Source organism: Verrucomicrobiota bacterium (assembly GCA_016871495.1).
GTDB lineage: Bacteria > Verrucomicrobiota > Verrucomicrobiia > Limisphaerales > VHDF01 > VHDF01.
Window position 1 is genome coordinate 1 of record VHDF01000002.1, and the last position, 111,054, is coordinate 111,054.

General features: G+C 60.5%; 89 protein-coding genes, 2 tRNA genes and 1 pseudogene. 59 read left to right on the forward strand and 33 right to left on the reverse strand.

What is annotated here, in order from left to right; translation table 11 throughout:
• Positions 1 to 530 precede the first annotated feature (530 nt).
• The 11 genes from FJ404_00815 (at position 531) to FJ404_00865 (ending at position 18,210) form a co-directional block, all read left to right on the forward strand.
• Entirely contained in the window at positions 531 to 977 is a 447-nt protein-coding gene (locus FJ404_00815) for a hypothetical protein (GenBank protein MBM3821424.1), read from the forward strand.
• Between the two features lie 385 nt (positions 978 to 1,362).
• Entirely contained in the window at positions 1,363 to 2,424 is a 1,062-nt protein-coding gene (locus FJ404_00820; protein MBM3821425.1) for a MoxR family ATPase, read from the forward strand.
• A complete protein-coding gene (locus tag FJ404_00825) occupies positions 2,417 to 3,328 on the forward strand; it encodes a DUF58 domain-containing protein (protein ID MBM3821426.1) in 912 nt (303 codons plus the stop codon). The genes FJ404_00820 and FJ404_00825 overlap by 8 nt, the downstream gene beginning before the upstream one ends.
• Positions 3,329 to 3,356: 28 nt before the next feature.
• Entirely contained in the window at positions 3,357 to 5,354 is a 1,998-nt protein-coding gene (locus FJ404_00830) for a hypothetical protein (protein MBM3821427.1), read from the forward strand.
• Complete coding sequence (locus tag FJ404_00835; protein MBM3821428.1) at positions 5,273 to 7,621, forward strand: VWA domain-containing protein; 2,349 nt, start codon at positions 5,273 to 5,275, stop codon at positions 7,619 to 7,621. The genes FJ404_00830 and FJ404_00835 overlap by 82 nt, the downstream gene beginning before the upstream one ends.
• Positions 7,622 to 7,646: 25 nt before the next feature.
• The gene (locus FJ404_00840) at positions 7,647 to 10,754 is read left to right on the forward strand and encodes a hypothetical protein (protein ID MBM3821429.1); all 3,108 of its coding nucleotides are present in this window, start codon (positions 7,647 to 7,649) and stop codon (positions 10,752 to 10,754) included.
• Complete coding sequence (locus FJ404_00845) at positions 10,751 to 11,755, forward strand: terpene cyclase/mutase family protein (GenBank protein MBM3821430.1); 1,005 nt, start codon at positions 10,751 to 10,753, stop codon at positions 11,753 to 11,755. The genes FJ404_00840 and FJ404_00845 overlap by 4 nt, the downstream gene beginning before the upstream one ends.
• Positions 11,745 to 13,181, forward strand: a complete 1,437-nt coding sequence (locus FJ404_00850; GenBank protein ID MBM3821431.1) for a hypothetical protein — start codon at positions 11,745 to 11,747, stop codon at positions 13,179 to 13,181. Before FJ404_00845 ends, FJ404_00850 begins: the two co-directional genes overlap by 11 nt.
• Complete coding sequence (locus tag FJ404_00855; GenBank protein ID MBM3821432.1) at positions 13,178 to 14,596, forward strand: hypothetical protein; 1,419 nt, start codon at positions 13,178 to 13,180, stop codon at positions 14,594 to 14,596. Before FJ404_00850 ends, FJ404_00855 begins: the two co-directional genes overlap by 4 nt.
• 407 nt (positions 14,597 to 15,003) lie before the next feature.
• Positions 15,004 to 15,384, forward strand: a complete 381-nt coding sequence (locus FJ404_00860) for a hypothetical protein (GenBank protein ID MBM3821433.1) — start codon at positions 15,004 to 15,006, stop codon at positions 15,382 to 15,384.
• A gap of 384 nt (positions 15,385 to 15,768) precedes the next feature.
• Positions 15,769 to 18,210: a sodium-translocating pyrophosphatase gene (locus FJ404_00865; protein ID MBM3821434.1), complete on the forward strand. Its 2,442-nt coding sequence runs from the start codon at positions 15,769 to 15,771 to the stop codon at positions 18,208 to 18,210.
• A gap of 277 nt (positions 18,211 to 18,487) precedes the next feature.
• Here FJ404_00865 and FJ404_00870 read toward each other — a convergent pair whose 3' ends face one another.
• Positions 18,488 to 18,883 (reverse strand): RNA-binding S4 domain-containing protein, encoded by a 396-nt coding sequence (locus FJ404_00870; protein ID MBM3821435.1) that lies wholly within the window; start codon positions 18,881 to 18,883, stop codon positions 18,488 to 18,490.
• A 35-nt stretch (positions 18,884 to 18,918) separates the two neighbouring features.
• Here FJ404_00870 and FJ404_00875 point away from each other — a divergent pair, with 35 nt between their 5' ends.
• From FJ404_00875 to FJ404_00885, 3 genes are read left to right on the forward strand one after another with little or no spacing between them, the layout of a single operon-like run.
• Complete coding sequence (locus FJ404_00875; GenBank protein MBM3821436.1) at positions 18,919 to 19,968, forward strand: hypothetical protein; 1,050 nt, start codon at positions 18,919 to 18,921, stop codon at positions 19,966 to 19,968.
• Positions 19,969 to 19,992: 24 nt separating this feature from the next.
• A complete protein-coding gene (locus tag FJ404_00880; protein ID MBM3821437.1) occupies positions 19,993 to 21,474 on the forward strand; it encodes a twin-arginine translocation signal domain-containing protein in 1,482 nt (493 codons plus the stop codon).
• Positions 21,475 to 21,478: 4 nt separating this feature from the next.
• Positions 21,479 to 22,195, forward strand: a complete 717-nt coding sequence (locus tag FJ404_00885; GenBank protein MBM3821438.1) for a hypothetical protein — start codon at positions 21,479 to 21,481, stop codon at positions 22,193 to 22,195.
• A 452-nt stretch (positions 22,196 to 22,647) separates the two neighbouring features.
• On the opposite strand, the gene FJ404_00890 is transcribed toward FJ404_00885, so the two are convergent.
• From FJ404_00890 to FJ404_00910, 5 genes are all read right to left on the reverse strand, one after another.
• A complete protein-coding gene (locus tag FJ404_00890) occupies positions 22,648 to 24,123 on the reverse strand; it encodes a sigma-54-dependent Fis family transcriptional regulator (protein MBM3821439.1) in 1,476 nt (491 codons plus the stop codon).
• Positions 24,116 to 25,204 carry a flippase-like domain-containing protein gene (locus FJ404_00895; protein MBM3821440.1) on the reverse strand — a complete coding sequence of 363 codons (1,089 nt, stop codon included), beginning with the start codon at positions 25,202 to 25,204 and terminating at the stop codon, positions 24,116 to 24,118. The genes FJ404_00890 and FJ404_00895 overlap by 8 nt, the downstream gene beginning before the upstream one ends.
• Positions 25,205 to 25,219: 15 nt before the next feature.
• The gene (locus FJ404_00900) at positions 25,220 to 26,137 is read right to left on the reverse strand and encodes a sugar phosphate isomerase/epimerase (GenBank protein ID MBM3821441.1); all 918 of its coding nucleotides are present in this window, start codon (positions 26,135 to 26,137) and stop codon (positions 25,220 to 25,222) included.
• Between the two features lie 70 nt (positions 26,138 to 26,207).
• Positions 26,208 to 26,405, reverse strand: coding sequence for a 30S ribosomal protein S21 (rpsU, locus tag FJ404_00905; protein MBM3821442.1), 198 nt, complete (start codon positions 26,403 to 26,405; stop codon positions 26,208 to 26,210).
• Between the two features lie 152 nt (positions 26,406 to 26,557).
• Entirely contained in the window at positions 26,558 to 29,032 is a 2,475-nt protein-coding gene (locus FJ404_00910) for an FAD-dependent oxidoreductase (protein ID MBM3821443.1), read from the reverse strand.
• A gap of 310 nt (positions 29,033 to 29,342) precedes the next feature.
• Between FJ404_00910 and FJ404_00915 the strand changes: the two genes are divergently transcribed.
• From FJ404_00915 to FJ404_00925, 3 genes are all read left to right on the forward strand, one after another.
• Positions 29,343 to 29,418 (forward strand) — tRNA-Lys (locus FJ404_00915).
• 65 nt (positions 29,419 to 29,483) lie between these two features.
• Positions 29,484 to 29,559 (forward strand) — tRNA-Glu (locus FJ404_00920).
• 58 nt (positions 29,560 to 29,617) lie between these two features.
• Positions 29,618 to 30,280: a YdcF family protein gene (locus FJ404_00925; GenBank protein MBM3821444.1), complete on the forward strand. Its 663-nt coding sequence runs from the start codon at positions 29,618 to 29,620 to the stop codon at positions 30,278 to 30,280.
• 39 nt (positions 30,281 to 30,319) lie between these two features.
• Here the strand turns inward: FJ404_00925 and FJ404_00930 are convergent, their stop codons facing one another.
• Both FJ404_00930 and FJ404_00935 read right to left on the reverse strand, forming a co-directional pair.
• Positions 30,320 to 31,663 (reverse strand): hypothetical protein, encoded by a 1,344-nt coding sequence (locus tag FJ404_00930; GenBank protein MBM3821445.1) that lies wholly within the window; start codon positions 31,661 to 31,663, stop codon positions 30,320 to 30,322.
• A 60-nt stretch (positions 31,664 to 31,723) separates the two neighbouring features.
• On the reverse strand, positions 31,724 to 32,791 hold the full coding sequence (locus FJ404_00935; protein ID MBM3821446.1) for an SMP-30/gluconolactonase/LRE family protein: 1,068 nt from the start codon (positions 32,789 to 32,791) through the stop codon (positions 31,724 to 31,726).
• 353 nt (positions 32,792 to 33,144) lie between these two features.
• Between FJ404_00935 and FJ404_00940 the strand changes: the two genes are divergently transcribed.
• From FJ404_00940 to FJ404_00980, 9 genes are all read left to right on the forward strand, one after another.
• Entirely contained in the window at positions 33,145 to 33,474 is a 330-nt protein-coding gene (locus FJ404_00940) for a hypothetical protein (GenBank protein ID MBM3821447.1), read from the forward strand.
• A gap of 24 nt (positions 33,475 to 33,498) precedes the next feature.
• A complete protein-coding gene (locus FJ404_00945; protein ID MBM3821448.1) occupies positions 33,499 to 36,225 on the forward strand; it encodes a hypothetical protein in 2,727 nt (908 codons plus the stop codon).
• Between the two features lie 68 nt (positions 36,226 to 36,293).
• Positions 36,294 to 36,842 carry a CHRD domain-containing protein gene (locus tag FJ404_00950; protein MBM3821449.1) on the forward strand — a complete coding sequence of 183 codons (549 nt, stop codon included), beginning with the start codon at positions 36,294 to 36,296 and terminating at the stop codon, positions 36,840 to 36,842.
• Between the two features lie 368 nt (positions 36,843 to 37,210).
• On the forward strand, positions 37,211 to 38,749 hold the full coding sequence (locus tag FJ404_00955; GenBank protein ID MBM3821450.1) for a sulfatase: 1,539 nt from the start codon (positions 37,211 to 37,213) through the stop codon (positions 38,747 to 38,749).
• Positions 38,746 to 40,311 (forward strand): hypothetical protein, encoded by a 1,566-nt coding sequence (locus FJ404_00960; GenBank protein ID MBM3821451.1) that lies wholly within the window; start codon positions 38,746 to 38,748, stop codon positions 40,309 to 40,311. Before FJ404_00955 ends, FJ404_00960 begins: the two co-directional genes overlap by 4 nt.
• A 63-nt stretch (positions 40,312 to 40,374) precedes the next feature.
• Positions 40,375 to 40,659 carry an exodeoxyribonuclease VII small subunit gene (xseB, locus tag FJ404_00965; GenBank protein MBM3821452.1) on the forward strand — a complete coding sequence of 95 codons (285 nt, stop codon included), beginning with the start codon at positions 40,375 to 40,377 and terminating at the stop codon, positions 40,657 to 40,659.
• A 189-nt stretch (positions 40,660 to 40,848) separates the two neighbouring features.
• Positions 40,849 to 41,835 carry a substrate-binding domain-containing protein gene (locus FJ404_00970; GenBank protein MBM3821453.1) on the forward strand — a complete coding sequence of 329 codons (987 nt, stop codon included), beginning with the start codon at positions 40,849 to 40,851 and terminating at the stop codon, positions 41,833 to 41,835.
• Between the two features lie 29 nt (positions 41,836 to 41,864).
• A complete protein-coding gene (locus FJ404_00975) occupies positions 41,865 to 43,427 on the forward strand; it encodes a sugar ABC transporter ATP-binding protein (GenBank protein MBM3821454.1) in 1,563 nt (520 codons plus the stop codon).
• 122 nt (positions 43,428 to 43,549) lie between these two features.
• Entirely contained in the window at positions 43,550 to 44,500 is a 951-nt protein-coding gene (locus tag FJ404_00980) for an ABC transporter permease (protein MBM3821455.1), read from the forward strand.
• Here FJ404_00980 and FJ404_00985 read toward each other — a convergent pair.
• The 6 genes from FJ404_00985 to FJ404_01010 form a co-directional block, all read right to left on the reverse strand.
• The gene (locus FJ404_00985) at positions 44,442 to 45,242 is read right to left on the reverse strand and encodes a nucleotide excision repair endonuclease (protein MBM3821456.1); all 801 of its coding nucleotides are present in this window, start codon (positions 45,240 to 45,242) and stop codon (positions 44,442 to 44,444) included. The two genes, FJ404_00980 and FJ404_00985, sit on opposite strands and share 59 nt — an antisense overlap.
• Positions 45,243 to 45,256: 14 nt before the next feature.
• On the reverse strand, positions 45,257 to 45,913 hold the full coding sequence (gene tsaB, locus FJ404_00990) for a tRNA (adenosine(37)-N6)-threonylcarbamoyltransferase complex dimerization subunit type 1 TsaB (GenBank protein ID MBM3821457.1): 657 nt from the start codon (positions 45,911 to 45,913) through the stop codon (positions 45,257 to 45,259).
• Positions 45,894 to 46,343, reverse strand: coding sequence for a tRNA (adenosine(37)-N6)-threonylcarbamoyltransferase complex ATPase subunit type 1 TsaE (tsaE, locus tag FJ404_00995; GenBank protein ID MBM3821458.1), 450 nt, complete (start codon positions 46,341 to 46,343; stop codon positions 45,894 to 45,896). Before tsaE ends, tsaB begins: the two co-directional genes overlap by 20 nt.
• Positions 46,309 to 47,244, reverse strand: coding sequence for a thiamine-monophosphate kinase (locus tag FJ404_01000; GenBank protein ID MBM3821459.1), 936 nt, complete (start codon positions 47,242 to 47,244; stop codon positions 46,309 to 46,311). The genes tsaE and FJ404_01000 overlap by 35 nt, the downstream gene beginning before the upstream one ends.
• On the reverse strand, positions 47,241 to 47,966 hold the full coding sequence (locus tag FJ404_01005; GenBank protein MBM3821460.1) for a CPBP family intramembrane metalloprotease: 726 nt from the start codon (positions 47,964 to 47,966) through the stop codon (positions 47,241 to 47,243). The genes FJ404_01000 and FJ404_01005 overlap by 4 nt, the downstream gene beginning before the upstream one ends.
• 91 nt (positions 47,967 to 48,057) lie before the next feature.
• Positions 48,058 to 48,900, reverse strand: a complete 843-nt coding sequence (locus FJ404_01010) for a cobalamin biosynthesis protein CbiX (GenBank protein ID MBM3821461.1) — start codon at positions 48,898 to 48,900, stop codon at positions 48,058 to 48,060.
• Between the two features lie 106 nt (positions 48,901 to 49,006).
• Here FJ404_01010 and FJ404_01015 point away from each other — a divergent pair, with 106 nt between their 5' ends.
• Positions 49,007 to 50,998: a hypothetical protein gene (locus tag FJ404_01015; GenBank protein ID MBM3821462.1), complete on the forward strand. Its 1,992-nt coding sequence runs from the start codon at positions 49,007 to 49,009 to the stop codon at positions 50,996 to 50,998.
• A 139-nt stretch (positions 50,999 to 51,137) separates the two neighbouring features.
• On the opposite strand, the gene FJ404_01020 is transcribed toward FJ404_01015, so the two are convergent.
• A complete protein-coding gene (locus FJ404_01020; GenBank protein ID MBM3821463.1) occupies positions 51,138 to 51,464 on the reverse strand; it encodes an RNA-binding protein in 327 nt (108 codons plus the stop codon).
• A gap of 223 nt (positions 51,465 to 51,687) precedes the next feature.
• Between FJ404_01020 and FJ404_01025 the strand changes: the two genes are divergently transcribed.
• Entirely contained in the window at positions 51,688 to 52,815 is a 1,128-nt protein-coding gene (locus tag FJ404_01025) for a quinone-dependent dihydroorotate dehydrogenase (GenBank protein ID MBM3821464.1), read from the forward strand.
• A 9-nt stretch (positions 52,816 to 52,824) separates the two neighbouring features.
• Here the strand turns inward: FJ404_01025 and FJ404_01030 are convergent, their stop codons facing one another.
• Positions 52,825 to 53,826, reverse strand: coding sequence for a serine/threonine protein kinase (locus tag FJ404_01030; protein ID MBM3821465.1), 1,002 nt, complete (start codon positions 53,824 to 53,826; stop codon positions 52,825 to 52,827).
• A 247-nt stretch (positions 53,827 to 54,073) separates the two neighbouring features.
• Here FJ404_01030 and FJ404_01035 point away from each other — a divergent pair, with 247 nt between their 5' ends.
• Positions 54,074 to 54,352, forward strand: coding sequence for a hypothetical protein (locus tag FJ404_01035; protein ID MBM3821466.1), 279 nt, complete (start codon positions 54,074 to 54,076; stop codon positions 54,350 to 54,352).
• A gap of 344 nt (positions 54,353 to 54,696) precedes the next feature.
• On the opposite strand, the gene hisA is transcribed toward FJ404_01035, so the two are convergent.
• Together hisA and FJ404_01045 are read right to left on the reverse strand one after the other, a co-directional pair.
• Positions 54,697 to 55,491, reverse strand: coding sequence for a phosphoribosylformimino-5-aminoimidazole carboxamide ribotide isomerase (gene hisA, locus FJ404_01040; GenBank protein ID MBM3821467.1), 795 nt, complete (start codon positions 55,489 to 55,491; stop codon positions 54,697 to 54,699).
• A gap of 205 nt (positions 55,492 to 55,696) precedes the next feature.
• A complete protein-coding gene (locus FJ404_01045; protein MBM3821468.1) occupies positions 55,697 to 56,743 on the reverse strand; it encodes a diguanylate cyclase in 1,047 nt (348 codons plus the stop codon).
• A 236-nt stretch (positions 56,744 to 56,979) separates the two neighbouring features.
• On the opposite strand from FJ404_01045, the gene FJ404_01050 reads away from it, so the two are divergent.
• From FJ404_01050 to FJ404_01070, 5 genes and pseudogenes are all read left to right on the forward strand, one after another.
• Positions 56,980 to 58,155 carry a methyl-accepting chemotaxis protein gene (locus tag FJ404_01050; GenBank protein MBM3821469.1) on the forward strand — a complete coding sequence of 392 codons (1,176 nt, stop codon included), beginning with the start codon at positions 56,980 to 56,982 and terminating at the stop codon, positions 58,153 to 58,155.
• Positions 58,156 to 58,173: 18 nt separating this feature from the next.
• Positions 58,174 to 59,421 (forward strand): annotated as a pseudogene (locus tag FJ404_01055) (methyl-accepting chemotaxis protein).
• Positions 59,422 to 59,653: 232 nt separating this feature from the next.
• A complete protein-coding gene (locus FJ404_01060) occupies positions 59,654 to 60,052 on the forward strand; it encodes a response regulator (GenBank protein ID MBM3821470.1) in 399 nt (132 codons plus the stop codon).
• A 76-nt stretch (positions 60,053 to 60,128) separates the two neighbouring features.
• Positions 60,129 to 61,016: a rhomboid family intramembrane serine protease gene (locus FJ404_01065; protein MBM3821471.1), complete on the forward strand. Its 888-nt coding sequence runs from the start codon at positions 60,129 to 60,131 to the stop codon at positions 61,014 to 61,016.
• A gap of 58 nt (positions 61,017 to 61,074) precedes the next feature.
• The gene (locus FJ404_01070; GenBank protein ID MBM3821472.1) at positions 61,075 to 62,391 is read left to right on the forward strand and encodes an adenylosuccinate lyase; all 1,317 of its coding nucleotides are present in this window, start codon (positions 61,075 to 61,077) and stop codon (positions 62,389 to 62,391) included.
• A gap of 68 nt (positions 62,392 to 62,459) precedes the next feature.
• On the opposite strand, the gene FJ404_01075 is transcribed toward FJ404_01070, so the two are convergent.
• From FJ404_01075 to hisH, 3 genes are all read right to left on the reverse strand, one after another.
• Entirely contained in the window at positions 62,460 to 62,873 is a 414-nt protein-coding gene (locus FJ404_01075; protein MBM3821473.1) for a biopolymer transporter ExbD, read from the reverse strand.
• Complete coding sequence (locus FJ404_01080; GenBank protein MBM3821474.1) at positions 62,870 to 63,475, reverse strand: MotA/TolQ/ExbB proton channel family protein; 606 nt, start codon at positions 63,473 to 63,475, stop codon at positions 62,870 to 62,872. The genes FJ404_01075 and FJ404_01080 overlap by 4 nt, the downstream gene beginning before the upstream one ends.
• 141 nt (positions 63,476 to 63,616) lie before the next feature.
• A complete protein-coding gene (hisH, locus tag FJ404_01085) occupies positions 63,617 to 64,240 on the reverse strand; it encodes an imidazole glycerol phosphate synthase subunit HisH (protein ID MBM3821475.1) in 624 nt (207 codons plus the stop codon).
• A gap of 200 nt (positions 64,241 to 64,440) precedes the next feature.
• On the opposite strand from hisH, the gene FJ404_01090 reads away from it, so the two are divergent.
• From FJ404_01090 to FJ404_01120, 7 genes are all read left to right on the forward strand, one after another.
• Positions 64,441 to 64,716 carry a hypothetical protein gene (locus tag FJ404_01090; protein ID MBM3821476.1) on the forward strand — a complete coding sequence of 92 codons (276 nt, stop codon included), beginning with the start codon at positions 64,441 to 64,443 and terminating at the stop codon, positions 64,714 to 64,716.
• Complete coding sequence (locus FJ404_01095; protein MBM3821477.1) at positions 64,703 to 65,647, forward strand: ribose-phosphate pyrophosphokinase; 945 nt, start codon at positions 64,703 to 64,705, stop codon at positions 65,645 to 65,647. Before FJ404_01090 ends, FJ404_01095 begins: the two co-directional genes overlap by 14 nt.
• 39 nt (positions 65,648 to 65,686) lie before the next feature.
• Positions 65,687 to 66,400 (forward strand): 50S ribosomal protein L25, encoded by a 714-nt coding sequence (locus FJ404_01100; protein MBM3821478.1) that lies wholly within the window; start codon positions 65,687 to 65,689, stop codon positions 66,398 to 66,400.
• 60 nt (positions 66,401 to 66,460) lie between these two features.
• Positions 66,461 to 67,069: an aminoacyl-tRNA hydrolase gene (locus FJ404_01105; GenBank protein ID MBM3821479.1), complete on the forward strand. Its 609-nt coding sequence runs from the start codon at positions 66,461 to 66,463 to the stop codon at positions 67,067 to 67,069.
• Complete coding sequence (locus tag FJ404_01110; protein MBM3821480.1) at positions 67,066 to 67,365, forward strand: 30S ribosomal protein S6; 300 nt, start codon at positions 67,066 to 67,068, stop codon at positions 67,363 to 67,365. The genes FJ404_01105 and FJ404_01110 overlap by 4 nt, the downstream gene beginning before the upstream one ends.
• Before the next feature lie 29 nt (positions 67,366 to 67,394).
• Positions 67,395 to 67,859 (forward strand): single-stranded DNA-binding protein, encoded by a 465-nt coding sequence (locus FJ404_01115; GenBank protein MBM3821481.1) that lies wholly within the window; start codon positions 67,395 to 67,397, stop codon positions 67,857 to 67,859.
• 62 nt (positions 67,860 to 67,921) lie between these two features.
• Positions 67,922 to 68,461: a 50S ribosomal protein L9 gene (locus FJ404_01120; GenBank protein ID MBM3821482.1), complete on the forward strand. Its 540-nt coding sequence runs from the start codon at positions 67,922 to 67,924 to the stop codon at positions 68,459 to 68,461.
• A 1,019-nt stretch (positions 68,462 to 69,480) separates the two neighbouring features.
• Here the strand turns inward: FJ404_01120 and FJ404_01125 are convergent.
• Positions 69,481 to 70,926 (reverse strand): DUF1501 domain-containing protein, encoded by a 1,446-nt coding sequence (locus FJ404_01125; protein MBM3821483.1) that lies wholly within the window; start codon positions 70,924 to 70,926, stop codon positions 69,481 to 69,483.
• A 6-nt stretch (positions 70,927 to 70,932) separates the two neighbouring features.
• Positions 70,933 to 73,659 carry a DUF1553 domain-containing protein gene (locus FJ404_01130; protein ID MBM3821484.1) on the reverse strand — a complete coding sequence of 909 codons (2,727 nt, stop codon included), beginning with the start codon at positions 73,657 to 73,659 and terminating at the stop codon, positions 70,933 to 70,935.
• 298 nt (positions 73,660 to 73,957) lie between these two features.
• Here FJ404_01130 and FJ404_01135 point away from each other — a divergent pair, with 298 nt between their 5' ends.
• Both FJ404_01135 and FJ404_01140 read left to right on the forward strand, forming a co-directional pair.
• Positions 73,958 to 76,666 carry a DUF1553 domain-containing protein gene (locus tag FJ404_01135; protein MBM3821485.1) on the forward strand — a complete coding sequence of 903 codons (2,709 nt, stop codon included), beginning with the start codon at positions 73,958 to 73,960 and terminating at the stop codon, positions 76,664 to 76,666.
• Between the two features lie 20 nt (positions 76,667 to 76,686).
• Positions 76,687 to 78,183 (forward strand): DUF1501 domain-containing protein, encoded by a 1,497-nt coding sequence (locus FJ404_01140; GenBank protein ID MBM3821486.1) that lies wholly within the window; start codon positions 76,687 to 76,689, stop codon positions 78,181 to 78,183.
• 101 nt (positions 78,184 to 78,284) lie between these two features.
• Here the strand turns inward: FJ404_01140 and FJ404_01145 are convergent, their stop codons facing one another.
• The 7 genes from FJ404_01145 to FJ404_01175 all read right to left on the reverse strand — a co-directional run bounded on the left by FJ404_01145 (position 78,285) and on the right by FJ404_01175 (position 87,444).
• A complete protein-coding gene (locus FJ404_01145; protein ID MBM3821487.1) occupies positions 78,285 to 78,785 on the reverse strand; it encodes a hypothetical protein in 501 nt (166 codons plus the stop codon).
• A 34-nt stretch (positions 78,786 to 78,819) separates the two neighbouring features.
• Positions 78,820 to 79,320 carry a DUF456 domain-containing protein gene (locus tag FJ404_01150; protein MBM3821488.1) on the reverse strand — a complete coding sequence of 167 codons (501 nt, stop codon included), beginning with the start codon at positions 79,318 to 79,320 and terminating at the stop codon, positions 78,820 to 78,822.
• A 4-nt stretch (positions 79,321 to 79,324) separates the two neighbouring features.
• Complete coding sequence (locus FJ404_01155) at positions 79,325 to 80,293, reverse strand: RluA family pseudouridine synthase (protein MBM3821489.1); 969 nt, start codon at positions 80,291 to 80,293, stop codon at positions 79,325 to 79,327.
• Entirely contained in the window at positions 80,286 to 81,077 is a 792-nt protein-coding gene (gene lgt / locus FJ404_01160) for a prolipoprotein diacylglyceryl transferase (GenBank protein ID MBM3821490.1), read from the reverse strand. Before lgt ends, FJ404_01155 begins: the two co-directional genes overlap by 8 nt.
• Positions 81,078 to 81,655: 578 nt before the next feature.
• Positions 81,656 to 83,290: an L-lactate permease gene (locus tag FJ404_01165; protein MBM3821491.1), complete on the reverse strand. Its 1,635-nt coding sequence runs from the start codon at positions 83,288 to 83,290 to the stop codon at positions 81,656 to 81,658.
• Entirely contained in the window at positions 83,290 to 84,738 is a 1,449-nt protein-coding gene (locus tag FJ404_01170; protein ID MBM3821492.1) for a DUF1501 domain-containing protein, read from the reverse strand. The genes FJ404_01165 and FJ404_01170 overlap by 1 nt, the downstream gene beginning before the upstream one ends.
• Positions 84,739 to 87,444, reverse strand: a complete 2,706-nt coding sequence (locus FJ404_01175) for a DUF1553 domain-containing protein (GenBank protein MBM3821493.1) — start codon at positions 87,442 to 87,444, stop codon at positions 84,739 to 84,741. It lies immediately after the preceding gene.
• On the opposite strand from FJ404_01175, the gene FJ404_01180 reads away from it, so the two are divergent.
• From FJ404_01180 to FJ404_01240, 13 genes are all read left to right on the forward strand, one after another.
• Complete coding sequence (locus FJ404_01180) at positions 87,386 to 88,105, forward strand: matrixin family metalloprotease (GenBank protein ID MBM3821494.1); 720 nt, start codon at positions 87,386 to 87,388, stop codon at positions 88,103 to 88,105. The two genes, FJ404_01175 and FJ404_01180, sit on opposite strands and share 59 nt — an antisense overlap.
• Positions 88,102 to 88,350: a hypothetical protein gene (locus FJ404_01185; protein ID MBM3821495.1), complete on the forward strand. Its 249-nt coding sequence runs from the start codon at positions 88,102 to 88,104 to the stop codon at positions 88,348 to 88,350. Before FJ404_01180 ends, FJ404_01185 begins: the two co-directional genes overlap by 4 nt.
• Positions 88,296 to 89,162 (forward strand): tRNA threonylcarbamoyladenosine dehydratase, encoded by an 867-nt coding sequence (locus FJ404_01190; protein ID MBM3821496.1) that lies wholly within the window; start codon positions 88,296 to 88,298, stop codon positions 89,160 to 89,162. Before FJ404_01185 ends, FJ404_01190 begins: the two co-directional genes overlap by 55 nt.
• A gap of 8 nt (positions 89,163 to 89,170) precedes the next feature.
• Positions 89,171 to 90,247 carry a hypothetical protein gene (locus tag FJ404_01195; GenBank protein ID MBM3821497.1) on the forward strand — a complete coding sequence of 359 codons (1,077 nt, stop codon included), beginning with the start codon at positions 89,171 to 89,173 and terminating at the stop codon, positions 90,245 to 90,247.
• Positions 90,248 to 90,305: 58 nt separating this feature from the next.
• Positions 90,306 to 91,988, forward strand: a complete 1,683-nt coding sequence (locus tag FJ404_01200; protein MBM3821498.1) for an NADPH-dependent assimilatory sulfite reductase hemoprotein subunit — start codon at positions 90,306 to 90,308, stop codon at positions 91,986 to 91,988.
• Between the two features lie 61 nt (positions 91,989 to 92,049).
• The gene (locus FJ404_01205) at positions 92,050 to 92,721 is read left to right on the forward strand and encodes a phosphoadenylylsulfate reductase (protein MBM3821499.1); all 672 of its coding nucleotides are present in this window, start codon (positions 92,050 to 92,052) and stop codon (positions 92,719 to 92,721) included.
• Positions 92,722 to 92,754: 33 nt separating this feature from the next.
• Positions 92,755 to 93,657 carry a sulfate adenylyltransferase subunit CysD gene (gene cysD, locus FJ404_01210; GenBank protein MBM3821500.1) on the forward strand — a complete coding sequence of 301 codons (903 nt, stop codon included), beginning with the start codon at positions 92,755 to 92,757 and terminating at the stop codon, positions 93,655 to 93,657.
• Between the two features lie 10 nt (positions 93,658 to 93,667).
• Positions 93,668 to 94,987 (forward strand): sulfate adenylyltransferase, encoded by a 1,320-nt coding sequence (locus tag FJ404_01215; protein ID MBM3821501.1) that lies wholly within the window; start codon positions 93,668 to 93,670, stop codon positions 94,985 to 94,987.
• Between the two features lie 11 nt (positions 94,988 to 94,998).
• On the forward strand, positions 94,999 to 95,496 hold the full coding sequence (locus FJ404_01220; protein ID MBM3821502.1) for a tetratricopeptide repeat protein: 498 nt from the start codon (positions 94,999 to 95,001) through the stop codon (positions 95,494 to 95,496).
• A gap of 87 nt (positions 95,497 to 95,583) precedes the next feature.
• Positions 95,584 to 96,756: an AAA family ATPase gene (locus FJ404_01225; protein MBM3821503.1), complete on the forward strand. Its 1,173-nt coding sequence runs from the start codon at positions 95,584 to 95,586 to the stop codon at positions 96,754 to 96,756.
• Positions 96,753 to 97,988 (forward strand): hypothetical protein, encoded by a 1,236-nt coding sequence (locus FJ404_01230; protein MBM3821504.1) that lies wholly within the window; start codon positions 96,753 to 96,755, stop codon positions 97,986 to 97,988. The genes FJ404_01225 and FJ404_01230 overlap by 4 nt, the downstream gene beginning before the upstream one ends.
• Before the next feature lie 93 nt (positions 97,989 to 98,081).
• Complete coding sequence (locus FJ404_01235) at positions 98,082 to 98,795, forward strand: DUF4129 domain-containing protein (protein MBM3821505.1); 714 nt, start codon at positions 98,082 to 98,084, stop codon at positions 98,793 to 98,795.
• A gap of 121 nt (positions 98,796 to 98,916) precedes the next feature.
• Complete coding sequence (locus FJ404_01240; protein ID MBM3821506.1) at positions 98,917 to 99,759, forward strand: DNA alkylation repair protein; 843 nt, start codon at positions 98,917 to 98,919, stop codon at positions 99,757 to 99,759.
• Here FJ404_01240 and rsmB read toward each other — a convergent pair whose 3' ends face one another.
• Positions 99,760 to 101,190 (reverse strand): 16S rRNA (cytosine(967)-C(5))-methyltransferase RsmB, encoded by a 1,431-nt coding sequence (rsmB, locus tag FJ404_01245; GenBank protein ID MBM3821507.1) that lies wholly within the window; start codon positions 101,188 to 101,190, stop codon positions 99,760 to 99,762.
• On the opposite strand from rsmB, the gene FJ404_01250 reads away from it, so the two are divergent.
• Positions 101,120 to 103,012, forward strand: a complete 1,893-nt coding sequence (locus tag FJ404_01250; protein ID MBM3821508.1) for a hypothetical protein — start codon at positions 101,120 to 101,122, stop codon at positions 103,010 to 103,012. The two genes, rsmB and FJ404_01250, sit on opposite strands and share 71 nt — an antisense overlap.
• A gap of 241 nt (positions 103,013 to 103,253) precedes the next feature.
• Here the strand turns inward: FJ404_01250 and FJ404_01255 are convergent, their stop codons facing one another.
• Positions 103,254 to 104,090, reverse strand: coding sequence for a hypothetical protein (locus FJ404_01255; GenBank protein MBM3821509.1), 837 nt, complete (start codon positions 104,088 to 104,090; stop codon positions 103,254 to 103,256).
• Positions 104,087 to 107,908 (reverse strand): methionine synthase, encoded by a 3,822-nt coding sequence (gene metH / locus FJ404_01260; GenBank protein MBM3821510.1) that lies wholly within the window; start codon positions 107,906 to 107,908, stop codon positions 104,087 to 104,089. Before metH ends, FJ404_01255 begins: the two co-directional genes overlap by 4 nt.
• A gap of 127 nt (positions 107,909 to 108,035) precedes the next feature.
• Between metH and FJ404_01265 the strand changes: the two genes are divergently transcribed.
• On the forward strand, positions 108,036 to 109,409 hold the full coding sequence (locus FJ404_01265; protein MBM3821511.1) for an MBL fold metallo-hydrolase: 1,374 nt from the start codon (positions 108,036 to 108,038) through the stop codon (positions 109,407 to 109,409).
• Between the two features lie 260 nt (positions 109,410 to 109,669).
• Complete coding sequence (dprA, locus tag FJ404_01270) at positions 109,670 to 110,785, forward strand: DNA-protecting protein DprA (protein MBM3821512.1); 1,116 nt, start codon at positions 109,670 to 109,672, stop codon at positions 110,783 to 110,785.
• Positions 110,786 to 111,054: the final 269 nt, after the last annotated feature.

The following is a 111,054-nucleotide window of genomic DNA, read 5'->3' on the forward strand; positions in this document are numbered from 1 at the left end:
TGCGGACGGATCCGTGCACTTGATTCTGGCCACGCCCAACTAAATCGACCGAACGAACGGAATCGCGGGACAATCAGGCTGCGCGGGGCCAACGGCTCCGCGCAGCCTTTTCGCCGTTTCGGCACCCATCCTCGTCGGCCGTGGACTCAAGGGCTAGCGCTCCCGATTTGGGCTCTCGCGAATGGCGTGGGCCGGTCGGCACCACGGAGGGAAAGCTCTGGGCGGTCGTCGTGAGCTGCTTCTCGAGTTCGCCGTGGACGTAACGCAGAGCGTAAGTATTTTGAACTCCAAGGTTAAGAAACACCTACCCTCTGTTCTCTCAGGAACCCCTGGACCACTTTGGCGACAGCTTTCGCTCTGCAAGGTGGCATTGACTGATCGGAATCTGCCTTTTCACGACCCGAACGGAACCTGACCGCTCCGAGGCGTCGCCGCAAGAAAGAGCCCTTGAGAGGCTGAAAAGCGAACTGGTGCATCCGCAAGTTGTCGGGGCGCGCCGTTCACGGCGCTTCCGCTCGCTGACCATTCCGTTGAAAGGCGCGCCCGCACAACCGCAGCCGAAGCTTCCCGCGGTATTCCCCGCCCTGGTGCAGGATCGGACCGATTCGGAAGGATTGTTTGGGGCCGAGCTGCATCCGGATGGCAGGGTGCGTTTTATCGCCTTGACCGCTGCCGTGGAGGAGAAACCCATGTTGCATTTGGGAGCGTCGCGATCGGTCAAACAGGGACTGCCCCCGCTGCCTGCGCCTGGAGTGACTGCCACCAGCCCTCGCATCGTACGCTTTCTTCTGACGAGAAGTGAGTTGGAGATGGTGTGGAGCAGTGAGGCGGCGAGGACCTATGTGGTGCAAACCTCGAATGATCTCGTCGTCTGGCGGGATGTGGGCAGCGTCTCCGGTGCGGGAACGGAGACCCGCTACACCACCCGGATTTCCACGGAACCCGGGGCGACCTATTTTCGCATTCAGCAACCCTAGCCCGGAAATCTCAGGTTTGTTCCGCGCTGGGGATTTCCGGGCTAGCGCCGGGTGGCTGGGATGCGACACGCGGGTGTTGAATGTCCGCCGGCTACGATTCAATCGAACCCGCAGTGTTGAAACTCGATGGGGAACGTTTCCCTACCCCGTCGAGTGTGAAATAGGCGGGTGAGGCGATTTCGTTTCAATCCGCGGCTTCCGGCGGTCCGTCCCGGACCGCGCCCGCCGTCTCTGTCCTCCCTGCGATTCCTCCGCATTCTGTTGTTGCCAGGCGGGCGGGGGGTGACGTTGACTACGGCGTCCCTGGCGGGCGCAAGCTCCTCATCCTGACGGAATTTGGTTTTCCGCGCCGGCGCGGGGCGGATTTGACCAGCGCGATGTCATTATGAGTTCAACCCCAGCGACGGCGTCCCCCGCCAAAATCTCCGCGACCGAGGCGGGTGTTTCCCAGAGCGATGTGGCCGCCATCAAGGAGCTTCGCGATTCGTATCAGTCGATGCGTTCCGAGCTCGCCAAAGTCATCATCGGCCAGGAACAAGTCATCGAACGGCTCCTCATCTGCATTCTCGCGCGAGGACACGGATTGCTCATGGGCGTGCCCGGCCTGGCCAAGACCACCATGGTCAACGCCTTGTCCCAAGTGATGTCCCTGGAGTTCAGCCGCATTCAATTTACGCCGGACCTGATGCCTTCGGACATCACCGGAACGGACATTTTGCAGGAAACCGATCAGCCGGGGCGCCGCGCCTTCGTGTTTGTCAAGGGTCCGGTCTTCGCCAACATCGTGCTCGCGGACGAGATCAACCGCACGCCGCCCAAGACGCAATCCGCGCTGCTCGAGGCGATGCAGGAGCATCGGGTGACGGTGGCGGGGCGCGTGTTTACGCTCCCTTCTCCCTTCTTCGTCCTGGCGACGCAGAACCCGATCGAACAGGAAGGCACCTACGCGCTTCCGGAAGCGCAGCTCGACCGGTTCATGTTCTTCATCCACGTGGAGTATCCGACCCGGGCGGAGGAATCCCGTATCGCGCGCGAAACGACGGGTGGGAAGCCCCCCGAGTTGAAGCATCTGCTGCACGCCGAACAAATCTTGCGGTACCAGGATGTCGTGCAGCGCGTTCCCGTGCCGGACCACGTGGTGGAGGCGGCCGTCGCACTGGTTCGCAAGACGCGCCCCCGGGAAGCGGATGCTCCGGACTGGCTTAAGAAGTGGGTGACGTGGGGGGCGGGTCCTCGGGCCATTCAGTATTTGATTCGCGGGGCGAGGGCGCACGCGACGCTGGAGGGGAGTTACCTGGTGCGCCAGGAGGATTTGGAAGCGGTGGCGCATCCGGTTTTGACCCATCGCATTCTCACCAATTTTCAAGCGCAGGCAGAGGGCGTTTCGAGCACTCAAGTGATCGACCGTTTGTTGCAGGAGGCCCGGTCCGGAGGCGGACATGCCTGATCGGTGGGCGCGCTGGTTGGATCCACTGGCCTTGGGGCGGCTTTCCGCGCAGCCCTTGGTCTCCTTGTCGGCGATGGAGGGGACGGTGTCGGGGCATCACAAGAGCCCGCACCGGGGGTCGAGCGTCGAATTTGCGGAGTATCGCAATTACGCTCCGGGGGACGACATTCGGCGGCTCGACTGGCGGGTCTTCGCCCGCACGGACCGTTTTTACCTGAAGGAGTTCGAGGCCGAGACGAATCTGAGGTGTTATCTGGTATTGGATGCCAGCGGTTCCATGGGGTTTACGGGGAAGGGAGGGGTGAACAAATTTGACTACGCGCGGCGGCTGGCCGCGGCGCTGGGGTATCTCGTGGTCCAGCAGGGAGACGCCGCGGGATTCAGTTGCATGGGCGACCGCGCGAAGGTCGAAGTTCCTCCCAAACGTCATCCCTCCCACTTGCAGTTGGTCCTGGAGAAACTGGACGAGGCGGAGGCTTCGGGTGAAACACGCGTGGTGGAGGCTTTGCACAGCCTGGCCGACCGGATTCGCCGAAGAGCGCTGGTGCTGGTGTTCACCGACGCCTTCTTCGATCCCGAGGCGTTGTTGAGCGCGCTGCAGCATCTGCGCTATCAGAAACACGACGTGGTCTTGTTTCAGTTGCTGGACCGGATGGAGTTGGACTTTCAATTCGATCGCCCGGTGCGTTTCGTGGATTTGGAGGGTCCGATGAGTGTGGTGACGGAGCCAGGGTTGGTGCGTGACGAATACTTGCGGCAGTTGCACGGCCATTTGGACCGGCTGTCCACGGGGTGCCGGGAATTCAAGGTGGATTACCGGCGTGTCGTCACGGATGAGGATTATGAGCGAGTGCTGGCCGGTTATTTGGTGGACCGGTTGCGGCTGGCGGGCGGGCTGATGTGATGCCTGGAAACGCGATGAGGATGCCGGCATGACGTTCCTGCAGCCATGGATGTTCTGGGCGCTTCCGCTGGTCTTGCTGCCGGTGCTGATTCATCTGCTCAACCGGCTGAGACATCGTCCGCAGCCTTGGGCGGCGATGCGGTTTCTGCTGTTTGCGACGCGAACTTCCACGAGTCAGGCCAAGCTGCGCCAATTCCTGATTCTGTTGATGCGGGTTCTTGCCCTTTTGGCGTTGTTGTTTTTCCTGGCGAGGCCGCTCGCGGGGGGGTGGCTGGGGTGGGCGCTGGCACCGGCGCCGGACGTCATCGTTCTGATGCTCGATCGCTCGGCCAGCATGCAGACGAAGTTGTCGGAGGGTGGCGAGACGAGGCTTGAACAGGGTTTGCGAGTGATGGTGGAGGCCGCCCGGCCCTTTGAAGGATCAAGCCAGCTGGTGTGGATGGACAACACGGGGCGAGCCCCGTTGGCGTTGACGAAGTTGAGCGAGGTGGAGGCGTTGAAACTGGGAGGGCCGACGGAAACCGCGGCCGACGTGCCTTCGATGCTGCAAGCGGCGTTGCGGTGGCTGCTGGACAACAAGTCGGGCACCGCCGAAGTGTGGCTGGCATCGGACATGCAGAAAAGCAACTGGCGCCCCGACGATTCGCGTTGGGGTGATTTGACCGCGCAGTTGGCGGGATTACCGCAGAAAGTTCGGGTTCGAATCCTTCCCGTCCTTGGGCGAAGCGGTCCCAACCGTTCGGTGCGGCTGGAGGAATCCTATCGGCGCAAGCGCGGAGGCAAAGGCGAGCTCGCGATGACGTTGGATTTCTTGAAGACCGAGCCGGTGGCGGAAAGCATTCCCGTGGGAGTGACCCTCAACAGCAGCCGGACCGATGTGGAAGTGGCGTTGGATAGCCAGGAATCGCGTTGGCGCCACGCAGTGGGGTTGGATATCCGCCAGGGCCGCGGGTGGGGTAAAGTGGAAGTGCCGGCCGACACGAATCCTTCCGACAATGCGGCCTATTTTGTCTATTCGGAGGACGTGCCGTTGCGGGCGGCGGTTTCGGCGAGAGAAGCGATCTCGGAGAGAGTGTTGGGATTGGCGGCGACAGCTTTTGGACAGGCGACGAACGGAGCGCCCCGCCTCGTCAAGCCAGACGTGGCGGGAGGCTGGGAGCGGGAGACCCTGGTGATCTGGCAGGGAGCTTTGCCGCAAGGGTCGCCCTCGGAGGAGTTGCGGCGCTGGGTGCAAGAAGGCGGGGTGGTGGTTTTCTTTCCGCCGGGCTTGGCGGATACCAATCGATTCGAGGGCATCGGCTGGGGTGAAGTGCAGAACGCTCTCGAAGCGAAACCGTTTCGCGTGGTGAAGTGGGACGAGAACCAGGGTCCCCTGGCACGAACGGATGAAGGATCGAGCCTTCCCATGGGTAACCTCATGATTCTAAAGCGCCAGGCCGTGGTCGGTGGTGGGACGGTTCTAGCGCCTTTCGAGGATGGAGCTCCTTTTTTGGCGAGGCAGGTTTTGGGCCGCGGCGAGATTTACTTTTGCGCTTCGTTGCCAGAGCCAACGTGGTCTGGATTGGCCGAAGGTCCCGTGCTGGTGCCGATGTTGCAACGGTTGCTGGCCTTGGGGGCGCGACGCTTGCAGCACGATCCCTCGGTCATCTGCGGCGAGATGGGGGTGGCCGACGCGGGTTTGACCTGGACCGCGGTTGAAGGCGCGGGCCTGGATGCTCGCTTCAGGGCCGGGGTGTACCAGTCGAGAGACCGCTTGCTGGCAGTGAACCGGTCCCCGTTGGAAGACGACTGGGAAGCCGTGGAGGGAAGCGCGGCGGCGAACTTGCTGGGACCGGACAACGCACGACTCTGGGAAGGCAAGACCAGCGGTGGGGCGGGAGCCACCCAAGGTGAGATTTGGCGGTTCTTTCTCGCGGGTATGCTGTTGTTTCTCCTCGTGGAGGGATGGTTGATCTTGCCGGGGGCGGGGCCATCCTCCGCGGCGGGCTCGGCACGTTCCATCCGGGTGGAAGGAGGCGGGATATGAGCGGATGGACACTGGGCGCCTCGGCGGAAGTGATCGTGCTGGCGCTCATCGCATGGGTGGCTGCGGCAGGGTTGGGGTGGACGCATTATCGCCGCAGCGGCGGCAAAGGCTTGGTTGGCTGGCTGGAGGGATTTCGATTCCTCATTGTGAGTTTGTTGGTGGCCACCTTTTTGAAGCCGGAGAAGGTCACGCAAATCCGCCGCGAAGAAGCGCCGGAGGTGGCGGTGCTGCTGGATCAGACGGGCAGCATGCAAACGCGCGACGTGACCGAAGGCGGCAAGCTCATGCGCCGATCCGAGTGGCTGGGCCAGATTCAAACCTCGAATTACTGGGAAACGATCCGACCGGGAGCGAGGGTGGTCTTGGAACCTTTTGGAACCGGCGGGACGGCGAGTTCAAACGCGACCTTGTCCGCGTCTGCCACGTCTGCCACGAATGCCACGAATGCCACGAATGCCACGAATGCCACGAATGCCACGAATGCCACGGCGGAGGGAACGGATTTGGACGCGGTTTTGCGATCCACTCTGAACCGCCACGGGAATCTGAAGGCGGTGTTGTTGTTGACGGATGGCACGTGGAACACCGGGCCTTCCCCGGTGGGGGTGGCCATGCGATACCGTGACGAGGGAGTGCCGATTTTCGCCCTGGGGGTGGGGCGGGAGTCGCCGGTGCCGGATTTGGTCTTGGCGGACGCGCAGGCGCCTTCCTACGGGCTGTTCGGTGAGCAGATCGCGATTCCATTCAAGGTCGTCAATCATTTGGCGCGCGAAGTCCGTTCCGCCGTCATCCTCGAGGATGGGAAGAAGGAGCTGGCCAGGCGGGAGGTGACCGTGCCGGCGCATGGCGAATTGCAAGAGGCCATCGTCTGGTTTCCCAGAGCGGCGGGGGAGACCCCGTTGCGGCTGCGCATTCCGGTCGAGCCGGATGAGGGTCTGCCGGAAAACAACGCGCGCGATTTTTCGATTCAGATACGCGTCGAGACTTTGAAGGTTCTCGTCGTGGATTCCCTGCCCCGCTGGGAGTACCGATTTTTGCGCAACGCGCTGGAACGCGATCCGGGCGTGGAGATGAATTCGATTCTGTTTCACCCTCATATCGGGATGGGTGGCGGGCGCAAATACCTGGCCAAGTTTCCATCCACCAAGGAGCAGATTTCACGCTACGATGTGATTTTTCTCGGTGACGTGGGATTGGGAGAAGGGGAATTGACGGAAGGGGACGCCGAGCTGATGAAAGGTTTGGTCGAGCAGCAATCCAGCGGGCTGGTGTTCATTCCCGGCCGGCGCGGACGGCAACTGACCTTGTCGGGGACTGCGCTCAAGGATTTGTATCCGGTCGTGATGGAGCCGGGCAAACCGGACGGGGTGATCCTGCAAAACGAGGCGGCCCTGCAGTTATCCACGGCGGGGCGGCGGCATTGGCTGACGCGATTCGATTCCGACGAGAAGAAGAACGAGGAAATTTGGAAGCAGTTGGCGGGATTTTTTTGGTCTGCCGCAGTGGAGAAGAGCCGTCCCGGCTCCGACGTCCTGGCGGTGCATTCGGCGTTGCGCAACAATTGGGGGCGGGTGCCGATGCTGGTCACTCGAAACGCGGGCTCGGGGAAAGTGTTGTTCCTGGGAATGGACAGCGCGTGGCGATGGCGGTTGGGCGTGGAAGACCGCTATCACTACCGGTTTTGGAGCCAGGTCGTGCGGTGGATGGCTCATCCGCGGCATCTGGCGTCGAAACAGGGGATTCGCCTCACCTACAGTCCGGAGGTGCCTCGCGCCGGGGACACGGTTCACGTGCAGGTGATGGTGATGGACGCGGCGGGATTTCCGGCCGGCGAGGGGCCTGTGCAAGGCCGGATCGTGTCGCCCTCGGGACGGACCGAGCGGCTCGATTTCGCGGGAGTGTCGGGCGGATGGGGAGTTTTTGAAGGCATGTTCGTGGCGCGGCAGGGGGGACGGCACAAGATGGAAGTGAAAGCGGAGAAGCAGGGGCGGCAGTTGGAAACCGAAATCCAGGTGGAGGCGCCGTTGATCGAAAAAGCGGGGGAACCGGTCAATGGAGCGGCGCTTCGTGAATTGGCCTCGCTGAGCAAAGGTTTGTTCGCGAGTTACGACCGGCTGGCGGACGTGGTCAAGCAATTGTCCGTCCTGCCCGATCCAAAGCCGATGGAGAGGAGATTGAGATTGTGGAGTGATCCGCGTTGGGGCGGATTCCTGTTGATTCTGCTCGGGTTGTATTGGACGGGGCGAAAGGTCGCGGGCATGATTTGAAGTTCAGAGCCGATTGGCGCGCAGCATGAAGGCCTCCGGAATGCAATTGAATCTTCCCGACAAGTTGAGGGCGAAATTCGACGCCCTGGAGCGAAAGCTCTGGCGCATCGACATGTTGCTGCTCGCCGGTCGAGCCGTGACGGCGGTGGCGGCGAGTTACGCCGGTCTGTGGCTCTGCGATCGGGTGGGCGAGACGCCGTCCTGGTTGAGGTCGGCTTGGGCCTTTGCGGGCTTGGCCGGCATGGCCGCCGCCGGTTGGGTGTGGCGCTCACGATGGGGCGGAGCCGGAATGGACCTGGAGCGGCTCTCGTTGAGGGTTCAATCCCGGTATCGAGCGCTGGGAGACACATTGCTCGGGATTGTAGAACTGTCGGACGAAGCCAAGCGACCGGTGGGTTATTCGGAGGAGCTTTACGCGGCGGCGATTCAACAGGTGTCGGAGCGAGCGGCGGATTACGATTTTACGGCGGCGGCGGATCCGCGTCCGGCGCAAAAACAGTGGTGGGTTGCCGGTGGATTGAGCGCGGCGGCGGCGGCGACGGTGTTGGTTTCGCCTGAGGTGGCGGGCAATGCCGCGGCCCGCTGGCTGCGTCCGTGGTCAACGATCGAGCGCTACACTTTGGTCGGTTGGGCCGAGCCGGAACGTTCCATCACTGTGCCGCTCGGGGAACCGTTCAGCGTGGAAGGGCGTCCCGTTTACCGTTCCTTTTGGAAGCCCAAATCGGGGTGGGCGCGGATTGACCGAGGTGCGAAGCGGCCTTTCTCGATGACCGGAGAGCATCTGCGAGCCGAGTTGCCAGGGTTGACCCAGGATAGCGAGATCGAAATCCGGCTGGGAGACGCCCGGAGGCGGGTTCAGGCGCGTCCTGTTCCTCGTCCCACCTTGCGGACCATGGGCGCTCAAGTCGAGTTTCCCGAATACTTGCAGTATGGCACCACCAACCTTTCGGTGCTGGGAGGGGTGGTCAGCGTGGTGGAGGGGAGCACGGTCCGCTGGGTGGGCGAGGCGAATCGAGCCCTGGCTGAGATCCACGGACGATCCGCGGAAAGCGAGAATGTGGCCTGGACGGTGCGGGACGCACGCTTCGAGAGCGGGCCGTTCAAGCCGTCCGCCACGGAAACCTGGACCTTGCATGGAAAAGACTCATGGGGGCTCACCAATTCGCCCGCCTGGATGCTGGCGGTGCAGGCCGAAAAGGATGTCGCGCCATCCGTCGAAATGACGGAGCTCGCGCGGGAAGTGGCCGTGCTGTCCACCGAGGTGATGGATATCAAGGTGGCGGCCCGGGACGATTTCGGAGTGAAAGATCTGGGGTTGCGGTGGGAGGATCTCGCGGCCTCGTCCGTTGAATCGGGCCAAACCCAGCGCGCGGAACCTTCAGCGGGTTATCGTCAGCGGGCGCGTTCACCGAGGGAAACGCGTTTTCAGGAGACGTTCAGTTTCAGTCCGAGTCTGCAGGGATTCAAAGCCGATTCGAGTTTCGATCTTTTGGCTTATGCCCATGATTTTCGACCAGGGCGCGAAGCTTCCCTCAGTTCGAGATACCGGGTGCACGTGCTGGGCGCGGAGCGGCACGCTGAAATGGTGCGGCAACGGTTGGAAGCGTTGCTGTCCAGGCTCGAGGAAGTGACGCGATCCGAGGAGCGCCTGGCGGATGGGACGAAGGCCTTGCAGGAGGCACTCGACAAACTGTCCGAGGAGGCCGCCGCCTCCAAGGCTTCAGAACTCGCGGAAGAGCAAAAGCTCGCAGCCGAGCTTCTTGAACAACTCGCGCAAGAAGGCTTGCGAACTTTGCGGGAGGCCGCGCGGAACCCCGCCCTCGACAACCAAACTCTGCGGCAGTGGGCCAGCCATTTGCAGGCGATGAAGGATGTGTCCGCCAAGTCCATGGCCAAAGCCGCCCAAGCTTTGCAGGCCGCGAAGAAAAATCCCAAACAACGCAGCGAAAAATTGGCCGAGGCGAAGAATCAAGAGGAAGAGGCCATCGAATCCCTTGAGCAGTTGCAAAAGGACGTCAACACCGGGCTTGACGATTTGCAGGCCCTCACCCTGGCCCAGCGCTTGAGAAAATTGGGGGAAGGCGAGCAATCGATTCAGACGCGGATGAACAAGGTCATTGGCGACACCATCGGCTTGTTGCCGTCCGAACTGGACGAGCGCCACCGCCGGCTGCACAACACCCTGGCTAAAGAGCAACAGGGACTGGAGGAAGAATCGAAAAAGGTCGAGGGCGAAATCAGCCGTTTCTTCGAGCGATCGAAGCGTCCCGAATACGGCCAGGTGACCCAGGCCATGAAAGGCGCCAAGCCCGCGGAAGAACTGGAAAAGGTGAGGGCCTTGATCGGGGAAAACATCGGAATGGAAGCCATGCAGCGGCTGGCTCTGTGGAGCTCACGCTTCGAGGAATGGGCGAAGGCCCTGGAACCCAAGTCCAAGTCCTCTTCGGGCGACAGCCAAGGCCAGCAATTTGGAGGCGAGGAGGCCGCGAAGCTGATGGAGATGTTGCTCGGGTTGTTGCGAGGACGCGAAGCCCAGGCGGGGATCAGGGAGCGCACCCGGATGCTCGACCAGGGTGAGCAGAAGGGCGAGCCCTATGAAGACGCTTCCCGCATGCTGGCCAGCGAGCAACAGAAACTGATTTTGCAGGTGCATTCCCTGCGGGAGGTGAATCCTGCCCGCGGACTGGATCCCTTGATGGCCGAGATCTTCAATAATATGCGTAAATCGGAAGGCCTGTTGAACAAGCCTCAGACCGATCAAGTCACCTTAGGCACCCACGCCAAGTCGTTGGAATTGCTGACGGACGCCATCAACTTGATCAACGAGCAGACCGAGCGCGGACGGCCGCAAGGGGGTGAAGCACAGCAGGCCCCGTCCGCGGAGGAGATGGCGTTCTTGATGCAGATGATGCAGCAACAGGGCCAGGGCATGGCGCCCATGGCGGGTGAAGGAGGCAATCCCGGGCAAGGCGGAACTGGATCCGGAACGGCCCAGGCGGCCGGCGCAGCCGAGGGACGCGGTTCAGCGGGGCGCGCTGTCTCCAAGGGCAGCGGCCAGGTGGGGACTTTGCCTGCGGAGTTTCGTGAAGCGCTCGAAGGTTACTTTCAAGGTTTGGAGAAATCGGAGCCATGACCGCGCGTTTGTTTCTTTCCCGATGCCGGGTCCTGCTTGTCCTTTTCGCATGTTGGGCGGGGACGGCCTTGCGTGCTCAGGAGCTTTTTGAAGGTGGATTGGATCCGCTTTCCACCCAAGTCGATCGTATCTACGTCAAGGGCTTGCAGTATCTGTTGAAGAATCAAGTTCCGGACGGTTACTGGCAGGAAACGGTGTACGGGAAAGAGCCGGCTGTGGTGGGGTTGTCCATGGTTGCGATGCTGGCGCATGGGGACGATCCGGAGGCGGGTCCCTACGCGGGGGCCATCAAGCGAGCTTTGAATTACGTGCTCAAGCAGCAGTCGGACACCGGCTACATCGGGCGGTCGATGTATAATCACGGATTTTCGACGCTGGCGCTCGCGGAGGCCTACGGGGTGGTCCAGGACGACCGGTTGGGTCCGGCGCTGACCAAGGCGGTGCGGTTGATTCTCAATTCGCAAAGCAAGAATCCACACGGAGGCTGGCGTTACACTCCCGAGAGCGGCGACGCCGACACGACCGTGAGCGGGGCGCAGATGGTGGCGTTGTTCGCGGCGCGCAACTCGGGTATCGCCGTGCCGGAAGAGGCGATTCAGAAAGGGTTGAAATACTTCGTGTCGATGCAAACTCCGGACGGGGGTTTTGGCTACACCACCGCGGTCTCGCCCAATGGACCACGCACCGCGATTGGCTGTTTGGTTTTCGCGCTGGCGAAGGAAAAGCAGTCGAAAACGTTTCAATCCGCGTTCGATTTTCTGAAGAAGGTTCAGGCCGAGAGTTCCTTTCAGCACTACTTCATCTACTACGCCGCCCAGGCCTACTTCCACGCGTCTCCGGAGGCCTGGCAAACATGGAATCGGGCGAATATTCGAAGTCTCGCCAGTTCGCAGAATCCGGATGGGAGTTGGGAAGGGCAGTTCGGTCCGACCTTCACGACGGCGTCCTCGCTGCTTTCCCTCGCGCTGAATTATCGTTACTTGCCGATTTATGAGCGTTGAGAGCCGGATGTTCCGCGCGGAACGAGTTTTGACACGCTGGCTGGGCCCGGCCTGCGGGCTGGCAGCCTGGCTCGCCACCGGCCTCCTCCAGGGCGAAGGCGGCAGCACCAACCAGACGACACAGGATTTCCGGGGCATGATGCAGTTTCTGGATGGTTCGTCATTGCATGGACGCCTGGATCAAATGGATCCGGCTCGGGGAGTGTTCTGGCGGCATCCGGATGCGCTCGCCCCGATCCGGATGCGTCCCTCGAACCTCGCCTGGATCGGGTTTGAGAAACCCGTGGCGTTGAAATCCTCGATGAATCCCACCGGTCGATTTCGCTTGCGGAACGGGGACGAATTGTTTGGCACGCTGGTGGGCATGGGAGACAAACACGTCGAAATCGAGAGCTGGCTTGGCGGGGTGTTGCGACCTTTGCGCGAGGAATTGCAATCGGTCACCTTTTTGTCCAAGGGCTATTCGGTGCTCTATGAAGGTCCGACCGGCCTCGAGGGCTGGGTGCTGGGTCGGTCGATGCCGGGCCAGTCGGGCTGGCAATATCGGGATGGCGCGTTGATGGCCAGCACGGTGGGACTCGCCGGGCGTGATCTGGGACTGCAAGGTTCCGCGAGTTTCGAGTTCGACCTGGCCTGGACCTCCAATTTCAACCTGGTGCTGATTCTCTACACCGACGTTTTGGACCGATTTGATTACGGGAGCAGTTGTTACATGTTTTATCTGGGTCCCGGATACATCAACGCCCAGCGCGTGCAGGCCAACACAGGCTTGAGCCAACTCGGTCCCCAGGCGCAGCTTCCGGATGGAATGAGGCGAAACCGGATGCGGCTCGAGCTTCGGTGCAACCAGGAGGACGGGACCTTCACCGTCATGGCCGATGGCCGCCAAGTCCATCGCTGGAAGGATGCCGCAGGTTTCATTGGCAAAGGAAAGGGCATGACCTTTTTTTCCCAGATGGACGGCGGGGCCATTCGCATCAGCAACATCAAAGTTGCGGAATGGGATGGCCGGTATGAAACACCCGAAGGGGAGGATGCGGATCTGCGGCAGGATTTGGTTCGGCTCGCCAATAAGGACCGCGTGCAGGGAACCATCCGAAGCATTCAGGACGGCAGGCTCAAGGTTTCCACGGCCCAAGGTGATTTGGAGGTGCCGACTCCGAGAGTGACGCAGATCGTGCTGGGCCACACCAATGCTTTGGCCGCGGTCAAGCATCCGTGGGACGTGCGAGCCTTTTTTGCCGGGGGAGGCAGTGTTTCATTTCAGTTGTCGGGCTGGTCCCGGAACCTCGTGGAGGGAATGAGCCGCAGTCTGGGCCAGGTTAAACTCAAGCCCGAGAATATCCGGCAGATCCAATTCAATCTGGCCCGGCATCATGAGTTGGCGCCTTCGGGAGGTGGCCCTGACCAGGAGGAAGGCGAGTGATGAAACGAGGGCGGGCGGACTCTACTTGGGCCGGGTGGGTTGCGGGCTGCGCGATCGGGCTGGCCTGCTGGGCTTCGAACGGACCGGCGGCGCGGGCGCAGTCGGGATCGGAGAGTGGCGTGGCCCGGCGTGACGAATTGCGATTTCGGAATGGAGACGTGCTCTTCGGCAAGCTGGGCTCGATTTCACCGCGCGCGGGAGTCGCCTGGTCTCATCCGGACGCGGAAGATGCTCTGCTTTTCGGGGGCGGAGCGATCACCGAAATCCATTTTGGCCCGCTGGCAGAGGAGCCGTCGCAGACAAACTCCTGCCGCCTGATTTTCATGAATCGGGACCAGATTGAGGGAGACCTCATTCGTTGCGATGCCGAGCAGGTCATTTTTGACACGGCCTTCGCGGGAAGATTGATGATACCACGTTCGAGGGTGGACACGATCATCCCGCTCGATGCCAAGCGCCGGACGGTGTTTTCCGGGCCCGAAGGTTTGGAAGGCTGGACGATGGGCAAGGTTTCCGGGGTGATCACGGATTCCGGCCAATGGGGTTATCACAATGGCGCCTTTTTGGCGGCGAAGGCGGCATCGATCGCGCGCGACGTTCAACTGCCGGATCTCTCGGTGATTGAGTTCGATCTGAATTGGAAAGGGATGTTTTACATCGCGGTGGCCCTTTACACGGATTACCTGCATCCCGTGAATCTGGCCAACAAGGATCAAGAGCCCAATTTTGGCGGATTCTACAGCCTGCAACTCAATACCTACGCGGCCAATCTGCTGGCGGTGAAGAAGTCCGATCCGATCAAGTATCTCGGACAAGTGGCCGTGGGCTCATTCAATCAAAAGAGCTCCGCGCACATCGAAATTCGGTCCAACCGGCACAAGAAGACGGTGGCCTTGCTGGTGGACGGGTTGTTGATCAAGCAATGGACCGACAACGAGGATTTTGCTGGCAAAGGCACGGGGCTTCGGTTCGTTCACCAAGGCCAGGGTTCGATCAAGCTTTCGAGGTTGCGGGTGACGGAATGGGACGGGCAGTTCGAGGAGCCGCGCAGCCATCCGTGGGATTCGAAGGACGACTTGGCCAAGCTGCGCAACGGAGACCGGGTGATGGGCAAAGTCGAGAAGCTTGAGAATGGCCAACTGTTCGTGAGCGCGACGGCGACCAAGCTGACCGTGCCGCTCAACAGGGTGAAACAAATCGAGTTGGCGGGCACGGGGGTGGAGGCTGGCAACGCCGCGCCTCATGAGATGCGGGCATCCTTGCGCCGCGGAGGCACCCTGACCTTCCGGCTTGAGAACTGGACCACCAACGGCGTGGAAATCACCAGCACGAATTTCGGACGAGTGCTTTGCTCGCCCTGGGTTTTCGAACGAGTGGTGTTCGGCCCGAAAGCTTTCGTTCCTCGAACGGATTGAATCCTCCGAGGAAGGGATGGCAGCGCTTTTACCGCCGGACAAAGTGCCCTCGGCGCTGCTGCTGCAACGGGTCACGGAGGCACGAAGGCACGGAGATGGGGAGCATCCCGGACCCGATAACTCTCTGACCCGCCTATTCCCCACTCGACTGGGTTTGGAAACGTTTCTCATTGAGTTTCAGCATTGCGGGTTGGATCGAACCACGCCCCCTGTTCGACAACCGGCTGCATTTCCCAGGCTACACCCCGTTGGAGGGAGTTCTTCCTCGAACCACCCCTCGTGCGTGCGTTTTCGTGCAACAACGCGAGTTCGCTGGGGACGGAGCTCTCTGGTTTTTCATGGCTGAATAGTAGTGAAACCCATGCGGTGTTGTCGTATGAGCGTGGGGAGCATCGAGGATATCCTGCATGAAAGCCAAATCACCCAGCAGCATTGATGAATACATCGCCGGGTTTCCGCCCGCAGTTCAGAAGTCCCTCCGGAAGCTACGAACTCTCGTTCGCGAAGTTGCGCCTGAGGCGGAGGAAGTACTGAAGTATCGCATCCCCACCTTCGTTCTGGGGCGTAATCTGGTGCATTTCACGGCTTTCGAAAGGCACATTGGATTTTATCCGACTCCCTCGGCCATTGAGGCCTTCAAAACAGAATTGAAGGATTTTGTGCACGCGAAAGGATCGGTTCAATTTCCGCTCAGCAAGCCGATTCCGTTGGATCTGGTGAAAGCCATGATTCAGTTCTGCGTGAAGGAAGTCCGGGAGCATGCGGCCAAGCGAACAAAGAAGAAATAATCATCGACGTGTCTGTCCATTCGTTTTGAGGGCTCTCCGAGAGTCCGACGGGTTGCTTTTTCCTGCATCGCTTACGCACCGGACCAGGCCGAAGTGCAAGGCTGCTCATGGCTGGAACCTCGACCCACGGATCTGTTTTGGCGGATACCCGGGTGCCGCGGGCTTGGCCGGCGACGAATCACAGTGGAAGCGGCACGTGAGCGATGCGCTCGGCGAGACGGTGCTGTCGCGCGAAGTGTTCCCACTACCGAAGGTCAACCAGCCGGCCATTCTCGAAATTTTCTTGAGTTTGGGGGCGCTTTACCTTGATGTTCTCGCGTCACCCCTAACGCGTTAGACCAGAGGTAATTGCCTTTAAGCTTTGTTTCGATAGGCTCGCTTATGATGAATGTTCAAAGAACCTTCCCTCGCTTCGTTTACTGGATCTTGCTCTTCCTGGCGGTATCGAGCCGTTTGCTTGCCGGAGAGGCGGACATCCGGATCCCTGACTTGAGCCAGACGCGGTTTTCACTTCCCGGGGGGACCGCCACCGGTCATGGGTTGATGTATTTTGGCATCGTGGTCTGCGCCTTGGGGGCCGCCTACGGGTGGTGGCAGTATATCGCCACGCGAAGGCTTCCGGTCCATGAGACGATGCGGGCGGTCTCCAACATCATCTGGGAAACCTGCAAAACCTATCTGCTGCAACAGGGCAAATTTCTCTCGGTGTTGTGGACGTTGATCGCGATCTGCATCGTCTACTACTTTCAATTCCTTCAGCACAAGAGCTGGCTGGACGTCGGCATCATTCTGTTGTGCTCGATTTTGGGCATCCTGGGTTCCTACGGGGTTGCTTGGTTCGGCATCCGCATCAACACGGTCGCGAACGCCAGAACCGCTTTCGCGGCGCTGCAGGGCAATCCGCTGCACACGTTGATGATCCCGTTGCAATCCGGCATGAGCGTCGGATTGCTGCTGGTTTGCGTCGAGCTGTTCTTCATGATCGTCATTCTCACCTTCCTGCCGCAGGCCTTGGTGGGACCGTGCTTCATCGGCTTCGCCATCGGCGAGTCCTTGGGCGCGAGTGCGCTTCGGATTTGCGGGGGTATCTTCACCAAGATCGCGGATATCGGAGCGGATCTGATGAAGATCATTTTCAAACTGCCAGAGGATGATCCCAAGAATCCCGGCGTCATTGCGGACTGCACGGGGGACAACGCCGGAGACAGTGTGGGACCGACGGCGGACGGCTTTGAAACTTACGGCGTCACCGGAGTGGCGTTGATCGCGTTTCTGGCTCTGGCGTTGAAGGACGCGGCGGCGATTTGCGGCCAGTTGATCATCTGGATTTTTGTCATGCGCATCCTGATGGTGATCACGTCGCTGATTTCCTACGAGATCAACCGGGTGGCCAGCCGATCCATTTACGGCGGACGGAAGGAGTTTGAGTTGGAGGCGCCCTTGACCCACTTGGTCTGGATCACGTCCCTCGTCTCGATTGCCATTACTTTTGTGGCCAGCAAGATGATGCTCGGTGGATTCGTGGGATTGGATGGCAAGCCGGCGCCGGACCTGTGGTGGATCCTTTCCTCCATCATCAGTTGCGGAACGTTGGCGGGTGCCTTGATTCCTGAATTTACGAAGGTGTTCACCAGCACCTCGTCGCGACATGTGGCGGAAATCACGAACGCGTCAAGACACGGCGGCGCTTCTTTGAACATTCTCTCGGGCTTTGTCGCCGGTAATTTTTCCGCGTTTTGGAAGGGTCTGGTCATCCTTTCCTTGATGCTCGTGAGTTACGTGCTCTCCAAGGATGCGTCCGTGGCGTCGATGATGCCGAAAGAGTACGCTTTCGCCGGTCCGATTTTCGCCTTCGGTCTGGTGGCCTTCGGTTTTCTGGGCATGGGCCCCGTGACCATCGCGGTGGATAGTTTTGGTCCGGTCACGGACAACGCCCAGTCGGTTTATGAGTTGAGCCGGATCGAGTCGATTCCCAACGTGTCCAGGGAAATTGAGCGTGATTTCGGGTTCAAGCCCAATTTCGAGCACGCCAAGGATCAGTTGGAGAAAGGAGATGGTGCCGGCAACACGTTCAAAGCCACCGCCAAACCGGTGTTGATCGGCACCGCGGTCGTGGGTGCGACGACGATGGTCTTCGGCATCATCATGCTCCTGGAGCAAACCTACGGCAATGTGATCGCCAAGCTGAGTTTGGTGCAGCCTGAAGTGATGCTCGGGTTGTTGATGGGCGGGTCCGTGATCTATTGGTTTACGGGAGCCTCCACTCAAGCCGTGGTCACCGGAGCCTATCGCGCGGTGGTCTTTATCAAAGAGAACATGAAACTCGACAGCGCTACGGCGTCCGTCCAGGACAGCAAGAAGGTGGTGGAGATTTGCACGGTCTATGCGCAGAAGGGGATGGTGAACATCTTCATGGTCATCTTCGCGCTCTCCCTGGGATTGCCGTTCTTCGATCCTTATTTCTTCATCGGCTACCTGGTGGCGATGGCGTTCTTTGGATTGTTCCAAGCCATCTTCATGGCCAACGCGGGAGGGGCGTGGGACAACGCCAAAAAAATCGTGGAAGTCGATTTGCGGCAAAAGGGAACTCCGTTGCACGCGGCGACCGTGGTGGGTGACACGGTGGGAGATCCTTTCAAGGACACCTCCTCGGTGTCCCTCAACCCTGTGATCAAGTTCACGACGTTGTTTGGTTTGCTGGCGGTGGAGATCGCCGTGCACATGAAAAACACCACGATGAAAACCGGCATTGGGATCGCGTGCCTGGTGGTGGCCCTGTTCTTCGTCTATCGCTCCTTCTACGGAATGCGCATTCCTGAAGAATGAGAGCCCAGTTTTCGATCAGGCTCTGGCTCTTGACGGCAGCAGTACCGCCTCGAAACTCCCGGCGTGTTTCGCGACGGGGAAGTTTAGGCCCTGGGGGACCGCGCCTTGTGTAACGCTCAACACGTCTGTCTTGTTTTTGCCAAAGGCGAACCCGTTGAACTCCTTGACGAAACGGGGACGCCCAGGTTGGCAAACCGCAGAGCGGTTTGAACTCGTGTGCTGAGCAACAACTCAAGCACGATCCTTTTCCCGTCCCATCGCAGGTGAAAAATGCGGGCTAGAAGTCAGGTTCTGCGAATGAATCGAGCAGGCGACGCTCTCTCTTCGTGGGGCGTCCGGCCCCTTTGGTGCGGCGGGGTGGCATCGCCAAGACAGAAGCGGCGTCGGATTGCGCCGGTGCAGGTGGCGTGAGATCCTCTGCGAATTCCTTGGCGACTGTTGCACTCACCCGTTGTTGCAGAGGGCCAAGAACTTTGAACGTCAGTGCCTGGGATCCGCGCTGGATTTCATAAACCTCACCGGCGCGGATTTCATGGGCCGGTTTGAGGTTGCGTCCATCGCATTTGACATGGCCGGCTTTGCAGGCCTCGATGGCCAGGGCGCGAGTCTTGAAAAGACGAACGGCCCACAGCCACTTATCGATCCGGCAGCGCGTTGCTTCGGCATTGGACATGCAGTTTCCGTAGCACTTTCCGGTCTGGAAAAGCGATGGAAAAGCGGGCTTTGACATTGACCCGGGACGCGGTCCGACGGATACATTTCGGGATGCCACTCCGCCAATTTGGGATTGCCCTTTTGCTCTTGGCCTTGTTCGCGGCGGGATGCCAATCGCCGTGCTGCGACCGGTGCGGCATGGGTGGAACGGGTGGCGGTCAGGTGGCGCTGGAGCACGCCGAAGGACGAGTGCGGGTGAGTTTGGATGGGCAACTGTTTACGGAGTATCACTACCAGAATGTGTCGCGTCCCTTTCTTTTTCCCATTCTGGGGCCGGGTTCGGTGAAAATGACAAGAAGTTGGCCGATGTCCGAAGCCCCGAACGAGGAACGCGATCATCCCCACCATCGTTCGCTGTGGTACGCGCATGGCAGCATCAACGGCCAGGATTTTTGGTCCGAATCGGCCAAAGCCGGGCGGACCGTGCACGAACGCTTTCTCAAAGTCGCTTCGGGCCGCAAGTCAGGCATGCTTCACACCGCGAACAAGTTGGTGGCTCGGGATGGCGCCATCGTGGCCACCGATGAGCGCTTGTATCGGTTCTCCACCGAGGGCGAAGTCAAGATCATCGATGTCGAAATCACGGTTATTGCCAGTCATGGTCCACTCACGTTCGGTGACACCAAGGAGGGGTCGATGGCGATTCGACTGGCGGAAACCATGCGTTTGAAGGGCAAGGTGGGCCAGGGCCACATCGTCAACAGTGAAGGCATTCGCGATGGGGAGACGTGGGGGAAACGCGCGCGCTGGGTGGATTATTATGGCCCGGTTGAAGGAAAGACCGTGGGCGTGGCCATGTTCGATCATCCGTCGAATCCGAGGCATCCGACGTGGTGGCATGTTCGCGACTACGGCTTGTTCGCGGCGAATCCGTTTGGCATTCACGATTTCGAAAAGAAACCCGCCGGCACGGGCGACCTGAAAATTCGCGCCGGTGAAAAAGTGACGTGGAAATATCGGATCTTATTTCACCCCGGGAACGAGCAGGAAGCCCGCATCGCCGAGCGTTATCAGGCTTACGCGGGTTCCGGTCATTCCCATTGATGCCGTGTTTTCAACCCTTTCATTATGAACGCCACGAAATCAGATTCACCCTTGGTCTCGAACCCAACCACTCGCCGGAGCTTTCTCAAAGCGTCCCTGGCCGCCGGAGCTGCCGTGAGCTTCTCGGCCCAATCGTGGGCGCAAGTTGCCGGGGCCAACGAACGAATTCGAGCCGGTGTGATCGGTTTCAAAGGAAGGGGCGGCGATCACATTTCAGGGCTGCGCGGACTGACCGGGTCCGGTGTCCAGATCGCGGCGCTGTGCGACGTGGACAAGGATGTGCTGGCCGGAGGAGTCGAGACCTTCAGCAAGCGCGGAGAAGCTGTCAAAGGTTACGCGGACCTTCGGCGCATGCTCGATGATCGCGATATCGATGTCGTGACGATTGCGACGCCGAATCACTGGCATTCCTTGGCAGCCATCTGGGCCGTCCAGGCTGGCAAAGACGTCTATGTCGAAAAACCTGTCTCCCACAACGTTTGGGAAGGGCGCAAGCTGGTCGAAGCCGCGCGAAAGTACCGGCGCATCGTGCAGACCGGTACTCAGAGCCGCTCCAGCCAGGCGATCAAAGAGGCCGTGGAATGGGTCAGAAGCCGCAAATTGGGCAAGATCGTGATTGCCCGCGGCTTGTGCTACAAGCCCCGGGGGTCGATCGGAAAGGTGCCTGGTTTTCAGACTGTTCCCGACCACATCGACTACCACCTCTGGTGCGGTCCCGCCCCGATGGATCCTGTCCGCCGCGCCAAACTGCACTACGACTGGCATTGGATCTGGAACTACGGCAACGGCGACCTCGGGAATCAAGGGATTCATCAAATGGATATTGCCCGCTGGTTCCTGGGCGAGCAGCAGCTTTCCTCCAAGGTTTTCAGCATTGGCGCCCGGCTTGGCTACGATGACGATGGAGAAACCGCCAATACCCAGTTGGTCTGGCATCACTATCCTTCCGCCCCTTTGATCTTCGAAGTCCGGGGCCTTCCCGCCAAAACAGGCGCCAAGGAAATGGACAAGTACAAGGGCGGCAGCGTGGCGGTGATTATTGAATGCGAACGCGGCTATGTGCTGATTCCGAATTATTCCAGCGCGACCGCCTACACGCACGATGGGATGGAGATCAAGAAGTGGTCGGGCAGCACGAACCACTACGAGAATTTCATCAACGCCGTGCGCAGCCGGAAGACGTCCGATCTGACTGCCGATATTTTGGAAGGGCATCTTTCCAGCGCCTTGTGCCACACCGGCAACATTTCCTATCGCTTGGGCCGGAAGTCTTCCGTGAACGAGATGCGCGAACGCATTCAAGGCTTGCGTGGCGCTGAGGAAACCCTGGGACGCATGGTCGAACATTTACAAGCCAACGGGGTATCGCTGACGGAGCACCAGCTTGTGCTGGGCGATTACCTGGAGATGAATCCGAAGACCGAACGGTTCCTCAATCATCGCGAGGCCGATGCTTTACTCACCCGCCATTACCGCCGGCCGTTCGTCGTGCCTGAACGCGTTTGATCTTATGCTGCGGCCATCGCTCCGCCGCCCGGCCGTGCTGGGAATTCTATGCTCGCTGGTCCTGGGAATGGCGGGCGCACCCGCGCCGGAATGGAAGCGGGTGGTGTACGAGCAGGATTTTTCACGGCCCGAATCCCTCAAGGAACTCCGAGTGACGGATCCCCGCGCTTGGAGGTGGTCGGAGACCGGTGGGGGCGCGCTCGAGCTTTTCCAGCAGAGCAAGTATCAGGCTCCGGTCCGGTCCCCCTTCAACCTCGCCTTGTTGAGCAAGCACCGGTTCCGGGATTTCGTCTTGGAACTGGAGTGCCAGCAAACGAGCCAGGAATACGGACACAGGGACTTGTGTTTTTTCTTCGGGCTGCAGTCGCCCACGCGATTCTATTACGCTCATCTGGCGACGTCGGCCGACAACCACGCCCACAATATTTTTCGAGTCAACGAAACGCCGCGGGTGAAGGTCGGGACCGAGACCACTCGGGGTGTCGCCTGGGGAGCCACGAATCAATGGCACAAGATTCGCATCGAGCGAAACGCGGACGATGGAACGATCCGGGTATTTTTCAACGACATGACTCGCCCCGTCATGGCGGCTCAGGACAAGACTTTCCTGGAAGGTTATGTGGGTTTGGGATCGTTTGACGACGTGGGGCGTTTTCGAAGGCTTCGTCTCGAAGGGACGGCGGTGGATGGGGCCGGGGGCGCATTTTACACCGCCTTTTGAGGGAGCGCCTTCCTGGCCTCCTGGCTCCATCTCCTTCTTCGCTGTTTCCCTGAACTTCTGTGCGTCCGCTCATGGCTTGAACCCGGCGTGAAGCCGTGACCTTCGGCGCACGCCGTTGACGGCGCCTCATTATGGACAGCGCGACGACGTGGTTTGGACCACGGAGACTGGAGCAGGGGGGGGCGCTTGGGAGGGACAGAGATCTCGGGTTCTTGCTCTAGGGTCTTAGAAGTCTGAAGAACCGGTGGCGGCCCCCAGTGGTGGTGGTGACCCGAAGTGTGCTGTTGCCCAGGCTCTCGACCGGTTCGCACCCGTATGGGATCCATGAATCAGGGTTCTCCGGTGTTTCGGTGGTTTGCAACATCCATCCGTATTGTCCAAAATCGCCACGACCTATGATATATCCGGGCTAAGGTTTCCCATCCCGGGGCTTGGCGAGGGTGGGTTGGGTTCTAGCTGGAAGCCGAGTGATCCGAAGGGGTGGGGTCCTCGAGATGGAATTTAGCGACGCGTTTGCGAAGCGTGGCCCGGGTGATGCCTAGAATTTTCGCCGCTTGAACTTGGTTCCCGCGAGTTTCTTTGAGCGCGTGGCGGACGAGTTCTTTTTCCACCGCCGGCAATACCTTCAGTGTCGGGTGTTTACGAGCCCATCGGAAGAGCGACCTGGCAATTCCCTCCATTTCCGCCATGTTGTCCGGAACCGCCGGTGAGGACGTTGGCGAGGGCGCAGGGGACGAGGGTTGAGCGGTCGCGGGGAGGGCAGGAAGAGGGCCCGTGAAGAGATCTCTGGCGAGGATAACTTCCCCGGTGGCAATGACCAAGGCCCTTTGGATGGCGTTTTCCAGCTCTCTGACATTGCCCGGCCAGGCATGCTCGGTCATGGCCTGGAGAGCTTCGGCTGAAAGCGATTTGCGGGCGGAGGTTTTCGATTTCTGGAGTTTGCGTAAAAAGTATTGCGCCAGCATGGGGATGTCTTCAGGCCGCTCGCGCAGGGGCGGCATGCGGAAGCGCACCACGTTCAATCGGTAGTAGAGATCCTCGCGAAAGGAACGAGCAGCGACCGTTTCTTCGAGCTGGCGGTTCGTGGCGGCGATCATTCGGACGTCCGCCTGAAACGTCTGATTTCCACCGACGCGCTCAAAGGCGCCGCTTTGGAGAACGCGGAGGATTTTGGCTTGAGTGGCTGGCGGCATGTCGCCGATTTCGTCGAGGAAAAGCGTGCCCCGGTGGCATTGTTCAAATTTTCCGACACGGAGTTGGGTTGCGCCGGTGAAGGCGCCTTTCTCGTGGCCGAAGAGTTCGGATTCCAGCAGATTCTCGGGGATGGCGGCGCAATTGATCGCGAGAAAGGGTTGCTGGTTGCGCTGGCTGTGATGATAGATCGCTCGAGCCACGAGTTCCTTGCCTGTTCCGCTTTCCCCGGTGATGAGAACCGTTGCATCCGAAGACGCCAACTGTCCAATCAGCTTGAAGACCGCCTGCATCGGCTCGCTTTGTCCGACGATGCCGAGTTCGGAGTCCCCGGTGTCCGGAGTGGAGGCGAAGTTCACGACCTCCTTCATGTCGCGGGAGGCTTTGAGGGCGTTCTCGACCACTTGCTTGAGCTTCGGGATATCGAAGGGTTTGAGAAGGTAATCGAAGGCTCCGAGCTTCATGGCTTCGATGGCCGTGTGCGTGGTGCCGTAGGCGGTCATCATAATGATGGGAATCTTGGCGTCGGATTCCCGAATTCTTCGGAGTGCTTCCAGTCCCGACATTCCGGCCATGCGAACGTCCATAATGACGAGGTCGGGATTGAATTTGGGCAGGAGCCGGAGACCTTCATCGCCGCCCGGGGCGGTGGCGATGGTCAAATCCGGCTGATTGAAGATCCGCCGAAAGGAATACTGCACATCGGCTTCGTCGTCGATGAGGAGGATTTTATTCATGGCCGGGTGTGGAGGAGGGTGACGCAAGGGAACGGCGGTCACGGGAGCACAGATACACGAGTCCGCCGATCATACTCCAGAACAGACTTCCGGCGTAGGCCAGCAGCGCGAGGGAAAGGGCGGCGGTGGCGGAAACGCCCCATGCGGGAGAGGCCAAGGTGGCGACGTAGAGATTCTCCCGCACTCCCAGGCCGCTCGGAGTGATGGGAAGCGCGGAAACGCAAATGATGGAGGGCACGATGAGGAGCAGGAAGGAAACGGGGATGTGGAGTTGAAGCCCTTTGGCCAGGGCGGCGACTTGAAGCACGCAGCAGGCATTGAGCAGCGCGGAGAGCAGCAGTGAACGAATCAAGTAGCTGGGGTTGCGACCGAAGGGGCGGCAGGCTTCGACGCTTTTCTCGAGCGTTTCACCTTGAGGCAGCCGGCGCAGCCAGGGTCGGACCTGGGGGAAACGTTTGGAGAGTCCGCTCCAGAGCAGGGCGCCGCCGAGCAGGGTGAGAGTGGCGAACATGGCGAACACGAAGTAGGAAAGGGATTGGACCGGGGCCGACGCGTGGATCCGCGGCCAATTGAAGGGGATCATGGCCACGGCGAAGGCGAGCATGGAAAAGAGCCCGAAAATCCGGTCCACGACGACGGTGACCACGGCTTCGGTTTTGAGGTGTTGCGTTTCGCCAGCCGCGTAGTACGCCTTCATCAAGTCACCGCCGGTGGAACCGAGGAGGAATGAGTTGAAGAAGTGGGCGATGAGACTGAAGGTGGTGGCCCGTTTCGAGTCGAGGGGAATCTTTTGAAGTTCGAGGGCCATTTTCCATCGCGCGACGCCGAGGGCGAGAGTGGCGCCCATAAACACGAGGGAAACAGCCAGCCAAGCCGGGGGCATGGAGGCGAGGGTTTTGCCAAGGCTGCGCGGCCCAAGGGTCCAGGCGCGTTTCCATTGTTCGGGAAGCGGCAGTTGGTCCCAGGCCGACGCCGGCTCGGAAGGGGGGGCGAGGTGCCTGGCTTCGTTGACGAAAATGGAATGGAAAATCCAAAGCATCAGGACGAAGCAGATCGCGGGGCGCGCGGCGGACTTCAACATGAAGGAAAGTCCTGCTTAGTCCTCGCCCCAGAGCGATTTGAGGTGGGCCACGCCTTCTCGCAGAGCTTCCGGAGGAACACCGGGATTGAGTTCAAAAACCTTGATGTGGTCGGGGCGGACGTGGGGTTTGAGAGCGGCGAAATCGATCATGCCTGTGCCGGGCGGGCAGTGGTCGCGTCCCGGGAATTGAACATCGTGGATGTGGAAACCCGCGAGGTAGTCCGACATGGATTCGAGGTGGAAAGTGTGCTGGATGAAGCCGAGGTTTTCCTTGATCTGGGCGTGGCCGGTATCGTGCCAATACCGGATGTTGGGCCTGGCGGTCCATTCGCGGAAGAACATGAGGGAATCGTTTTCGAGAGGAATTTCCTCGAGCGCTTCGCGATTCTCGATGCCCAGGAGGAGGCCCCGGGCGGCGGCTTGTTCGGCGAGGCGTCCGAGCATCTGGTTCGCGAGTTGGACCGGTTTTTCCTTCTTCTCCTCTCGTTTACGTTCGGCCTCCTCGCAGAGTTTGGCGAACTTGGGAGAGTCTTTGCCCCCTTCGCCCAGCATATCGATGAGGCGGTCGGTGTAGTCCTTCATATCGATGCAGCCCATATGAAGAACGACCAGTTTGGCTTTGACGCGTTCGGCGGTTTCGAGCGTCTTGAGTGAATGACGGTAGGCATTTTCGCGCTCCCGCTCGTCGGAGGAGGTGAATTTGAACAGGTTGGGCGCGGCATGGTTGACCCCGATGGGGAGGGGACAGAAATTATGGAGGGTCGAGATCTTGATCTCGCCTGCGTCCACGGCGGCGAGGACCCCGGGGAGGAGGCTGATGCGGATTCCGTGACTGAGTTCCGCGTATTCGAAGCCGAGGTCGCGAATTTCGCGAAGCATGGCTCGGCCGTCGGTATGGCGGCTCGAGTTCCAGCAGGTGGAGAGGGAGTACATGCGTTGATGGTTGGAAACAAAAAACCGGGTCCGAAGAGCATTCGGAACCCGGCCATGAAATCGATGGGGATCAGGCGTCGGCGTAGCGAGCGCTGAGCATGGCGGAGAACCGCGCCATCTTCATCTTGCGGCGCCGGCGTTCGCTGGGTTTTTCGAAATGCCGATGATTGCGCACTTCTTTGAGTGTGCCTTCCCGGTCCACTTTCTTCTTCAACCGGCGAAGCGCTTTTTCAACGGATTCGCCCTTCCTGAGCTTGGTTTCGGTCAACTTAGTTTCACTTCCTCTCTGGATGTCGCTGGAGATCGAGGTGGTTGCCACGACCCAGACAGTTCGTCGAGTTAGGGGGGTGAAGCTATCGAGGCAAAGCGGGTGTGTCAATCTTCCCGGTCAACAAATTAAGCCTGAGGTCAGCCCGTGGACTATTGCGCTGTAACTCTTTCCCGCTTAGGATCGTAGAGGGGTTTGAGATGGGCTTCGGCCTCTTTCATCTCGCCGTTGAGGTTGATGGCATAGGGGCCGGGCAGCGGATCCTGGGGGTGGGCGGAAGGATGAAGGGGGACGTAGGCGGTGGCAACGGATCGTCCCACCGTATGTCCATAAGCTCCGGAGAGCGTATATCCGACGGGTTTGCCTTGGCAAAGCACCGGCTCGGAACCCCAAAGCATCGCTTCCGGATCTTTGAGGGTGAGCAAGACCAAAGCTTTAGTTCTTGGGAGAGATCGTTTTTGGAGCAAAGCGACGCGTCCCAGGAATGGTTTGTTCCAATCGATGGCGAATTGGAGTCCCGCCTCGATCGGGGTATCCCAAGGGGATAATTCGGCGCCCCAGGCTCGAAAGCCCTTTTCCAATCGGAGCGAATTGATGGCATAGTGGCCGGCGTTTCGCAGGCCCCAGGGAGCGCCTGCCACCATGAGAGCCTCGTACGCGGACGCCATTTGCTCCACAGGAACATGAAGTTCCCAGCCGAGTTCTCCGACGTAAGTGATGCGCAGTGCGAGCGCAGAGACGTGTCCAAGGTCGATGAGTTTGCCTGTTCCGAAGGGGAAAGACTCATGATCCAGTTCGGCGTTGGTCACGGCACTGAGGATTTTCCGGGAATGGGGCCCCATCAGGCCCAGAACTCCGAAGGCGTTGGTGACATTCGAAAGCTTGAAGTTGGGGTAGGCCAGTGCGTTTTTTCGGATCCAATGGGCATCCCGCACGGCTTGGGAGGTGCCGGAGATGAGATAGAAGGAGGACTCGCTTTCGCGGAAGAGAGTCAGGTCGCTTTCGAATCCCCCGTGCTGGTTGAACATGCCCGTGTAAACAATTCGACCAGGTGGAACGTCGATCTTATTGCCGCAGAGATGCTCCAGCAGCGGCAAGGCGTCCTGGCCCGAGCAATGGAATTTGCTAAATCCGGACTGGTCGAAAAGGGCTGCCGATTGGCGGGCGGCGAGGTGCTCGGCGGCGTGCCAAGGGAACCAGTGAGGGCGGCCAAACGTGTAATCAAGCTCCGCCTTTTCTCCTGGCGGAGCGAAGACATTCGGACGTTCCCAGCCTGCTTTGACTCCGAAAACGGCCCCTTGGCCGGCCAGGATGGAATGCAAGGCACTGCGGCGAACGCCTCGACCGGTTTCGAACTCCCGATTGGGCCATGCCATCTGGTAATGCAGCCCGAGGGTTTCGGTGACACGGGTGCGAAGGAAGCTCCGGTTATTTGCCCAGGGGCCGAAACGGCGGATGTCCACGGACCAAAGATCGATGGAGGGTTCCCCGTCCAGGATCCACTCCGCGAGGTAATTGCCCGCGCCTCCCGCGGTGGCAATGCCCGCGGAGTTGAATCCGGCGCAGACGAAAAGGTTCTTCAGTTCCGGGGTTTCGCCGATGAGGAACTGATTGTCCGGGGTGAAGCTTTCGGGTCCATTGACGAATCGCGCGTAGCGGGACTTTTCCAGGGCGGGGATGCGCCAGGCGCCGTGCTTGAGCGGCTCGTCGAATTTTTCCCAGTCGGGTTCGAGCAGTTTGAAGGAAAAGTCGTCGGGAATGCGGTCCACCATCCAAGGTTTCGTGAACTTCTGAAACGCGCCGAGCATCACGGATTGGCCTTCGCCTCGAAAGTAGATGCACAGGTCTGGATCGCGTCCGAGCGGGAGTTCATCGAAGGCCCCTTCGATCGGTTCGGAGACAACGTAGTGATGTTCGACGGGATAGAGGGGGAGATTGACCCCGGAGCGAAGGGCCAGATCGCGGGACCACATGCCGCCCGCGATGACGACGCGTTCGGCATGGATCAGGCCTTGATTTGTTTCCACGCCGATGACGGTGTCTTTTCGGGTGACGAGGGCGATGGCGCGCGCTCCTTCGATGATTTTGGCTCCCATCCGGGCGGCGGCTTTCGCGAGGGCGACAGGGACTTCTTTGGGTATGACTTTGCCATCGTGCGGGAGCCAGGCTGCGCCGAGAAGGTCGTCGATGCGGATCAAAGGCCAGCGTTCCCGCGCTTCCTGTGCGGAAATCATGGTGGCTTCGACCCCCATTAATTCGGCCATGGCGCAGGTGCGCTGGAGTTGGATCATGCGGTCCTTGGATTTGGCGACAATGACGCTCCCGACTTGTTTCCAGCCCACGTCATGACCGCTTTCCCGATGGATGCGGGCGTAGAGATCCGCGCTGGCTTGATTGATGCGCGTCATGCTGGTGGTCGTTCGGAGTCTTCCGACCATGCCGGCGGCGTGCCACGAGGTTCCGCCTCCGACGCGGGATTGCTCGAGGAGGACGACGTCGGTGCATCCTCGCAGGGCGAGGTGGTAAGCGGCGCTGGCTCCGGCGACGCCGCCACCGAGGATGACGATCTTGGCTGCGGGCGGGAGTGGAGTTTTGGGGAATGGGGATGGATCGACTGGGGCGTTCATGAATGAAGCGGGAGAAAGCTAGCGAATTCGAGGGGTGGGAACAATGTCCTTTCCTGTGTATCCCGATGTTGTTGGTAGGGCGGGCCTGTCCCAGCCCGCCGCCCACGGGATGCAAAACATCATGCTCCGGCGGCGCGCCGGGACGGACGCGCCCTACCTGCATCACCGGCAACATCGGGATGCACCGTGTCCTTTCGAGGGGGTGAAAAGGAGCTTGCGGGCTGGAGGGCTGTTGAATAGGGTTCGCGCCGCTTTTGGGTTGGAATGGCGTGTCTGCTTGTGGCGCGCTCACGGATTCAGGAGCGGAAGAGGGTTGGTAGCTCAGTTGGTAGAGCAGTGCCCTTTTAAGGCATTGGTCCGGGGTTCGAGTCCCCGCCAACCCACCATTTTTCATATGCTTTGGACGTGACAGGGTGAAGCGGATGTCCATAGCATTCCGAGCTTTGGTCGTGACCCTATCGTCCAGTGGCCTAGGACACCGCCCTTTCACGGCGGTAACACGGGTTCGAATCCCGTTAGGGTCGCCAACTTTTCCTGGCGATTTCGCCGAATCTCCGATCCCGGCTTAAAGCCTTTCCCCCGTCCATGGAGATGAAGTGTTTCGGACTGATGGCCCGCAGGACGCTATGGTGGCCCACAGCGCGAGGTTGGTTGGCGATGGGGTTGGCGCTGGCCGTAACGGGTTCGGCCGTGTTCTTCCGATGGCTCCCCTTTCTCGCCGTGCATCGTCCGATTGCGGCGAGTGTGTTGGTCATCGAAGGGTGGGTGGCGGATCATGCAATGCGGGAAGGGGTGAGGGAGTTCAGGAGGGGGCGGTATGAACGGGTTTATGTGACGGGGGGACCCTTGGACGCGGGGGCTCCACTGAGCGAGCATAAGACCTACGCCGAGCTGGGAAGGAAGGTTTTACTCGAGCTGGGGGTGGACGCGAGCGCGGTGGTTTCGGTGCCGGCGCCGTGGGTGAAGGCTGATCGAACCTACGCTTCGGCGGTGGCGTTGCGAGATTGGTTTCGGAAGAGCGGCAACGTGCCGGAAACGATGAATCTGTTAAGCGTCGGCCCCCATGCGAGGCGTTCGGGATTCTTGTTCGAGGCGGCGTTTGGGGACGCGACGCGAGTGGGGGTCTTCAAGGTCGCGGAGGTCGATTATGACGAGTCTCGATGGTGGACCACGAGTGCCGGGGTTCGGTCGGTGCTCGACGAGACGATCGCTTATTGGTACGCGCGATTGTTCTTTCGTCCGGACTGAATCGTGCTCGGCAGAAACCGTGGTGGGGTGGAGCAGGGGCTACGGTTTGCTCGACCAGTCGAGGCAATAGAGGCGGTCCTCGCTTCTCAAGTAGAGTTTTTTGCGCGACAACACGGGCGCAACCCAGCAGGGGTAATGCAGTTCCGGGACTTGCCAGCGGCTGATTTCATGGGGGGCTTCCGGTGTGGGAGCGAAGATTCCAAGCAATCCGCCTTCTCCAAGGACGATGAGTTTTTTCTCGGCGAGGATGGCGGCGGCGCGTCCGAACACAGGAGGTGTGGGGCTGCTGCGAGGGACCCAGCTTTCCTCGCGATCCCAGAGAGTCTTTCCCGTTTTGAATTCGATGCAGCGGAAGGAAGCATCCGGTTCGTTGCGTCCGGTGAACCCGTAGAGGTGTCCCTCGACGAGGAAAGGCTGGCTCCAGTGGAGTTCCATGCCGAGCCCGGCCCAAACCTGGTCGAAATCTTTGAGGGAGGGTTTGACTTGGAGGAGGAATGAACCGACTCGGTAGTAGGTGGCGGAGACGAAAATCTGATCCCCTGTGATGAGAGGGGTGGTGGCGTTGACCGAATCATTCAGACGCGAGCGGAACCACCGGCTGAACCACACCTCACCGTTCTCCGGGTTGAGGGCGACGAGGCCTTGGCGCATCAAGCAAAAAGCAACGCGCCGTCCATGGATGGTGGCCACGATGGGAGAGGCGTAACTGGCTTGTTTTTCGCTCGGATTCCAGACGACGGTCCGGTCGCCGGGCCAGCCGATCATGGGTTGTCCTTCCCAGTTCTTGCGGCCGACTGATTCCCAGAGGGTTTTTCCGGTGTTCGCGTCGAAGGCGACCATGCCGGATTGAGGCTGGCCACCGACCATGACAAGGAGTTTATCTCCTTCGAGCCATGGGGTGGAGCCGACGCCGAAGAAGGCCGAGGGGATGCTCCAGTCGGCAGTGGTGTCGCGAGTCCAGACAGGTTTTCCCGTTTGGAGGTCGAGGCAGAGGAGTTTTCCTTCGGCTCCGAAGGTATAGCAGCGGTTGGAAGTAAGGAGCGGAGTGCAACGGGGCCCGTTATTGTATCCGTATGGATCCTCGTACGTGGTGGCGTAAGAATGCTTCCAAAGTGTGGATCCCGTGCTGGACTGCATGCACTCCACGACTTCCTCGTTCTTGAGACGGTGGAAGAGGACGAGTTTCTGGTCCAAGACCGAAGGCGCGGAGTAGCCAGTCCCCACCGTTCGTTTCCAGTGGACTGCGGGGCCTGCGGGAGGAATTTTGGAGAGGAGCCCTGTTTCGGCGGAGGTTCCGTCCGCATTTGGGCCCAGGAATTTGGGCCAATCACCGATGGAGTTGGCCTGCGCGGAGAGGAAGATTGCGAACAGCCCAAAGCCGATAGATTTCCAGACCCGCCCCCATGCGGGTGAACGGCTTAGATCGTGTTTCCCCGTCACGGGTCAGCGGGATGAGAAGCCTTTGCCCTTGGTTAAGGTTTTGATGCGGCAAAGCGTGTGATTCGCGGTGATGTAGAGGGTCGAGCCGTCGTCACCCCAGCCGCAATTCGCGGTGGGTTCACCGGTGTCGATGGTGCCGAGGTGCTTTCCCTGGGCATTCAGCACCAGGACTCCGCCCGGGCCGGTGGCGAAGAGAAATCCTTTGCGGTCGACTTTGAGGCCATCGGGAAGTCCCTTTTTGCTTGCGACCATCGGAGTGGCGTCGAAGAGAATTCGTCCGTTGGCGATGGTGCCATCCTCCTGGACATCGTAGGCCCAGTAATGGGCTTTGGCGGGGTCGGAGACGGCGACGTAGAGTGTTTTCTCGTCCGGGGAGAGTGCGATCCCGTTCGGGAAGGTCAATTTGTCGGTCAGCAAAACGACGGTTCCGTCGAGGCGCCTCAGATAGACGCCGTTGAACATGAGTTCTTTCCTGGGGTCGTTGTTGTTGCCTTCAAGACCGTAGGGAGGGTCGGTGAAATACAATTCGCCTTTCCGGTTGAAGACGAGATCGTTGGGGCTGTTGAAACGGCGAAACTTGTGATACTCCGCGAGGGTGGTGAAAGATCCGTTGGGTTCGAGCCGGGCGACGCGGCGGTCCCCATGCTGGCAGAGGACGATGTTCCCTTTGGAATCGACCGTGAGGCCATTGGATCCGGGTTCTCCGCCGCGGGTGACGGATCCCGTGTAGCCGCTGGGGAACAGAAACTCGCGAGTGCCGACGCCTTCCTTCCATTTGAAAACCACATTGCGAGGCACATCGGAGAACACGAGGTATTCCCCGTTTTTGATCCAAACGGGCCCTTCGGACCACACAAAGCCGTCGGCGAGTTTTTCGAGTTTTGCGTCCTGGGCGAGGAGCATGTCGAGCGCGGGATCGAGTCTTTCGATGGAGCCGAAGGTTGGATAAACCTTCTTGACGGGTTTGGAGCTCTTTTTCTTGGGTGCAGCGAGTGTGTTTTCAGCGACAAGGGCACTGAGGCAGGCGCACAACGCGGTCAAAACGAGGGGTCTGAGAATTCGAGAAGTCATACTCCGGATCGGTGGCTTTCGGTGTCTTGGAGAATCGGAGGATTCATCGAGGAGGGTCAAGGGCAAAACAGTTGTTCTCACTTTGCCCCGGAGCGCGGCGGTGTCGTCCTTCGACCCGTCGCAGCATGATCAACAATCTGGCGTCTTCCGACCTGCCCGCGCGCCGTGGCTGGTTTCCACCGCAGCCGCGCTTCCCAAAATGAGAATGGCTGAGGGCAAAAGGTTGGGATTGTGGTTTACCGGTGTTTCTGCTTACGGTGATCGGTCCTCCGAAAAATTGCACGAACGACTCAAGGCCGGCCAGTTTCCGACTTGCATCTTTTCAGGAGGAAAATCGCAGTAACGAGATGCTTATGAAAACTTCGACCCTAATACTCTCCTCGGCGGCGGCGGCCATCCTTTCCGTCCTGCCCGTTCAAGCCATTGTCATTGGAGGTGGCGTGACCTCGGGGACCGGGATCTTCAAGAAGCTGACGGTTCCATTCACCGAATCCGATCCCGACAACACGGTCGGAGACGACACCTTTCAGGATCCCAATCTTTATGCGTTTGACGAGGATCAGAACGTGGCCGTGGGGCCCGGGGCGTTGTCGGCCGATCTCGTTCCTGGAGGCGGGCACCGGTTCGATCGACGCATAAACGATTTTCCTTCACTCCGGAACTCTCTTGAGTTACTGCACTAATGTTCCAAGTAACCCTAAAGAGCTATGCATTCATTTCATCACAATCGAGGGAGGCTTATGGCCTGTCGAAACGAGCTCAACCCGAAGCCTGTGGGCTTGATCATGGCGGGTCTATTGGCCGCCAGTACGGTGGCGATCTGGGCGGGGCCCAAAGGGGAAATCACGGTGCGTCATCGGGGAGAGGCGAGGATTACCATCGATGGCGATCTGAGTGATTGGCCGCTGGACAAGTTCAAAGCGCCGTCTCAGCAGCCTGTTTTTCCGGAAGGTCAGAATGCGGAAATGACCTCCGCCAAAGGGGATCATTTGATCTTCGACAAGCGCCGGGTGGGCCTCTTCAATGGGACTGAGGCCAGCGCGTTTGGCCCGGGTGATTCGGACTTTGGCGCCGCGACTTATTTCACTTACGACGCGAAGTATCTCTACATTTTGTCCGTTCACATTGACGACTTCGTGCGCGACGATCGGGATACCACTGAATTCGGAACCAGTGGATTTTTGAATGACGGATTCGAATTCTTTCTCGATACCAAAGGTGACAGCACCGACTGCATTTCGGACGACGGATTTCCGAACGTGGATCAGGGCGAGCCCAACGCGGACGATTTTCAAGTCACCGTGGGTGTGAACAGCACGTTCAAACCGGCAGGGTCCGGTCCCAATGTCCTGGGGGCGAGGCAAACGATCGAACGCGGTGGCAATCCCGCTTTGATCGGCGACACCAAGGGGGGGCCGGGCGGTCTCTATCGCGATCAACTCGATGCGATTGGCGGCCCGGATATCCGGGCGCGGAAGTATGACGATCTGCGCGCGGCGGGCGCCAGGAATCCTGAAATCGCGGCCAAGCCTGGAGTGAAGTTTTCGGGTTATGCGATCGAAATGCGCATTCCGCTGCGCGGGCGGATTCCGAACATGACGACCGATCATGCCATGGGTTTCGAATTATTTTGGCGCGACGTGGACAAGATCGCCAGCGATCCCGAAGGCAAAGATCCAGGCGCGGGCGGCGGCGATATCAGTTGGGCGTCTTGGGGGCAGAGCACCGATGTCCCGTGCACGGATCCGAAAAAGAGCCTTTTCACGGCATCCAACTGGGGGCGGCTGGTTTTCGACAAGGCCGATCCTCTGGTGCCGATTCCGGCTGGAAAGCCCAGTGTTCTGTTTGTGACCTCGAACGCCGACAACATGGCCAATGCGGACGCCGACCTGGTGGAACTGCTGGAGAACCATGGATTGGGCGTGGTGGCTTTTACCGCGGGAGGCAGCACGCCGGAAGGGCTGCAGCAAGCGGCCCGAGGGAAGAGCGTCGTCTACATTTCAGAAACCATTGGATCGACCTCGGTGGTGGATCCGCCGGGCACGCCCACCGGCATCTTCAGTTTGAAAGACACGGATGTGCCTGTCGTTTCGGCGGAGGCTTACATGTATGACAACGCCGACTGGGTGACGCGTGATCCCAATGGGTCGAATGATTTCACGCAGTGGGGCAATTCCAGCCGGTCTGAGCTGGTGGACACGCCCATTGCCGACGGACGCGACTCGTTGTTCATACGCAAGGCCGACCATCCCATTGCCAAGGGATTCAGTGCCAAGGTGAAGGTGCATCATGACCTTTACAGTTTGAATTACGGACTGCCTTCGCCCGACGCGGATGTCGTGGCTTCGATCCAGCAGGACGGCACTTATCCGACGATTTTCGTTTACGAGAAGGGCGACAAGCTTCAGGACGGCAGTGTGGCGCCTAACAAGCGCATTGGCGTGTTTCTCGGGCAAAACGCGGCGCCGGACTTCAACACCGCGTTGTCCTTCACCAATATCACCGCGGACGGTCGGGCCTTGCTTGTCAATACCATTGCCTACGCGGCGGGAGTGACCTCGAGCGATGGATTGATCAAGTCGGTGACCGCGACCGGAGGTGACTTGGCGCCTGACGTGGTCGTCTCAGGGCAAACTTACACGGATCCGGCGGGTGCGACGGTGGTGGTTCCTCATTTTGGTGAAGACGCGTTCGGCTTCATTGATCGCACTCATCAATGGAATGGTGCGGCCACGAATCTGTCTTTGCCGGCGTACTTGCAAGGTCGTCCCTACGTCATGACTCGCAACAACAATCGGGACAACGCCGATTTGAAGATCAAGATTGAGCTCTCCGGTCCAGGGACCGTGTATTTGCTGGTGGACAACCGCGTTGGTGATCCGGAGGGCGGTGATAGTTCCAATCCTCCCAACATTGGTCCTGGCGCGCCGAACATGACCTGGGTCTCGGCTGAGAATGGCTGGTTCCCGGTGCGCACCGGACACAATCGGACGGGTGACACGACTCGTCCGGATGAAGTTGGATACGACGAGGGTGCCACGCCGGCGGATGTCGGACCTGGTGTGAGCCTCAATCAGTGGGGCTCCGTGTATGCCAAGCGATTGGGGGCGGCGGGCACGGTGGAGCTCGCGGCCCAGTTGCAGGGCCGGAACATGTATGGCGCGGTCGTGTCGAAGGATCTGCCGCCGGGCGGTGTGCCGGTGGCCCCACCGCCTCCCGCGGAGAAGATCAATATCACCACGATTAAGGCTGAAGGCGCCGCGCTCTCGATCACCTGGACAGGTGGGGCGGGTCCCTTCCTGGTGCAAAAGAAGGCGAGTTTGTCGGATGCTGCCTGGATGAATGTGAAGACCACGGCCGATCGCACGACACTCGTGGTGAACGATGGTGCGTCGGGCTTTTATCGCATTCAGGACGGAGCCCAGGGTTATTGACAGTGCTCTTGAGCGGCGGAGCGGAGAAGCCAAACGCCGTGGAGACACCATGATCCGGGGCTGGCACGTTGAGCCTGTCCGGCAACACCTTGACCTACTCGATCAGTTATCGAGGTCTGAAGGCGGGCGCAACGGCGGCGCACATCCATGGGCCAGGGACGACGGATCAGGCGGTAGGTGTGCTGGTCGCATTGACCGGTGCGGCCGGAACCGAAGGGGTGTTATCCGGCACCTTGAACCTGACCGACGAACAGAAGGGCCATATTCTGGCTGGACGGACCTATGTGAACCTTTATACGAGCGCGCACCCGGGGGGCGAAATTCGCGGGCAGATCGCGCCGGCGGAATTGAAGGTGACCTTGAGCGGTGCGGCGGAACGTCCGAATCCTGTGACCACCGCGGCGACGGCGGCTCACATTCACGGCCCGGCCACGACCGAGCAGGCAGCGGGTGTTTTGAAAGGGCTCGCCACCCCGAGCGGAACTTCGGGAAGACTCACCGGATCGATCACACTGGACTTGGCGCAATTGAGCGCGTTGTTGGATGGCAAGACCTACGTGAACATCCACACGACGGGCCAGGGCGGCGGTGAACTGCGTGGGCAGATTTTGCCCTGACCGTTGTAGGTTTATGACAAGCCCGGCGCGAAAGCGCCGGGCTTTTTTTTGATTCAGGGGACATCGAAGCCCTCGCGCCGGCTTGTCACGGTGCATCAGAGGTTGTCGGTGACCGGGTTGTCGTGGTCACGAAGACAGCCCTGTCTGCTGTGGCGCAGGCTGCCCAGCCTGCGGGGCGACGAAGGGAACCCGGCTCGTGGAGAGCATGGAAGGGCCTCGTTCTTAACCCGTCGGGCCGAAGGGCCGTCGGCGAGACGGCAGGCTGGGCAACCTGCGCCAGACTCCACACCACGTCGGGATGCACGGGGCTTGTCCTATTCATTAAAATGGCGCTTTTCACACTGCTGGACCGGGCCTATTTTGAGTGCATGCTCTTTCCCCGCAGGTTGGCATTGGGTTTGGCCGTTCTTGCTCTCGTGGCGAGTTCATGCTCCCAGGGATTCGCTCAGGATGTGGTTCGGCCGCGGCTTCCGAACGGCAAGCGGCCTAACATCGTTTGGATTACGGTGGATGACATGTCGCCGCATTTTTCCTGTTATGGCGAGACGACGATTCGCACTCCTCATGTGGACGCGCTGGCGGCCCGAGGGACCTTGTTTCGCCGGGCGTTTGTGACGGCGCCGATCTGTTCGATCAGCCGCTCGGCATTGATCACCGGCTGCTATCAGACGACCCTGGGATGCCAGAATCATCGCAGTGGATCCGTGCGTTTTCCGATTCGGCTGCCGGAGGGGATGAAGACCGTCCCCGAGCTTTTGCGAAGCGCGGGCTATCACACGAGCAATGTGTCGAGGGATGATTTCCAGGGGGGCAAGGAAAAGGTGGCGATTGCCAAGACGGACTACAACTTCGTTTGGGATCGAGGAGCGTTCTATGACGAATCGTCCTGGACGGAGCGCAAGGAGGGTGCGCCCTTCTTCGTTCAGATTCAACTGCATGGGGGGAAGCATCGAGGCCAGGCGCCGGGCACGAATTGGCCGGCTCGAGTTCGCGCGACGCTCGGGAGGGAGACCCCTCCGTCCACCGTGACGCTGCCTCCGATGTTGCCGGATGACCCTGTGATTCGCGCGGACTGGGCACAGTATTTGGACACCGTTCGCTACACGGACTGGGAGGTGGGGCGGATCGTGGAGAAGTTGCGGGAACGGGGTGAACTCGACAACACCGTCATTTTTTTCTGGACCGATCACGGCATCAGCCATGTGAGGCACAAGCAATTCCTCTACGAGGGTGGAATCCATGTGCCGCTGGTGGTCGCGGGACCGGGGGTGCCCCGCGGCGAGACCCGGTCGGATTTGGTTGAACATATTGATATCGCGGCGGCCACGCTGGGGCTAGCAGGGGTGGAACGTCCTGAACGTATGCAGGGGCGGAATTTTTTCGCCAGCGATTGGAGACCCAAGGCGTTTGTGTTTGCCGCCAGAGATCGGGCGGATGAGACCGTGGACCGCATCCGGTCGGCGAGGAGCGAGCGCTGGAAATACATTCGCAACTCTTTTACCAACCGCCCTTATCTCCAGCCGAATCGTTACAAAGACGACAAGGCGATTGTGCAGGTCATGCGACGGTTGCATGCGGGGGGCAAACTGAATGAAGCGCAACGACTGGTCATGGCGGAGAGTCGTCCGGCGGAGGAGTTATATGATTTGGAGGTGGATCCGCATGAATTGACGAATCTGGCATCCGAGCCATCCCGGAAGGCGACCTTGGAAACGATGAGGAAGGTCCTTGATGATTGGGAGGAACGGACGGGAGACCGGGGCCGGGACTTGGAACCCGAGGAAGTGTATTTGAACTATGTGAAGGATGAGCGTCCCGAGGGCGGGCGAGGGAATCGGAACCCTATTTTTGACGCGAATGTGGAATTGATGCGGCGCTGGGCGAAGGAAAGACCCATGATGCGATGATCGGTAAAATCGCTATCTGGTTATGGTTCGCAGGGGTGATGGTCACCGCCGCACAAGCCACGAGAGGAGAGGACGTTTCAGAATCCGAGTTCAGGGGAGAGCGCCGTCCGAACATCTTGTTCATTCTGACGGACGATCAGGGGCCTTGGGCCTTTGGAGCCTCGGGGAATCCCGACGCGCGGACGCCTCATTTGGATCAGTTGGCGCTGCAGGGAGGCCGCTTCGTCAACGCGTTTTGCCCGACCCCGGTGTGCAGTCCGGCGAGGGCGAGCCTGCTTTCGGGGCGATATGGAAGTGAGTTGGGCATTCTGGATTGGATCCATCCCCAGAAGGATCCGGAGTTGGGATTGAATCCGGCCTTGGAGGTGTGGCCGCGTCTTTTGCAGTCGCGGGGATACGCCACCGCGTTGTTTGGGAAGTGGCATCTTGGAAATCTGGACCGCCATCATCCCAGCCGATTTGGGTACGACACCTTTTTTGGGTTTCGTGGCGGTGGCGTGGATCCTCGAGACGCGGTGTTGGAAAAGGAGGGGAAGACGGGGAGGCGGGAAGGATTCGTGGTCGAGCTTTTGACGGAGGAGGCGATCCAATGGATTCGGTCGCGAGACCGTTCGCGTCTGTTCCTGGCCAGTGTGCATTTTCGCGAACCGCATGCAGCGTATTTGCCGGTGCCGGAAGAGGACTGGCGGCGGGTGAAGGATCTCGAGCCGGGTCTGCCATTTCCCCGTGTGGCTGGATTGGATGAGGCGAGGGCGCGTCGAAGTTTGCGCGAGTATTATGCCTCGGTGGCGGCTCTCGATCGCAACGTGGGGAGGTTATTGGCGGTGCTGGATGCAGAGGGCTTGGCGGATTCGACGTTGGTGGTGTTTACTTCCGATCACGGTTACAACCTTGGCCATCATGGTTTGATCTTCAAAGGTAATGCGCAATGGATGCTGGAGGCGGGGAAGATTCCGCCGGGCACGGCGCGCGTCCCTTCCGGGCAGCGTCCCAATCTGTTCGATACCTCGATCAAGGTGCCATTATTGGTTCGGTGGCCGGGCGTGATTCCGCCGGGATCCATTTACTACGAGATGGTTTCGCACCTGGATTGGCTGGCGACGATGGCCGAGGTGGCAGGACCGGGCTCGGGCCGGGAAGTGAAACACCTCGGTCATGGCCGAAGCATGGTTGGGCTTTGGCGAGGCGAAGGTTTCCCGGACCGGGGTTTCAGTCGAAATGAGGGGGCGGGATTTTTTCCAGAATGCGGCGGTGTCCGATCTGGAGAGCGGAAGGCCGGAAGGAGCGATCAGGCGTGGCGGCGGGAGTTGTTTGCCGAATACTCCATGAGGCATGGTGCCACCCTGGATCTCCGCATGGTAAGGACGGAAAAGTGGAAACTTGTGCGGGCCTTGGGCGCGCCCGAGCGGGACGAACTTTACCATCTTGAAGAGGACCCCATGGAGGAGCGGAACTTGATCGCGTCCATCGATGCCAAGACCCGAGTGATTTTGAAGCAATTGGATCGCAAGCTGCGAGGGCATTGGGCCGGATTACGGAAGGGGGCATCGCACCAGGAATGAGCTTCCGGCTGGAGCGAGTTTGCCGGGCTGGACGCGTGAGAAGAGGGAGGTTAGTTTCGGGTCATGTCGAAATCAGCCCGAGGTGCGTCGAACAGTGCCGAATCCGAATCGGCCGAGCTTCCGTTTGAAGATGCCTTGAAGCGTTTGGAGGAGGTTGTGGAGTCGATGGAGACGGGAGATTTGCCTTTGGACAAGCTCATGAAACAGTACGAGGAGGGAAGCCGTCTGGTGGCGTTGTGTCAGAAGCGGCTTGCCGAGGCCGAGCAGAAAATGGCGCAGATCGAGCGCAAGGCCGATGGGGAAATTGTGGTGAAGCCGTTGCGGTTGGAAGAAGGCTCCTCGTCGTAAGAGCGTCGCCACTCGTCCTTGGCATGGATCAGCGGGAGAGAGCTGGTTTGGTGCGGCTTTGCCTTCGAGGGCGTCTGAGTCCCATGCAAGAGCATCTCCTTCCACCATCGGTCACACGCGTCCTTCGTCCGTAAGTCTCAAGATGGTCCGGGGTTGAAATGTCTTTGGGGCTTCCCTAGGCTTTGGGTCATGAAATCACCCCTCTCCTGGTGTTGGGCACTCTTGACTTCTTTGGTGATGACGGGTTTTGCGGCGGACAAGCCGCTGACGGTGGCTGTGATCCCGAAAGGCACGACGCACGAGTTTTGGAAGTCCATCAACGCGGGCGCTTTCAAAGCCAGGGACGAGCTTCGTGCGCAGGGGGTCAAGATCGAAGTCGTCTGGAAGGGTCCCCTGAAAGAGGATGACCGCGATCAGCAGATTTCGCTGGTCGAAAATTTTACGACCCGCCGCGTGGATGGAATTGTGCTGGCGCCGCTGGATTCGCAGGCGATGGTGCGTCCGGTGGAGACGGCGATGCGGGCGAAGGTGCCGGTGGTGGTCATCGATTCGGGATTGAAGACCGACAAACACGTCAGTTTTATTGCGACTGACAACTACAAGGGCGGCGTGCTGGCTGCGCAGCACATGGGGAAGGTCTTGGGTGGGAAGGGCAATGTGATCCTGCTCCGTTACCAGGTGGGCTCGGCCAGCACGGAGGAGCGGGAAGCCGGGTTCCTCGACACGCTGAAGAAGGATTTCCCGGGAATCAAAATCATCTCCTCGGATCAGTACGCGGGGCCCACGCGCGAGACGGGCTACCAGGCTTCGCAGAATTTGCTCAATCGATTTGGCAGGGACGTGAACGGGATCTTTTGTCCTTGCGAGCCGCCCACGGTGGCGATGGCGAAGGCGTTGCGGGACGCGGGCCGAGCGGGAGGCAAAGTGAAGATGATCGGGTTCGATTCCGGGAGCCAGTCGGTCGCCGATCTCAAGCGTGGAGACGTCCAGGGTTTGGTGGTGCAGAATCCGGTCTACATGGGGTACGAGGGAGTCATGACGATGGTAAGACATCTTCGCGGCAAGGCGGTGGAGAGGCGGATTGACACGGGAGTCGTGCTCGCGACGACGGAGAACATGGAGCAGTCGGAAATCAAGGAGCTGCTTTATCCGCCGATCGACAAGTATTTGAAGTAGTTCGACGGCCCACCTTTTTTCTCGCACGGATGGATCCGTCGTCGCATGAGGTGAATTCCGTGTCGGTTCCCGCGGGTGGGGTTCTCAGACTGAGGATGGCGGGGGTGCACAAGAGTTTCGGCGCGACGCGGGCGTTGCGCGGGGTTCATTTGGAAGTGGGGACGGGAGAGATCCACGCTTTGATTGGGGAAAACGGGGCGGGGAAGAGCACGTTGATGAAGATCCTCAGCGGCGCCTGTTTGGCAGACGAGGGGATTGTGGAGTTGGATGGGAAACCGTTTGTGCCTTCGTCCCCTTTGCACGCGCGGGCCGAAGGCATCGCGATGATTTACCAGGAGTTGACGCTGGCGCCGCATCTCAGTGTCGAGGAGAACATCCTGTTGGGGGCCGAGCCCTCGCGCTGGGGATGGTTGAGGCAGGGACGGCGGCGAGAGATGGCGCACGCAGCGCTCCAGGAACTTCACCACGAAAACATTTCCTGCGAAGCGCTGGCGGGTGAATTGACGATTGCCGAGCAGCAGGTGGTGGAAATCGCGCGGGCGTTGATCGGATCACCGCGCGTGCTGATCATGGATGAGCCCACCAGCAGTCTGACCCAAGTGGACACGGAGAATCTCTTCCGTGTGATCCGCAAGTTGAAGCAGCGCAGGGTGAGCGTCGTCTACATCAGTCATTTCCTGGAGGAATGCCTGGCCTTGTGCGATCGCTTCTCCGTCTTGAGGGATGGAGAAAGTATTTCCTCGGGTGCCATGGGTGAAACCGACTTGAGCCGGATCATCCGCGACATGGCGGGAAGGGAAATCTCGGAAATTTATCCGCGCACGCCTCGAACGGCGGGCGACGTGGTTTATGAGTGGCGGGGTTTGGCGGGAGTCCGCAAGCCAAGCGGGGTGGATTTGAGTTTGAGGGCGGGCGAGGTCCTGGGCGTGGCGGGATTGGTTGGGGCGGGCCGGACCGAGTCGTTGCGCGCGGCGTTTGGTCTGGACCGGGCCAGAGCCGGCGAGATCCGAGTGTTTGGGACCCGGGTTGAGTCCCCCACGCCGAAGCGGAATCTGGATGCGGGCGTCGGCTTGGTCAGCGAGAATCGCAAGGAGGAGGGTTTGATGCTGGCACGGGATTTGGCGGACAATCTGGCCATGACGCGATTTGGTCCGTTTTCGAAGTGGGGGTTTATATCACGCCGGCGGCAAAGGGAGTGTGCGTGGAGTTGGATGGAGAAGCTCTCGGTGAAAGCGGCGGGTCCGGATCAGACCATCGGGGAGTTATCGGGGGGCAATCAGCAGAAAGTCGCGTTGGCCCGCTTGTTGCATCATGAAGCGAGGGTTTTGCTTTTGGACGAGCCGACCCGTGGCATTGATGTGGGAAGCAAAGCGCAGATTTACAGTGTGATCTCGGAATTGGCGGCCGCGGGCAAGGCGGTGATTGTGGTCAGCTCTTATCTGCCGGAGTTGCTGGGGGTCTGCGACCGGGTGGCGGTGATGTGCCGGGGCGCGTTGAAGGAAATTCGCCCGGTCGAGGAATGGGACGAACATTCGATTATGACGGCGATGGTGGGGGCGGAAGGGGTGGCGGGAGAGGGGGGGCGCGTGTGAACACGGGGCAAGCTCGGTCATCATGGATTCGGTGGTTCAGGCGCCTGGGGCCGGTCGTGGGATTTGCCGTGGTGGGGCTTTTGTTTGTGGTGTTGCTAGGGTGGAAGGACGTGGTGGATCAGATGGAGAAGGAGGATCTGAAGGGGTGGGACGGGTGGCGACGCGCCTGGGGATCTTCGGGCTTCGAAGGGTTGAAGGCGTTCCTCAGTGTGACGAACATCAAGACCGTGCTTTCCCAGACCGTGATTGTTGCCATCGGATCTTTGGGCATGACGCTGATTATTGTCAGCGGGGGAATTGATTTGAGCGTGGGCTCGGTTGTCGCGTTGACCAGCGTGCTGGGTGCGACTCTGGCTGCGCAGGAATGGGGCTCTTTTGGGGTGATTGCGGCGACCGTCCTTGCCGGTGGGATGATCGGCGCGATCAATGGAGGATTGATCGCGGGCCTGCGCATGATGCCCTTCATCGTCACGCTCGGCATGATGGGGGTGGCGCGTGGATTGGCCAAGTGGCTCGCCAAGAATCAAACCGTGAATTACCCGGAATCAGCGGGTGTGAACCATTTGATGAAACTGGAAGACCTCGATCATTTTCTCCCGCTGCCATCGGGGGTGTGGCTGGCGGGAGGGTTGGCGGTGTTGCTGGCGATCCTCATGAATCGAACCGTGTTCGGGCGGCATGTTTTTGCGATTGGATCCAATGAGGCCACCGCACGGCTTTGCGGCATTCGGGTGCCATGGACCAAGGCGTTCATCTATGCACTGGGGGGTGTGTTTTTTGGATTCGCAGGACTGATGCAAATGACCCGGCTGACGCAGGGGGATCCGTCGGGCGCGGTCGGACTCGAGCTCGACATGATTGCTGCCGTGGTGATTGGCGGAGCGAGTTTGAGCGGTGGAACGGGCAGTGTGGCGGGCTCGATGATGGGCGCGCTGATTATTCAGTTGCTGAGGAACGGATCGAGCCTGATGGCTTGGCCGAATTACACGCAAGAGATCATTATCGGTGTGGTCATCATCCTGGCGGTGGGGCTGGATCGCTGGCGACAGAGCCAGGAGCCGCGATCGGGGTGAAACCAAAATGTTCGCGCAGGGTGTCCACGCTCTCGCGGAAAAGGTTTTTTTCGAAAAGAGAAGCCGAAGATCTTTGGCGGGACTCCACCCAAGTCAAAAGCTCATCGTCGGACCCGGAGAAGAGTGCCTCGAGAAGAGTCGAGAACTGATCCTGGTCAAGACCGGGCGGGGGCCACGGATGAATTCGGGCTTCCACTGGCACCTGCGAGGTGAACCAACCCGCGGGAAGTTCGGCCCAGTCAGAATCGGGTCGGGACCCCATCCAGAGGATTCTTAACAGCCGGCTGCGAATCCAGCGGGCCGCTGCGCCGAACGGAGGCGAAGCGTGCCACCCCGGCGCAACATCGTCCGCGATTTCCATGCGAAGTCCGTCGGGGTCGAGGGTCCAGACGATGCGGCGGGGTGGTCCGCGCCACACCCCGGCGCGATTGAACCTGGGTTTGAGTTCCAAGAGCATCGCGGCCTCCACTTGCAAAGCCTCTGTTTCGGACTCGCACGATTTCCAGTCGATGGCGACGGTATGATGAAGCAGGCGCCGAGTTCGCCGGAGCATGCGATCGGGATTGCTGACGCGATAACTCGCGAGGCGTTGGCGCAGGCTCTTGGCTTTGCCCACGTAGAGGATGGTGCCGCCGGCGTCCTTCATCCAATACACTCCCGGGTGGGTAGGCAGCGTGCGGAAGAAATCCGGCCCCAGCCGTTCGACCAGGGGTTTGGGGTCGGGAAAGAGCCTGAGCTGCATGGGGCGGATCCCGGTTAGCTGGTTTCGATTTTGAAGCGGGGCGGGGGCGCTTTGACAAATGCCACCGGCCGAAGATGGATCGGTTCGAGGGAGCCTGGGGTGGTGAAAATGCGCTCCCGTCCGGCGAGCAAGGCGATGGCGTGGGCGTCGGGATAACGAGGGGTGACGTGGGAGGCGAGCTTGGGCATGTCGGGTCCATGCATCGGTATGCCGGCCGCAGCCATGGCTTCGAGTTCCGCCCGCGAGGCCAGCCGCAGGTTTTCCGCGCATGCGGCGCCTTCCGGAGTGAGGGAATAGAGACCCAGGGCGAACTCGCCCCGTTGCGCATCGGCCACGAGGGCGTGGCGTCCGCGGTGACCTTCCATGCTCAATCGGTGCGCCAGGGCGTCGAAACTGCGCACTCCGAGGGCCGGGGTGCCATGTACGGCTTCAAAACCGATGGCGGTGGCAATGGCGAGACGGACCCCTGTGAACGATCCGGGGCCCAATCCAATGGCCACCCTTTCGATCTCGCCTGATTTCCAGCCGGCGGCGGCCAGGCCTTGCTGGATCAGAGGCAGAGTGCGGTCCGCGGTGGCAAGGCTTTCGGAAGATTCCCAGACGAGCTCGTTGTTGTTTATGAAGGCGACGCCACGGCGCGAGGTGGAGCTTTCAATCGCCAGGATCTTCATAATGAATTTCGCGTTCCGTTTCTGATCTTGGCACGATGAAGACTTGGCGGGCGAGCGGGATCCCCAGATTCTTCCACCAGTCCAGCCCCCATCGATCGAACCACTCCACGACGCTCAGGCCGGGAGGCGCTTCCAGCCAGTGGAGAAGGTCGGCGCGGTGGAGGGATTCCGGTTGATCCAACCGGTAGAAGTCGAAGTGATGCATGGGGAGCCGGCCGCCTTCATAGAGATTGACGAGGGCAAAAGTGGGCGAATGGACACGGCCGGCGAAGCCGAGGCCGCGAGCGATGCCGCGGGTCAGCAGTGTTTTTCCAGCGCCGAGCTCGCCCGCGAGCCCGATGACCCAGCCTGCGCGGGCTTCTCTTCCCCAGCCGTCGCCGAGTGCAAGCGTTTCCTCAGGGGACTTTGAAATGTGTGTAACCCTCTTCATGCAGTTGCCGCATTCGTCCGTGTTCGCGCATGCGCAACACGACAGGCTCGATGCACTTGCCGATGCAGGAGATTCGAGTCTTCGGAAAGGCCTCTTTCCAGGCGTCCTTGAGTGTGACGGCCTCTGCGGCGGGGACGGCGAAGAGGAGTTCGAAATCCTCGCCTTCGGTGAGGGCCGCGAGCAGCGGAGTCTTCCCGCCGGGGGTGGCGGCGGCCAATCGAGCGGCCCGGCTGACGGGGATCGCCTCGGCGAGCAATTCCACTCCGACGCCGCTTGCGCGCATGAGGTGACGCACGTCCCCGGCCAAGCCGTCGCTCAAATCGATCATGGCATGAATGTGGAAGCGATCCCGAAGCCAGCGGGCCTCGGCGAGGCGGGGTTCGAAGTCGAGGTGTTTACCCTGGAGCGAGCCGCCGAGGTCGCCTGTCACGAACAACGCGTCGCCCACCCTCGCGCCGGATCTCCGCAGCTCCTTCCCCGCGGGGACGAGGCCGATCAACGCGACGGAGAGCAGGAGCCGGTCGGGGTTGGTGGTGGTTTCGCCTCCGACGATGGCGACTTGGTGCTGGGCGGCGAGCGCTCCCAATCCATCGTAAATACGGCAGACGGTTTCGGGCGAATACGATCCGGGGAGTGCCAGAGTGACGACGGCGGCGAGCGGGGTGCCGCCCATGGCCGCGATGTCACTGAGACAGCGGGCCAGAGCCTTTCGTCCGACGCGGTGCGGGTCGGTTTCTTTTGTGAAATGGATGCCTTCGACCACGGCATCGGTTTTGAACAGGAGCCGCTGGCCTGGGATGCCGGCATCCACCACGGCGCAGTCGTCGCCCGCTCCGACCACCACACTCGGTCCGGTGGGCAGCCCAGGGAGCAGTTGTTGGATGAGTTCGAATTCGTTCATGACGCCGCGGAGAGAATCCAGCAGAAGTTTACCGCATTGAAAAGGCTATGGGCAAGAATGGGCGCGAGCAGGTTTTGAGTACGCTCGTAGAGCGAGGACAAAATCAGCGCGAAAGCGGTGAGGGACAGGAAGGTCGGCAAATTCGCGTGGATGGCGGCGAAGACCACCGCGGTGCCCCAGAACGCCAGGCGTGGAAAGCCCAGGGCTTTCAGGACCGGATAGAGGATGCCTCGGAAAAGCAACTCCTCGGCGGCGGGGGCGAGCACGATGGCGGAGAAGCCAAACACCACGCGTTCGAATAGGCCTCGTGTCTGTTGGAGTGTCCTGACGGCTTGCTGAGTTTCCAGATTCAGATCGGATCTTGTCATCACCAGGCTGGACAGCTCGCCGAGCGCGAGGGAGACGGGCAGCGCAAGGGCGGTTGCGGCGGCGGCGAACAAGGCCACCTTCCGCGCCGACCCGTGCTCGAAGCCGAAGGCTTGGTTCCAGGTCATGCCCTGGGCGCGGACGAATCTCCAGGCCAGCCAAAGGACCCATCCGTGAAAAGTGGCGGCACCGATCAAATGATTGAGAAACTGCAGATCCGGGGAGGGCGTGGTCATGCCCGGGCCGATGAGTTTGGGCAGGCCCGCGATGAGGACGGCTCCGAGGAACATGCCGGCAAAGAGCCAGAGCAGGAGATTCATGACCGGCTCGAGTTTCCAGTGCTTCGCGTGGTGCATGGGTGGGCCGCTTGATCCTACTGAGCTGCGACGGGTGATGCCAAGTCGTTGAGCCAAGCCCCAGGCTGAGAGCGCCCGAGGCTCCGGTGGTTCAGGAGGTCGCCGCGGCTTCAGCGACGCGTTCCAGGATGACGTCTGGCAAGTGAGGTTCGCATCCGATGCTGAGAGAGTACCACACCCGCTTGCCGTTCCGTTCGGTGGGATTCCGCCAGGTAGGCAAGCCTTGAGAGCAGCGCTCGCGCACGACCCGTTCCGATTCCCCGAGCATCATGGGGATGTCCTCGTGGGAGTGGAGTCCGTCGCTGATGAAGAACGGCACGACGACGATGTTGCGGGAGGCGGCCAGCGTGTAACACGCTTCGATGCGCGGATCCTCCTCCATGAAAATCGCGTGAACTTCGGCAAAAAGGCCCCGGCTTTGGATCAATTCTACCTGACGTTCGATGGCTTTGCGGCTGTTCTCGTTGTTGCCGGTGCCATGGCCCGCGATGAACAGCGCGGTCTCGGAGAGCCTCGGAGCGGTTGGAAACGGATGGGCGGCAAGGATCGCACGGGCGCGTTCGATGAGGACCTCCGTCATGCTGGGATGGGTGCCGACGGGCCCGCAGTAGTAGAGCGTTTGGCCGGGTTGGCGCAGGATTCGGCTTCGGCCGGGACCGACGCCAAACCCGAGTTCGCGCGGAATGATCTCTTCAGTGAAATAACCTTCGCTAATGAACAAGGGGACGATGAAGACCCGGGGGCTGTCGACCCCGCGCAAGACCGCGCAGATTTGGGGTTCAAGCTTCCAAAAACCTTCGATCACCTGGCGAAAGAGCCCTCGCCTGCGCAGCGCGTCCGCGTGCAGGTGGGTGGGTGCGCTGGACTCGGCGTTGAGGGTTGAGCCGTGGCCGATCAACACCAGCGCGGCATCGGAGTAGTTGCCATCAGGCATGCGTCATGGATAACCGTGACGGGCCGAAGCCGCAAGCCGGGTTCGGAAAATCGGCCGGAAAAATGCGTGACCCCGGGGCTTCGGAGGCCTAAGTTGCGCCGCGCAAATGGACGCCAGGCGGATCGATGATCTTCTCGAAAAGGCCATTCTGGGCCTGCTTTTGCTGGCCCTTTTTTGGGGGGTCTTGGGGTTTGGCGCGGTGCGGGCGAGCGAATTTGCCGGTCTTGAATGGCTCGCGTCGCTTTTGGGGGTGCTTTGGCTTGTGCGGCTGTGGTTACGTCCCGAGGAGCGTCTGTTCTGGCCTCCCCTGCTTTGGATGATTTTGTTATTTACGGCCTACGCTGGGGTGAGGTGGGCGGGTTCGCCCATCGAGTACGTCGCTCGTGACGAATGCCGCCGCGTGTTGCTGTATGCGATGTTTTTCATCGTCGCGGTCAACAATGCCAATTCCCAGGAATCCGCCTCGTGGGTCGTGGGAAGTTTGCTCGTTTTGGGGGCCATGGTATCCACCTATGCGCTGTACCAATTCCTCACGGAGTCCAATCGGGTCTGGCATTTGGAACGGCCCGACGTCTATGCGCGGCGGGGATCGGGCACCTACATTTGCCCGAATCACCTGGCGGGTTTTCTCGAAATGCTTTTCCCGGTGGGGCTGGCCTACACCTTGATCGGGCGGCTGGGGCACAAGACACGCATTCTGGCGGGCTATGCCACGTTGATGATTCTGCTTGGGCTTGCGGTTTCGATTTCGCGCGGCGGGTGGATTGCCTCGGGTCTTTCGGTTTTCCTCTTTCTGGCGCTGCTGTCCCGGCAGCCCTCGCATCGCCTTCCGGCCATCTTGGCGGTGGTGTTGTTGCTCGCGGGAACGGGTTACGCGGCCACCCGTTCCGAAGCCATCACCAAGCGGTTCGAGAAGATGCTCAAACCCGGGCAACTCGAATATGCTTTGCAACGGGTGCATTTGTGGAAGCCCGCGTGGAAGATCTGGCGTGATCACCCCTGGCTCGGCGCGGGTCCCGGGCATTTCGATCCGGTTTTCCGGCAGTATCGTCCGCCGGATTACCAAGTGCGTCCGGTTCGTGCTCACAATGATTATCTGAACACGTTGGCGGACTGGGGGGTGGCTGGGGCTGCGATCGTGGGGGCCGCTTGGGTTCTGTTGTTTGCCGGCGTCGCGAAGACCTGGAAGTTTGTTCAACGCTCGACCGACTTGGGCAGCAAGACAAGCAATCGCTTCGCTTTGGTGTTAGGGGCCACCTGCGGCCTGATGGCGCTGTTGTTTCACTCGTTTGTCGATTTCAATTTTCATATTCCCGCCAACGCGTTGACCGCGGTGGTGCTGATGGCTTTGTTGAGCGCTCACTTGCGATACGCGACGGACTCCTATTGGGTGCCAGGGCGGTGGTGGATTCGTATCGCCGTTTCCGTCATGCTGGTCGCGGGCAGCCTCACTCTGGCGGCGGCGGCTTGGCGGGCCGGACGTGAGGCCCGCGTGCTGGCGGAAGTGGAGCGGCAAGGACTCCTGATGGAATCGATCCGGCGGGATTCGGAAGCCGCCGGCCGGTACGATCCCCAGGATGTGGAGTTGATGCGGAACCTGGGTCGTGATTGGGTCAAGGCGCAGGCGGCGCATCTGGCTCGTTTGGAGGAAGCCGTCCGGGCCGAGCCCATGAATGGCGATACTTGGTATCAGCTGGGCGAGGCGGTGAGACTTTCCGTTTGGCAACGCAATACACCGGATGTGCCGGAGGGGCTGAAGAAAGCCATGGGCGCCTTTTCTCAAGCCGCGTTGATGAACCCGCTCGATCCTTATCCTCCCCTGCGCCAGGGCATGTGCCTCGATCATTTGCGGCGGCACGCGGAAGCGCGGCCTTACTATGAACGGGCGCTGCGCCTCGATCCCCATGGTTATTACACGGTGGCGCATCTGGGGTGGCATTTCGTGCAGTTGCGCGAGTGGGCGATGGCGCGCGAGTGGTTTGAAAAATCACTCCAACTCAAGCCGGCGACGATGCCGGACGCGAATCCGATCGCTTACGCGTATCTCAGGATCGTGAATCGCATGCTTGCGGAATCCACCAACGCGGCTCCTCGCTGAAACCGTCTCTGAGGCTCTCAAGGCGCCAGGACCCGGAGCGTTGGAATCCCAATCCCCCTCCAAGACCGGTGAGGGGCTCAAAAAAAAACCGCCGGTCGTTGGACCGGCGGCTTGAGAAAACGGACTGTGTGCGGGGTGCTTAGTGGCGAGCGCCACGGTATCCGCCGCCGCCACCGCCACCACCGCCACCACCGGACCGGGGAGGACGTTCCTCGCGCGGACGGGCGATGTTGACCGTCAGGGGACGGCCTTGGAGGTCCTTGCCGTGGAACATTTCAACCGCCTTCTCTGCTTCATCCTTCGATCCGAATTCGACGAAAGCGAATCCACGGGATTTGCCGGTGAACTTGTCCAGCATCAAGTTGACCGAAGTCACGACGCCCGCTTGGGAGAAGTGGTCTTGCAAGTCGTTTTCCATCGTCTGGTAAGAGAGATTACCAACGAACAGACGTGTATCATTCTGCATAGGGATTACCGCAAAGGAAACTCCGTGGGGAAACGCTGCACAGGCAGGATCCATGAACACCACTCCAGGCAGCCTGGAGGCGACACTGTCTTCTGACACCAACACCGCAATTTCATCTGCTGAGCTCCACGCTAGCAAAGCCTGGTTCCGCGTCAATCGGGATATTTGGGGGATTTTTCCACGCTCGACACCGGCGCCGGCGCGGAACGAATCTCGCCGCGAAATGAGCTGGCTCTACCGGCAGGCGATTCGCCCTTTCCTTTTCCGCTGCGATTCGGAGCGGATCCATCGCCGGGTCTTGGACTTCCTCGGGCGGATTTCCCGATCCCGCGCCGGGTTGAACTTGACGCGGCACCTCTACGGCGCGGAACGGATTTCCCCGGTGCGGTGCTTTGGATTGGAGTTCCCGAATCCCGTCGGATTGGCGGCGGGCATGGACAAGTTCGCCGAGGCGGTCCCGGTGTGGGAGGCGTTAGGTTTTGGGTTCGCCGAGTTAGGCGGCGTCACCTGGTTGGAGCAGCCGGGGAATCCGGCGCCCCGCATGTTTCGCGTGCCCTGCGACCGCGCTTTGATCAATCGCATGGGCTTCAACAATCCCGGTGCAGAGGCTCTGGCACGCTCGCTGCGGGGATGGCGAGAGCGGGGATTCTGGCCGGCGCATCCGGTGGGCATCAACCTGGGCAAATCCAAGGCGACCCCGCTGGAGCAAGCGGCGGAGGATTACGAGAAATCGTTTCGATGTTTGCGGGCATGGGCCGATTTCTTTGTCGTCAATGTCAGCTCTCCCAACACCCCGAATCTCCGGCAACTGCAGGACAAGCAGGCCTTGGACGAAATCCTCGACCGGCTGCAGCGGGTCAATCGCGAGCCTTTGAGCGGGAGTCCGCCTGCGCCGCGCCCCATTTTGGTGAAAGTCGCGCCCGATCTGAGTTTCGAGGCGTTGGACGAGATTCTGGCTTTGGCGGAGCCGCGCGGATTGGCGGGAATTGTGGCGACGAACACGACGATTGCCAGGCCGGAGGGGGTGAAGGATGAGGATCCGAGCCGGAGGAGCTACCGCGAACAGGGCGGGATGAGTGGAGCTCCATTGCGGCGGCGCAGCACGGAGGTCATTCGCCATCTTTTCAAGCAATCCCGGGGAAAGGTGCCCCTCATCGGCGTGGGGGGGATCTTCGACGAGGACGACGCTTGGGAGAAAGTGACGGCGGGGGCGACTCTCGTGCAGTGTTATACCGGCTTGGTTTACGAAGGTCCGGGATTGGCGGCCCGTCTGGTGCGAGGATTGAGGCGGTGCATGGAGCGGGAAGGGGTGCGCGACTGGAGTGAAGCCGTGGGTTCCGCCTGCCGTTGAAAAGGGTTCCTATCTTTTCCACCATCCCCGCGCTCCGCCCGGCTGGCTCTGGCGGAGTTGGCTGACGAGCAACTGGCTGCGGGACGCGGTCAGGGCCATCATGAAGTCGTCGTAGGTTTGGTAGCGGTCGGACGGACTCTTCGCCATGGCGACGGTGATGGCTTCGCTCGTGGGCGCGGTGATACCGGGCACGACGAGGTGAGGGGGGGTCAGCGGTGTGTGAACCTGGGCGGAGACAACCTCCTCGATGGATTGGGCTTCGAACGGGACGTGGCCGGTGAGCGCGTGGTATAGGGTGCCTGCCAGGCTGTAGAGGTCGGAGAGAAAGGTCTCGCCCTGGCGCATGACTTTTTCCGGGGCGATGTAATAAGGAGTCCCCCACACTGCATTGTCCTCCTCGCTTTCCTCGCCCGCGTTGCGGGCGAGTCCGAAATCCACCAACTTGGGTTCGCCGTCGGCATTGAACAGAATGTTTCCTGGTTTGATGTCGCGGTGGAGCAGTCCGTGTTTGAGCGCGGTGGCCAGGGCGGAGGCGACCTTGATGCCGACATCAAGGACATCCAGTTCGGGCAGGTTCTTTTCCTTTTCAATGCGGCCATCGAGGCTGCCGCGATCGGCGAGCTCCATGACGAGGAAGCGCTGACCCTCGTGCTCTTCGAAGGTGTAGATGTGGATGATGTTCGTGTGGTTGAGGGCGGCGCAGGCACGGGCCTCGCGATAGAAGCTTTCCAAGGCGGCGGGATCCTCGGCGATATCGCGGCGCATGAGTTTGACGGCAACTTCCCGGTGGAGGGCCCGGTCGTAGGCTCGATACACGGTGCCCATGCCTCCCGAAGCGATCGGCTGGCGCAGTTCGAACTGGCGCATGGTCACCGGCATCATGACCGGGTGGCTGCATTTCGGGCAGGCGGTCGTGGCGAAAGCGGGAAGGTCTGTGGCGATAAACACTTTCCCGCCGCAACCACCGCAGCTCACCATTTTGAGCGGTTTTCGATCTTCTGTGGCAGACATGGGGCGGCATTCATAAAGGGGTTTTCCGCCTGCGACAAGGGGCTTTCCTCAACGCCTGAAGCGAAGCTGGAGTTTTGCCCTGTGAATCGAGCTTGTCCCCGGGTCCCGAGCAGCGCCGGGGAGGCAGGATTCGGTCGATGAACTCCTTCATTTTGTTACTCAACTGACACGCCGGGCCGGTCTTGTTTCACCTTTGTTACGTTCGCGTCATGAATCCGTCAACAGGGACTCCTAACGTCGCTCCCTCGTGAAAATCGCGGCTGTTGGTTTATTCATCATGATGGTGGCGGGGAGCGCCCAGGGTGCGGCCCCCGATTCGCCCCTGGCGCTTTCGCGCGAGGCGATCGCCCAATGGACACAAACCCGGCAGTTGATTTCGCAGACCCGGGCGGCCTGGGAGAGCGACCGGGAAACCCTGAAACAAACACAGTCCCTTTACGAAAGGGAACTCCAGGCCGTTCGTGATCAACTGGGAAAGGTTTCAACCAACAATTCCGTGGCCGATAAAGAGCGCGCCCGAGATTGATTTGTCGATTGCGGGCGGCACGGTGCAAATCCGGTTCGCATCGAAGTCGGGGGTTCGTTACACATTGCAAACAGCGGTCAGCCTGGGTGCGCCCACCGCCTGGACGGATGCCGGTGCCCCCGTATCGGGCACCGGCGCTGAACTGATGCTTTCCGAACCTATTGGTGGTTCGAGCAAGTTCTACCGTGTGTCAGCGCAATGACCTGCGGTAAGGGGTAAATGAATTGGGTGGCCGGATCCACCCAATCCTGGACAACTGAAAAACAAGCGGGCTCGGGACTATGCCGTGTGGGTCCTGAGCCCGTATTTTTTGCGCACGACCCTTTCGAGCAAGATCCTGCTGATCAAGTCTTGGAGGGAGTGGAATGGCGGCGTGCTGCCATCAGCTTTCGATTGAATTCGACCAACTCGGTGTAGCGCACCCCGGTACCGCCGAACAGATCGAGGGCCGATCCGATCGTGAGATCAACCCGGCCCTGACCTGCCGACTCGACCGCCTGGAAATCCTCCAAGCTGGAAGCGCCGCCTGCGTAGGTCGAAGGGATGGGGGAGTGTTCGCCCAGGAGACGGACCAGGTTCAGGTCCACCCCGCGACACAGACCTTCCACATCCACGGCGTGGATCAGGAATTCGCCGCAGTGGTGAGAAAGTTCGCGGAGCACTACTGCTGAAACCGAAAGCGATGTAAATTTCTGCCAGCGATCGGTGACGACCCAATAATGGTTGTTCCGAATCCGGCAGCTGAGGTCAAGAACCAGCCGGTTCTTTCCGACCGTTTGGACCATTTCAGAAAGGCGGTTCTGGTCGAGGGCACCCTCACGAAAAACGTACGAAGTGACAATGATGTGGGATGCTCCAGCGTCGAGAAAGGGTTTGGCATTGCCCGGGTGAATGCCGCCTCCAAGTTGAAGTCCGCCCGGGAAGGCGCGGAGGGCGGCGAGGGCGGCTGGTTCGTTTCCCGGTCCGAGCATGATGACATGGCCGCCCTGGAGTTGGTCTTGCCGGTAAAGCTCGGCGAAGTATTCGGGCGGGTGGGTCGAGACGAAGTTCGTTTTGAGCCCGGCTTCATGATCCGACAGCGTGCCGCCGACGATTTGTTTCACTTTGCCTTGGTGCAGGTCGATGCAGGGTCGGAACATGGATGGAGCCCGCCGTCGCGGTCCCGGGCATTAGGGGGCGGGAGGGGGGAGGGTTAAAGCAAAAAAACAAGAGGAGCCCGGTGTCGCCGGGCTCCCCCTTCGGTAAGCGGGCCTGATCCTGGGACCGCTGTTTCAGACCGAACAGACGAGATTAGAGCATGGACCTTGCCAGCATCGAATTTGCGAAACGGCAGAGTTTGGGGAGCTAAATGTCCTTGAAAGCGTTGGGATCCTCCGCCCGTTGAGAAATGACCACACGATTGCGTCCGTTCCGTTTGGCTTGATAGAGCGCCTCATCAGCATCGCGGATAAGGTCGCTGGCCTCGGTGCAGTCCGCCGGGATGCAGGAGGAGGCTCCGACGCTGATGGTGACGTGGTCGCTGAAGGGGGATTTCAGGTGATCGAGCTTGAGCTGATCGATTGCGGCTCTCATGCGTTCCGCAATGGTCGCGACACCCGAGGCACCGGCGTCGGGCAGGATGACGGCGAACTCTTCGCCCCCGAAGCGAGCGACGAGGTCCGAGGCTCGAAAGATCGAACGATTGAGCTCGGAGGCGATGCGCCGAAGGCATTCATCTCCGGCGGTATGTCCGTAGTGGTCGTTGAACATCTTGAACGCGTCGATGTCGATGAGCGCCAATCCCAGGGGGGGTCCGGCGCGGGAGGCTCGTCTCCACTCGGCGGTGTAGCGTTCCTCGAACGCGCGGCGGTTGGCGATACCGGTCAGCGCGTCGATGCTGGAGAGCCGCTGCAGAGCCGCGTTGGCATCCTTGAGCTCGCGTTGGGATTGATGCAACGCTCGAAGCGTCGCGAAATTGGAGGCATGGAGCCGAATGCGGGCTGTGAGTTCGATGGCATCGGGCAGTTTGACGAGGTAATCGCTGGCCCCTCTCAGGAAAGCGTCGCGCTTGATCGCCGAATCCTCTTTCGACGAAAGCACAATAATGGGGATCTCCCTCGTTTCGGCATGCGAATGATATTCGCGAACCAGGGTCATTCCGTCCAAGTCAGGCATCACCAAGTCCTGGAGAATGACGGAAGGCTTGAACTGTTTGGCTTCCTCGATGGCCTGTCGGGGATCGAGGCAGTAGTGGAGCTGGATGTCTTTCTCCTGGGAGAGCATCCTTTGGATGACCTCGACCACCATGCGCTGGTCATCGACGAGCAGGACCCGTGTTGCTCGCGCTATTTCCGGAACGGGTTCAGCGTTTGTTTCCGGCGGAGGGGAAGAGGGCAAAGGGCCTGCGGGCATGCCCTTTCATCGGCAGGGCCAGGAAGGACTTGAGAAAGTTCACAAGGGCGTGATTCCCGGTTCAAACCGTTCGTTATTCCCGCGTCGCATCGCCCGCCGGGAAAGGTTAAGCCGGGCGGTAGAACCGCCGATAGCAGGATCAAGGCTTTGATTGAGGATCGGGTTTGCGATCCCAGGCCCTGACGAGCGGCACGAGTCGGGGCGGCTGGGAAAGCGAGACCGATGGCTCGACTCCTATGAACCATCCAAGTTTTAGCAAGCGCCTGATGGTGTTTCAGGCTGGATCCTGTCTGGCGAGTGCTCTTGTTGGCGCTTGGGCTGGCTCCCCCGAGCAGCGGGGCGAGTGGTCTTGGTGGTTGTCCATCTTTTCGACCCTCGCGGGTTTGTCGGTCCTGGGAGGGTGGCTGCTGTGGCGGGGTTTTGAGCAGGAATTAGCCTCGATGGAGCGTTCCCTCCGCAAAGTCGTTTCCGGGGAGTTTGGCGTGCGGGGTCCCCGGAGGGGCTGGAGGGAGTTGATGAGGTTGCGCTCCGCCCTGGACTCTTTGTTTGGCAACGTGGAGGTTTTGGCCGAGCGAGCCCGAAGTTCTGGGGCGCATTTGAAGCGCATGCTGGATGCCTTGGGCTCCGCGTCGCGACAGCAGGAATCCGCTTCCGGTGAGTTGCTGGCCGCGACGCAACGCATCGGGTCCAGCGCCCGACAAATCAGCGAAACGGCGGATGGTTTGATCCGCACCGTGGCCGACGTGGACAAGTTGGCGAACTTGGCCGCCGAGTCCGCCGACCGCGGCAAGTCGGGGGTGCAGCGCATGGAGCAAAGCATTCATCAGATTGCCGGGGCTTCCTCGTCGATCGCCTCGAAGCTTGCGGTTTTGAACGAGCGCGCGGCGAACATCAGCTCGGTGGTCACGACCATCAACAAGGTGGCGGATCAGACCAACTTGCTTTCCTTCAACGCGGCCATCGAAGCGGAAAAGGCCGGCGAGTTCGGCCTGGGCTTTGCGGTGGTGGCGACCGAAATCCGCCGGCTCGCCGATCAGACCGCGATCGCGACGCGCGACATCGAGAAGATGATTCGCGAGATCCAGACCGCCGTGTCGGCGGGGGTCATGGGCATGGACAAATTCGGCGAGGAGGTGCGGCGGGGAGTGGAGGAGATCAGCCAGGTGAATCTGCAACTCACGCAAATCATTCATCAGGTGAAGGGATTGGTGCCCCGGTTCTCCGAAGTGACGGGAGGCGTGCAGGCGCAAATGTCGGGGGCGCATGAGATCAGCGAAACGCTCATCCTTTTCAACACTCACGCGCGGCAAACCAGCCGCGCCATGGAGCACGCGGGTGACGCGGTTCAGCTCTTGAGCCGGGCCGCCTCAGATCTAAAAACCGGGGTTGAGCGGTTCCGTCCGGCCGCTTGAACCGTACAGTTTGCGAGCATGAAACGATTGAACATCACTCTCCGGATTTACCTCGGATTCCTCCTTTTCATCGTGCTGATCGCGGCAGCCGGCTGGATGGGGACCCATTTCCTGGATCGTATTGTCCACGAGGCACGCCGTTTCTCTGAAGCGCAAGCCCCGCTCAACGAGTTGTTTGCCGAAATGGATCGCATCGGAGGCGAGCTCGATGCGCGGTCCGCAGCCGCCTCCGACAGGGCGCCCTCGACTCAGGCGTGGCGGGTTCGCCTCGCTCAAGCCCGGGCGGTCGCCGTCACGCGGGAAGCCGAGATTTCCCGAGCGATCGCCGATTCGACCTCCAACCTGAGAGCGGTGCTCCGCGCGGCTTTTGTGGCGGGGGTGGTGATTTCCGTCCTTGCGGCTGGAATGATTTCCCGTTCGATCCGGCTCCCCCTGAGACAACTGGTGGACGGCATGGAACGTCTTCGTCAGGGCGACTTTACTCAGCGGCTCAAATTGGCGGCCGAAGGGGAATTTGAAGAGGTGGGGGAAGGAGTGAATGAGACCGTGGTTGAACTGTCCAGGTTGGTCGGCGCCGTGCAGGTGTCCGGCGGGCAGGTGGCAAACTCCTCGAACGAGATTGCCTCGGCCTCCCGGCAGCAGCAGACGACCGCGAGCCAGATCGCGAGGACTACCATGGAGATCGGGGCGACTTCGAACGAAATCACCGCCACGGCCTAGGAACTCGTGATGACGATTCGGAGTTTGAGCGACGTCGCGGTCCAAACCGCGGAGTTGGCCAATTCCGGGCAAGCCGGATTGATGAGGATGCAAAGCACCATTCAGCAACTCATGGAGTCGTCCTGGGGGATCGCCTCAAAGTTGCGGGTCCTCAATGAAAAAGCGGCCAACATCAATTCGGTCGTCACCACGATTGGCAAGGTGGCGGACCAGACCAATTTACTTTCGTTGAACGCGGCCATCGAAGCCGAGAAGGCGGGTGAAGCCGGACTCGGCTTTGCGGTGGTGGCGGGTGAGATTCGGCGTCTGGCCGACCAGACCGCGGTGGCGACTCAGGACATCGAGGAAATGGTCAAGGAGATCCAGGCTGCCGTGAACAACGGAGTGGAGGGCATGGAAAAATTCGGCGAATCGGTCAGGCAGGGCGTGAGCGACGTGAGCCAGGTGGGCGCGCAACTTGGTCAGATCATTGACCAAGTGCAGGCCCTTTCACCGCGGTTTGACGCCGTCAATCAGGGAGTCGAAGCCCAGGCCACCGGGGCGTAGCAAATCAGCGAGGCGCTGGCGCAGTTGAGTTCCTCGGCCCGCGCTCCCGGTGTTGGTCTTGAGCGCCGGATCCAACGGGTCCTGGTTGCCAGTCCTCTCTGCTTTGAGGGCTTGCGCCAGACTCTCCAAGCCCGTCCGCCGGGTGCAGTGCCTGGCCGCCTTGGCGAAATGGCTGCAAGGAGGTGACCGCAGCACCACCGCGCCCGAGCGCCGATCCGTCGTGGATCCAGGCATGGCGGGCCGATTGCCGCTGAGGATCTTGATCGCGGACGACAACCCGGTGAATCAAAAGGTGGGCCGTTCGATGCTGAACCGCATGGGATACGCCCCGGATCTCGCCGATCATGGGGGTGCCGTCTTGGATCTGCTGAAGACGCGGGTTTACGATTTGATCTTGCTCGATGTCCAGATGCCAGTCCTGGACGGCTATGAAGTCTGCCGACACATTCGCCAGAGTGCGGGGGAGGGAGTCAAGCCGGTCCTCATCGCGCTCACCGGCAATGCGATGGTGGGGGATCGCGAAAAGTGCCTGGCTGCGGGCATGGACGACTATTTGAGCAAACCCGTTCGGATCGAGGCTTTGGCCGGACTGCTGGAGAAATGGGGGTCTCAACGAAATCTGGCGCGTTGAAACGCTGCGAAAATCGCGTTGATGCCCTGGCTTTTCGCGACTACGTTGCGGAGCTGTGCTTGATGATCGATCCTATATGAGGGACCCCATGGCGGGCTCGGGCCGCTGGCGTTCGGGCACCATGATCGTCATTCTCGCCAATGTGGCGGTGTTTTTTCTCTTGGAAATTCACCGCGTGGCAGCCACGCGCTTGACGATCGAAGGCTATCTGCAAGGGCATTTTCTGGCCCTCAGCTGGTCGAGCCTGATGCAAGGGCAGATCTGGCAGTTGGCCACGTTTCAGTTCTTGCACGGCGGCATCATCCACCTGCTCTTCAATGGCTTGACGATCTATTTTTTTGGCAAGCCCCTGGAGGAATCTCTCGGACGCAGGGGCTTCTACAAACTTTACTTCTTGTCCGGAACGGCCGGGGGAGTACTGCAGGTCATCCTGGCCGCCTTGTTCCCTCACTGGGTTCCGGACGCGTCGGTCGTGGGCGCTTCCGCCGGTGCGTTCGGGCTCGTGGCCGCGTTTGCCATGATGAATCCGGAGCGGGTCCTGACCTTTCTCCTTTTTTTGTGCATCCCGGTCAGCATGAAGGCTTGGGTGCTGCTCTTGATCAGCGGCGCCTTGGCGCTCTACGGATTGCTTTTCTCGAAGGACAACATCGCTCACGCCGCGCATTTGGGCGGCATGCTTTGCGGCATGGGGTTCGTTTTTGCGATGGCCAAGGGCTGGTCTCTTTCAAGCTGGCTGCCCAAGCCTGCTCCCTCCTCGCGTCCGCGCGAGTTGGTGACCGCTTCCACCGCGAGAAAAAAGGCTTGGAGCAAAGCCGGGCCGGAACCCGAGGCCACCCCCGAGGAGTTTATCAGCCGGGAAGTGGACCCGATCTTGGACAAGATCTCCGCGCACGGGATCCACAGCCTGACCGAGCGCGAACGTCGCATTCTCGAAGCGGCCCGGCATCGCATGACCAAGCGATGACCATGCTTCGCCGCCGACTCCGCTTCGCCTTCCGTCCGACCCTGGCGCGCCTTTTCCCATGATCCCACGCTATTCTCGTCCCGCCATGCGGGAGATCTGGACCGAACACCATAAACTGCAGATCTGGCTCCGCATCGAGTTGCTCGCGGCGGAAGCGCTCACGCGGGAGGGCGTGGTGCCCCGGCGTGACTATGCCATCCTTCGGCGCAAGGCGGCGTTCGACCTTGATCGCGCCAAGGAACTGGAGAAGACCCTCAATCATGACGTGATCGCCTTCACCACGAGTGTGGCTGAAAAGATCGACGATCCCGCCAGTCGCTGGCTGCATTTTGGACTGACCAGCAGCGATGTGGTGGACACCGCCTTCGCCGTCCAATTGACACAATCCGCGGATCTCTTGCTAGCCGGGGTCGCGGAACTGTTGAGCGTGATTGCGACCAAAGCCCGGGAGCACAAGCGGACTCCGTGCATTGGGCGCAGCCACGGGATTCACGCCGAACCCACGACGTTCGGACTCAAACTGGCGCTGATGCATGATGAGTTCGTTCGGGCGGAGCGCCGGTTGCGCCAGGCCAGGGAGACGATTGCGGTGGGGAAACTGTCCGGAGCGGTGGGCACCAGCGCCCATCTTTCTCCTGGCGTGGAGGCGTTCGTGTGCCGCCGGCTGGGGTTGAGACCCGCGCCCATTGCCACCCAGGTCGTGCAGCGGGATCTCCACGCCGAATTCATGCAAACGCTGGCCCTGGTCGCCGCCAGCATCGAGCGCTGGGCCACCGAATTCCGGCATCTCCAGCGCACCGAGGTGCTGGAAGCCGAGGAGTTTTTTTCGAAGGGCCAGAAGGGCAGCAGTGCCATGCCCCACAAGCGAAACCCGATCACGGGCGAGCGCTTGACCGGATTGGCGCGCGTCTTGCGCGGCCACGCGGTCGCGGCGCTTGAAAATGTCGCCCTCTGGCACGAGCGCGACATCAGCCACAGCTCGGTCGAGCGCGTGATTTTTCCGGACAGTTGCACCTTGCTGGATTACATGCTCGCCACGCTCGCCGGATTGACCGGCGGCCTGATCGTTTACCCCGAGAACATGAGGCGGAATCTCGGCTTATCGCTCGGGATGTGGAATTCGCAAACCGTTCTGCTGGCGCTCATCCGCAAGGGACTTTCCCGGGAAGAGGCCTACGAGCGAGTGCAACGCAATGCCATGGCCACCTGGGCTGCCAAGCATGCTGGACGCGAGGACGCTGATTTCCTCCAACAACTGCGAAGCGATCCCGAGGTGTCCCGCTTCTTCAAGAAGGGCGAATTGGAACAACTCTGCTCGCTCGATTTCCACCTGGCACAAGTGGACCGCCGCTTCAAGAAGCTCGGCCTGGGTTGAGGCCTCTCCGCAGGGGCGGCACCGGCCGCGCCGGGTCGGTCTCCGTGATTCCGCGAGAGCCGCGGCGTTTATTTGCCTTCGTTCTTGGTCAGAGCGCTGACGTTCTTGATGCGCGCCGATTTCGCCGCGTCCATGACTTTGACAATGACACCGAACGGAGCGTCATGGTCGGCTCGAATCGCCAGTTGCACCTCGGGATTGCCGGCCGAAGCGGCCTTCAGTTCCCCCGCGAGCCTTTCATAGGTCACGGGACGCTCCCCCACATAGAGATGCGGCTCCCGGGGGGCGATCGTGACCACGAGCGAGGCTTCGGATCCGCCCGCTTTGCCTTGCTTGGATTCCGGCAAGGCAAGCTTCAAAGCCGGCTGTTGCTTGAAGGTCGTGGTGGCCATCAGGAAAATGAGCAACACCATCAGGATGTCAATGAGCGACACGATAATGATGGCCGGTGTTTGCCGCCGTTTGCGCGTGATGAACCTCATGGCGTTCTCGACTCCTTCGATCCGGCATCCCGCGCCGTCCGATACACCCGGCGCAAGAACTCGTCACACACCAACTCCATTTCCACGGCGAGGTTTTCCACTTTCTTGCTGAGGGAACTCCAGGCGATCAGGGCGGGGATGGCCGTCAGAAGACCTCCCAACGCGGTGTTCAGGGCGATGGCGACGCCGCGGGCCATTTCGGTGTTGTTGCCGAGTCCTGCCTTGCCCATGTCGCCGAAGAGGGTGATCAGGCCGTGAATGGTGCCCACGAGCCCGAGCAAAGGCGCGATGCCGACCACGATTTCGAGGACCACCAGGCCCCGTTCCATCCGCACGACCTCATGCCGGGCCTGCGTTTGCAAGGAATCCGCGTTTTCATCGCGTGGCCAGTCACGGTGTTCCGAGGCCAGAAGCAAGAGCCGGCTCAAAGGCGAGGGTTGCTGGCGGCAGACGCGCTCGACCAGCTCAATGTCCTGCAACGTCCGGCATTGTTCCACCGCCGCTTGCACCGCCGGTGGAAGGATGACGAGCCGGCGCAGCGTCCAGGCGCGCTCCACGATTAATCCGACCGCCACCACCGAGGCGATCACGAGCAGGACCATGACCGGACCGCCCGAACGCAGGAATTCAAGAATACTCATGATAGGAAAGTCTGCTTGCTCTTATCCAGATCCTCTCGCTCCGGCAACCGCCAAAACGGATGATCGCGGTTCGGGCCGAATCCGTTCGAAGGTGAACAGGGCTCAAGCACTTTGGCAGAAGTCGAGAAAGTTTTTCAGCACTCTCAGCCCCATCGACTGGCTTTTTTCGGGATGAAATTGTGTGGCAAAGACGTGGCCGCTCCAAACGGATGACGCGAAGAAAACCCCGTGGTCGGTGCGGCTCGCCACAATCGACGCCTCCTCAGGTTCAGGAAAATAACTGTGGACGAAGTAGAAATAGGCGTGGTCAGGAATGCCCAAAAACAAGGGGTTGTTCGGGAGGGATAGATGCACTTGATTCCATCCGATTTGGGGAATCTTGAGGCCGGGGGTCGCGGGGAAACGCCGGACCCGCCCCTTGAAGATACCGAGTCCCGCGGCGCAGGAATGGAATTCTTCGCTGCGTTCGAACAACGCCTGGTAGCCGACACAGATGCCCAAAAAAGGCCGGCCAGCCATGATGGAATCTTTCACACCCGCAAGCAAATCCTGGCGCTGCAAGGCCGACAGGCAGTCATCGAAAGCACCCACTCCCGGGAGCACCACACCTCGGGACTCGCGAATCCGGTCCGGATGCTGCAAGACTTCAACGTCCGCCCCCGCAGCCGCCAGCGCCTTGTGCACGCTTTTCAGATTCCCCGCCCCATAGTCCAATAACGCGATCACGCGTTCAAACTACCGGATCCCCGCCGCGCAATGCCAGTCCCTCCTCGCGGAGCCACCCGTCCTGGCAGCACCCTTGCCCGTTGAAGCGGCCCTGCCCCTTTGAAGACACGCGCTGAAGCGGCGTGAAAGCCGCGTCCCGGCGCCGTCGCGCGCATCACCGAAAACCTTTGGATCCACTGTTTCTTGGGCGGTGCATCCCGATGTTGCCGGTGATGCAGGTAGGGCGCGTCCGTCCCGGCGCGCCGCCGGAGCATGATGTTTTGCATCCCGTGGGCGGCGGGCTGGGACAGGCCCGCCCTACCAACAACATCGGGATACACGGTTTCTTGGGGGCGACGGCGAAAATGGCTTGCCCCGACCGGGGGCAAGGTTACAGTTTTTGCATCTCAGGAATTCAATCCACCCGGGTGGGTGGATTTTTCGTTTGGCACAGACGCGCAATGTCATCTTTTTGCTCCACGCGTGAAAGTTTTTAGCGGCACGTCGAATCCCGCCTTGGCCAAGGCGATTTGCAACTCCATCGGCATCGAGCTTGGCCGCTGCACCGTCGATGCTTTTCCGGATGGAGAAACCTTCGTCAAGATCGACGAAAACGTCCGGGGCCAGGACGTTTTCGTCGTACAGTCCACTAGTCCGCCCACCAACCATCACTTGATGGAGATGTTCATCATGATGGACGCCTTGCGAAGGGCCAGCGCGTCCCGCATCACGGCGGTCCTTCCCTTCTACGGATACGCCAGGCAGGACCGCAAAGATCAGCCGAGGGTCCCCATCACGGCCAAGCTCGTGGCCAATCTCCTCGTGGCCGCAGGGGCCAACCGGGTTCTGACGATGGACCTTCACGCCCAGCAGATCCAGGGCTTCTTTGACATCCCGGTGGACCATCTTTACGCCGCGCCAGTGATCTACGAATACTTAAAGTGGAAAAAGGTCCAAAAGATGGTCGTGGTCAGTCCCGATGTCGGTGGTTTGAAAATGGCGCATGCCTATTCCCAAACTTTGGGGGCGGAATTGGCCATTGTCGCCAAGCGCAGGAAAAGCGCGACGGAGGTGGAATCTATGACGGTGATCGGGGAGATTCGGGGCCGAAACGCCCTGTTGGTCGATGACATGACGGAGACCGCGGGGACTTTGACCGCGGCGGCGGCGTTGTTGAAGAAGCGGGGCGCGCGCTCGATTTTGGCCTGTGTTTCCCATGCCATCCTGAACGATTTGGGGGTGCAGAGGCTTCGGAAGTCCACTATTGACGAACTGATCACGACTGATACTGTTCTCCGCCCTTCGATCGACGGGGTGAAGATAACGACCCTATCCGTCGCGGGGCTCTTGGGTGAAGCCATCAAGCGGATTCACAGCAATTCATCTGTGACTTCGCTGTTCGAGTTCAAGGGCGGGCGCACCAGTTAGGGTGCGCTTTGATCTGTACCGTTTGAGTTATTTTGAGACATGAAATCAGTCAAGTTGCAGGCATTTCCGCGTAACGCGGTCCGTCGAAATCAGGTGAAGAAGCTTCGGGCGGCCTCGCGTGTTCCCGCGGTGATTTACGGCCGCCTAAACGAGCCCATGAACCTCGAGTTGAATCTGAAGGATTTCGAGGATCTGATTCACCACTCCCCTTCCGAGACGATTCTTGTCGACCTTTCCGTGCAGGAGGGCGCTGCGCAGACCCGGTTGGCGCTCGTTCAAGATATTCAGCATCATGTGCTCAGCGGCAAAGTGATGCATGTCGATTTTCATGAAGTGGCGGAGGACGAAAAAGTCACCATCACCGTTCCCCTGGAAACCACAGGGGAAGCTGTGGGTGTCAAAACGGGTGGCGGAGTGCTCGAGCACGTCGTGTTCAAGGTCAAGGTCAGAGCTCTGCCCAAGGACTTGCCGGAGTTGCTGGTGGTGGATGTCACCAGTCTCGAAGTCGGCAAATCCATTCACCTGGGAGAAATTCCGGCCCCCGCCGGGGTTGAGATTTTGGGCGACAAACATTTGTCCGTTCTAGCCGTGGCGGCTCCTCTGACAGAAGCCCAGGAAGCTGCGGCCACAGCGGCTGCGACCGAGGGCCCTGCCGAGCCCGAGATGATCAAAGAAAAGAAGGAAGACGCTGCCGCCGAAGCCAAGGGCGGGGACAAAGGCGGCGAGAAGAAAGCCGCGGAAAAGAAGAAGTAGAGAAGCTGATTGGGCGCTCATTGTGGCGCCCCGGCGGGAGTCGTCACGGAAACCGCCGCCATGGATTCGAGTTTCCTTGTGGTGGGCCTGGGAAATCCAGGCCGCGAATACGAGCAGACCCGTCACAATGCCGGGTTCATGGTCGTGAGTCGGCTGGCGGAGCGGCGTGGAGCCGCTTGGTCGGTCGAGAAAAGCTTTGCCGCCCGGGTCGCGCGCATGCGTGAGAACGGGCGGCAGATTGTTCTTTGCCAGCCGTTGACCTACATGAATTTGAGTGGGGATGCCGTCGGGAAACTGATGGAATTTTACAAGATTCCGGTGGAGCGATTGTTGGTGGTGACCGATGACGCGGACTTGCCCTTGGGAGCACTGCGGCTTCGACCGGGCGGAAGCTCGGGCGGGCATCATGGCTTGGAGTCCATCGAGCGCCGCCTTTCGAGCCGTGAATTCTCCCGGCAGCGGGTCGGCATCGGACGGCAGGAAGGTTCCAGCCGGCAGATTGCGGGTTATGTCCTCTCCCAGTTCGAGGACCCCGAGCGGCCGAAGCTGGACCGGGTTTTGGCCCGGGCGTCGGACCAGATTGAACGGTGGCTGGAGAGCGGTGTGGCGAGCGCGATGAATGATTTTAATGGAATGGTCCCCGAGGACGATTCCGATGGAAAACTATGAAACGATACGAAGGTCTGTTTATTTTGAACACTGCGGGTCGCGAAGATGGGGTCAAGGAAATGATCGACCGTCTCACGGCCGACATTGCCGAGCAGGGCGGCAAAGTCGAAACGACGCAAAAGATGGACAAACGCCCGTTTTCTCGCGTGTCGGATCGCCGATATACCTCGGGTTTTTACGTGAACATTATTTTTCAGGGCAACCCGGATTCTCTCCCCGCCTTGCGGCAAAAATTCTCCCTGAACGATGAGGTCTATCGCGTGTTGTTCACCGAAGCTCCCGTCCTGGCAAAATAGAGGATCGTGCCGCAGGCGAAGAAACTTTCATGGCCAGTTTCAATAAAGTCATCTTGGTCGGGAACCTAACGCGGGATCCTGAACTCCGGTTCACGCCCAAGGGCACCGCCATCGCCAAGATTGGATTGGCTGTGAATCGCGTTTGGAAAACGGATACGGGCGAGACCAAAGAAGAAGTGACGTTCGTCGATATCGACATCTTTGGGAAGACGGCGGAGAACGTGGCGAACTATCTTCGCAAAGGCAGCCCGGCCCTTATCGAGGGGCGCTTGAAGCTGGACACGTGGGAAGATAAGCAAACCAATCAGAAGCGCAGCCGCCTGACGGTAGTTGCGGAAACGGTCCAGTTTTTGGGCTCGCCCCGTTCGCAGGAAGGTTCACAGGGGTCTGGCGAATTCAACCGGGGCCGCGTGCAATCTTCCGGGGGCAATCCCGCCCCCGCGTCCACGGAAGGCGGGGAAGACGGCCCTTCGGACGACGAAGTTCCCTTTTGAAGCGAGGCCGTTCGTTTCTTCGCGGGCAGGCAGGAACCTCAACATTATTTTCAGGAGATTTTATGGCAAAGACAGAAGTGATCCTCACTCACAACATCGTCGGACTGGGCGCCGAATCAGACCATGTCAAAGTGGCCGCCGGTTATGCCCGCAATTATTTGATTCCCCATGGATTCGCGATTCCGCTGACGGGTGCCAACAAGCGCCGCATCGAATCCTTGCGCCAGCGCCGGGCCGAGCGGGAAGCTCATGAGTTCAACACCATGTCGGAACTGGCCCGGAGTCTCGAGAAGATGACGCTGACGATTTCCGTGAAAACAGGAGATGACGGCAAGATGTTCGGTTCGATCACCTCCGGTTCCATTGCCGATGAATTGAAGCATCAATTTGATATCTCGCTCGACAAGCGCAAAATTCATTTGGAAAAACCCATCAAGACCCTGGGTGATCATGAGGTGGCGATGAAACTGCACAGCGAAGTGAATACAACGCTGAAGGTGGTGGTGAAGAGCACCACGCCGCCGCCCGCTCCAGCGGTCGAAGCCAAGCCCGCGGAGGCTCCCAAAACCGAGAAAAGCGGAGCACGTCCCAAGGGCAAATAACCTCAGACATCCTGACCCCAAGCGGGAGATGCGGGACGGATGCAGAAGGGATGTGAGACCAGAGTGACGTGAAGCGGCTCAGTCGCAAGCCAGAGGCTTGCCAGCCATTAGCCGGTGGTTGAGGAGCGCAGCGACGATACCACCGGTCCACCGAGTCGCCCAAGAATGTGCATCCCGGAGGGATGCCAGCGTCGCAGGTGCCCATACCCGGGGTGTGCGGTTTTCAGGTCTCTAGGGCCGATTCTTCATGGGCAAGGAGCGGACCGCTCATCGCTGAGCTTCATGCCTCCTGACTTCGAGCAGCGAACATCTGAGGAGACGGGAACATGCTTGAGACCACCGCAGCCGATCCCGCGTGTTGCATGGTTCCTTACCCCGCTGCGACCCCTCCCGGGGTCGACGACGCTGTCGTGCCCAGGATCCGGGGGTGGCGTTCGTGCCTCACGCCACCCCCGGCTAATGGCTGGCATCCCTCCGGGATGACTCGTGGTCGAGAAGGCTTGTGTTTCGTGACCGATGCGTTGTTTCTTTCTCGCCGCTTCAGATCGTCGGATACTGAGACCACCAACCTCCGGATCATCGATCGCCAACTGGGCTCATCCTGATTCCACCTCGGGTCAGGATGTCTGAAGCTGTTGCAACAAACGGTTGGGGTCGTTTTTACGGGGTTCAACTGCCGTTTTTAGGTTAAAAGCGACGGCCTCCCGATCACTGGAGGCCGTTGTCTTTTAGCCGTTTCGCTCAGGGTCTGGCCAGCGAGCAGTCGCTGCCGAATTTGGCCTCGATGCATCCTCAAGTTGTCGGGGCGCGCCGTTCACGGCGCTTCCGCTGGCGCCAACCTGCCGCGGCGATCTCCTCCCGCTCCATGGCCCGCCCTGGGTGAATGCCTTTGCCCTGGCATCACCCGTGCCCGTTGAACCTGCAATGCCCCTTTGAAGACACGCCCTGAAGCGGCGTGAACGGCGCGCCCCGGCGTCGCCGCGCGCATCACCAACAACCTGTGGATACGCTGGTCTGGCCTAGGCCAGGATCTCCCGGATCACGCGGCAGGGTTTGCCGTCCGTCAGATGCTGCTGTTGGCCGTTGTAGTGAAAGGCCAGTTCCGAATGCTCGAATCCGAAGAGATGGAGCAGGGTGGCATGGTAATCGGCTGGACTCACAGGATCGACCGCAGCCCGGTGGCCAAAATCATCCGTTGCGCCATAGACCCGCCCACCTTGAATCCCTCCGCCCGCCAGCCAGGTGCTGAAGCCCTGGCCGTTGTGGTCGCGTCCGGCCTTCTCCGCCGGACCGTGGTTCTCCGTGACGGGAAGACGCCCGATCTCGCCCCCCCAATGCACGAGCGTGGTGTCCAGCAGTCCGCGGGCTTTAAGATCCGTGACTAAACCGGCGGAAGGCTTGTCCGTTTTGCGGCAACAATCGGCGAGACCCTTTCGGATGTTCTCATGGTTGTCCCAGATCTGCCCGTTGACGAAAAGCTGCACGAATCGCACGCCGCGTTCGACAAGGCGTCGCGCGATGAGGCATCGAGCGCCGTATTCTTGCGTCACGGGATCATCGAGCCCATAGAGTCTTTTTGTTGCTTCCGATTCTCCCGACAAGTCCAAGGCTTCCTTCGCGGCGAGCTGCATCCGGGCCGCCAGTTCGTAGCTGGCAATCCGCGCTTCCAAGTCGGATTCTCCGGGATGACGATCCAGGTGTGCGCGGTTCAACTTCTCCAAGAAGGCCAAGTTCTGGCGCTGGAGATCGCCGCGAAGGTGGGGTGGGGGATCCAGGTTTAAGATTCTAGGCTCGCGCGAACGCGCCACGGTTCCCTGAAAAAGCGGCGGCATCCACCCGTTCGACCAATTGCGCGCGCCATCGACGGGATGTCCACCTGGATCGGTCAGGACCACATAGGCCGGGAGATCTCTGCTCTCGCTCCCCAGGGCATAAGTGATCCAGGACCCGAGCGCGGGTCGTCCGGGTTGTGGACGTCCCGTGTTCATGGACCAAATCGACGGTTCATGCCCGTTGATATCCGTGTGCATGGAGCGGATGAGGCACACTTCATCCACGATCTTGGAGAAATGGGGCAGGAGTTCAGAGACTTCGGTGCCGCAAGCGCCTTGCGGCTGGAACTTCCACGGACTGCCGAAAAGCTTTTTGCTGGCCCGATCCACAAAGCTGTAGGTGATCTCTCCAGGATAGTCCTCTCCGCTTCTCTTGCTCAGCTCCTGCTTGGGGTCGAACAGGTCGACATGACTCGGACCTCCATGCATGAACAGGGAAATCATGGCTCGGGCGCGCCCTTCGCGATGGGTTTGCTTGGGCTTCATGTCGAAGGTCTGAAGCTGCCGGGGCACGGCCGGAGGCGTGGCCAGGAGATTTTCTTCACGCAACAGCCACGCCAGCGCCACGCTTCCGACGCCCAGCGCATTTTGTTGAAGAAAGCTCCGTCTCGATTCGAATCGATTGAGGCTCATAAGGGGTTAGTCCTGGTAGAGGAATTCATTCGAACTGAACAGATTCTGGCAAAGGCTGCGCATGGCCTGCTCCTCCGCGGATCCAGCCGGCTTCGGCGAGGAGCTGTCGGAGGTGTTTCCCGCGAGGAGCGACGCGATCTGGCGCTCGATGAAATCTTGGGCGGAGCGGAACTCATCCCGAGTGGGAGCGCGCAAAAAGGCTAACTTCCACGCGCGGTCGATTTGGGCCTCTCGCAGCGGCCCTGCATCCTTTTTCAGCCGGTCGGCCAGCTTCTGGGATTGTTGCATCGAAAAATCGCTGTTCATCAACATCAGCGCCTGAGGCGCAACCGTGGAACTGGTTCTTCGTTCGCAGTTCACCTCCATCACGGGGGCGTCAAAGGCATGCAGGAATGCCAAGGGGCGACTGCGCCTGACTTCCACATAAATGCTCCTTCGAAACTCTTCTTCGCCCATGGCCACTTCGACGGGCATCTTGTTGTCTCCCTGCTTCTTGTCAACGCCCACGACGATTTGCCCGACGGCATCCTCCCGCACCGGCACGGGGGGGCCAAACATCTTGCCGCTGAGCACGCCGCTGACGGCGAGAAGAGAGTCCCGAATGGCTTCCGCATCCAGCCGCTGCAGCGATTTTCTCCAATAGAAGCGATTCTCCGGATCCAAGCCTTCCATCCCCGGATCCCGTGCCGAGCTTTGCCGATAGGCCGCGGAGGACATGATCAATCGATTCAGCCGCTTCAGACTCCAGCCAAGCCCGAGATGGCGCGGGTCGTCGTTCCGGGGAGCCACGAACGCGCTGGCGAGCCAGTCCAGGAGTTCGGGGTGCGAAGGACGCTCGCCCTGCAACCCGAAGTCCGCGGGCGTGCCCACCAAGCCGCGGCCGAAGTGATGCATCCAAACGCGATTGACGATGACTCGGGCGAGCAGCGGATTGCGCGGGCTCGTTGCCCAAGTCGCAAAAGCGAGACGGCGCCGGGAAGTCGGCGGCTGTTCCGACGGCAGCGGCAGTCCAGGTGTTTCCTCCCCGCGGCTCAGCACGGTCAGGGTGCCCGGTGCGATGGCCTCCTTGGGCTGCTTGGGATCGCCTCGGTGAAACCGGTGGGTTACGGGCGCGGCTTCGGCCGGTTCGCTCAAAATGCTGATGAAATCTTCCTGTGGCTTCCGACTTCGCACCTCACCGATTTTCGCGTCCATCCCTTTCAGTTCGTCGGCGGCCTTGGGGTTGTATTGGTAGAGCACTCCTGCGTTGATGTTGGCGCTCGGATGATCCGCGAGCAGCTTTTTCTGTTCGGGATTGCGTTTGTCGGGCGGGGTTTTGAACGCGTTCCAAAGCGGCTCACGCAGTGCAGGATCCATTTTCTCCAGGTGTGCCTTGAGGGCGGCATCGATGAACTCGGCTTGCTTCGCTTCCTTCTCTTTCACCAGCTTCCCCGCTTCCTCATCCACGGCCGCGGCCTTGGCGCGGTCGGCCGGAGTGTAAAGGGAAAGCAAACGCTGGGAGGGCGTCCGCCACCGCTTCCAATCGTAGGCCGGCTCGAAGATGGCGCGCAGCCGATAGTAGTCCGCCTGCGGAATCGGATCATAACGATGATCGTGGCATTGAGCGCATCCCACCGAGAGGCCCAGCAACGAAGTCGAAACAATTTTTAGAGTGTCCGCGATGACATGGTTCCGGGCGATGTCCTGGTCGATGCCGCCTGTGGCGGTGCCATCCGCCGCCATGCGAAGAAATCCGGTGGCAATCAACAGGTCGCGCGTGGCTGGATCTTGGGAGGACTTCTCCAGGTCCTTGTGTTGGGCGAGCGCCAGTTCGTCGCCCGCCAATTGTTCCGTGATGAACCGATGGAAGGGCTTGTCCTCGTTCAAGGCTCGAATCACGTAGTCCCGGTACTTGTAGGCGTAGGGCCGCGGGGCGTCGTCGTTGGTGTAACCGTCGGAGTCCGCATAGCCGGCGATGTCGAGCCAATGCCGGGCCCAGCGTTCGCCGTAGCGTGGGGACTCCATCAAGCGATCCAACAAGGTCAGAAAGGGATCTGCCGATTCATTCAGGGAGTACGCCTCCAAGTCGGAGGGGGTCGGGATCAATCCCCAAAGCCCGATGAACGCGCGTCGGATGAGGGTTGGAGGCGATGCCTCCGCGGAGAAACGGAGACCACGAGCTTGCTGGTCGCGGGCCAGAAAGGCATCGATCGGATTCCGAATCCCACTCTTCTGGAGTTTGGGGATGTCAGGACGGCGCAACGGCTGGAAGGCCCAGTGGGCGCGTTCCTCTTCCGTGATCTGCATGCCTTGGCCCAGTGTCTCGGGTTCTGGCCGCGCTGTGCCCGCCCCGCCTTCGATCCATCGCTTGAGGGTTTCAATTTCCTGCGGGGTTGGCTTCCGGTCCCGCTTGGGCATCTCGCCCGATTGAACGCGCTTGAAAAGTAAACTGGCATCGGGCTTGCCTGGAATCAGCGCTGTCCCGGAGTCACCGCCACGTTCGATCCAACGTTTCAGCCGAAGATCCAGACCGCCTTTGAGCGTCTCGCCTTCCCCGTGGCAATCGAAACAGTGGGCTTTGAGAATCGGCCGCACATGCTGTTCGAACGATAAGGGCTGGGGGTGGCCGGACCCTGGCGCGGTGGTCGAGGCGACGGACCTCGCGGAGATCATCGTTGCAACAACCAGAGCGATCGCCACCTTCCAGGCGCGGCGCACTGGGGTCGACGAGTTGCTTCCGACGAAATGAGGCATTGCGAATTTTTTAGCACAAGACCTGCGCAGCGCCGATAGAAAAATGTGCGCTTCTCAACGCCGATTCCAGGCCTTGCTCCCCCGACCGCTAAGAGTTGATTTTCACCCCTCTTTTCGGCCAAGTTCATAAATCTACCCTTGCGCAAACTCATTCCATCCCGGTCCAACCCCACCCTAACGCCCTTCCTGCGCACCCAAGTCAAACGAACGCAGGCCTTTCGCCTACCCGCCACAAACGCCTCGTCGAACATTGCCGCCCAACGCGCGACGAAAACCAGTTAGTTAATCTCCCTGCGCCTTGGAATTTGACATGAAGCGCCACGCCACCCTCCGCGACCCGCGACCGCAAGGCTCACTCGTCTTGGAACGCGAGAGCGTGCGTCGCCACGGTGCCCTGCGCCTCGTTCTCGCATCCGTTCTCCTCGGCGGGTTCCTCAACACCGCGCAGACCCAGGAACCGCGGATCCCTGCGCTTCCCCCCCGTCCTGAAGTGACCCAACACGAAATCATTCCGATTCTTCTGCTCCGCTGCACGGTCTGTCATGGACTGCGGCGGCAGGAAGCCGGACTCGATCTTCGCACCAAGGCCTCGATGCTCAAAGGCGGGAATTCCGGCCCTGCCCTGATCCAGGGAAACCCCGAGGCAAGTTTGATGCATAAGAGAATTGCCTCCGGACAATGCCCGCCACCTTTGCGCGTCGTGGAAGTGAGCGTCAAACCCATGGAATCCCACGAACTCGCACTCCTGGCGAAATGGATCCAGCTTGGCGCTCCTGAAATCCCTGATGAATTCGATGCCGCCGGGGAAAACCCCGATCCAGGCATCCGCGATGAGGACCGCCAGTTCTGGGCTTTTCAGACGCCCAAGCCCGTCGCGATCCCCCGCCTCTCCGAGGCGGTTCGAAATCCGGTGGACGCCTTCATCCTCGAGAAACTCCAGCGGAAAGGACTCCACTTTTCACCTCCGGCGGACGCGTTCACTCTGATCCGCCGCGCCACCCTCGACCTGACGGGCATGCCTCCGGCCCCTGAGGAAATGGCCGCCTTCCTTTCCGACCCCGACCCCGCCGCATACGAGAAGATGATCGACCGGCTTCTGGCCTCACCTCGCTACGGGGAACGCTGGGCTCGGCATTGGCTCGACCTCGCGGGTTATGCCGACTCCGAGGGAAAGCGTGAACAGGACGAAATACGCCCCGACGCCTACCGCTACCGCGATTATGTGATTCGATCTTATAATCGCGACAAGCCCTACGACCGGTTCCTTCTGGAACAGATCGCCGGCGACGAACTTGCCGATTACACCGGCGCCGGCGAAATGACCGAGGCGCTTTCCGACCATCTGGTTGCGACGGGCTTTCTGCGCATGGCTCCCGACTCGACCGTCGCCCAGATCACCGCCTTCGTTCCCGACCGTCTTGATGTCATCGCGGATGCCATCGAGGTCCTGGGATCGGGTGTCATGGGCTTGACCGTGGGATGCGCCCGCTGCCACTCGCACAAGTTCGATCCCATCCCTCAGCGCGACTACTACCGGATAGCCGCCGCCTTGAAAGGAGCCTACGACGAACACGACTGGCTCACTCCCAACCAACGCAGACTGCCCTTCGTTGCCACGGCCGAACGGCGCCAATGGGAGACTCGCGATCAAGAGATCGCCACCGAAATCGAATCACGGAATGCCAAGCTGAATGCAGCAGCCTCGAAGCTGAAGCAGGTCATCTTCCTGGAACGCCTCGCCCAGTTGCCTCTCTTCCTCAAAGAGGGCGTCCGCCAAGCCCTGGAAACAGGCGCGAATCAACGCAGCGGCGCCCAACAATTCTTGGCCGGCAAGTTTGAAAAGTTGCTGCGGATCGACGACCAGGAATTGAAGAGGCTGGACGCGACGTTCAAGAAGACGGCGGATGAGATCCAGAGCCAAATTGTTGCCCTCGAAAAACAACGGCCGCCGGAACCGAAGATCCGCGCGTTGTGGGACCGGGGTGAACCTTCGCCCACTTATCTGCTGACCCGCGGCAATTATCTGACGCCGGGCCGCCTTGTCGCTCCGGGCGGGTTGTCGATTCTCGCGCTGACCAACGCGCCCTTCGAGATTCGTCCACCCTGGCCCGGCGCCAAACAAACCGGCCGGCGGCTGGCGCTGGCGAAGTGGCTCACTCATCCCGACCATCCTCTGACCGCCCGGGTGATGGTCAATCGCATTTGGAGGCATCACTTCGAACATGGATTGGTACGGTCCACGGGCAACTTCGGACGGACGGGCACGCCACCCACGCATCCGGAATTATTGGATTGGCTCGCGAGCGCGTTCGTCCGCGGCGGATGGAGTATGAAAGCCCTTCACCGAGTCATCATGACTTCCCGCACTTACCGCCAGTCTTCCGTGGTGACCGCGGAGTCCCAGCAACTTGATCCCGGCAATGATCTGCTCTCGCGGTTTCCTCTCAAACGCATGGATGCCGAGGTGCTGGCCGACACCATCCTTCGCGTCTCGGGCGTGCTCGACGAAACCCCGTTTGGTCCGCCCGACAAAGTGCAGGTGCGAGCGGACGGATTGGTCAGTCCGGCGGGGACTGTGAGGGGCTGGCGGCGCAGCATTTATGTGCAACAGCGTCGCAAGGAAATCCCCTCGATCCTGGAAGTGTTCGATCTGCCGCAAATGAACCCCCACTGTCTCGAACGTCCCAACTCGGTCGTGGCGAGTCAGGCATTGCATCTCATGAACAACGCCTTGATTCGGCGCTGGGCGGAGTCTCTCGCTCTCCGAGTGGTTCGCGAGGCAGGACATGATCCGAACGAGCAGATCCGCCGGCTTTACCTGATCGCCTTCAGCCGCCCCCCCACGGCTGAAGAGGAGCAACTCACCAAGGAATCACTCTCCCAGCTCGCGTTACAGTGGTCCGCCGCCGCCGCGGCAAAGAATCAGCGGTCCGCCCCAGAGATGGAACCCCTCGCCAGTCTTTGCCACGTCCTCATCAATTCGGCGGAATTCATCTTCATCGATTGACCAAGCCTATGAACCATCGCATGCGTTCGGACCGACCACGCTCTCCGTCCTCGTCCCTCAGCCGCCGAGGTTTTTTCGAGTCGGTGGCGGGAGGAATTCATGGCGCCGCCCTGGCCTATCTCTTCAGCCGGGACTTCTTCGGAAGTTCTCCGTGGCTCGCCCAAGCGGCAGATGCGCATCCCGCAAGCCCGGATCGGACGATGTTCGATCTCACTCCGAAGAAACCTCACTTTCCTCCCAAGGCCAGGGCCGTGATCCATCTTTTCATGAACGGGGGTCCCAGCCAGATGGACTTGTTCGATCCCAAGGTGGAACTGGATAAGCATCATGGAGAGTCCTACTTCCAGAAAATCGCGGGCGAAGTGGAGAGTCCCGGCTCGGCCGGAGCCCTCATGCGGAGCCCCTTCAAGTTCAGCCAGCATGGCCGTTCCGGCATGTGGGTTTCCGAACTGATGCCGCACCTGGCCCGGCATGTCGATGAGATCGCCTTCATCCGGTCCATGCACACCACCATCCTCACCCATGAGCCGGCCATCTATAAGATCCAGTCTGGCCGGACCCTTCCGGGGTACGGCTGTCTCGGCTCCTGGGCGGTCTATGGCCTGGGGACGGAAAACCAGAGCCTGCCCGCTTACGTCGTGCTTGACGATCCGATCAGCCTTCCCGTCAACGGCGTTGAGAATTGGCAGTCCGGATTCTTGCCGCCGGTTTACCAAGGCATCCGCTTCCGTTCCAATGGATCGCCCGTGCTCAATCTCAAACCCGAGGTCGAACAGCCGCCGGATGTCGTCCGGCTCGAGCGCGACCTGTTGGCGCGATTGGACCGCATTCACCTTCAGAAGCGATCCGGCAACCCGGCTCTGGAAGCCCGCATTTCCACCTACGAACTCGCCGCGCGCATGCAATTGGCCGCGTCCGACGCGCTGGACCTGTCTCAGGAAACTCCGGCAACGCTCGAGCTCTATGGCCTGACGAACAAGCAAACCGAGTCGTATGGACGGCGCTGCCTGATTGCCCGCCGCCTGGTTGAGCGCGGAGTTCGTTTTGTCCAGCTCTATATCAATGGCCAGATTTGGGACAATCACGCCAACATTGCCGTGGATCTCAAATCGGCTTGCGACCGAACCGACCAACCGATTGCTGCCCTCTTGCAGGACTTAAAACAGCGCGGCCTTCTCTCGGACACGCTGGTGGTGTGGGGCGGTGAGTTCGGACGCCTTCCCATTGCCCAACTGCCGGGCGACAAAGTGGTGAGCAAAGCCGGGCGTGATCACAACAAGAACGCCATGATCATCTGGATGGCCGGCGCCGGCATCAAACCTGGCGTGGTCCACGGATCCACCGACGAAATCGGAATGGCCGCGGCGGATGACAAGGTCACGGTGCAGGATTGGCACGCGACGATTCTTCACTTGCTCGGGCTCAACCACGAGGAACTCTTCTTCGAACGCCACGGATTGAAGGAAAAGCTGACTTCCGTTTTTGACACGCGCTTGATCCAAGGGATCCTTGCCTGACCAAGGAATGCTCCGTCCTGAGCCATCAGCCAATCCGTGTGCTTTCCAAAATCCTCCGCCATGTCGAATGTTCGGCCTGGCCCTGACTCGACCACAAAATCCTATCGCGGCTTGCGGTGCTTGGGGTAGGGGATCTTCTTGGAGGCGCTCAAGTCGTGGCTGACCCGCGCGGCCCATTGCTTTTCTTCCCCGTCGATGACCGGCGCTCTCGGGAGAAGCTGAATGCCGTGCCCAAACACATTAAGCACCGCCGTTCCCGGGAAGTACATGAAGTCATCGAAGATCCATTCCCCTGTAGGCAGCACGGGGCGGGGAGCATCGCAAAGCACTGTGGCGGGTAGTTTCAAGCCGGGAGGAAATGTTTCGCCCGGAAAATTGATCCGAAAATCTTGAATGCCCAGGCCAGGCTGAACGACGCGAAGGGCAGGGATGCCCGAGGGCGATGATTCGAAGTGGAGTTCCCACGGGCCTTTGCGCAGTCGCAAATGGCGGTCTCCAGCGTAGAGGAGAAAATAGCCCGCCAGACACGCCACAAAAAGCAGGGTCAACCGCCGTCCGAGGCTTGCTTCAGCGACTGGTTTGGCGAGGGTCGGGTCAGTCATGGGACCTGCCCCTTGGCAGATCGGGCGGTCCGGGTCAAGACCAAGCCCTCCACACGACGTTGCCCGCGAAAAGCGTGATCATGGCCACGGAGCAGGCAAACTTGCCGACCGCCCCCGCCAGCAATCCAAGCGCCGCGCCCAGCCCCGCCCGGCTGGCTTCCTTCCATTCGCGGCCCGCAAACATTTCAAAAACGACGGCGCCAATGAACGGCCCGAGCAAGATCCCCGGCACACTGAAAAACAATCCAATCAGCCCGCCCACTCCTGCTCCCAGAGCGCCTTTCCAGGTCGCGCCCAATTTTTTGGCTCCTAAGAAACCGGCGCCCAGATCCAAGGCGATGGAGGCGGCCATGAGCACGCCCAGGATCACCAGAACCCAGGTCGTGGCGCTCGCCGAACCGAACCACAGGCGGTGGGCCAGGGCGGCGGCGAACACCAGCGGCGTGCCCGGAAGCGCCGGCAGCACGCAGCCCAGCAGCCCCACTCCCATGATCCCCAGCGTCAAAGCCAATCCCAACCATTGATCCCAGCTCATGGCCTCAGCTTAATCGATTCCGGTTTTCCCGCAACCTCGCGAGGACGTTTCCGAGATCCGCGGGCCAGGGCGCGGAGAACTTCATGCTGCGTTGCGTGGCGGGATGCGTGAAGGAAATCTCCAAGGCGTGGAGCATCTGCCGGTTCACTTCAATACCCGTGGCTTCCGTGAAGCGTTGGTGCTGCCGCTTGCCATAGACCTCGTCGCCGACGAGGGGATATCCGAGGTGCTGAAAATGAACCCGGATTTGATGCGTGCGTCCGGTGAAAAGTTGAACTCTCACGAGGGTGGCGGAACGGAATCGTTCGACCACTTCGTAACCGGTGCGGGCTTCCCGGCCTTCCCCGATCGCCACCGCCATGCGCTTCCGATGCGAGACGTGACGGGCGATGGCGGCACGGATTTCACCCGCATCTTTCACCACGTCACCACACACCAAGGCGAGGTAATACTTGCGGACGGTTCGCTCGGCAAATTGACGGGCCAGATGGATGTGCGTGAGGTCGTCCTTGGCCACAATCAGGCAACCCGACGTTTCGAGGTCCAGCCGGTGCACGATACCCGGACGCGCCACGCCGCCGATGCCACTCAGTTTGCCTTCACAATAATGGAGCAAGGCGTTGACGAGCGTGTGCTCGTCGTGTCCCGCCGAGGGATGCACCGCGATGCCGGCGGACTTGTTGAGCACAATCAGGTGCTCGTCTTCGAAAAGAATTTCCAGGGGGATGGCTTGGGGCTGGGCCACCGCAGGGCGCGGGGCTGGCCAGGAAATCTCGACTTGGTCTCCGGCACGAGGGCTATAGGTGGGTTTCACCGGAGCACCGTTGACGCGAAGGTGCCCTTCCTGAATCAGCCGCCGCACCGTTCCTCGCGACACCGAGGGCAGATGTTCGCGCAAGGCCTGATCGAGCCTCCCGCCCGGCAAGGACTTCGGCCATTCGATCCGAGTGAAAGTGGGCTCACTTTCAGCCATGCTTCGGTTCCGCTGGGACACCTTCCGAGGGGGCTCGTCGGCGCCAGGTCCAGAGCGCCGTGCCGGCGATGAAAATCGCGACGCTGACCCACTGGCCCGGCTTAAGACCGGCGACTAGCAATCGCTCCGCGTAGTCTCCCCGATAAACTTCGACCACAGCGCGCAGCACGGCATACGCCATCAGGTATTCACCGAAAATCTGGCCCGCAAACTGGCGATGCCGAAAACGCCAGGACAGCACGGCGAAGAGAGCCAGGTTCAACCCCATTTCGTAAATCTGCGTCGGATGCACCCCCACCCCTTTGGTCCAGTGATCGGCGGGAAAATGAATTCTCCACGGCACATCGGTGGGGCGGCCGTAGCAACAGCCCGTCATCAGGCAACCTCCCCGCCCGAAACTGTGACCCAGCGCGATACTCGGAGCCAGCGCGTCCGCGAGGTTCCAAAGCGGCAATCGGCGGCGCCGCGCGAAAATTGCCACCGCCAGGGAAGCTCCCAACAAGCCACCATAAAAGACGAGTCCACCCGAGCGAAGATTGAAAATTTCCGTCCAAGGCCCGCCAGCGAATTCCTCTTTCCAGTAGGTGGCCACATACCAGCCGCGGGCTCCGGCCAGCGTTCCGATCAAGATCCAGAAGCTAGCCTCCTGGACAAGGTCCGGCGACAGCCCGATGCGTGCAGCCCGCCGTGCCGCTGTCCAGAGCCCCGCCACGAGCCCGGCGGCCATGAGCAGCCCGTACCAGTGGATGGGGAAGCCGGCAATTTCGAAGGCGATGGGATGCATCGGGGGCGGAAAATAGCCCGGGAGCGTTCCCCTGTCACGACCACAACGGAATCCCTCGTCCCCGACCCGTGGTCGAGCAGACTTGTGTTTCGGGATCGATCCGTTGTCCTTTTCTCGCCGCCTCAGATCGTCGGATACTCAGAGCACCAACCTCCGCACCATCGATCGCCAATGGAGTTCCATGGGAACAGACATCTCGGAGACCATCTGGGGGTGAGGCATTTTGCTGTTCCTCACGCAAAGGGCGCAAAGGACGCAGAGGGCGGAGCGAAGTTCTATCGGAGCACTCGTAGGCCTGTCACGTCCTTGGGCCAAGAGTGAAAGGTTTTCAGGGAGCCACGAAGGCACGGAAATGGGGAAGCATGCTTGAACCGGTGACCCCGTGGGCGAGACAGGCTTCGGAAACTTTCTCTCCGTGTCTCTGTGCCTCTGTGAGAGCCATCCGTCCTCGTGGTGTGACCGAAGAGAGCTCCCTGAGGACAGACGTCTCGGAGACTATCTGCCGAATGGGGGGGCCAGGTTTAAGGCTGATCTTTATGGCGCCCAGGTTGCGCACTCTTGCCGCAACGATAGCCTCTTTATTTCACGACCATGCTGGTGAAGGGTGGCACGTAGGCTTGCAGGGTGACGAGCAAGCCCACCAATGCAGCCAGGGCAATGCTATGAAAAAACACATAGCGCAGGATCGCGCCTTCGTGTCCGTACCAATTCGTCGCCGTGCTCGCGACCACGATGCTCTGGGCGTCCACCATTTTTCCCATGACACCACCGGAACTATTGGCGGCTCCCATCAGGATGGGGCTGATTCCAAGCTGTTCCGAGGTGATCTTTTGGAGGCCTCCGAAGAGGACATTGGATGCGGTGTCCGATCCGGTGAGAGCCACTCCCAGCCATCCCAACAGAGTGCCGAAAAACGGGTACAACGCGCCCGTACCGGCGAGAGCGAGTCCGAGCGTGGCATCCGTACCCGAATATTTCGTCACGTAACCCAGCGCCAGCATGGCGGAAATCGTGAGCAACGAATAGCGAACCTTCCACAGGGTTTCGCCGTAAATGGCCGCCATGCGAGCGGGCGAGTGCCCCATCAACGCGCCTGCCAGCAGGGACGCGAGCAGAATGCCCGAGCCCGTCGCCGAAAGCCAATTGAGGGTGAACACGGCCTTTTCGGCCGGGCCGCCCGCCGGTCCGACCGGCGGTGTTCGCAGGACGACCTCATGCAGGCGGGGCACTTTGAAATCGAAGGAAGAGATGGAGTTGAGGGCCTTCTTGATCTCGGGAACCCCCCAAACGAACACGACCAGGCTGAGAATCATCCAAGGCGCCCATGCTTTGAGGAGAACCGTTCGCGGCGGTGACACTTGCGCGGTGACGGGGGGATCCACCGGAGGCACCTTCATTGGTTTCGGCTGCCAGAACTTCAGCAGGATCGAAACCGCTCCCATGGAGACGATGGAAGAAACGATGTCCACGAGCCACGGTCCATGGAAGTTGGACACGAGGTATTGGGGAATCGCGAAGGAGACCCCGGCGGTGAGCGCGGCGGGCCACACGCCCATCATGCCCCGGAATCCGACGAAGGCCCACACGACCCAGAAAGGCACCAGCAAGGAGAAGAAGGGCAGTTGCCGTCCCACCATCTGGGAAAGCTTCATGAGGTCCATGCCCGTGACGTTATGCAACATCACGATGGGAGTGCCGAGTGCGCCGAACGCGACCGGGGCGGTGTTGGCGATGAGCGAGAGCCCCGACGCGGCGAGGGGCTTGAAGCCCAGTTGAATCAGAATCGCCGCCGTCACGGCGACCGGAGTGCCGAATCCCGCCGCGCCTTCGAAAAAGGCGCCGAAACAGAACGCGACCAAAATGACCTGCACGCGTGGATCCGGCGCCAGCGTGCCAAGGCTTCCGCGCAAGACCTCGAAGAGGCCCTTGTCCACGGTGAGGTGGTAGAGAAAGATGAGATTCAGGATGATCCATCCGATGGGGAAAAGTCCGCTGGCGGCTCCGTAGGCCGTGGTGGCCAGCGCGGTGTCGAGCGGCATGCGGTAGGCAAAGACCGCGATTCCGAAGGCCACCGCCAGCCCCAACGACGAGGCCACATGGATGCGCACGTGGCCCAGGGCGATCGCTCCCAGCAAGACCACGACAGGGATCGCCGCCACCAGCGTCGAGAGCCAGGGATGGCCGAGTGGATCGTAATGCTGCGCCCAAGTCATCAGGCTAGCAGTCCACGAACCACCTCGCCGCCATTGACGGTGGGCCGCTCGTCGCGCGAATTATGAAGGTAAGTCAACTTCTCGTGATCGAGTCCCAGCAGGTGAAGAATGGTGGCGTGAATGTCATGCACGTGAGCGCGGTGCTCGACCGCGCGCAGTCCGATTTCGTCGGTCGTGCCGACCGTCACACCGCGTTGGACGCCGCCTCCCGCCATCCAGATGGTGAAGCCCCAAGGGTTGTGGTCGCGTCCCTTGCCTTTTTCGTTGAAAGGAGTGCGGCCGAACTCTCCGCCCCAAACGACCAGGGTTTCGTCCAGGAGTCCCCTCGACTTGAGATCGGTGAGGAGACCCGCGATGGGGATGTCCGTCTCGCGGCAGCGTTTGCCGTGATTATCCTCTAAATCGTTGTGGGCGTCCCAACCGCTGTTGCTGCCGCTGTAGCATTGGACGAATCGAACGCCCCGTTCGACGAGGCGGCGGGCCATCAAGCAGAGGGAACCAAATTTTCGGGTGGGTTCCCGGTCAAGTCCATAGAGGCGTCGAACGGTATCGGATTCGGAAGCCAGGTTGACCGATTCGGGAGCCGCGGATTGCATGCGATAGGCGAGTTCGTAGGAGTCGATGCGAGCGGCCAGTTCGGTGTCCTCGGACTTGTCGGCGCCAAACTGCCTGTTTAACGCGGTTAAGAAATCGAGTTTGTTGCGTTGTTGCCGCGGGCCGATGGTTCGAGGGGGAGCCAAATTGAAGACGGGCGCGCCTTCGGAGCGGAAGTGAGTACCCTGAAAACTGGCCGGCAAGAATCCCGAGCTCCAGTTCTTGGGTCCGCCGACCGGTTCCGCCCCGTCCAGCATGACGACGAACGCGGGCAGATTCTCGTTCGAGGCGCCGAGTCCGTAGGTGGTCCATGCGCCCAGGGATGGGCGCCCGGCCAGGATGTCGCCGGTATTCATCTGGCAAACGGAACCCACGTGATTCAGTCCATCCGCCCAGCACGACCTCAACACGGCGAGATCGTCCGCATGCTTTGCGATTTCCGGATACCAATCGCTCACCCAGAGGCCGCTTTGCCCGTGGCGTTTGAACTGCCGCTTGGAGGGCATCAGCGTGTTGCTCGCGGTGCCCATGGCGGTGATCGGACGTCCGTAACTCTCCGGCATGGGCTGGCCGGCCAGTTGGTCCAACATCGGTTTGGGATCGAACAGATCCAGGTGGCTGGGCCCGCCTTCCATGAAAAGCCAGATGACGGACTTGGCTTTGGCGGCGGCATGGCGGGGGCGTGAGGCCAGAGGTCGCAAGGGATCGACGGGAGTGGCGGCCTGGAGCGGAGCGGCGTCTTTGCCGAGGAGGTAGGACAGAGCGAGTGACCCGAATCCGAATCCCGCGTGGTTCAAGAATTCGCGCCGGGTGGGAGGGCGGAGTCGGAGGGAAGGGTGGCGTGGCGAATTCATTCAGTTGCGGTAAACGAATTCGTTCGCGTTCAAGAGCATGTGGCAGAAATCGACCATGGCTGCTCCGTCGATTCGTTCCGAATCATGAGTGGGATTCAAGCCTGCGGGTTGCGACAGGGGGGCGCGCTCGCGCCATCTGGCTTCCACGATGTGTGTGTGGCTGGCGAAGAATTGCCGGGCCAGAGTTTGTTCCGAAGAAGAGGGACTTCGCCCGAATGCCAATTCGAATGCGGCGTTGACACGTGCCTCGCGGTCTGGACCTCGTGCTTCCCGATAAACTCGCCCGGCGAAATGTTCGGCCCATTGCAAGGATAAGGAACTGTTCAGCAGATTGAGGGCTTGTCCCGCGTTGACGGTGAGGTTGCGGCGGCCGCACGATTCGTGGGTGTCCGGCATGTCGAAGGATTCAAACAGCGGGTAGCGCAGATTTCTGCGAACGAAGACATACACACTGCGGCGATGGTGATCCCCTTCGGATTTCGGAACGCGCCACCCGCCGCGCGTGTCCATGCCGGACGGCAGTTCGGGAAAGACGCTGGGCCCTTCCATCCGGCGGTCGAGCAGTCCTGACACTGCCAGCGCCGAGTCGCGAATGGATTCACCCTCGAGGCGTTGCCGCGGGAAGCGCCAGAGCCGGCGATTGTCCGGGTCTCGTTGGGCGGCGTCGGCCCGGTTGTCCGAACTTTGCCGGTAAGTGGTGGAGGACATGATCAAGCGATGCATGGCCTTGATGCTCCAGCCCGATTGGATGAATTCCGAGGCGAGCCAATCTAATAGCTCGGGATGAGACGGTCGTTCCGCCGCCATGCCAAAGTCGCTGGTGGTGGCGACGAGTCCGCGTCCAAAGTGGTAATGCCAGAGACGGTTGACCATGACGCGGGCGGTCAGGGGATTGTCCGGCGAACTGAGAATCTTCGCCAAAGCGGCGCGGCGCCCGCTGGAAGGGGCGGCTTGCGATTTGGAAATGGAGACGGGCTGGGCGTCCAGAATCTGCAAGTAACCCGGGGTGATTTCCTCCTTGGGCGCGTCGTAGATGCCTCGATGGAGCAAATGAGTCTTGGGAGCGGAAGGGGCGACGTCCGTCATGCCCGCCGTCACGGCCAATTCTCCCGGATGCAGGGAGGCGAACTGCGCCAGATCTTTCTTGAGCGATTCCCAGCGCCGCTTGTCGTCCCCTTTGAGGCGGCCCGCCACCACGGAAGCGGGCGCGATATATTGGTGGGAGGATGGATCGATGTATTGTTTGGCTTTGTGGACCATTTGCCATTCGAACGCAGTTCGCTGATCGCCTGGTTTCTGCAAGGCGGCCTGGATTTCGGCCGGATACTTTTCGATGAAATCGTTGAGGATGGCTTTGCGATGCGGCGCTTCGAGGGCCGCCATTTCCTGGCGCAACGCCCGGGTTTTCGTTTCCCACTCGTTCAGGCGGGCTTGATGGGATGCGGCTTGATCCGGGCTTGCCAGCACGAGGTTGTCCGCCGCTCCGGTGTTTGCGAAGAAGGCCTGCAGCCGGTAGTAGTCGGACTGCAAGATGGGATCGGTTTTATGGTCGTGACAGCGGGCGCAAGCGTAGGTCATCCCACTGAAGACGGCTCCCACGGTGTCCGTGATGTCGTTGAGAATTTCCTGGCGTCGCTGCATCAAGTTCCGGGCGTTGCTTTCGTCCGGATAGTGACGGTTAAAGCCGGTCGCGATGAGGGCGTCCGCGTTGCCGGGGAACAGTTCGTCCCCCGCGATTTGTTCCTGGAGGAAGCGGGGGTAGGGCTTGTCCTGGTTGAAGGAGCGGATGACGTAGTCACGGTAGCGCCAAGCGTTCGGGCGTGTTTCATCTGCTTTAAAACCTTCGCTTTCGGCGTATCGAGCCAGATCGAGCCAATGCCTGGCCCAGCGTTCGCCATAGGCCGGAGAGGCGAGCATGCGATCGACCGCGTTTTCGAAGGAGAACGGCGAAGGATCCGATTCGAAGGCCGCGAGTTCCGCGGGAGTTGGCGGCAAACCCAACAAATCAAGGGAGGCTCGACGCAACAAAACCCGGCGCTCGGCGTCGGGGTTCAGCGGCAGGCCCAGCTCGGCTAGAGATGCTCCGATGAACGCGTCGATGGGATTTCGGAACCGGCGCTGATCCATGGCGGATGCAGGGGGTGCCGGTCGGATGACTTTTTGGAAGGCCCAATGTTCGCGCTGTTGGGGCGTGAATCGGGGGGCGGCATCGCCTGCGCGCGCGAGGGTCGCGGCGGCGCCGACGCCCAGGAGGCAGAGGGCGCGAAGTGCTGCAACAGCGCGAAAGTTCATCCAGGACCCAAGGGCTGATTTCCGATGAGTGTGGTCTCGATTGGGACGGGAAGTAAATACCGTTATTGAAGCGGGGTGAGATTGAAATGGCGGACCCTTGAAGAGCTGAACGGGCCGCGCTGCCGCCATCGCTGCCGCTCGACGGTGCATCCCGATGTTGCCGGTGATGCAGGTAGGGCGCGTCCGTCCCGGCGCGCCGCCGGAGCATGATGTTTTGCATCCCGTGGGCGGCGGGCTGGGACAGGCCCGCCCTACCAACAACATCGGGATACACGGGCCGCTCGAAGTGGCGCAAGATTGGGCGTGACCGCGGGTTCGAGGCCGCCTACCTTCAGCGACCCAATCAATTCCAATTATGAAGAACCATATCCCGGCCGGGATTTTCGGCAGATGGATTGGCCTTTCGCTGGTCATGGCGACCTCGGGTATCCAAGCGCAGGTTGTGATTGAGTTCGACTACACTCTGGACACCGGGAGTTTTTTCACGGATGCCTCGCGCCGGGCGGTGCTGACGAAGGCGGCTCAAGATCTGGTGTCACGACTTGGGGATTCCCTTTCGGCCATCACTCCGGGCGGGGGCAACACCTGGTCGGCGACCTTTAATCATCCGGGCTCCGGGACTTCAACCAGCGTCAGCGACCTCACCATTTCAACCGGAGTTCTGAAAGTTTATGCCGGCGCCTATGATATCTCGGGAAGCGCCATCGGGGTCGGAGGGCCCGGAGGATTCAGTGCATCCGGAACTTCCGGGTTCTTGGCTGACGTCAGCAAACGTGGCCAAACAGGGGCGCCCGCCGACGACTTCGGAAGGTGGGGAGGCAGCATCGCATTCGATTCGTTGACGACGTGGTATTTCGACTCGGATGTGTCCACCTCCGCGGATCTGCCGTCGGGCTCGTTCGACTTTTATTCCGTGGCGATTCATGAGTTGGGGCATTTGCTGGGTTTGGGGACTGCTGCTTCCTGGACGGGCCGTGTGTCGGGCGGCCAGTTTACCGGTGCTCAGTCCGTCGCGGTCCATGGGGGAAACGTTCCTTTGAATGCGGGGGGGATCACTGGGCAGAAAACACGATGAGCCGGTTGCCGGGAACGGCCACCTTCCAAGAAGCAGCCATGGACCCCGATATCTCGAATGGACAGAGGAAATTCTTCACCGATCTCGATTTTGCGGGATTGTCGGATGTGGGCTGGCAAGTCACGGCGGTTCCCGAGCCGGCGGAAACGACGTTTGCCGTCGGCATTCTGGTGGGGATGGCTTATGGCGCATGGCGGTGGCGGGGACGTCCGGGAATGCACAGCCAGAGCCGGGGCCGATCCTGACGCCGCTTCGGTATTCATTCACTTCAAGCGAGTTTGATCGCACCCCACCGGGAAGGGTCTCATTGGAGGATCGCAGGTTTCATTCCGTGCAGCGGTTGCTCTCCAAGGAGGGCTTGGCGCGGCTTGCCCGGGCTCGAGTCTGTGTGATCGGGATGGGAGGCGTGGGGTCGTGGGCGGTCGAAGCCTTGGCTCGCTCGGGAGTGGGTACGTTGAGGCTGGTCGACCTGGACGAGATCTGCGTTTCCAATGTGAACCGTCAGGTTCACGCCATCGAGGATCAGGTGGGGAAGAGTAAAGTCCAAGCCATGGCTCAGCGGGTGTTTTCCATTCACTCGAATGCCAAGGTGGAGGCGCTGGAAATGTTCTACGCTTCCGAAACGGAGGAATCCATCTTGGAAGGCGGCGTTCAGGCTGTGGTGGATGCCATTGATTCGGTTCCGAATAAATGTCGCTTGGCACGGGCCTGCCTTCGCCGGAACATCCCTTTGGTCATTTCGGGCGGTGCGGGGGGGCGAACGGACCCGGCCCGGATTCGGCTGGGGACCCTGGCCGAGGCGAGTCATGATCGATTACTGGCCGGGGTCCGGCGCCGGCTCCGCTTGGAATGCACTGCGGAAGAACATGAGAAGCTGCTTCGATTGCCCTCGGTGTATTCGGTGGAACCCGTGCTCGCCCCGGCGGGCGAGTTGTGCGATACCGGCGCCGCGGGACGCAACTGCGAGAGTGGTTACGGTTCGTTGGTGACGGTGACAGGCGCCTATGGATTCATGGCCGCGGCCTGGGTGATCCGGCGGTTGGCGGAAGTCAGGTAGCGGTGAGCATGGTGAAAGTCGGGATCGAATTTATGATGAGAATTTTTTGGGCTGCTTTGGCAATGGGATGGACGGGGATCGTCCCGCACGCCGCGCTTTACACGGAGCGCGTTTTTGGACCGGAGATTAAGACCGGCAATTACAAACATCCTTCCACCGTGACCGAACTGGACAACGGCGATTTGCTGCTGGCCTATTACGGCGGCGGAGGGGAGTACGAGCAAGCCACAGCGATCTTCGGATCCCGCCTGCCTCGGGGATCGAAGCGGTGGTCGGCCCCGGTCTCGATCGCTTCAAACCCCGTGTATTCGATGGGGAATCCTGTCCTGTGGAACTCACCCCAGGGCGAAGTTTGGTTGTTTTTCGTGGTCAGGCCTGGAGCCACATGGTCCACCTCCCGCATCGGGGCAAAGATTTCCAAGGATCGGGGCCGCACCTGGAGCGATGCATTCATGGTGACGTTTGACGAGGGGACCATGGTGCGAAGCCGTCCGATCGTGTTGTCCGACGGCCAGTATTTGCTTCCGATTTATCATGAAACGGGGGCGGACACGGAGCGAACGGGATCGGATACCACCTCACTTTTTTTGAAGTTCGATCCCAAGACGAGGCAGTGGGGCCGGTCGAACAAGGTGTTTTCCCGGATGGGGAATTTGCAAGCGGCTGCGGTCGAGCTTTCACCCGGGCGGTTGCTGGCTTTATGCCGACGAGGAGGGGACTATGAGCCTGGGGACGATGCTTTTGTGGTGCAGACGGAGTCTTCGGATGGGGGTCGCACGTGGTCGCCTGGGGTTGAGACTGGGTTTCCGAATCCGAATGCCTCGGTGGAGTTGATCAAATTGCAGAGTGGGAATCTGCTTTTCATTTACAATCCGAGCATGAATGACCGGACGCCGTTGCTGGCTCGATGGTCCGGGGATGGCGGGAAGACATGGCCGCGCGAGCTTGTTTTGGCGGATGGCGCGGGCGATTTTGCCTATCCGACGGCGATTCAAGGAAAAGACGGCAGGATTCATGTGACCTACACCTCGGACGAACGAACGGTGATTCGGCGGGCCCAGTTTTTAGAATCGGACTTGCGATAGGCCGGGGCTTGACAGATCGAAGGTTGTTGTTAACATCACAATCATTATCAACTTACTTATGATTAAGTCTGATTTAGATGCGGAAGTGACTCATAACGAGAAAATTAAGAGTGCGATTCCGACGCTTGCTGGGACGATTGCGGCGACCTTATCGGATCCTTCCAAGGATCATTTTTCGGACGATGACCAGCAGTTCATCAAGTTCCATGGCATTTATCAGCAAGATGATCGGGATCTGCGGAAGACGGGCAAGAGGTTCATGCTGATGGTTCGAGGGCGCATTCCCGGCGGGGTGATGACTTCCCAGCAATGGATGGTCTTCGACGATCTCGCGTCCCGGCACGGCAACAACACGCTGCGGATCACCACGCGGCAGAGCATTCAGTTTCACGGTGTGGTGATGTCAGGGCTGGGGCCATTGATCAAGCAGATCAACGAGAGTTTGCTTTCCACGCTGGCGGCTTGCGGGGACGTGAATCGCAATGTCATGGCGTCGCCCACTCCGGCTTCCACGGCGGCGAGGGTTGAGGTGCTGGCCGATTGCCGCCGCGTGGCGGAAGCGTTGGCTCCTCGGACCAAGGCCTACCACTCCATCTGGATCGATGGGGTCCAGTTGAATCTGGAATCCCTTGAGAACAAATCGTTCGTCGATCCACTCTACGGAGCCACTTATCTGCCGCGGAAATTCAAGTCCGCTTTCGTCATTCCTCCGGTGAACGACATGGATGTGTTCACGAACGACCTGGGCTTCATTGCCATCGTGGAGAACGGAAAACTTGCGGGTTACAATCTCGCGGTCGGGGGCGGCATGGGACGTTCCCATGGCAACGAAGCGACTTATCCGCGGTTGGCGAGCGAGTTGGGGTTTCTGCCGCGCGAACGCGTGATTGACATCGCCAAGGCGGTTCTCACCTTTCACCGGGATTTCGGCGATCGCACCGACCGGAAGCACGCGCGGTTGAAGTATGTGGTGGAGGAAAAGGGAGCGGCCTTCGTGAAAAACGAAATCGAGCAGCGGGCGGGATTCAAGCTCGAACCGGCGCGGCCTTACCGCTTCGAATCCACCGGCGATACCTACGACTGGCAGAGAGACGTTCAGGGATCCTGGTTCGTCACGCTTTATGTCCAGACCGGGCGGGTCAAAGACACGGCGGAATGCAGGATGAAGACCGGACTGCGAAGCGTGGCCGAGCAGTTTCCCGGCATCGAGTTTCGACTGACCGGCAATCAAAATGTGATTCTTGCGGGCATCAGCGACGCAGACCGTCCCCGCATTGAGAACGTCCTGGCCGCTCACGGAGTGAGGACGTCTCAACAAGCCTCGGTGCTGCATGCCGCTTCCATGGCCTGCCCCGCGTTGCCGACCTGCGGTCTGGCTTTGGCGGAGTCGGAGCGGATGCTGCCGGGTTTGGTGGATCGCATCGAGGCCCTGTGCGCCAAGGCGGGCTTGGCGGGCGAGGAGATTGTGATTCGATCCACAGGATGCCCCAACGGTTGCGCGCGGCCTTACATGGCTGAGATTGCGTTCGTGGGCAAAGCGCCCGGACGTTACCAGGTTTGGGTGGGTGGCAATGTCGCCGGAACCCGGCTGAATCGAGTCTGGAAGGATGTGATGAAAGAAGCGGAGCTCGAAAAAGAACTCGAGCCGGTGCTCAATCGCTTTGCGAAGGAACGGCTGAAAAACGAGCGTTTTGGCGACTGGTGCGATCGGGTGTTGTTGCCGTCCAGCGTCATTTCCTGAACTTCATCCTCACGAAACCTTCAAGCATCCCCTCCTTGCCGTCTGTGCTGACATGACAACCATGACCCTGACTCCCGAGGAAATCGCGGAGGCCAATCGAACCTTGTCCGGAGCGGTGCCTGCGGAGACCATTCGCTGGGCGCTCAATCTCTTTCCCGGCGCCGCGATTGTCTCCACCAATTTTCGCCCCTTCGAGGCGGCGTTGCTTCATCTCTGTGTGGAGGCCGATCCGGACATCCCCGTCTTGTGGGTGGATCACGGTTACAACCGTCCGGCCACCTACCGGCACGCGGAGGAGTTGCGGCGGAGGCTGAACCTTAATTTGAAATCCTATGTTCCTCGCATGACGGCGGCCCATCGGGACGCGGTGTTCGGTCCGGTGCCGAGTCCCGATGATGAGGCGGCGCTGCGCGAGTTTAGCGCGGTGATGAAATTGGAGCCCTTCCGGCGGGGCATGAGCGAGCTCGCGCCGCAAGTGTGGTTCACGGCCTTGCGGAAGGTTCAGAATCCCAACCGCGCCGGGCTCGACATCGTCTCTTGGGACAGCCATTTCAGCACGGTTAAAGTCAGTCCGCTCTTTTACTGGTCCGACGCGGAGGCGGAGCGTTATCTCCAGGCGCACCAACTGCCCAACGAATGGGATTATGCCGATCCTGCCAAGGCCGACGAAAAGCGGGAATGCGGGCTTCATGCCGCCTGGGGCAAGCAAGCGGTGGCGGGGCGGACGGCTTAACCCGCCGGCCTTTTCATCCGAAATTCCTTTCCAATGTCCTCGTTTCATCTTGATCACCTGCAGTACCTTGAAACGGAGTCCATCCACGTCATGCGCGAGGTCGCGGCGGAGTTCGAGCGGCCCGCCCTGCTTTTTTCCGGTGGGAAAGACTCCATTTGTTTATTGCGCCTGGCGGAGAAGGCGTTCCGTCCTTCGGACATCCCGATGCCGTTCTTGAACGTGGACACCGGGCATCACTTTCCGGAATTGAACGAATTTCGCGATCACCGGGCGGGCGAGTTGGGCGCGAAGCTCATTGTGCGCAAAGTCGAGGAGGCGATCGCCGCGGGCGTGGCTGTGCCGAATCCGGGCGAAGTCAGCCGCAACCGGCTGCAGATCCCCACGCTCCTTGCGGCGGTGGAGGAGTTTCGATTCGATTGCTTGATTGGCGGGGCCCGGAGAGACGAGGAGAAGGCACGCGCGAAGGAGCGTTTCTTCAGCTTTCGTGACGCCTTTGGCCAGTGGGACCCCAAGAATCAGCGGCCCGAGATTTGGAATCTTTACAACGCGCGTGTGAACCCTGGCGAGCACATGCGTGTCTTTCCGCTCTCGAACTGGACCGAGATGGATGTTTGGGAGTACATCAAACGCGAGCGCCTGGCGGTGCCGACCATTTATTTCAGCCACGAGCGGGATTGTGTTCGACGCGGCGGACAGTGGCTTCCGGTCACGACCTTGATGCCTCCGAAACCCAAGGAAGAGGTCAAAAGGCTCGTCGTGCGCGTGCGCACCATCGGCGATATCATCAGCACCGGCATGGTGGAGAGTCCGGCGGACAGCGTTGAAGACATCATCGCGGAAATCGCCGCCGCGAGGGTGACCGAGCGGGGTTCACGCGCGGACGACCGCGCCAGCGAAGCCGCCATGGAAGATCGCAAGAAACAAGGTTATTTCTGATTCCCAGACCATGTCTCATCCCGCTTCCCATCCCATCGAGATCCTGCGCTTCAACACGTGCGGATCCGTCGATGACGGCAAGTCCACGTTGATCGGGCGCTTGCTCTACGACTCCAAATCTCTGATGGAGGATCAATTGGAGGCGTTGGAACGTTCCGCCGACATCACGGGCGGGGGCCAGATCAATTTGGCCAACTTGACCGATGGATTGAGGGCCGAGCGCGAGCAAGGCATCACCATCGACGTGGCCTACCGTTATTTTGCCACCCCCCGGCGGAAGTTTATCGTGGCCGACACGCCGGGGCACGTTCAATACACTCGAAACATGGTCACGGGTGCCTCCACCGCCAATCTGTCGGTGGTTCTGGTGGATGCCCGCGCCGGGGTGACTGAACAAAGCCGCCGCCACACCTACATCGCCTCGTTGCTTCGCATCCCTCACCTCGTCATCGCCGTCAACAAGATGGACCTGGTGGATTGGAGCGAGGCCCGGTTTCAAGAAATCCGAGACACCTTCGAGGAATTCCTGCCGTTGCTCGACATCAAGGACGTGAAGTTCATTCCCATGAGCGCCCTGAACGGGGACAATGTGGTGGATTTCTCGCGCCACACTCCCTGGTACAACGGACCGACCTTTTTGGGGCATCTGGAAACGGTCCACATTGCCAGCGACTGGAACCTGCACGGTTTGCGCTTCCCGGTTCAGTGGGTCAACCGTCCGCATAACCCACGTGATCCGCGTCTCCACGATTTTCGTGGATTGAGCGGGCAGATTGCCGGGGGGACGGTCAAGGTGGGGCAAAGAATCATGCTGCTGCCGAACGGCCTCAAGACCACCGTGAAGGAAATCTGGACTTCCGACGGTTCCTTGAACGAGGCATTTTGCCCGCAAAGCGTCACCCTGGTGTTGCAGGACGATGTGGACGCCAGCCGCGGCGACATGGTGGTGGATCTTGCCCATTTGCCGGGCATGAGCCAGGAGTTGCACGCCCGAGTATGCTGGATGCACTCCCGGCCGTTGCAGCGCGGCCGCAAGTTTTTCCTGAAGCACACGACTCAGACGGTCCAGGCGGTGGTGACGGACATTCCGGAGCGGATCCACATTCAGACCTTCGACGAGGAACCTGATCCCGCCGAGTTGGCCATGAATGACATCGGGGAAATCCGCATCAAGACCGCCAGGCCCGTAATTTTTGACGGGTACGGCACCAACCGATTGACCGGTTCGTTCATTCTGATTGAACAGGGAGCCAATGCGACTGTCGCCGCCGGCATGCTGCATCCCCCCACCGCGCCCGTCCGGCCGGAGTACAACGATTTCGCGATTTGACTTTGGCGGGCATGGAATCGATTCCGGCACCCGATTGCCATTTCCTCAACGCGGCCCAAGGCTGGCTCGAACTGGGCAACGCGGCGGAGGCGAGGCTTGAATGGCGGGGCGTCTCGGAAACGCACCAAAGTCATCCCGAGGTCATTGAGACGCTCTGGCGCATTCAAGCCGCCGAAAAGGAATGGGACGAAGCCTTGCTGACCGCACAACGCCTCGTGGACCATTCACCGGGGTCTCCCAGCGGTTGGATTCATCAGTCCTACACCCTGCATGAATTGCGACGCACGCAGGACGCCCACGACAAACTGGTCCGGGTGGCCAAGCGGTTCGACACGATTTCGACGATTCCCTACAATCTTGCCTGCTATCAGTGTCAGCTCGGTGACCTTGATGCCGCCCGGAATTGGCTCGAGCGGGCCATGAAGATTCAAGGGCGCGATTCCATTCGCGAGATGGCACTTACGGATGCGGATCTCAAGCCGCTTTGGCCCGAGTTGCGAAACCTTTAGCGGCTTTTGGTGTTCTTTTCTTCGCCCGCCCCGGGAGATTCCGTCGGCATGGCCGACGATCTCGAACCGCGGAGCGATGAGAGGCCTATGGTGACTCCACTCTCACCCGCGGAAGCGGCGGAACTTTTTCAACGCCTGCTGCAGAACATCGAGCAGGTCATTCGGGGCCAAACCGCCGCGCTGCGCAAGATCCTTGCCGCCCTTGCCAGCGACGGCCATGTGTTGCTCGAAGATTTCCCCGGCACCGGCAAAACGACGCTGGCCAAAGCGCTGGCCCGGTCTGTCTCCGCCCGCTACAAGCGCGTGCAATTCACGCCCGACCTCCTGCCGAGCGACATCCTCGGCGTCTCCATCTATCATCAGCGCGACCAAACGTTCCACTTTCGAGAAGGTCCGGTGTTCACGGAAATTCTGTTGGCCGATGAAATCAACCGGGCTTCCCCGCGGACTCAATCCGCCTTGCTGGAGGCGATGGGTGAGGGCCAGGTCAGTGTGGAAGGTGACCGGCGGGCGCTGCCGCCGCTGTTCTTCGTCATCGCCACCCAGAACCCGGTCGAATTCCGCGGCACTTATCCTCTGCCGGAAGCGCAGATGGACCGCTTCGCGCTCAAATCGTCCCTGGGTTATGTAAGTCCGGAGGCCGAAGCTGAAATTCTCGCCCGGCAGACGGAGTCGCATCCGTTGGATTCCTTCGAACCGTGTGCCACGGTGGATGAGATTCTGGCATTGCGCGGAGCGGTCCGGCGGGTGCGAGTCTCGAGTGAAATGCGCCGTTACATGGTGGATCTCGCCTCCGCCACCCGCACTCGTCCGGGGGTTCAGCTGGGTGCCGGACCGCGCGCCTCGCTGGCCTGCGGCATCGACACTCAGGAATCGCTTTTGGATCTGATGTTCCTGGGGCCGCGCGCCATTCACCTCACGACGGGGCGTGGGGTGGCTCATGTGGAGCACGCCCTGACGCACCTGGCGGCGGTCCGCGCGCAGCCCGGGGCGGGGTTCGCCACACTCGAATCCCTGGTGCTCAGACACGCGCAGGAAATGTGCGGCTGTCTGCTAGTGCTGCTTCATTGGGATGAGTCGCGCGCATCCTTGGCCCGCCGGCTCGAGGCGTTGCGAATGCCTCTGTTGATCCTCGTGATCACCCCTCGTGGGCGAACCCTTGAAGGTCCGGATCGCACCGAGGGGGGAACGCGCATCGTGAAGCTCGTGAGTGGAGACATCGAGGCGGGTTTGCGTCAGCTTACAGGATTTGGATTATGATCAGCACCCCCATCGGACTGGCCGGTTTGGGCCTTGCCTTCTGGGGCTGGCAGACGGGGTTGTTTTGGGTGGGGTTGTTGGCGGGACTGGGATTGGAACTGACCCGGTTGGTGCGCCAACCCTGGCAATTCACCCAGAAGGACCTCGACCAGATCTGGAATTTTTGTGTGGTCCTCTTTTTGGCGTCCATCGTGTTCGCGTTCCTGCTGGGCGAAGGCGGGAATGCGCTGGCTGATGTGGCGAGGGAGAACTCCGCCGCGCATCGATTGGAGGCGTTTCGCAAGAGCGCCCAAACCATGGTCACCATTCTGAGCTGGCTGCCCCTGTCGTTTCTTCCCATCTTGGCGGCGCAGGCGTTGGGCAACCGGACGGGCATGGATTGGAGCACCTTTTCCTGGTGGCTGCGCTTGCAAAGGTCTGGGGCGTCTTCGGGTTCAAGTCCGGGCGTGGATGTCACGTGGCCCTTTTTTGCACTGTGTTTGTTCGCTTCGAGTGCGGGTAATCACCGGTCCCTCGATTTTCCGATTGGATTCGGTCTGCTGCTCGCCTGGGCGCTCGGTTCGCAACGCCCCCGGCATTACCGCCCGGCGATGTGGGCTGCGTGCCTGGCCACCGCGATAGTGGTTGCGGGCGGGCTTTATCTTGGTTTGCGAGGTTTGCAGGAGCTGGATCAAAAACTTCAGGCGGCGCTGGGAGCGCACTTATCCGGGAAAAAGGGGTTTGATCCCCGACAAACCCGGACGGCGCTCGGAACGATTGGGCGAGTCAAGACGTCCGGCGCGATTCTGATGCGAGTCCAAGGCCCTCAAGTTTTGCTGCGCGAGGCCAGTTACAACGGCTTTCGCCACGTGCAGTGGTCGGCGCCCAGACAGGTCTTTTCCGGGGTGTTCGCCCAGCAGGACCCGGGGTCGTGGCGTCTGCTGGACCGTCGGGCTTCGCGAGCCTCCGTCCGTGTCCTGCGTCATGCGGCCGAGGACAAATCACTTCTGGCGGTTCCTCAGGGTGCGGTCGAAATCGAGCGACTCCCGGTCGGCCAGCTCGAAACGAATGCCCTCGGCGTGATTCAAATCAGCGATGCGCCAGGGTTCCTCCAGTACGACGCCTTTTTCGATCCTGGGTTCACGGTCGAAAGCCATCCGGACGCGCAGGATGTGGAGGTGCCGGAGATCGAGAAACCCGCCTTGCGAGCCTTGATTGAGGAGGCAGGATTGGACGGGTTGGACGCGTCTTAAACGGTCGAAAAGCTGGGGCAGTTTTTTTTCACGCGGTTTCGCTACAGCACCTGGATCGAGGGAGCGTCGGAAGGAGGAACCAACACCACTCCTGTGGCCCGATTCCTGACTCAAACGCGTTCTGGACATTGCGAATACTTTGCCACCGCCGCGGCGCTGGTATTGCGTGAGTTGGGGATTCCCGCGCGCTACATCTCGGGTTACTCGATGCAGGAAAAACGCGGCGAGGAATGGCTGGTGCGGGGACGGCACGCGCATGCCTGGACCTTGGCCTGGGTGGACGGAGTCTGGCGGGAGATTGATCTCACGCCGGCCTCGTGGGTTGAGATGGAGTCGGCGAGGGCACGTTTTTGGGAGAAGTTGGGCGACGGGTTTTCGGCGGTAAGACTCTTTATTTCCAAAGTTCGATACGGCGATGGCGAATGGAAGGGCGCCATCCCGTGGCTCATGCTCCTGGTGCTCGCTTATGCCGGTTGGCGAGTGTACTCGGGAAAGCAATGGAAGAGGAATGAGCCGTCCGTCCACGCGGTCCAACGAGGCCTTTTCCCCGGCCAGGACTCTGAATTTTATCGAGTGGAACGGAGCATGGAGGAAGCGGGACTTCCTCGCCGTCCAGGCGAGACCCTGGAACAATGGCTGCGCCGCTTAGGGGACGGAGATCGAGCATCGGCGGCGGAGCTGCAATCCATGCTGGACCTCCATTACCGGCTGCGATTTGACCCGGGGGGATTGACGCCACCGGCGCGGGCCCGGCTGCGAGAGCAAGTCGGGGCATGGGAGGCGAAGCGGACACGCGGAAAGCCTTGAACCCGCGTTTTCCTTGATCGACCATCCCGTCGCTTCGACCTCCATGGAGAAATCCGTTTCCAAGCTCGGACGGGTGCCGAACCCTCCCGCGGGGGAATCGGAAGCGCCGAGCGCCCCGAGCATCCCGAGGGCTCCGCGCTCGATTCGGAAAGGGAGTTCATTGCAATCCCTGTTGGATGCTGAGGCCATTGCGTGCTTGGCCAACAATCTCCGATGGGCTTGGTCGGCATTCCCTCGGCGGCATTTTTGCGAACTCGCCCATCAAGGCCTGGAGTCCCTGGGCATCATGGACCGCGGGGGACACTTGGCGGAGGTGCTGCGCCGGTGCCTGCCCGCGCGATATGACCAAGCCATCGAATGCCTTCTCCGATCGCTGACACCGCCCCTGAGGATCACGGAGGACGCCGGGTTGGGCGTCTTCTTTTATCTTCCTCATGTGTGTTTTGTGGCCAAGTTCGGACTTGATCCTGAGGGCAATGGGGGAACGGATCCTTTTGAAATTTCGATGCGCGCTCAATACGCGTTGACTCGGCGGTTTACCGCCGAGTTTTCGATGCGCCCTTTTCTGATCCAGGAGCCACGCCGAACGATCGCCCGACTTCTCCAATGGACGCGCGATCCCGATCCGCACGTGCGCCGGTTATGTTCAGAGGGATCGCGTCCGCGTCTTCCGTGGGCGTGCCGGATTCCTGAGTTCGTGCGCGATCCGAGCCCGACGCTGCCGATTTTGGAATCGCTCAAGGATGACCCTGAACTTTATGTGCGGCGAAGCGTGGCCAATCACATCGGGGACATCGCCAAGGATCATTTGGGGCTGGCGCTGGGACTTTGCGAGCGGTGGCTCGAGGGGGCGAGTGCGGAACGGCGCTGGCTGATTCGTCATGCGCTCCGGCATCCCGCGAAGCAAGGCGTCCCTCGCGCGCAGAACATCCGAAAAAAGGCCGAATCGTCGCCGAGTTCCTGATTAGGAACGAAGTTTCCGTGTCAACTTGGCGGCGTAAGCGCCGTCGGTGTCGCACTGTCCGGGCAGCAATTCGCGTTCGCTTTCGAGCGCGTAATCGGGGTGCCGTGCCAGGAAGGCTGACACGTTCTCCTGATTTTCCTCCGATTCGATGCTGCACGTGCTATAGACCAGGGTGCCGCCGGGTTTCAGCAAGGGGGCCGCCTGGTCAAGGATCTCTGCTTGCAAGTTGACCAGACGCTCGATCTCGCTCGGACGAATGCGCAGCCTGACTTCAAGCCGCCGGCGCATGACTCCGGTGTTCGAACATGGGGCATCCACCAGAATGCGATCGAACGCGGTGTTCAATTCCGGGAAGACCACGCAGTCCGATTTGGTGGCATGGACGATCGTGGCACCGAGACGGGCGCAATTCTCGCGCAGCAACGGCAACCGGTCGAAGGCCCGGTCCTGCGCCGCGATTTGGCCGCGATTCTCCATCCGTTGGGCGATGAAGGTCGATTTGCCGCCCGGCGCCGCGCACAGGTCGAGCACGGCTTTTCCCGGGCGTGGGTCCAAGAGGATCACCGAAAGCAGCGTGCTGGGGTCCTGGATATAAAACCAGCCATCCTTGAAGCTGTTCAGGCGGGCCAGGGGAGGAGACTTCTTGAGACAAAAAACAAGGTTTTCTCCCGTCCAATCGTAGGTGCGGAAGTCGTAGTCCACCCCCTCCTCGCGCCAACGTTCCACCAATTTCTCAGGAGTTGTTTTCAGCGTGTTGATGCGCGCGAACACTCGGGCCGGCGTATTGTTGGCCGCCAGGATGGCGCGTGTTCGTTCTGTTCCAAACTTGCTTTGCCAGCGTTCAACCAGCCAGGGGGGATGCGAATAAGCGGTGGCGGGATCCTCAATCTCCAGTTCCCTTAACTCCGCGGCCAGGGTTTCCCGGTCACGCAGGGCCTGGCGGAGAATGGCGTTGACGAAGCCGGACTGCGGTCCGAAGCCAAGCTCCCGCGCTTGCTGGACTGCTTGATCCACGGCGGCGTGAGGCGGCACGCGGTCGAGGTGAAAGATCTGAAAGAACGCGACGCGCAAAATGGTCTGCAAGGTTCGCTTTTGCTGGGGCTGGCGGGCATAACGCGCGAGGATCCAGTCCAGGCGGGCGCTCCAACGGGCGACCCCGAAAACCAACTCGCGGCACAGCGCGCGGTCGGGACCGGGGAGCCCCGACTGATCGAGTTTGGCGTCCAGGCGATCTTCGAGAAACTCGCCGGAAGGGTCACGCGCGAGAAGCTCCACGGCAATTTGTCTTGGCCTTTCAACTGGCACGCCCGTATCATCTCCGTCTGTCCATGGGCAGGCGAGAGAATTGGATCCATTACCTATGAGAGAAGAGTTCGACAAGCTGGTGGCGGCGGGGAAGATTGGGCGGCACCATGTGGAGCCGTTGATCACGCTGGTGCAGGGCGGCTATTGCATGCACCGCAGTTGGGGGTTTGGGAAGATTACCACCGTGGACACGGTGTTTTCCCGGGTCACGGTGGATTTTCACGGCAAGCCGGGCCATTCGATGGACTTGGCGTTCGCGGTCGACTCCCTCAAGGCCATTCCGGCCGCGCATGTGCTGGCCCGCAAGGCTTCGGATCTGCACGGTTTGCGCCAGATGGCGGCGTTGCATCATTTGGACTTGATCAAGCTGGTTGTGGAGAGCTACGGCGGGAAGGCCACCCTCGATCAGATTCAGTCCGTTCTTGTTCCAGAAGTGATCACGGAGGACTGGAAGAAGTGGTGGGAGGCGGCCAAGCGGGAGTTGAACAAGGACGGCCATTTCCAGGTACCCGCCAAAAAGTCAGAGCCGATTACGTATCAGGCGAAGGAAACTTCGCTGCAAGACCGGCTCATGTCGGATTTTCGGGCCGCCAAAGGGCTGAAAGCCAAGCTGGCGGTGGGCTACGAGGTTCAGAAATGCCTTGCGGACATGAGCGACGCGGCCTCGGCGGTCCGCGATGTGCGAGCCGCATTGAACGCCGACATCCAGTCGCATCAGCGCACGATGCCGGCCCTGGCTCTGGAAGCCATTTTCTTGCGTGACGAGCTGGCCGCGACCGCTTCCGTCGCGACTGGCGCGGACGAAATCGCCTCCCAAGCCGTTTGGGCACAGCATTCGAAGTTGGCGCCATTGTTGGAACTCATGCCGGCCGCCAAGCATCGCCGCGCGTTGCAATCCTTTCTCAAGGCCAATCCAGCCGGGTGGGAGGAGGCGGTGCTGGGCCTTCTCAATGCCGTTACGGCCAAACTCTGCGGGGAATGCGCCAGCCTCCTCATTCAGGAGGGCAAGTTGCTCTCCCTCAAGGATACGCTCGCACGCTTGATCAGTCATCACCAGGCCAGCAGCGAATTGCTGCTCTGGCTGGCCAAGGAACGTTCGGACGCATTCGCCGACATTCTGGGGCCGGAGGTGTTCCGCGCCATGCTCACCGCGATGGAGCGGGATCAATTCAACGAGAAAAAGTCGAACCGGCTGCGCGACTTCATCCTCGACGACCATGACCTTTTGGTCGAATTGATCGGAACCGCCGATATCGAGGTGATTAAAGATCTCACGCGGGCGCTTCAGCTTTCGCCGAGCTTCGATGACATGGACAAGCGGTCGCTCCTCGCTCGCATCGTGAAGAGTTACCCGGCCATTCAAAGCCTGATTTCCGGTGATCAGGTCAAGCAGGATGCGGCCCTTGTGGTTTCCTGGCCCAGCCTCGAGCGTCGCCGCGACGAGTATCAGGATTTGGTGCAGAAAAAGATTCCTGCAAACTCGAAGGAAATCGCCATCGCGCGAAGTTACGGGGACCTGCGCGAGAATCACGAATACAAGGCGGCGAAGGAAATGCAGAAGATCCTCATGCGCCGCAAATCGGAGCTCGAAGCTCAACTCGTGAGGGCTCGCGGCACCGATTTCGCAAACCCGCGCACCGATGTCGTCAGCATCGGCGCCGAAGTGCGTGTCACCGACCTCGACAATCACAATCCCGAAGCTTATTCGATCCTGGGTGCGTGGGACTTCGATGCTGAGAAGCACATCATCAGTTATTTGAGTCCCATGGCGCAGGCCATGCTCGGGAAAAAGGCGGGGGAAGTCGTGGAATTTGAACTGGATGGCGCCAAACGGAATTACCGTCTTGATGCCATCACGACTTCCCAATGCATTCCGTCCTCCTCTCATTCCGTGGCCACTCCCTCCGCGGCACCTGATGCGGCTCCGGCGGATGGAGCTGCCTCCTGATGGTTCGGGCCGGGCGCCCGCTTCCGTTCCGTCTTGGGTGAGTCTCCCGGGTGAGCTCCGACCTTCCTTGATTGAACCTGGAAACGGGAATTCACCAACTTCGCCAGCCCGGGACTCGTGGAAAAACTGAGAGCGTCTCGATGTTCGGATGTGGCTGCGGCTGGTCTGCGACACAGCCGCGCTCCCCAAAATGATCTTCCGATCGCTTGATGCTGATCAGTGGCCGTTTCCAGGGAACGGGTCACTGCCCGGGGGGGCGCTGCGGGATTTCGACTTCGAATTCGAAGACCACCGAGGCACCATCGGGCGACAGGTTAGGGGAGAGCTTCATGTGAATGGAGTTCTCTGGCGTGTTGCCGACGGCGATGGTTCCACTCCCTCCGCTGCTCAGGGCCAGGTTGGGCGCGGCGACGACCGTGACGCCCGACGCCCCGGTAAAGCTCTTTTCCAGGACTTCCGCCGCGGCCGGCTCCAGCACGCTGGCCCTCGTTGGATCCGCCATCGCCGCTAATCCCAGCCGGTTCCCTGAGGGTTCGTCCACATCCAGGAGGCGGGCCTGGAATCCCACCGTCTGGGCTGTGTTTCCCTGGTTTCCCGGCAGGGTGGGTTGGAGCAGGATAAAATGATGTCGGCCATGCGGTCCCACCCAATTGCCCAGGACCAGGGTTTGACGATCTCTGAGCTTGCCTTGAGACTGGATTTTCAGCTTGTTGCCTTCTTGAAACATCTGCACCCGGGGAGCGCCCGCGCCTGCATCGGAAGGAACTTTGGGCTGCTCTGCGCTGCCCGATCGAGGGTTCCCCGCCGCCGCGGCCAGTTGTTGGCGCAACTGCCCGACTTCTCCCCTCAACCTCAGCAGCTCTCTCATTTGATCTGAAGCAAGCGACTGCGATCCGCGGGTCTTGGCGAGGGCATTCGAGGCTTTCGAAAGTTCGCCCGCCAGAAGGGTGTTTTGAGCCAGGGCCTGCGCCGACTTTTCCTGGGCAGCCGCCAGTCGCGCTTGCAGCCCGCTCCTTTGGTAAAACAGGAAGCCCGTCAGGCCCAGGAGGATCAAGGAGACGGCGAAGGATTTGTTCATCGATAATTTAAGTAAGGGGCCAGCCATTTCTCGACTTCAGCCAAGGCAAGACCCTTGCGGCGCGCATAGTCTTCGACTTGATCCAAGCCCAGTTTGCCCACCGCAAAATATTTGGCTTCAGGATGAGCAAAGTAAAGTCCGCTGACACTCGCCCCAGGCCACATGGCGTAGCTCTCGGTCAAGCGAATGCCCGTCTTCGCCTCGGCATCCAGGAGCCGCCAGAGCGTGCCTTTCTCGGTGTGGTCCGGACAGGCCGGATACCCCGCGGCCGGACGGATGCCACGGTAATTCTCCTCGATCATGTCCGAAGGACTCAACGAGTTCGCAGGTTCGAAACCCCACGCGGTTCGGGCGCGGGCATGGAGGTATTCCGCGAAGGCTTCGGCGAGCCGGTCGGCCAGCGCCTCTGCCATGATCGCCTGATAATCGTCGTGCGCGGCCTTTCGTTCCCGAACCCAGGCCTCCAGTCCCAATCCTGCGGTCACCGCAAAGGCGCCCAAGCTGTCCACCGGTCCCGAGTTTCCGCAGGGCGCGATGAAATCCGCCAGGCATCGCCGGGGCGCCTTCGCCGGGTCGATCGCCTGCTGGCGGAGAAAGTGAAAGACGGCGGAGGGCTTGGTTTCGCCGGGCGAGGTCCAGAGGGCCACGTCATCCCCTTCGGATGCGGCAGGGAAAAAGCCGTACACCCCGCGCAAGCCGGTGCGCCGTTCCTGCACCATGCGTTCCAGCAGTTCTTGCGCGTCCTTGAACAGCGCGCGCGCCTCTGCTCCGTGGTTGGGATGCTCGAAAATGGATGGAAACCGGCCGCGCAATTCCCAGGTATGGAAGAACGGCGACCAATCGATGAATGGAATGACGTCCTGCATCGTGATGACCTCGTCGGGGGGGGCTCCCGTCCCCTCGGTTCCGAAAGTTTTCAAACCCCAGAAACTCGGCTGCGGCACGGAAGCGTGCGATAAGCGGGGCGCTTGCGCGCGGGCCTCGACCAGGCTCATCAACGTGGGGCGAGTCGCCTCGTGCCGGGAACGGAGGGCCGAATACTCCTCGCGAATCTGCCTCACGAGCGCGGGTTTCTGCTCCCGATTCAGCAAGCCACTGACCACGGGCACCGCCCGCGAGGCGTCGAGGACATGGATGACGGGGGACTCGCATCGCGGCGCGATTTTGACCGCCGTGTGAGCTTTGCTGGTGGTCGCGCCTCCAATCAACAACGGCAAGCCCACGCCGAGCCGTTGCATTTCAGCGGCCACGTGCTGCATCTCGTCGAGCGATGGCGTGATCAACCCGCTCAAGCCGATGATGTCCACCGCTTCCTGGCGGGCGGTTTCGAGGATTTTCTCGCAGGAAACCATCACTCCAAGGTCGAGGATTTCGTAGTTGTTGCAGCCCAGGACGACGCCAACGATGTTCTTGCCGATGTCATGCACATCCCCCTTGACCGTGGCGAGCAAGACTTTGCCCTGAGGACGCACGCTCAAGCCCTGCGCCGCCCTTTCCGCTTTCTCCACTTCCATGAAGGGGGTCAAGTAGTTCACCGCCTTTTTCATCACTCGCGCGGACTTGACGACTTGCGGGAGAAACATTTTGCCGGCGCCGAATAAGTCGCCCACCACGTTCATACCGTCCATCAGCGGCCCTTCGATCACCGCCAGCGGTTTGCCCAGTTTGAGCCGCGCTTCCTCCACGTCCTGCTCGATGTGTGTGTCATGTCCGTTGATCAACGCGTGCTCGAGGCGCTTTTCCACCTCCAGGCTGCGCCAGGGGGCGGTCCCTCGTTCAGCCGAGGCCTCCGGCTTGACCCCTTTGAGCTGTTCACCGAGGGCGACCAGTCGTTCCGTGGCATCGGGACGCCGGTTCAGCAGCACATCCTCGACGTGTTCCAACAGGACGGGCTCGATTTCCTGGTACACCTCGAGCATGCCGGCATTGACGATTCCCATGTCGAGTCCGGCCTGAATGGCGTGGAACAATAACGCGCTGTTCATGGCCTCGCGCACTTTGTTGTTGCCGCGAAAACTGAAACTGATGTTGCTGACCCCGCCGCTGACGCGCGCCCCGGGCAGATGGCTCTTGATCCAGCGAGTGGCTTCGATGAAATGAACCGCGTAGTTATTGTGTTCCTCAATGCCGGTCCCCACCGTCAGGATGTTCGGATCGAAAATGATGTCCTCCGGAGCAACCCCCGCTTGGTCCACCAGCAGCCGGTAGCTGCGCTCGCAGATCTGAATCTTGCGGTCCAACGTGTCCGCCTGGCCGCGCTCGTCGAAGGCCATGACCACCACGGCGGCGCCGTATTGTCGGATGATCCTCGCTTGTTCGAGGAAGGAGATCTCGCCTTCCTTGAGCGAGATGGAATTGACCACACCCTTGCCTTGCAGGCATTTCAAACCCGCTTCCAGAACCGACCACTTGGAGGAATCCACCATCACGGGAACTTTGGCGATATCCGGCTCGGCCGCGATCCATTGCAGGAATCGTGTCATGGCGGCGGGTCCGTCCAGCATGCCTTCGTCCATGTTGACGTCCAAAATGTTCGCGCCATTCTCCACCTGTTGTCTCGCCACCGCCCCCGCGTCCTCGAAGCGGCCTTCTTTGATTAATTTCGCGAACTTGGGTGAGCCCGTGACATTGGTTCTTTCTCCCACCATGAGGAAGGTACCCTCGGTATGCACCAAGGGTTGAGTGCCGCTGAGGCAGAGCTGCGGATCGATGGAAGGGATGGGGCGGGGGGGGACACCCTCCAAGGCCTTGGCGATGGCGGCCACGTGCGCGGGCGTATTGCCGCAGCAGCCGCCCGCAATGTTGAGCAAACCGCTTCGCCCGAAATCCAGCATCTGACAGCTCATGTGCTCCGGCAGCAGGTCGAAGCCGGTGGCGGAGAGCGGATTCGGCAGTCCTGCGTTGGGATAGCAAGAGATGAATGCGTCCGCCACGTCCGCCAGCGCCGTCAACGAGGGTCGCATCAAGTCGGGTCCAAGCGAACAGTTGAGCCCGACCGCGAGAGGGCTGGCATGACGCACCGCGTGCCACCAGGCTTCCACGCGCTGGCCCGAAATCATGGTTTCGCCGCCGCGTCCTACCGCGGCAGAGATGATCAGCGGCAGTTGTTTCGCCTCCTGCTCGAAAACGCGCTGAATCGCGACCAGCGCGGCTTTGGCGTTGAGGGAATCGAAAATGGTTTCCACCAGCAGAAGGTCCACTCCGCCATCCATCAAGGCCTTCACTTGATCGGCGTACGCCTTCGCCACCTGATCGAAGGTCACCACCCGGAAGGACGCGTCCGAGGCATCCGGCGAGATCGAAAGCGAGACCGTCAGCGGTCCGATGGCGCCGGCGACGAATCGCGGCGTCCCGGTCTCTCGAGCCACCCGGTCCGCCCAGTGGCGGCACAGTCGGGCGGACTCGACGTTCAGTTCCGCCGCCAGTTGCCGCAGGAAGGGGTCTCCCACAACACGCTCGTAGAATTCGGGATCTTTGCGACCTCCCTTTTCCCGCGGATCCTCCACGAAGAACTCGCTTTGTCCGAGACTGGTGGCGGAGAAAGTGTTGGTCTCGACGATATCCGCCCCGGCTTCCAGGAACCGGCGATGGACATCGCCGACCACGTCCGGGCGGGTCAAGCTGAGGAGGTCCCCGTTGTTGAGGAGACTTTTGGACGACTCGCGGAAGCGGTCACCGCGGGCTGCTTCCTCGGTCAGGCCGTATTCCCGGAGGGTGGTGCCCATGGCGCCGTCGATGATGACGATGCGCTTCCGCAGCAGCCGTTCCAGGGGCGAGTCCGGAACCCGCCCCGCCGATCCAGAAGATGCGCGCTTCATGGAAGCATCCTGGCAGCGGTGTTTTGGTTCGAAAAGCGAAAAATCAACCCATCAAGATATGTAGATATTTAACTCTTTCCACGATTCGCTCCTTGTCCGTCATGGCTTGCCCCCCTAGCCTTCGCGCATGAAGGTTGCCAATCTCAATCCCCAATCCGATATCGGTGCGTCCAGTTGGCTGCTCGAGATGGACGGTCACCGGCTGCTCATGGATGCCGGGGTGCATCCCAAAAAGGAGGGGTTGGAGGGGCTTCCGCTCTACGACCGGATTGAAGGGCGCGAGATGGACGCCATCGCGATCTCGCATTGTCATCATGACCATGTGGGGTCGCTCCCGGTGGCGGTGCGGCGGTTTCCGCGGGCGCATGTGATGATGCCGGAGTTGAGTTACTTCATCGTCGAGCGGGTGCTGCATAATTCCGTCAACGTCATGACCAAGCAGCGCGACGAGGTGGGCATCCGGGAGTATCCCCTCTATACCCACAACGAGGTGGACGACATCGCCTCGATTTTTCAGGGGTTTCGGTACAACCGGGAGATTGAGTGGGCGGCTTTTCACAAGAGCCGGACCGGCCAGAATTCCCCGACGCTTGAGTTTTTTGATGCCGGCCATTGTCTGGGTTCCGCGGGCTTGCTGGTGCGCGGCCGGAAGGAAACCCTGTTTTACACCGGCGACGTCTCCTTTTGCGAACAGACGCTTTTGAAAGGAGCTCGCTTCGAAGGTGTGCGGGCCGATGTGCTCATCATGGAGACCACGCGGGGCAGCCATCCGACGAGCCAGCGGACTCGCGCCGAGGAGACGGGGCGGCTGGCTGCGGCCATTCACTCCGTGCTGGCCCGCAAGGGCAGCGTGTTGATTCCGACATTCGCCCTGGGCCGGACCCAGGAAATCCTCGCCTTGCTGGCGCTGTTGATGCGGGAGGGAAAATTGAAGCGGCAGCCCGTTTACATCGGGGGCTTGGGCCGGGTGTTTACCGAGATTTACGATCTGCAAGCCGACCGCACGCATCGCAATCACCGCCACTTGCAACTGCACGAGTCTCTGGATCTGGTGGTGCTCTCTAAGCCCGAACTCGATCGCATCAAGCTGGGGAGCGGACGGATTTTTGTGATGACCGCTGGCATGATGAACGAGCACACCGCGGCTCACGACCTGGCCGTTCGCATGCTGGGCGAGGAAAAGCACGCCATCTATTTTGTGGGTTATGCCGATCCCCAGAGCCCCGGCGGCCGCGTCAAAGCTTCCGGCCATGGACAAACGTTTATTATGAGCGGATCGGCGGGAGAAGTGACGCGTCGATGCCAGTTGGACTCCTTCGATCTCACGGCCCATGCCAATCGGGAAGAGTTGCTTGAATTTGTGGGCGAAGTTGAACCTCAAAAGGTCATTTTGGGCCACGGCGACGATGCGGCCCGGGAATGGTTCAAAGCACAAATCCGAACCCAATACCCCAAGATCCGGATCCTGGATCCCGCACCCGGCGAAACTCTGTCCCTGTAGCCGGCAAAGCTTCGGAGGGAGTCATTGTCGCCTCTGGTCAGGCTACGCGGCTGGAGGACTTCAGTGGGGCGGGATTGGGCGGCGTTGAAGCGCCGTGAACGGCGCGGTCCGGGCGGAGCGCGGCGTTTACGCCGTTCCTAAGTGTGTCTTCGAAGGGACGCGGCAAGTCCCACCTTGAACAACTTCGGAACGCGCCGATCCGAATCGCTCCTCCTGTTTGCGGCTTGCTTGCCTCCCCGGCTTGGTTCCAAGATGGGCCCATGGAGGTCAAGGAAGCGCTGATCGCGCTGAACATGGTGGATCATCTCGGTCCCATTCGTCTGAAGCAACTTCTGCAGTATTTTCCTTCGCCGGTGGAATTGTTGTCCGCGAGCGAGTCTGAGTTGAGCCGGGTTCCGGGCATCGGTCCTGAAACAGCTCACGCGATCGCACATTGGGATAAGTTGGTGGATCTTGCCGGAGAGATGCAGCGCATCGCCGCCTTCGGTTGTTCGGTTCTCGTTGAATCTGACCCGGAATATCCAGCGGCATTGCGGGAGATTTATGATCCCCCCATCGTGTTGTATGTGCAGGGGGCGTTGCAGGATCGCGACCGGCACGGATTGGCGGTGGTGGGTTCGCGCCGGAGTTCGCCCTATGGATTGGAGACGGCGCGGCGGTTATCGTATCAGCTTGCGGGGGCGGGCTTGACGGTCGTCAGCGGCGGAGCCCGGGGCATCGACACGGCGGCACATCAAGGCGCCCTGAGCGCGAAAGGACGAACGGTGGCGGTGTTAGGGACGGGCATCAATCTCGTCTTCCCGCCGGAAAACGCCGAACTCTATCGAAAGATCGCGTCCGGAGGTGCGGTAATGACGCAGTTTCCTTTTAACCGTCCTGCCGATCGCCAGTCCTTTCCGATCCGGAACCGACTCGTGGCGGGAATGACGCTTGGCACCCTGGTGGTGGAGGCGCCCCTGAATAGCGGCGCGATGATCACGGCGAATTTCGCCGTGGAATACGGCCGCCAAGTGTTTGCGGTGCCCGGGCGGATCGACTCGCCCGGGAGCAAAGGATGCCATGAATTGATCAAGAAGGGCGCCAAACTCTGCGAGGGGGTCGATGACGTGCTGGGGGAATTCGAGTATCTGTTTCCCCCTTCACGTTCAGCCCGTGGAACCGGCCGGGCCGAGGTCGTGCTGCCGCTCAATGATCAGGAAACCCGGCTGCTGGGTTTTCTGGAGGACGGCGAGAAATCCATCGACGAGTTGATCCGCGCGTCCGGCCTCAGCAGTTCGGTGGTGTCCGTCGCCTTGCTGGGATTGGAGCTGAAAAGACTGGTCCAACCGTTTCCTGGAAAGATCTTCGCGAGGGTTCAGAGGGTGCAGGAACCATGAAACGCGCGACCGAACCGAGGCTCCCGGCCACCTCTCGGCCGGCCTGAGTGTGGTAACTGGGCAGCCTCAGACATCCTGACCTCATGCGGGGAAAGATTGGGTGGAGTGGAATGGAATTGAGACCAAGAGGGACATTTTCGATTTTCAAGGATGGGGGTGGTGGCGGTGAATAGGTGAATGCCGCAAGTTCAATGACCGATGTTTCCTGCCGGGTCTGTGGAGCTCAACCGCGATCTGGCGTGTCGAACGGAAGGAGACAAAGTGGTCTA

Coding starts and splice junctions, on each gene's coding strand:
- FJ404_00820 (MBM3821425.1), top strand. CDS start 1,363: ATGAGTTCAACCCCAGCGACGGCGTCCCCCGCCAAAATCTCCGCGACC.
- FJ404_00825 (MBM3821426.1), top strand. CDS start 2,417: ATGCCTGATCGGTGGGCGCGCTGGTTGGATCCACTGGCCTTGGGGCGG.
- FJ404_00830 (MBM3821427.1), top strand. CDS start 3,357: ATGACGTTCCTGCAGCCATGGATGTTCTGGGCGCTTCCGCTGGTCTTG.
- FJ404_00835 (MBM3821428.1), top strand. CDS start 5,273: ATGGTTGATCTTGCCGGGGGCGGGGCCATCCTCCGCGGCGGGCTCGGC.
- FJ404_00840 (MBM3821429.1), top strand. CDS start 7,647: ATGAAGGCCTCCGGAATGCAATTGAATCTTCCCGACAAGTTGAGGGCG.
- FJ404_00845 (MBM3821430.1), top strand. CDS start 10,751: ATGACCGCGCGTTTGTTTCTTTCCCGATGCCGGGTCCTGCTTGTCCTT.
- FJ404_00850 (MBM3821431.1), top strand. CDS start 11,745: ATGAGCGTTGAGAGCCGGATGTTCCGCGCGGAACGAGTTTTGACACGC.
- FJ404_00860 (MBM3821433.1), top strand. CDS start 15,004: ATGAAAGCCAAATCACCCAGCAGCATTGATGAATACATCGCCGGGTTT.
- FJ404_00865 (MBM3821434.1), top strand. CDS start 15,769: ATGAATGTTCAAAGAACCTTCCCTCGCTTCGTTTACTGGATCTTGCTC.
- FJ404_00870 (MBM3821435.1), bottom strand. CDS start 18,883: ATGTCCAATGCCGAAGCAACGCGCTGCCGGATCGATAAGTGGCTGTGG.
- FJ404_00875 (MBM3821436.1), top strand. CDS start 18,919: ATGGAAAAGCGGGCTTTGACATTGACCCGGGACGCGGTCCGACGGATA.
- FJ404_00880 (MBM3821437.1), top strand. CDS start 19,993: ATGAACGCCACGAAATCAGATTCACCCTTGGTCTCGAACCCAACCACT.
- FJ404_00885 (MBM3821438.1), top strand. CDS start 21,479: ATGCTGCGGCCATCGCTCCGCCGCCCGGCCGTGCTGGGAATTCTATGC.
- FJ404_00890 (MBM3821439.1), bottom strand. CDS start 24,123: ATGAATAAAATCCTCCTCATCGACGACGAAGCCGATGTGCAGTATTCC.
- FJ404_00895 (MBM3821440.1), bottom strand. CDS start 25,204: ATGTTGAAGTCCGCCGCGCGCCCCGCGATCTGCTTCGTCCTGATGCTT.
- FJ404_00900 (MBM3821441.1), bottom strand. CDS start 26,137: ATGTACTCCCTCTCCACCTGCTGGAACTCGAGCCGCCATACCGACGGC.
- FJ404_00910 (MBM3821443.1), bottom strand. CDS start 29,032: ATGAACGCCCCAGTCGATCCATCCCCATTCCCCAAAACTCCACTCCCG.
- FJ404_00925 (MBM3821444.1), top strand. CDS start 29,618: ATGGAGATGAAGTGTTTCGGACTGATGGCCCGCAGGACGCTATGGTGG.
- FJ404_00935 (MBM3821446.1), bottom strand. CDS start 32,791: ATGACTTCTCGAATTCTCAGACCCCTCGTTTTGACCGCGTTGTGCGCC.
- FJ404_00940 (MBM3821447.1), top strand. CDS start 33,145: ATGAAAACTTCGACCCTAATACTCTCCTCGGCGGCGGCGGCCATCCTT.
- FJ404_00945 (MBM3821448.1), top strand. CDS start 33,499: ATGCATTCATTTCATCACAATCGAGGGAGGCTTATGGCCTGTCGAAAC.
- FJ404_00955 (MBM3821450.1), top strand. CDS start 37,211: ATGCTCTTTCCCCGCAGGTTGGCATTGGGTTTGGCCGTTCTTGCTCTC.
- FJ404_00960 (MBM3821451.1), top strand. CDS start 38,746: ATGATCGGTAAAATCGCTATCTGGTTATGGTTCGCAGGGGTGATGGTC.
- xseB (MBM3821452.1), top strand. CDS start 40,375: ATGTCGAAATCAGCCCGAGGTGCGTCGAACAGTGCCGAATCCGAATCG.
- FJ404_00970 (MBM3821453.1), top strand. CDS start 40,849: ATGAAATCACCCCTCTCCTGGTGTTGGGCACTCTTGACTTCTTTGGTG.
- FJ404_00975 (MBM3821454.1), top strand. CDS start 41,865: ATGGATCCGTCGTCGCATGAGGTGAATTCCGTGTCGGTTCCCGCGGGT.
- FJ404_00980 (MBM3821455.1), top strand. CDS start 43,550: ATGGAGAAGGAGGATCTGAAGGGGTGGGACGGGTGGCGACGCGCCTGG.
- FJ404_00985 (MBM3821456.1), bottom strand. CDS start 45,242: ATGCAGCTCAGGCTCTTTCCCGACCCCAAACCCCTGGTCGAACGGCTG.
- tsaB (MBM3821457.1), bottom strand. CDS start 45,913: ATGAAGATCCTGGCGATTGAAAGCTCCACCTCGCGCCGTGGCGTCGCC.
- tsaE (MBM3821458.1), bottom strand. CDS start 46,343: ATGAAGAGGGTTACACACATTTCAAAGTCCCCTGAGGAAACGCTTGCA.
- FJ404_01000 (MBM3821459.1), bottom strand. CDS start 47,244: ATGAACGAATTCGAACTCATCCAACAACTGCTCCCTGGGCTGCCCACC.
- FJ404_01005 (MBM3821460.1), bottom strand. CDS start 47,966: ATGCACCACGCGAAGCACTGGAAACTCGAGCCGGTCATGAATCTCCTG.
- FJ404_01010 (MBM3821461.1), bottom strand. CDS start 48,900: ATGCCTGATGGCAACTACTCCGATGCCGCGCTGGTGTTGATCGGCCAC.
- FJ404_01015 (MBM3821462.1), top strand. CDS start 49,007: ATGGACGCCAGGCGGATCGATGATCTTCTCGAAAAGGCCATTCTGGGC.
- FJ404_01020 (MBM3821463.1), bottom strand. CDS start 51,464: ATGCAGAATGATACACGTCTGTTCGTTGGTAATCTCTCTTACCAGACG.
- FJ404_01025 (MBM3821464.1), top strand. CDS start 51,688: ATGAGCTGGCTCTACCGGCAGGCGATTCGCCCTTTCCTTTTCCGCTGC.
- FJ404_01030 (MBM3821465.1), bottom strand. CDS start 53,826: ATGTCTGCCACAGAAGATCGAAAACCGCTCAAAATGGTGAGCTGCGGT.
- hisA (MBM3821467.1), bottom strand. CDS start 55,491: ATGTTCCGACCCTGCATCGACCTGCACCAAGGCAAAGTGAAACAAATC.
- FJ404_01045 (MBM3821468.1), bottom strand. CDS start 56,743: ATGCCCGCAGGCCCTTTGCCCTCTTCCCCTCCGCCGGAAACAAACGCT.
- FJ404_01050 (MBM3821469.1), top strand. CDS start 56,980: ATGAACCATCCAAGTTTTAGCAAGCGCCTGATGGTGTTTCAGGCTGGA.
- FJ404_01060 (MBM3821470.1), top strand. CDS start 59,654: ATGGCGGGCCGATTGCCGCTGAGGATCTTGATCGCGGACGACAACCCG.
- FJ404_01065 (MBM3821471.1), top strand. CDS start 60,129: ATGAGGGACCCCATGGCGGGCTCGGGCCGCTGGCGTTCGGGCACCATG.
- FJ404_01070 (MBM3821472.1), top strand. CDS start 61,075: ATGATCCCACGCTATTCTCGTCCCGCCATGCGGGAGATCTGGACCGAA.
- FJ404_01075 (MBM3821473.1), bottom strand. CDS start 62,873: ATGAGGTTCATCACGCGCAAACGGCGGCAAACACCGGCCATCATTATC.
- FJ404_01080 (MBM3821474.1), bottom strand. CDS start 63,475: ATGGTCCTGCTCGTGATCGCCTCGGTGGTGGCGGTCGGATTAATCGTG.
- FJ404_01090 (MBM3821476.1), top strand. CDS start 64,441: ATGTTGCCGGTGATGCAGGTAGGGCGCGTCCGTCCCGGCGCGCCGCCG.
- FJ404_01100 (MBM3821478.1), top strand. CDS start 65,687: ATGAAATCAGTCAAGTTGCAGGCATTTCCGCGTAACGCGGTCCGTCGA.
- FJ404_01105 (MBM3821479.1), top strand. CDS start 66,461: ATGGATTCGAGTTTCCTTGTGGTGGGCCTGGGAAATCCAGGCCGCGAA.
- FJ404_01110 (MBM3821480.1), top strand. CDS start 67,066: ATGAAACGATACGAAGGTCTGTTTATTTTGAACACTGCGGGTCGCGAA.
- FJ404_01115 (MBM3821481.1), top strand. CDS start 67,395: ATGGCCAGTTTCAATAAAGTCATCTTGGTCGGGAACCTAACGCGGGAT.
- FJ404_01120 (MBM3821482.1), top strand. CDS start 67,922: ATGGCAAAGACAGAAGTGATCCTCACTCACAACATCGTCGGACTGGGC.
- FJ404_01125 (MBM3821483.1), bottom strand. CDS start 70,926: ATGAGCCTCAATCGATTCGAATCGAGACGGAGCTTTCTTCAACAAAAT.
- FJ404_01130 (MBM3821484.1), bottom strand. CDS start 73,659: ATGCCTCATTTCGTCGGAAGCAACTCGTCGACCCCAGTGCGCCGCGCC.
- FJ404_01140 (MBM3821486.1), top strand. CDS start 76,687: ATGCGTTCGGACCGACCACGCTCTCCGTCCTCGTCCCTCAGCCGCCGA.
- FJ404_01145 (MBM3821487.1), bottom strand. CDS start 78,785: ATGACTGACCCGACCCTCGCCAAACCAGTCGCTGAAGCAAGCCTCGGA.
- FJ404_01150 (MBM3821488.1), bottom strand. CDS start 79,320: ATGAGCTGGGATCAATGGTTGGGATTGGCTTTGACGCTGGGGATCATG.
- FJ404_01155 (MBM3821489.1), bottom strand. CDS start 80,293: ATGGCTGAAAGTGAGCCCACTTTCACTCGGATCGAATGGCCGAAGTCC.
- lgt (MBM3821490.1), bottom strand. CDS start 81,077: ATGCATCCCATCGCCTTCGAAATTGCCGGCTTCCCCATCCACTGGTAC.
- FJ404_01165 (MBM3821491.1), bottom strand. CDS start 83,290: ATGACTTGGGCGCAGCATTACGATCCACTCGGCCATCCCTGGCTCTCG.
- FJ404_01170 (MBM3821492.1), bottom strand. CDS start 84,738: ATGAATTCGCCACGCCACCCTTCCCTCCGACTCCGCCCTCCCACCCGG.
- FJ404_01180 (MBM3821494.1), top strand. CDS start 87,386: ATGAAGAACCATATCCCGGCCGGGATTTTCGGCAGATGGATTGGCCTT.
- FJ404_01175 (MBM3821493.1), bottom strand. CDS start 87,444: ATGACCAGCGAAAGGCCAATCCATCTGCCGAAAATCCCGGCCGGGATA.
- FJ404_01185 (MBM3821495.1), top strand. CDS start 88,102: ATGAGCCGGTTGCCGGGAACGGCCACCTTCCAAGAAGCAGCCATGGAC.
- FJ404_01190 (MBM3821496.1), top strand. CDS start 88,296: ATGGCGGTGGCGGGGACGTCCGGGAATGCACAGCCAGAGCCGGGGCCG.
- FJ404_01195 (MBM3821497.1), top strand. CDS start 89,171: ATGGTGAAAGTCGGGATCGAATTTATGATGAGAATTTTTTGGGCTGCT.
- FJ404_01200 (MBM3821498.1), top strand. CDS start 90,306: ATGATTAAGTCTGATTTAGATGCGGAAGTGACTCATAACGAGAAAATT.
- FJ404_01205 (MBM3821499.1), top strand. CDS start 92,050: ATGACCCTGACTCCCGAGGAAATCGCGGAGGCCAATCGAACCTTGTCC.
- cysD (MBM3821500.1), top strand. CDS start 92,755: ATGTCCTCGTTTCATCTTGATCACCTGCAGTACCTTGAAACGGAGTCC.
- FJ404_01215 (MBM3821501.1), top strand. CDS start 93,668: ATGTCTCATCCCGCTTCCCATCCCATCGAGATCCTGCGCTTCAACACG.
- FJ404_01220 (MBM3821502.1), top strand. CDS start 94,999: ATGGAATCGATTCCGGCACCCGATTGCCATTTCCTCAACGCGGCCCAA.
- FJ404_01225 (MBM3821503.1), top strand. CDS start 95,584: ATGGTGACTCCACTCTCACCCGCGGAAGCGGCGGAACTTTTTCAACGC.
- FJ404_01230 (MBM3821504.1), top strand. CDS start 96,753: ATGATCAGCACCCCCATCGGACTGGCCGGTTTGGGCCTTGCCTTCTGG.
- FJ404_01250 (MBM3821508.1), top strand. CDS start 101,120: ATGAGAGAAGAGTTCGACAAGCTGGTGGCGGCGGGGAAGATTGGGCGG.
- FJ404_01255 (MBM3821509.1), bottom strand. CDS start 104,090: ATGAACAAATCCTTCGCCGTCTCCTTGATCCTCCTGGGCCTGACGGGC.
- metH (MBM3821510.1), bottom strand. CDS start 107,908: ATGAAGCGCGCATCTTCTGGATCGGCGGGGCGGGTTCCGGACTCGCCC.
- FJ404_01265 (MBM3821511.1), top strand. CDS start 108,036: ATGAAGGTTGCCAATCTCAATCCCCAATCCGATATCGGTGCGTCCAGT.
- dprA (MBM3821512.1), top strand. CDS start 109,670: ATGGAGGTCAAGGAAGCGCTGATCGCGCTGAACATGGTGGATCATCTC.